Annotated in this window: 97 protein-coding genes, 1 tRNA gene and 3 pseudogenes (1 of these 101 running past the window's edge); 25 read left to right on the top strand and 76 right to left on the bottom strand. The window is 69.9% G+C overall.

Translation table 11 applies throughout. The features are described from left to right. The 23 genes and pseudogenes from metK to JOE55_RS12965 form a co-directional block, all read right to left on the bottom strand. On the bottom strand, positions 1–608 hold the 5' portion of the coding sequence (gene metK / locus JOE55_RS00505) for a methionine adenosyltransferase (protein WP_024290517.1). It extends 577 nt beyond the left edge of the window; only the first 608 of its 1,185 coding nucleotides appear in the window; it begins with the start codon at positions 606–608; its stop codon lies beyond the left edge, outside the window. Positions 609–732: 124 nt separating this feature from the next. Next, positions 733–1,986, bottom strand: a complete 1,254-nt coding sequence (gene coaBC / locus JOE55_RS00500) for a bifunctional phosphopantothenoylcysteine decarboxylase/phosphopantothenate--cysteine ligase CoaBC (RefSeq protein WP_204781682.1) — start codon at positions 1,984–1,986, stop codon at positions 733–735. A gap of 143 nt (positions 1,987–2,129) precedes the next feature. Beyond that, positions 2,130–2,600: a DNA-directed RNA polymerase subunit omega gene (gene rpoZ / locus JOE55_RS00495; RefSeq protein ID WP_204781681.1), complete on the bottom strand. Its 471-nt coding sequence runs from the start codon at positions 2,598–2,600 to the stop codon at positions 2,130–2,132. 119 nt (positions 2,601–2,719) lie between these two features. Further along, a complete protein-coding gene (gene gmk, locus JOE55_RS00490) occupies positions 2,720–3,319 on the bottom strand; it encodes a guanylate kinase (protein ID WP_006213269.1) in 600 nt (199 codons plus the stop codon). A 154-nt stretch (positions 3,320–3,473) separates the two neighbouring features. Further along, complete coding sequence (mihF, locus tag JOE55_RS00485) at positions 3,474–3,788, bottom strand: integration host factor, actinobacterial type (RefSeq protein WP_006213270.1); 315 nt, start codon at positions 3,786–3,788, stop codon at positions 3,474–3,476. 182 nt (positions 3,789–3,970) lie between these two features. Next, entirely contained in the window at positions 3,971–4,879 is a 909-nt protein-coding gene (gene pyrF, locus JOE55_RS00480) for an orotidine-5'-phosphate decarboxylase (RefSeq protein WP_204781680.1), read from the bottom strand. Beyond that, positions 4,872–8,207, bottom strand: a complete 3,336-nt coding sequence (gene carB / locus JOE55_RS00475; RefSeq protein ID WP_204781679.1) for a carbamoyl-phosphate synthase large subunit — start codon at positions 8,205–8,207, stop codon at positions 4,872–4,874. Before carB ends, pyrF begins: the two co-directional genes overlap by 8 nt. Further along, positions 8,207–9,442, bottom strand: a complete 1,236-nt coding sequence (carA, locus tag JOE55_RS00470) for a glutamine-hydrolyzing carbamoyl-phosphate synthase small subunit (RefSeq protein ID WP_024290523.1) — start codon at positions 9,440–9,442, stop codon at positions 8,207–8,209. The genes carB and carA overlap by 1 nt, the downstream gene beginning before the upstream one ends. Further along, positions 9,439–9,999, bottom strand: coding sequence for a PH-like domain-containing protein (locus JOE55_RS00465; protein WP_024290524.1), 561 nt, complete (start codon positions 9,997–9,999; stop codon positions 9,439–9,441). Before JOE55_RS00465 ends, carA begins: the two co-directional genes overlap by 4 nt. A 5-nt stretch (positions 10,000–10,004) precedes the next feature. After that, the gene (locus JOE55_RS00460) at positions 10,005–11,375 is read right to left on the bottom strand and encodes a dihydroorotase (protein ID WP_204781678.1); all 1,371 of its coding nucleotides are present in this window, start codon (positions 11,373–11,375) and stop codon (positions 10,005–10,007) included. Beyond that, positions 11,372–12,376 carry an aspartate carbamoyltransferase catalytic subunit gene (locus tag JOE55_RS00455; RefSeq protein WP_204781677.1) on the bottom strand — a complete coding sequence of 335 codons (1,005 nt, stop codon included), beginning with the start codon at positions 12,374–12,376 and terminating at the stop codon, positions 11,372–11,374. Before JOE55_RS00455 ends, JOE55_RS00460 begins: the two co-directional genes overlap by 4 nt. After that, on the bottom strand, positions 12,373–12,999 hold the full coding sequence (gene pyrR, locus JOE55_RS00450) for a bifunctional pyr operon transcriptional regulator/uracil phosphoribosyltransferase PyrR (RefSeq protein ID WP_204781676.1): 627 nt from the start codon (positions 12,997–12,999) through the stop codon (positions 12,373–12,375). Before pyrR ends, JOE55_RS00455 begins: the two co-directional genes overlap by 4 nt. 379 nt (positions 13,000–13,378) lie before the next feature. Beyond that, positions 13,379–13,786: pseudogene (gene nusB / locus JOE55_RS00445) on the bottom strand (transcription antitermination factor NusB); the annotation flags it as partial. Continuing rightward, positions 13,783–14,346, bottom strand: coding sequence for an elongation factor P (efp, locus tag JOE55_RS00440; protein WP_006213279.1), 564 nt, complete (start codon positions 14,344–14,346; stop codon positions 13,783–13,785). The gene efp and the pseudogene nusB, both read right to left, overlap by 4 nt. Positions 14,347–14,457: 111 nt before the next feature. Continuing rightward, on the bottom strand, positions 14,458–15,543 hold the full coding sequence (gene aroB, locus JOE55_RS00435; RefSeq protein WP_006213280.1) for a 3-dehydroquinate synthase: 1,086 nt from the start codon (positions 15,541–15,543) through the stop codon (positions 14,458–14,460). A 75-nt stretch (positions 15,544–15,618) separates the two neighbouring features. Continuing rightward, positions 15,619–16,206 carry a shikimate kinase gene (locus JOE55_RS00430; RefSeq protein WP_204781674.1) on the bottom strand — a complete coding sequence of 196 codons (588 nt, stop codon included), beginning with the start codon at positions 16,204–16,206 and terminating at the stop codon, positions 15,619–15,621. Beyond that, positions 16,203–17,450 carry a chorismate synthase gene (gene aroC, locus JOE55_RS00425; RefSeq protein WP_204781673.1) on the bottom strand — a complete coding sequence of 416 codons (1,248 nt, stop codon included), beginning with the start codon at positions 17,448–17,450 and terminating at the stop codon, positions 16,203–16,205. Before aroC ends, JOE55_RS00430 begins: the two co-directional genes overlap by 4 nt. Positions 17,451–17,549: 99 nt before the next feature. Then, a complete protein-coding gene (locus tag JOE55_RS00420; RefSeq protein WP_204781672.1) occupies positions 17,550–18,440 on the bottom strand; it encodes a shikimate dehydrogenase in 891 nt (296 codons plus the stop codon). Next, entirely contained in the window at positions 18,437–19,621 is a 1,185-nt protein-coding gene (gene mltG, locus JOE55_RS00415; protein ID WP_204781671.1) for an endolytic transglycosylase MltG, read from the bottom strand. Before mltG ends, JOE55_RS00420 begins: the two co-directional genes overlap by 4 nt. Further along, positions 19,618–20,217, bottom strand: coding sequence for a Holliday junction resolvase RuvX (gene ruvX, locus JOE55_RS00410; protein WP_058870950.1), 600 nt, complete (start codon positions 20,215–20,217; stop codon positions 19,618–19,620). The genes mltG and ruvX overlap by 4 nt, the downstream gene beginning before the upstream one ends. Before the next feature lie 10 nt (positions 20,218–20,227). Then, positions 20,228–22,915: an alanine--tRNA ligase gene (gene alaS, locus JOE55_RS00405; RefSeq protein WP_204781670.1), complete on the bottom strand. Its 2,688-nt coding sequence runs from the start codon at positions 22,913–22,915 to the stop codon at positions 20,228–20,230. 73 nt (positions 22,916–22,988) lie between these two features. Continuing rightward, positions 22,989–23,402, bottom strand: coding sequence for a hypothetical protein (locus JOE55_RS00400; RefSeq protein WP_204781669.1), 414 nt, complete (start codon positions 23,400–23,402; stop codon positions 22,989–22,991). A 383-nt stretch (positions 23,403–23,785) separates the two neighbouring features. Beyond that, positions 23,786–24,124: pseudogene (locus JOE55_RS12965) on the bottom strand (DUF948 domain-containing protein); the annotation flags it as partial. Between the two features lie 302 nt (positions 24,125–24,426). Between JOE55_RS12965 and JOE55_RS00390 the strand changes: the two are divergent. Continuing rightward, on the top strand, positions 24,427–26,229 hold the full coding sequence (locus JOE55_RS00390) for a S8 family peptidase (RefSeq protein WP_204781667.1): 1,803 nt from the start codon (positions 24,427–24,429) through the stop codon (positions 26,227–26,229). A 138-nt stretch (positions 26,230–26,367) separates the two neighbouring features. Here the strand turns inward: JOE55_RS00390 and rpsD are convergent, their stop codons facing one another. From rpsD to aspS, 8 genes are all read right to left on the bottom strand, one after another. Continuing rightward, complete coding sequence (gene rpsD / locus JOE55_RS00385) at positions 26,368–27,003, bottom strand: 30S ribosomal protein S4 (RefSeq protein WP_006213290.1); 636 nt, start codon at positions 27,001–27,003, stop codon at positions 26,368–26,370. Between the two features lie 287 nt (positions 27,004–27,290). Beyond that, complete coding sequence (gene glpK / locus JOE55_RS00380; RefSeq protein ID WP_239546328.1) at positions 27,291–29,024, bottom strand: glycerol kinase GlpK; 1,734 nt, start codon at positions 29,022–29,024, stop codon at positions 27,291–27,293. Between the two features lie 105 nt (positions 29,025–29,129). After that, positions 29,130–29,912: an MIP/aquaporin family protein gene (locus JOE55_RS00375; RefSeq protein ID WP_204781666.1), complete on the bottom strand. Its 783-nt coding sequence runs from the start codon at positions 29,910–29,912 to the stop codon at positions 29,130–29,132. A 3-nt stretch (positions 29,913–29,915) separates the two neighbouring features. Continuing rightward, complete coding sequence (locus JOE55_RS00370; protein WP_204781665.1) at positions 29,916–31,772, bottom strand: glycerol-3-phosphate dehydrogenase/oxidase; 1,857 nt, start codon at positions 31,770–31,772, stop codon at positions 29,916–29,918. 109 nt (positions 31,773–31,881) lie between these two features. Further along, positions 31,882–33,399 (bottom strand): AAA family ATPase, encoded by a 1,518-nt coding sequence (locus JOE55_RS00365; RefSeq protein ID WP_204781664.1) that lies wholly within the window; start codon positions 33,397–33,399, stop codon positions 31,882–31,884. 104 nt (positions 33,400–33,503) lie between these two features. Continuing rightward, positions 33,504–33,980 carry a D-aminoacyl-tRNA deacylase gene (gene dtd / locus JOE55_RS00360; protein WP_204781663.1) on the bottom strand — a complete coding sequence of 159 codons (477 nt, stop codon included), beginning with the start codon at positions 33,978–33,980 and terminating at the stop codon, positions 33,504–33,506. A 39-nt stretch (positions 33,981–34,019) separates the two neighbouring features. Next, on the bottom strand, positions 34,020–34,814 hold the full coding sequence (locus JOE55_RS00355; RefSeq protein WP_204781662.1) for an alpha/beta hydrolase: 795 nt from the start codon (positions 34,812–34,814) through the stop codon (positions 34,020–34,022). 45 nt (positions 34,815–34,859) lie between these two features. Further along, a complete protein-coding gene (gene aspS, locus JOE55_RS00350; protein WP_204781661.1) occupies positions 34,860–36,695 on the bottom strand; it encodes an aspartate--tRNA ligase in 1,836 nt (611 codons plus the stop codon). A 212-nt stretch (positions 36,696–36,907) separates the two neighbouring features. Here aspS and JOE55_RS00345 point away from each other — a divergent pair, with 212 nt between their 5' ends. After that, entirely contained in the window at positions 36,908–38,251 is a 1,344-nt protein-coding gene (locus tag JOE55_RS00345) for an amino acid permease (RefSeq protein WP_204781660.1), read from the top strand. On the opposite strand, the gene hisS is transcribed toward JOE55_RS00345, so the two are convergent. Next, a complete protein-coding gene (gene hisS / locus JOE55_RS00340) occupies positions 38,235–39,593 on the bottom strand; it encodes a histidine--tRNA ligase (RefSeq protein WP_061711238.1) in 1,359 nt (452 codons plus the stop codon). The two genes, JOE55_RS00345 and hisS, sit on opposite strands and share 17 nt — an antisense overlap. 245 nt (positions 39,594–39,838) lie before the next feature. Here hisS and JOE55_RS00335 point away from each other — a divergent pair, with 245 nt between their 5' ends. Together JOE55_RS00335 and JOE55_RS00330 are read left to right on the top strand one after the other, a co-directional pair. Next, entirely contained in the window at positions 39,839–41,647 is a 1,809-nt protein-coding gene (locus tag JOE55_RS00335) for a DUF349 domain-containing protein (RefSeq protein ID WP_204781659.1), read from the top strand. A 183-nt stretch (positions 41,648–41,830) separates the two neighbouring features. Further along, positions 41,831–42,514 (top strand): hypothetical protein, encoded by a 684-nt coding sequence (locus JOE55_RS00330; RefSeq protein WP_204781658.1) that lies wholly within the window; start codon positions 41,831–41,833, stop codon positions 42,512–42,514. Positions 42,515–42,584: 70 nt separating this feature from the next. Here the strand turns inward: JOE55_RS00330 and JOE55_RS00325 are convergent, their stop codons facing one another. From JOE55_RS00325 to JOE55_RS00275, 11 genes are all read right to left on the bottom strand, one after another. Continuing rightward, positions 42,585–45,218 carry a RelA/SpoT family protein gene (locus JOE55_RS00325; protein WP_204781657.1) on the bottom strand — a complete coding sequence of 878 codons (2,634 nt, stop codon included), beginning with the start codon at positions 45,216–45,218 and terminating at the stop codon, positions 42,585–42,587. Positions 45,219–45,343: 125 nt separating this feature from the next. After that, positions 45,344–46,441 (bottom strand): protein translocase subunit SecF, encoded by a 1,098-nt coding sequence (secF, locus tag JOE55_RS00320; protein WP_204781656.1) that lies wholly within the window; start codon positions 46,439–46,441, stop codon positions 45,344–45,346. Then, a complete protein-coding gene (gene secD, locus JOE55_RS00315; RefSeq protein ID WP_204781655.1) occupies positions 46,441–48,603 on the bottom strand; it encodes a protein translocase subunit SecD in 2,163 nt (720 codons plus the stop codon). Before secD ends, secF begins: the two co-directional genes overlap by 1 nt. A 151-nt stretch (positions 48,604–48,754) precedes the next feature. Further along, positions 48,755–49,198, bottom strand: coding sequence for a preprotein translocase subunit YajC (locus JOE55_RS00310; RefSeq protein WP_006213306.1), 444 nt, complete (start codon positions 49,196–49,198; stop codon positions 48,755–48,757). A gap of 197 nt (positions 49,199–49,395) precedes the next feature. Beyond that, positions 49,396–50,475, bottom strand: a complete 1,080-nt coding sequence (gene ruvB, locus JOE55_RS00305; RefSeq protein WP_006213307.1) for a Holliday junction branch migration DNA helicase RuvB — start codon at positions 50,473–50,475, stop codon at positions 49,396–49,398. A 2-nt stretch (positions 50,476–50,477) separates the two neighbouring features. Then, on the bottom strand, positions 50,478–51,140 hold the full coding sequence (gene ruvA, locus JOE55_RS00300) for a Holliday junction branch migration protein RuvA (RefSeq protein ID WP_024290551.1): 663 nt from the start codon (positions 51,138–51,140) through the stop codon (positions 50,478–50,480). Between the two features lie 156 nt (positions 51,141–51,296). Further along, entirely contained in the window at positions 51,297–51,956 is a 660-nt protein-coding gene (ruvC, locus tag JOE55_RS00295; RefSeq protein ID WP_204781654.1) for a crossover junction endodeoxyribonuclease RuvC, read from the bottom strand. Positions 51,957–51,988: 32 nt separating this feature from the next. Then, positions 51,989–52,750 carry a YebC/PmpR family DNA-binding transcriptional regulator gene (locus JOE55_RS00290; protein ID WP_006213310.1) on the bottom strand — a complete coding sequence of 254 codons (762 nt, stop codon included), beginning with the start codon at positions 52,748–52,750 and terminating at the stop codon, positions 51,989–51,991. A gap of 175 nt (positions 52,751–52,925) precedes the next feature. Beyond that, positions 52,926–53,699 (bottom strand): type 1 glutamine amidotransferase, encoded by a 774-nt coding sequence (locus JOE55_RS00285; RefSeq protein ID WP_204781653.1) that lies wholly within the window; start codon positions 53,697–53,699, stop codon positions 52,926–52,928. 12 nt (positions 53,700–53,711) lie between these two features. Beyond that, positions 53,712–55,022 carry a Mur ligase family protein gene (locus JOE55_RS00280; protein WP_204781652.1) on the bottom strand — a complete coding sequence of 437 codons (1,311 nt, stop codon included), beginning with the start codon at positions 55,020–55,022 and terminating at the stop codon, positions 53,712–53,714. A 56-nt stretch (positions 55,023–55,078) separates the two neighbouring features. After that, on the bottom strand, positions 55,079–56,503 hold the full coding sequence (locus tag JOE55_RS00275; protein ID WP_204781651.1) for an FAD-binding oxidoreductase: 1,425 nt from the start codon (positions 56,501–56,503) through the stop codon (positions 55,079–55,081). A 239-nt stretch (positions 56,504–56,742) separates the two neighbouring features. Here JOE55_RS00275 and JOE55_RS00270 point away from each other — a divergent pair, with 239 nt between their 5' ends. After that, positions 56,743–57,360, top strand: coding sequence for a P-loop NTPase family protein (locus JOE55_RS00270; RefSeq protein WP_204781650.1), 618 nt, complete (start codon positions 56,743–56,745; stop codon positions 57,358–57,360). A gap of 95 nt (positions 57,361–57,455) precedes the next feature. Here JOE55_RS00270 and JOE55_RS00265 read toward each other — a convergent pair whose 3' ends face one another. The 4 genes from JOE55_RS00265 to thrS all read right to left on the bottom strand — a co-directional run bounded on the left by JOE55_RS00265 (position 57,456) and on the right by thrS (position 62,195). Continuing rightward, on the bottom strand, positions 57,456–58,046 hold the full coding sequence (locus JOE55_RS00265) for a hypothetical protein (protein ID WP_204781649.1): 591 nt from the start codon (positions 58,044–58,046) through the stop codon (positions 57,456–57,458). Between the two features lie 131 nt (positions 58,047–58,177). Further along, positions 58,178–59,410, bottom strand: a complete 1,233-nt coding sequence (locus tag JOE55_RS00260; protein ID WP_051452713.1) for a multidrug effflux MFS transporter — start codon at positions 59,408–59,410, stop codon at positions 58,178–58,180. Then, positions 59,407–60,042, bottom strand: coding sequence for an HIT family protein (locus tag JOE55_RS00255; protein WP_024290559.1), 636 nt, complete (start codon positions 60,040–60,042; stop codon positions 59,407–59,409). The genes JOE55_RS00260 and JOE55_RS00255 overlap by 4 nt, the downstream gene beginning before the upstream one ends. Continuing rightward, positions 60,039–62,195, bottom strand: coding sequence for a threonine--tRNA ligase (thrS, locus tag JOE55_RS00250; protein ID WP_051452714.1), 2,157 nt, complete (start codon positions 62,193–62,195; stop codon positions 60,039–60,041). Before thrS ends, JOE55_RS00255 begins: the two co-directional genes overlap by 4 nt. A gap of 178 nt (positions 62,196–62,373) precedes the next feature. Between thrS and JOE55_RS00245 the strand changes: the two genes are divergently transcribed. The 5 genes from JOE55_RS00245 (at position 62,374) to JOE55_RS00225 (ending at position 68,124) form a co-directional block, all read left to right on the top strand. Then, entirely contained in the window at positions 62,374–63,741 is a 1,368-nt protein-coding gene (locus JOE55_RS00245) for an MFS transporter (protein ID WP_204781648.1), read from the top strand. A gap of 107 nt (positions 63,742–63,848) precedes the next feature. After that, entirely contained in the window at positions 63,849–64,790 is a 942-nt protein-coding gene (locus tag JOE55_RS00240; protein WP_204781647.1) for a hypothetical protein, read from the top strand. 271 nt (positions 64,791–65,061) lie between these two features. Further along, positions 65,062–66,072, top strand: coding sequence for an IS481 family transposase (locus JOE55_RS00235; protein WP_204781646.1), 1,011 nt, complete (start codon positions 65,062–65,064; stop codon positions 66,070–66,072). Next, entirely contained in the window at positions 65,964–67,055 is a 1,092-nt protein-coding gene (gene pstS / locus JOE55_RS00230) for a phosphate ABC transporter substrate-binding protein PstS (RefSeq protein ID WP_204783151.1), read from the top strand. Before JOE55_RS00235 ends, pstS begins: the two co-directional genes overlap by 109 nt. A gap of 103 nt (positions 67,056–67,158) precedes the next feature. After that, positions 67,159–68,124, top strand: a complete 966-nt coding sequence (locus JOE55_RS00225) for an MsnO8 family LLM class oxidoreductase (RefSeq protein ID WP_239546318.1) — start codon at positions 67,159–67,161, stop codon at positions 68,122–68,124. Between the two features lie 94 nt (positions 68,125–68,218). On the opposite strand, the gene JOE55_RS00220 is transcribed toward JOE55_RS00225, so the two are convergent. Continuing rightward, positions 68,219–70,465 (bottom strand): uroporphyrinogen-III synthase, encoded by a 2,247-nt coding sequence (locus JOE55_RS00220; protein ID WP_338125378.1) that lies wholly within the window; start codon positions 70,463–70,465, stop codon positions 68,219–68,221. Positions 70,466–70,587: 122 nt separating this feature from the next. Here JOE55_RS00220 and JOE55_RS00215 point away from each other — a divergent pair, with 122 nt between their 5' ends. Further along, positions 70,588–71,592, top strand: coding sequence for an IS481 family transposase (locus JOE55_RS00215; protein ID WP_204781644.1), 1,005 nt, complete (start codon positions 70,588–70,590; stop codon positions 71,590–71,592). Here the strand turns inward: JOE55_RS00215 and JOE55_RS00210 are convergent. The 6 genes from JOE55_RS00210 to JOE55_RS00185 all read right to left on the bottom strand — a co-directional run bounded on the left by JOE55_RS00210 (position 71,573) and on the right by JOE55_RS00185 (position 79,868). Next, a complete protein-coding gene (locus JOE55_RS00210) occupies positions 71,573–71,743 on the bottom strand; it encodes a hypothetical protein (RefSeq protein ID WP_204781643.1) in 171 nt (56 codons plus the stop codon). The two genes, JOE55_RS00215 and JOE55_RS00210, sit on opposite strands and share 20 nt — an antisense overlap. Next, positions 71,740–74,322 (bottom strand): nitrite reductase large subunit NirB, encoded by a 2,583-nt coding sequence (gene nirB / locus JOE55_RS00205; RefSeq protein WP_204781642.1) that lies wholly within the window; start codon positions 74,320–74,322, stop codon positions 71,740–71,742. The genes JOE55_RS00210 and nirB overlap by 4 nt, the downstream gene beginning before the upstream one ends. Positions 74,323–74,424: 102 nt before the next feature. Next, entirely contained in the window at positions 74,425–74,796 is a 372-nt protein-coding gene (nirD, locus tag JOE55_RS00200) for a nitrite reductase small subunit NirD (protein ID WP_064845466.1), read from the bottom strand. 50 nt (positions 74,797–74,846) lie between these two features. Continuing rightward, positions 74,847–76,349, bottom strand: a complete 1,503-nt coding sequence (locus JOE55_RS00195) for an FAD-dependent oxidoreductase (RefSeq protein WP_204781641.1) — start codon at positions 76,347–76,349, stop codon at positions 74,847–74,849. Further along, positions 76,337–78,430, bottom strand: a complete 2,094-nt coding sequence (locus JOE55_RS00190) for a molybdopterin oxidoreductase family protein (RefSeq protein WP_338125486.1) — start codon at positions 78,428–78,430, stop codon at positions 76,337–76,339. Before JOE55_RS00190 ends, JOE55_RS00195 begins: the two co-directional genes overlap by 13 nt. Before the next feature lie 37 nt (positions 78,431–78,467). Beyond that, positions 78,468–79,868, bottom strand: coding sequence for an MFS transporter (locus tag JOE55_RS00185; RefSeq protein WP_085108723.1), 1,401 nt, complete (start codon positions 79,866–79,868; stop codon positions 78,468–78,470). Between the two features lie 194 nt (positions 79,869–80,062). Between JOE55_RS00185 and JOE55_RS00180 the strand changes: the two genes are divergently transcribed. The 5 genes from JOE55_RS00180 (at position 80,063) to JOE55_RS00160 (ending at position 86,135) form a co-directional block, all read left to right on the top strand. Continuing rightward, complete coding sequence (locus tag JOE55_RS00180; protein WP_162230386.1) at positions 80,063–80,473, top strand: SIR2 family NAD-dependent protein deacylase; 411 nt, start codon at positions 80,063–80,065, stop codon at positions 80,471–80,473. Positions 80,474–80,633: 160 nt separating this feature from the next. Further along, positions 80,634–81,644, top strand: coding sequence for an IS481 family transposase (locus JOE55_RS00175; protein ID WP_204781639.1), 1,011 nt, complete (start codon positions 80,634–80,636; stop codon positions 81,642–81,644). 144 nt (positions 81,645–81,788) lie between these two features. After that, positions 81,789–82,487: a hypothetical protein gene (locus JOE55_RS00170; protein ID WP_204781638.1), complete on the top strand. Its 699-nt coding sequence runs from the start codon at positions 81,789–81,791 to the stop codon at positions 82,485–82,487. A gap of 39 nt (positions 82,488–82,526) precedes the next feature. Then, on the top strand, positions 82,527–84,854 hold the full coding sequence (locus JOE55_RS00165) for an AAA family ATPase (RefSeq protein WP_204781637.1): 2,328 nt from the start codon (positions 82,527–82,529) through the stop codon (positions 84,852–84,854). A 54-nt stretch (positions 84,855–84,908) separates the two neighbouring features. Continuing rightward, positions 84,909–86,135, top strand: coding sequence for an NAD(P)-binding domain-containing protein (locus JOE55_RS00160; RefSeq protein WP_338125377.1), 1,227 nt, complete (start codon positions 84,909–84,911; stop codon positions 86,133–86,135). Here the strand turns inward: JOE55_RS00160 and JOE55_RS00155 are convergent. Further along, positions 86,122–87,504 (bottom strand): DUF4832 domain-containing protein, encoded by a 1,383-nt coding sequence (locus JOE55_RS00155; protein WP_204781636.1) that lies wholly within the window; start codon positions 87,502–87,504, stop codon positions 86,122–86,124. The genes JOE55_RS00160 and JOE55_RS00155 overlap by 14 nt on opposite strands. A gap of 142 nt (positions 87,505–87,646) precedes the next feature. On the opposite strand from JOE55_RS00155, the gene JOE55_RS00150 reads away from it, so the two are divergent. Together JOE55_RS00150 and JOE55_RS00145 are read left to right on the top strand one after the other, a co-directional pair. Continuing rightward, on the top strand, positions 87,647–88,237 hold the full coding sequence (locus JOE55_RS00150) for a B3/B4 domain-containing protein (protein WP_239546316.1): 591 nt from the start codon (positions 87,647–87,649) through the stop codon (positions 88,235–88,237). Next, a complete protein-coding gene (locus JOE55_RS00145) occupies positions 88,234–89,151 on the top strand; it encodes a dihydrodipicolinate synthase family protein (protein WP_204781635.1) in 918 nt (305 codons plus the stop codon). Before JOE55_RS00150 ends, JOE55_RS00145 begins: the two co-directional genes overlap by 4 nt. Before the next feature lie 94 nt (positions 89,152–89,245). Here the strand turns inward: JOE55_RS00145 and JOE55_RS00140 are convergent, their stop codons facing one another. The 11 genes from JOE55_RS00140 to JOE55_RS00090 all read right to left on the bottom strand — a co-directional run bounded on the left by JOE55_RS00140 (position 89,246) and on the right by JOE55_RS00090 (position 102,206). Continuing rightward, complete coding sequence (locus tag JOE55_RS00140) at positions 89,246–90,535, bottom strand: MFS transporter (protein WP_204781634.1); 1,290 nt, start codon at positions 90,533–90,535, stop codon at positions 89,246–89,248. A 43-nt stretch (positions 90,536–90,578) separates the two neighbouring features. Continuing rightward, positions 90,579–91,781, bottom strand: a complete 1,203-nt coding sequence (locus JOE55_RS00135) for a M20 metallopeptidase family protein (RefSeq protein ID WP_204781633.1) — start codon at positions 91,779–91,781, stop codon at positions 90,579–90,581. Between the two features lie 189 nt (positions 91,782–91,970). After that, entirely contained in the window at positions 91,971–92,900 is a 930-nt protein-coding gene (locus JOE55_RS00130) for a GNAT family N-acetyltransferase (protein ID WP_204781632.1), read from the bottom strand. Between the two features lie 302 nt (positions 92,901–93,202). Then, entirely contained in the window at positions 93,203–94,180 is a 978-nt protein-coding gene (nrdF, locus tag JOE55_RS00125; protein WP_204783147.1) for a class 1b ribonucleoside-diphosphate reductase subunit beta, read from the bottom strand. Between the two features lie 61 nt (positions 94,181–94,241). Continuing rightward, entirely contained in the window at positions 94,242–96,347 is a 2,106-nt protein-coding gene (gene nrdE / locus JOE55_RS00120; RefSeq protein WP_051452797.1) for a class 1b ribonucleoside-diphosphate reductase subunit alpha, read from the bottom strand. A 74-nt stretch (positions 96,348–96,421) separates the two neighbouring features. Further along, positions 96,422–96,859 carry a class Ib ribonucleoside-diphosphate reductase assembly flavoprotein NrdI gene (nrdI, locus tag JOE55_RS00115; RefSeq protein WP_051452798.1) on the bottom strand — a complete coding sequence of 146 codons (438 nt, stop codon included), beginning with the start codon at positions 96,857–96,859 and terminating at the stop codon, positions 96,422–96,424. Between the two features lie 198 nt (positions 96,860–97,057). Next, positions 97,058–97,294 carry a glutaredoxin-like protein NrdH gene (gene nrdH / locus JOE55_RS00110; protein WP_006213334.1) on the bottom strand — a complete coding sequence of 79 codons (237 nt, stop codon included), beginning with the start codon at positions 97,292–97,294 and terminating at the stop codon, positions 97,058–97,060. A 397-nt stretch (positions 97,295–97,691) separates the two neighbouring features. Beyond that, positions 97,692–98,834, bottom strand: a complete 1,143-nt coding sequence (locus tag JOE55_RS00105; protein ID WP_204781631.1) for a glycerate kinase — start codon at positions 98,832–98,834, stop codon at positions 97,692–97,694. Between the two features lie 54 nt (positions 98,835–98,888). Then, positions 98,889–99,509: an isocitrate/isopropylmalate family dehydrogenase gene (locus JOE55_RS00100; protein ID WP_420870996.1), complete on the bottom strand. Its 621-nt coding sequence runs from the start codon at positions 99,507–99,509 to the stop codon at positions 98,889–98,891. Between the two features lie 26 nt (positions 99,510–99,535). Beyond that, a complete protein-coding gene (locus tag JOE55_RS00095) occupies positions 99,536–101,068 on the bottom strand; it encodes an aldehyde dehydrogenase family protein (protein WP_204781630.1) in 1,533 nt (510 codons plus the stop codon). 43 nt (positions 101,069–101,111) lie between these two features. Next, positions 101,112–102,206 (bottom strand): App1 family protein, encoded by a 1,095-nt coding sequence (locus JOE55_RS00090; RefSeq protein ID WP_204781629.1) that lies wholly within the window; start codon positions 102,204–102,206, stop codon positions 101,112–101,114. Positions 102,207–102,362: 156 nt separating this feature from the next. Here JOE55_RS00090 and JOE55_RS00085 point away from each other — a divergent pair, with 156 nt between their 5' ends. Together JOE55_RS00085 and ppk2 are read left to right on the top strand one after the other, a co-directional pair. Beyond that, positions 102,363–102,923 (top strand): DUF3817 domain-containing protein, encoded by a 561-nt coding sequence (locus JOE55_RS00085; protein WP_239546314.1) that lies wholly within the window; start codon positions 102,363–102,365, stop codon positions 102,921–102,923. Positions 102,924–103,038: 115 nt separating this feature from the next. Next, positions 103,039–103,893 (top strand): polyphosphate kinase 2, encoded by an 855-nt coding sequence (gene ppk2 / locus JOE55_RS00080; protein ID WP_204781628.1) that lies wholly within the window; start codon positions 103,039–103,041, stop codon positions 103,891–103,893. 22 nt (positions 103,894–103,915) lie between these two features. On the opposite strand, the gene JOE55_RS00075 is transcribed toward ppk2, so the two are convergent. Further along, positions 103,916–104,977: an NADP-dependent oxidoreductase gene (locus JOE55_RS00075; protein ID WP_204781627.1), complete on the bottom strand. Its 1,062-nt coding sequence runs from the start codon at positions 104,975–104,977 to the stop codon at positions 103,916–103,918. A gap of 69 nt (positions 104,978–105,046) precedes the next feature. Next, positions 105,047–105,889 carry an MSMEG_6728 family protein gene (locus JOE55_RS00070; protein WP_204781626.1) on the bottom strand — a complete coding sequence of 281 codons (843 nt, stop codon included), beginning with the start codon at positions 105,887–105,889 and terminating at the stop codon, positions 105,047–105,049. Positions 105,890–105,999: 110 nt separating this feature from the next. Between JOE55_RS00070 and JOE55_RS00065 the strand changes: the two genes are divergently transcribed. Next, positions 106,000–106,770 (top strand): EamA family transporter, encoded by a 771-nt coding sequence (locus tag JOE55_RS00065; protein ID WP_204781625.1) that lies wholly within the window; start codon positions 106,000–106,002, stop codon positions 106,768–106,770. 108 nt (positions 106,771–106,878) lie between these two features. Next, positions 106,879–107,208, top strand: a complete 330-nt coding sequence (locus JOE55_RS00060; protein ID WP_204781624.1) for a hypothetical protein — start codon at positions 106,879–106,881, stop codon at positions 107,206–107,208. A gap of 109 nt (positions 107,209–107,317) precedes the next feature. Here JOE55_RS00060 and JOE55_RS00055 read toward each other — a convergent pair whose 3' ends face one another. Continuing rightward, entirely contained in the window at positions 107,318–108,172 is an 855-nt protein-coding gene (locus JOE55_RS00055; protein ID WP_137802562.1) for an SDR family oxidoreductase, read from the bottom strand. Between the two features lie 112 nt (positions 108,173–108,284). Here JOE55_RS00055 and JOE55_RS00050 point away from each other — a divergent pair, with 112 nt between their 5' ends. After that, positions 108,285–108,710: a winged helix-turn-helix transcriptional regulator gene (locus JOE55_RS00050; protein WP_275580791.1), complete on the top strand. Its 426-nt coding sequence runs from the start codon at positions 108,285–108,287 to the stop codon at positions 108,708–108,710. A 93-nt stretch (positions 108,711–108,803) separates the two neighbouring features. Here the strand turns inward: JOE55_RS00050 and JOE55_RS00045 are convergent, their stop codons facing one another. Then, complete coding sequence (locus JOE55_RS00045; protein ID WP_204781622.1) at positions 108,804–109,655, bottom strand: Ltp family lipoprotein; 852 nt, start codon at positions 109,653–109,655, stop codon at positions 108,804–108,806. 163 nt (positions 109,656–109,818) lie between these two features. Between JOE55_RS00045 and JOE55_RS00040 the strand changes: the two genes are divergently transcribed. Further along, complete coding sequence (locus JOE55_RS00040; protein WP_204781621.1) at positions 109,819–110,409, top strand: sugar O-acetyltransferase; 591 nt, start codon at positions 109,819–109,821, stop codon at positions 110,407–110,409. A 28-nt stretch (positions 110,410–110,437) separates the two neighbouring features. Beyond that, positions 110,438–111,814 carry an FAD-dependent oxidoreductase gene (locus JOE55_RS00035; RefSeq protein ID WP_204781620.1) on the top strand — a complete coding sequence of 459 codons (1,377 nt, stop codon included), beginning with the start codon at positions 110,438–110,440 and terminating at the stop codon, positions 111,812–111,814. Between the two features lie 144 nt (positions 111,815–111,958). Here JOE55_RS00035 and JOE55_RS00030 read toward each other — a convergent pair. The 6 genes and pseudogenes from JOE55_RS00030 to JOE55_RS00005 form a co-directional block, all read right to left on the bottom strand. Then, positions 111,959–112,031: transfer RNA gene (locus tag JOE55_RS00030), tRNA-Ala, on the bottom strand. 159 nt (positions 112,032–112,190) lie between these two features. After that, positions 112,191–112,580, bottom strand: a complete 390-nt coding sequence (rsfS, locus tag JOE55_RS00025; RefSeq protein ID WP_024290594.1) for a ribosome silencing factor — start codon at positions 112,578–112,580, stop codon at positions 112,191–112,193. A 52-nt stretch (positions 112,581–112,632) separates the two neighbouring features. Further along, complete coding sequence (locus JOE55_RS00020; protein ID WP_204781619.1) at positions 112,633–113,556, bottom strand: hypothetical protein; 924 nt, start codon at positions 113,554–113,556, stop codon at positions 112,633–112,635. A 64-nt stretch (positions 113,557–113,620) separates the two neighbouring features. Then, a complete protein-coding gene (nadD, locus tag JOE55_RS00015) occupies positions 113,621–114,346 on the bottom strand; it encodes a nicotinate-nucleotide adenylyltransferase (RefSeq protein ID WP_420870967.1) in 726 nt (241 codons plus the stop codon). Between the two features lie 26 nt (positions 114,347–114,372). Beyond that, on the bottom strand, positions 114,373–114,621 hold the full coding sequence (locus JOE55_RS00010; RefSeq protein WP_204781618.1) for a hypothetical protein: 249 nt from the start codon (positions 114,619–114,621) through the stop codon (positions 114,373–114,375). Positions 114,622–114,756: 135 nt separating this feature from the next. Further along, a pseudogene (locus JOE55_RS00005) lies at positions 114,757–115,343 on the bottom strand (glutamate-5-semialdehyde dehydrogenase); the annotation flags it as partial.

Below are 115,343 nucleotides of genomic sequence, written 5' to 3'. Positions count from 1 at the left end.
GCGTAGTCCTCGGCGTGCTGGGCGGAGACCACGACGGTCTCCACGGCCACCGGGGTGATGCCGTCGTAGCGCAGCGTGACCTGGGTCTTGCCGTCCGGTCGCAGGTGGGGCAGCACCGCGGACTTGCGCACGCGGGTGAGCTGCTCGGAGAGGCGGTGCGCATAGTAGATCGGCGCCGGCATGAGGACATCGGTCTCATTGGAGGCGTAGCCGAACATGATTCCCTGATCGCCCGCGCCCTGGGCGTCGCGCGGATCCCGGGCAAGGCCCTCGCGGGACTCCAGGGAGTGGAAGACGCCGTCGTAGATCTCCGGGGACTGCTCCCCCACCGAGATGGAGACGCCGCAGTACTTGCCGTCGAAGCCCTGGACCGAGGAGTTGTAGCCGATGTCCAGGATGGAGCGGCGCACGATCGAGGGGATGTCGACGTAGGCCTCCGACTTGACCTCGCCTGCGACGTGGACGAGCCCGGTAGTGGCCATGGTCTCCACAGCCACCGACGAGTTCGGGTCGTCGGTGATCAGGGCGTCGAGGATCGAGTCCGAGATGCGATCGCAGATCTTGTCCGGGTGGCCCTCGGTCACGGATTCCGAGGTGAACAGGCTCATGCGGCCTGGCGTCTGGGCCCTGCGGGCGCTGCTGGTGGCAGAAGGCGTCGAAGTCACGCCTGCCAGGGTACCGCCAGCCCACGACGTCCCAGCGCGTCCGCAGCATCCCCGGACACGGCGCGTCTCAGTCGGCTCGGCCCACTCGCTGCGCGATGCGCCGAGCCAGTGCCGCTGCGACCTCGGCCTTGGTGCCGTGGACGGTCTCGTCCGGCGCCGCACGGCCCTGCACCGGAGCCTCCAGGATCGTCACGCGGGTCGTGTCCTGGCCGAAGACGAGGTCGGTGCCCACCTGGTTGACGCACAGCAGGTCGCATCCCTTGCGGACGAGCTTGGCCCGGCCGAACTCGAGCGGATCCGTCTGCGCATCGCCGGTCTCGGCGGCGAAGCCCACGATCAGCTGCTCCCGCCCGGAGTCGTCCCGCGCCTGGACGAGTCCGCGCAGGATGTCGGGATTGCGGGTCAGCACGATCGTGGGGGCGTCGTTGTCGTCGTCGGTCTTCTTGATCTTGGACTCGGCGATCTCCGCCGGGCGGAAATCGGCCACCGCCGCGGTCATGACCACGACGTCCGCCTCCCGCGACAGCCGCTGCATGGCCTCCTGCAGCTCGAGGGCGGTGCCGACGCGGTGCACGCTCAGTCCCTCGGCGCCCTCGGGCAGGGCGACCTCCGTGTGACCGGCCACGAGGTCCACCTGCGCACCAGCGGCCTGCAGAGCGCGGGCCACAGCCAGGCCCTGCTTGCCGGAGGAGCGGTTGCCCAGGAAACGCACCGGGTCCAGCGGCTCCTGCGTGCCGCCCGTGGAGACGACGGCCCGCAGCCCGGACAGCGACGGCCTGGTCGGGGTCCGCGCGGGTTCGGCCACGAGCGCCAGGGCGGCGTCGCGGATCGCCTCCGGATCCGGGAGCCGTCCGGGGCCGGTGTCCTGTCCGGTCAAGCGCCCGGAGGCCGGGTCGAGCACGTGGCGGCCCTGGCGGCGCAGCGCGGCGACGTTCTCGCGCACCGCGGGGTTCTCCCACATCTGGGTGTGCATGGCCGGGGCCAGCAGCACGGGAGCCTCGGTGGCCAGAAGCGTGGTGGTGAGCAGGTCGTCGGCCAGCCCGTGCGCGGCGCGCGCCAGCAGATCCGCGGTCGCCGGCGCCACGATCACCAGGTCCGCCGCCTGGCCCTGCCGGACGTGGTTGACGGTGTCCACCCGGTCGAAGACATCGGTGCTCACCGGCTCGCCGGACAGCGCCTCCCAGGTCGGCGCGCCCACGAACTCGAGGGCCGCGCGCGTAGGCATGGGCACCACATGGTGTCCCGCCTCGGTGAGCAGCCGCAGCAGCAGCGCTGACTTGTACGCGGCGATCCCGCCGCCGATGCCCAGGACGATGCGCATGGACCGGCCCCTTCTGTTGCTCGCGTGGCGGCCGCAGTGCCGGGGCACCGCGGCGAGGGTAAGGCGACGGCCGGTCGGGAGCTGGTCCCGACCGGCCGTCGCTGTGCGCAGGCAGACTGCGCTGGGGCTGGCGCCCCGGTGGCTCAGTTCTCGGAGGGCTCGTCCGAGGGGATCTCCGCCTGCTCCTCGGCGGCCTCGGCCTCCGGAGCGGCCTCCCCGGAGCCCTGGTCCTCCGCGTTCTCGGAGAACACCATGGACGAGTCGATCTCCCCGCCCTGCTGCTCGCCGAAGTAGTCCGCGTAGAAGTCGTCGACGCCGAGCTCGCGCTCGGGAACGGCCTGGCCGTTCTCGGAGAACCCGACGTCCGAGACCTCGGTGGCCTCGATCAGGTTCTCGTCGATCTCGCGCATGGCGATCGAGAGGCTCTTCTCGTTCGGCTGGACCTCTACCAGCGGGCCGACGTACTCGAACAGGCCCTCGTGCAGCTGCGAGTAGTAGGCGTTGATCTGCCGGGCGCGACGTGCCGAGAAGATCACGAGTCCGTACTTGGAGTCGGCCTTGGTGAGCAGGCGGTCGACGGGCGGATCGGTGATGCCCTGGTGCTGAGTGGACAAGGAGTCTCTCCTGACGCTCTTTCGGTGCGGAGCAGCGGGGCTGCTCCCGTGATGTTCGCGGTGCGGGCGCGGGCGCCGCACGAAGTCTGCGATGCCGCGGGGGCGACGGGTTCGCGGCCTCAGGCGCAGGTGCGCGGGTCGAGCCCCATGAGCTCGACGAGCCTCTGCGCGGCGGTCTCCACCTGGTCGTTGACGACGGTGTGGTCGAACTCCGGCTCCGCAGCAAGCTCCATCTTAGCGGTTTCGAGGCGGACCTGCTGTTCCTCGGGACTCTCGGTGCCTCGACCGGTCAGCCGGGCGACCAGCTCCTCCCAGGTGGGAGGGGCCAGGAAGACCAGCTGCGCCTCCGGCATGGACTGCCGGACCTGGCGCGCCCCGGCCAGATCGATCTCCAGCAGGACGCGGCGTCCGGCGGCGACGGCGTCGAGCACCTTCTGCCTCGGCGTCCCGTAGCGGCTGCGGTTGTGCACCACTGCCCACTCGAGCATCTGGCCCTCGTCGACCATGCGCTGGAACTCGTCGTCGTCGACGAAGAAGTAGTGCACGCCCTCCTGCTCGCCCGGGCGCGGCGCGCGGGTGGTGGCCGAGACCGAGAGCCAGACATCCGGGCAGTGGTCGCGGATGTACGTGGAGACCGTGCCCTTCCCGACGGCCGTGGGCCCGGCCAGCACGGTGACGTGCTCGGGGGCGATGCTCGCTCCGGTGTGCTCCTGCGGCAAGGATGCTCCTCCAGCTGCTGTTCAGTCTGCGTCCTGCGGATGGGAGCCTCAGGATACCGCCGATGACGAAGGCGCCCCGCCTGCTTCCGCGAATCGACGGAAGGAGGCGGGGCGCCTCGTCTGGAAGCGGCCACAGGACCGGGCGGCCGCCGGCTCAGCGATCGAGCTGATCGATCAGAGCCTTGCGCTGGTGCACGCCCAGGCCCCGCACGCGGCGGGTCTTGGCGATGCCGATCTCCTCCATGATGGCCGCGGAGCGGACCTTGCCGATGCCCGGAGCGGACTCCAGCAGGTCGGAGACCTTCATGCGGCTCAGCGCCTCGTCCTCCTCGGCGCGCTGAAGGATCTCCGCCACCGTGATGGAGCGATCCTTCAGCTTGGCCTTCACCTCGGCGCGCACCGCGCGAGCGGCGGTCGCCTTCTCTCGGGCCGCAGCCCGTTCCTCATCTGTCAGCAGGCGCAATGCCATGACCGGTTCCTCCCTATGAACACCAGTTCTCGCTCGCCGTTCGCCCATGATCCGACCAGGATCGAGGTCGACGCGCTCGCGCAACTGTATGCACATTCGTTGGAATGGTCATAGCGGAGGTGGTATCTGACCTGGGCCGATACCCCGGTGGATCGGGTTCCGCGACCGGCAGCCGGGGCGGTCTAGGCGGCGGAGAGCTCCGGGGACAGCTCGGCCTGAGCAGCGCTGACGGCCCCCTGCAGGGCCTGGGGCTCGGGTCCGGCAGCGAGGATACCGCGCGAGGAGTTCACGAGCACCCGTCCTCTGACCTGGGCGAACATGGCACCGAGATCCTGAGCGGTCGCGCCCTGGGCGCCGTAGCCCGGAGCCAGGACCAGGCCGTCGAGGCCGGCCAGGTCCACTCCGACCTGCGCGATCGCCTCTCCGGTGGTCGCTCCGACGACGAGTCCGTGGGGCCCCGTAACGAAGCGGTCATAATGCGAGTCCTCACCGGGCATGACCTGCACCGACGCTGAGAGAGCCCCGGAATTGCGCTGGGAGACGGCCTCCGCGACGGCGGCTGCCACTGACTCCGGAGCCCCTCGGTGCTGCACCGAAGCGCCCTCGGGATTGGAGGTCAGGGCCAGCACGAAGGTGCCGCGACCCGTGGCCTCGGCCAGCTCGAAGGCCGGCTCGAGGGCCCCGGCGCCCAGGTACGGGCTCAGCGTCACGGCATCGGCGCGAAGCGAGGACTCCTCGGCCAGCCAGGTGCGGGCATAGGCCTGCATGGTGGAGCCGATGTCCCCGCGCTTGGCGTCGGCGATGGAGAGGATCCCGGCCTGACGGCAGGCCTCCAGGGTCTGCTCCAGGACGCCCATCCCGGAGGAGCCGTAGGCCTCGTACCAGGCCACCTGCGGCTTGACCGCGGCCACCCGGCCCTCGAGGGCCTCCACGACGCCCATGGAGAAGCGCAGCAACCCGGCCGGGGTCTGGGGCAGCCCCCAGGCCTCCAGCAGCGAGGGATGGGCGTCGATCCCGACGCACAGCGGACCGTGCTCGGCGATCGCCGCCGCCGCGCGGGTGCCGAAGCTGGGTGCCGCCGGCTCAGCCACGGGCGGGCTCCGCCGACTCGCGGGCGGCGGCCACAGACTCGCGCAGCCTCTGCTCGTGGACCTGCAGCGGCGTGACGTCCCAGGTGTGCTCGCGCAGCGCCGTCACGGCCTGCACCACGGCACCCAGCTGGGCCACGGTGGTCACGATCGGCATGCCGACCGAAGTAGCCGCGGCTCGGATCTCGTAGCCGTCGCCGCGGGAGTCCCCGCCGCTGGAGGGCGTGTTGAAGACCAGGTCGATCTCGCCCGCCTCGATCAGGTCCACGACGGTGCGCTCCGTCGAATCGCGATCGGAGATCTTGGCGACCACCGTCGAGTCGATCCCGTTGCGGCGAAGCACCTTGGCGGTGCCGCCGGTGGTCACGATCTCGAAGCCGAGGTCGCGGAACATGCGCACATAGGCCACCGCGGCGCGCTTGTCCTTGTTCGCGACCGAGACGAAGACCCGGCCCTGCGTGGGCAGCGCCACCCCCGCGCCGGCCTGGGCCTTGGCGAAGGCGGTGTCGTAGTGCTCGTCCAAGCCCATGACCTCGCCGGTCGAGCGCATCTCGGGGCCCAGCAGCGAGTCCACGGCACGGCCCTCGGCGGTGCGGAAGCGGGCGAACGGGAGCACGGCCTCCTTCACGGCCACCGCGGCGTCGTCCGGCAGGTGCGAGCCATCGCCCCCGGGCAGCAGCGTCCCGTCGGCCCGCAGCTGCCGGATGGAGACTCCGGTGCCGATCAGCGCCGCAGCCTTGGCCAGCTGCACGCCGGTGGCCTTGGAGACGAACGGCACGGTGCGCGAGGCGCGCGGGTTGGCCTCGATGACGTAGAGGATGTCCGCGGCCAGGGCGAACTGGATGTTGATCAGCCCGCGCACCCCCACACCGGCGGCGATCGCCCCGGTGGCCTGGCGCACGCGCTCGAGCACGTCCGGGCCCAGGGTGACCGGCGGAAGGGTGCATGCCGAGTCGCCGGAGTGGATGCCGGCCTCCTCGAGGTGCTCCATGATCCCGCCCACGTACAGGCTCTGTCCGTCGTAGAGGGCGTCGACGTCGATCTCGATCGCGTCCTCGAGGAACTTGTCGATCAGCGCCGGGCGCTGCGGCGAGACCTCGGTCGCGTTCTCCAGGTAGGTGCGCAGCTGGTCATCGCCGTAGACGATCTCCATGCCGCGCCCGCCCAGCACGTACGACGGGCGCACGAGCACCGGGTAGCCGATCTCGGCCGCGATCGTGCGGGCGTCCTCGAAGGTCGAGGCCGTGCCGTTGCGCGGCTGAAGCAGCCCGGCATCGTGGAGCACGCGGGCGAAGGCGCCGCGGTCCTCGGCCAGGTCGATGGCCTCCGGCGTGGTGCCCAGGATCGGGACCCCGGCGGCCTTGAGCTGCGCGGCCAGCTTCAGCGGGGTCTGACCGCCCAGCTGCACGAACACGCCCAGCAGCCCGCCGGTGGCCCGCTCCGCGGCGATGACCTCCATGACGTCCTCGAAGGTCAGCGGCTCGAAGTACAGGCGCGTGGAGATGTCGTAGTCGGTCGAGACCGTCTCCGGGTTGCAGTTGAGCATCACGGTCTCGTAGCCGGCCGCGCCCAGGGCCATCGAGGCGTGCACGCACGAGTAGTCGAACTCGATGCCCTGCCCGATGCGGTTGGGCCCGGAGCCCAGGATCAGCACCGAGTTCGCCGAGTGCTCCCCGACCTCCGTCTCCTCGTCGTAGGACGAGTAGTGGTACGGGGTGTAGGCCTCGAACTCGGCCGCGCAGGTGTCCACGGTCTTGAACACCGGGCGCACGCCCAGGGCGTGGCGCACCCCGCGCACCACGTCCTCCGAGACCAGGGCCAGCCGGCCGATCTGCTCGTCGGAGAAGCCGTGGCGCTTGGCCAGGCGCAGCGTGTCCTCCCTGAGGTCCGGATCGGCGCGCACCGTCTCGGCGACCTCGTTGAGCAGGCTGATCTGGTCCAGGTACCAGGGGTCGATCCCGGTGGCCTCGTGGACCTGGTCGATGCTCGCGCCGTTGAGCAGCGCCTGCTGCACCGCGTGGATGCGCTCGGTGGTCGAGGCGCGGGTGGCATCGATCAGGCGCTGGATCCCGTGCGGGCCCATCTCGACCTCGGGGCGGGCGAAGTCGAAGCTCGAGCCCTTCTGCTCGAGCGAGCGCATGGCCTTCTGCAGCGCCTCGGTGAAGCTGCGCCCGATGGCCATGGCCTCGCCGACCGACTTCATGGTGGTCGTCAGCGTGGGATCGGCGGCCGGGAACTTCTCGAAGGCGAAGCGCGGGCACTTCACCACGACGTAGTCGAGCGTGGGCTCGAACGACGCCGGGGTCTTCTTGGTGATGTCGTTGGGGATCTCATCGAGGGTGTAGCCCAGCGAGAGCTTGGTCGCGATCTTGGCGATCGGGAAGCCGGTGGCCTTGGAGGCCAGGGCCGAGGAGCGCGAGACGCGGGGGTTCATCTCGATGACGACCACGCGTCCGGTCTCCGGCTCGACCGCGAACTGGATGTTGCAGCCGCCGGTGTCCACGCCGACCTCGCGGATCACGGCGATCGAGATGTCGCGCAGGTTCTGGTACTCCCGGTCGGTCAGCGTCAGCGCCGGGGCCACCGTGATCGAGTCGCCGGTGTGCACGCCCACGGGGTCGAAGTTCTCGATCGAGCAGACCACCACGACGTTGTCGTTGCGGTCGCGCATCATCTCCAGCTCGTACTCCTTCCAGCCCAGGATCGACTCCTCGAGCAGGACTTCGGAGGTCGGGCTGTACTGGATGCCGGCGCCGGCGATGCGGCGCAGGTCGGCCTCGTCGTAGGCCAGGCCCGAGCCCAGGCCGCCCATGGTGAACGACGGGCGCACGACCATCGGGTAGCCGAGCTCCTCGGCGGCGGCCAGGGCCTCATCCATTGAGTGGACGATGATCGAGCGGGCGGACTCGGCGCCGCAGCGCTCCACGACGCCCTTGAAGGCCTCGCGGTCCTCGCCCAGGTTGATCGCCGCGATGTTCGCACCGATCAGCTCGACGTCGTACTTCTCGAGCACGCCGTTGGCATCCAGGGCGATCGCGGTGTTCAGCGCGGTCTGCCCGCCGAGGGTGGGCAGGATCGCGTCGGGGCGCTCCTGGGCGATGATCTTCTCGACCACCTCGGGGGTGATCGGCTCGACGTAGGTGGCGTCGGCGAACTCCGGGTCCGTCATGATCGTGGCCGGGTTCGAGTTCACGAGGATGACCCGCAGGCCCTCCTCCTTGAGAACCCGCAGGGCCTGGGTCCCCGAGTAGTCGAACTCGGCTGCCTGACCGATCACGATCGGGCCGGAGCCGATGACCAGGACGCTGTTGAGATCGTTCCTGCGCGGCATCAGTTCTTGGCCTCCTGGCTGGCGGTGCTCTGGGTGGTCTCTGCGACGACGGCCTCAGCCTGCGCGCCGCCGGTGAAGGGCTCGCGGGTGCGCAGCATGTCGACGAAGCGGTCGAAGAGGTAGGCGGCGTCGTGCGGACCGGCCGCCGCCTCGGGGTGGTACTGGACGGAGAACGCGGGGATGTCCAGGCAGTTCAGGCCCTCGACCACCTGGTCGTTGAGCCCGATGTGGCTGACCTCCACGCGCCCGAAGCCGCCGGCCGGGGCCTCGACGGGCCCGTCGAGCGGGGCGTCGACGGCGAAGCCGTGGTTCTGCGCGGTGATCTCCACCTTGCCGGTGCGGCGGTCCAGCACGGGCTGGTTGATGCCGCGGTGGCCGAAGGGCAGCTTGTAGGTCCCGAAGCCCAGGGCCCGGCCCAGCAGCTGGTTGCCGAAGCAGATCCCGAAGAACGGGGTGCCCGAGCGCAGGACGTCGCGCAGGACCTCGATCTGGGCCTCGGCGGTCTCCGGGTCGCCGGGGCCGTTGGAGATGAACACGCCGTCAGCGCCCAGCTCGCGGATCTGCTCGACAGTGGTGGCTGCCGGCAGCACGTGCACGCGCAGCCCGCGCTCGGCCATGCGCCGCGGGGTCATGGACTTGATGCCGAGGTCGATCGCGGCGACATCGCCGATGACCTCGCCGTCCCAGCCGTGCTCGGACGGCTCGATCGTGTGGGCCTGCTCGGTCGTCACGGTCTCGGCCAGGCGCTGCCCGGCCATCGAGGGCTGCTCGCGGACCTCCGCCAGCAGCTCGTCGACGGTGCGCGAGCCCAGGGCCTCGCCCGAGAAGATCCCGGCGCGCATGGACCCGGCGCTGCGCAGGTGGCGGGTCACCGCGCGGGTGTCGATGTCGCGGATGCTGACGATGCCCTGCTCGGCCAGCAGCTCGTCCAGGGTCTTCTCATTGCGCCAGTTCGAGGCCACACGGGCGGCGTCGCGCGCGGCGTAGCCGGCGACCCACACGCGGCGGGACTCGTCGTCCTGCGCGTTCGTGCCCGTGTTGCCCACGTGCGGAGCGGTCATGACCACGATCTGGCCCGCGTACGACGGGTCGGTCAGGGTCTCCTGGTAGCCCGTCATCCCGGTCGAGAACACAGCCTCGCCGAGGGTGCGGCCTTCAGCGCCCCAGGCGCTGCCGCGGAAGGTGCGCCCGTCCTCCAGGACGAGGATCGCAGGGGTGAGGGGGTGTGCGGTCACGGAGCAGTCTCCTGGTTCTGCGATGCGGAAGCGGCGCCCTCGTGGGGCGTCTCGGAAGTCTGTGCGGTGCCGTAGGCGGCCAGCGCCTCGAGCAGCCGGGGGCGATCCTGGGAGCCCTGCGGCCGGAAGCCGGTGTCCACCGGCTCGCCCGCGAAGTCCCAGGTCACCATGACGAGCCCGCCGGGCTCGACGAACTTGCCGACCATGCCGGAGCCGGTGCCGTAGTCGGTGACGCGCTCGGCGGCGATCCACACGGGCTCGGCGCCCGTCCGGTCGATGAGCAGGCCGTCCTCGTAGAGGAAGACCCGGGCCCGGGTGCGCACGCCCAGGCCGTGGCCGACCAGGCGGTCCATGGTATTGCCGTGGCGGGTCGTGGCCACGTACATGCCGTCCACGTGCCCGAGCGGGTCGCGCTGCTCGATGTCCGAGGGCAGCTCAGGCAGCGGCGCACGGGACTCGTCGCGGTTGCGGCGACGGCGCCAGGCCAGCGCAGCCGGCACCAGGACCACGAGCACGACGGCGATGCCCCACAGGGCGGTCTGCAGCCTGACATCCATGCCGCTCACCGCCCCTGGTACGGGCCGCCGACGCTGCGGGCGGCGTCGGGATGGGGGCTGGAGAGCTCGCCGTCGAGCACGACGGGGTGCCCGCGCAGCAGGGTCGCGCGGACCGAACCGGGCAGGGTCAGGCCGCGGTAGGGGCTGTTGCGCCCCTTGCTGGCGTGGGCCTCGGGATCCACGACGGTCTCGGCGGCCGGGTCGAAGAGCACGATGTTGGCGGGCTCCCCCTCGACCAGCGGTCGGCCCTGCTCCCCCAGTCCGCCGATGCGCGCCGGGGTCTCGGAGAGCACCCGGGCCACGTCCGCCCAGGTGAGCAGGCCGGTGTCCACGAGGGTGTGCTGAGCGATCGACAGCGCGGTCTCCAGCCCGGTCATGCCGTGGGCCGCACCGGACCACTCGCACTCCTTGTCCTGGCGCGGGTGCGGTGCGTGATCGGTGCCGATGACGTCGATCGTGCCGTCGGCGACCGCCTGGCGCACGGCCTGGACGTCCTCCTCGGTGCGCAGCGGCGGGTTGACCTTGTAGACGGGGTCGAAGGTGCGCACGAGCTCGTCGGTGAGCAGCAGGTGGTGCGGGGTGACCTCGGCCGTGACGTCGATCCCGCGCTCCTTGGCCCAGCGCACGAGCTCGACCGATCCCTTGGTGGACAGGTGGCAGATGTGCAGGCGCGAGCCCACGTGCTGCGCGAGCAGGACGTCGCGGGCGATGATCGCCTCCTCGGCGACCGCCGGCCAGCCGCCCAGGCCGAGGTCCGCCGAGACGGAGCCCTCGTTCATCTGGGCGCCCTCGGTCAGGCGCGGGTCCTGCGCGTGCTGGGCGACGACGCCGTCGAAGGTCTTGACGTACTCGAGAGCCCGGCGCATCAGCAGCGGGTCGTGGACGCACTTGCCGTCATCCGAGAAGACGCGCACGGCGGCCCGCGACTCGGCCATGGCGCCGATCTCGGAGAGCTGCTCGCCGGCCAGTCCGACGGTCACGGCGCCGATGGGCTGGACCTGCGCCCAGCCGGCATCGCGGCCCAGGCCCCAGACCTGCTCGACCACGCCGGCGGTGTCGGCCACCGGGTCGGAGTTGGCCATGGCGAAGACTGCGGTGAAGCCGCCGCGGGCGGCTGCGCGCGTGCCGGTCTCCACGGTCTCGGCGTCCTCGCGTCCGGGCTCGCGCAGGTGGGTGTGGATGTCGACCAGTCCGGGCAGCGCGATCAGGCCCTGGGCCTCGATCACCCGCGCATCGGAGTCCTCGAGACCCTCGCCGATGCGCTCGATGCGGCCGCCAGCCACGAGCAGGTCGGCCGTGCGCTCGCCCAGCAGGCTCGCGCCGCGGATCAGCCAGCGCTGCGCGCCTGTCGCGGACGGTTCGTTGGCGGGGCTCATCGGGTCTCCTCAGGGCTGAAGGGATCGGCGCCGGCGGTCTCGTCCTCGCCGGTCAGCAGCAGGTACAGGCAGGCCATGCGCACGGAGACGCCGTTGGCGACCTGGCGCAGCACGGTCGAGCGCGGCGAGTCGGCGGCCTCGGAGGAGATCTCCAGGCCGCGGTTCATGGGGCCGGGGTGCATGATCGCCGTCTCCAGCCCGGCGGCATCCAGAAGCTGCAGGCGCTCGTGGGTCAGGCCCCAGGTCCGGGCGTACTCGGCCTCGGACGGGAAGAACGCCGCGTGCATGCGCTCGCGCTGCACGCGCAGCATCATCACGGCATCCGGTCCCTCGGCCAGGGCCTCGTCCAGGTCGAAGCGCACCTCGACCGGCCAGTGCTGCACGCCCACGGGCACCAGCGTGGGCGGGGCCACCAGGGTCACCCGGGCGCCGAGCGTGGACAGCAGCCACATGTTGGAGCGGACCACGCGCGAGTGCAGGACATCGCCCACGATCACCACGTGCATGCCGGCGAGGTCGGTGCCCGTGGGGTCCACCCCGGCCAGGCGGGCGCGGTGCTGGCGCAGGGTCATGGCATCGAGCAGCGCCTGGGTGGGGTGCTCGTGCTTGCCGTCTCCGGCGTTGAGCACGGCGGCGTCGATCCACCCGGAGGTCGCCAGCTGCTGCGGGGCGCCCGAGGCGCCGTGGCGGATCACCACGGCGTCGGCGTTCATGGCCATCAGGGTCTGGGCGGTGTCCTTGAGGGACTCACCCTTGGAGACCGAGGAGCCCTTGGGCGAGAAGTTCAAGACGTCGGCCGACAGGCGCTTGGCGGCGGTCTCGAAGGAGATGCGGGTGCGCGTGGAGTCCTCGAAGAACAGGTTCACGACGGTGCGGCCGCGCAGCGCCGGCAGCTTGCGCACGGACTGCTGCCCCAGCAGCTCCCCCATCCGCTCGGCGGTGTCGAGGATCTGCAGGGCCTCGGCGCGGGTCATCTCCCGCGTGCTCAGCAGGTGCTTCATCCCTCGATCACCACCTGGTCGGTCTCCTGCGCGCTCGCCTCGGCGCTTCCGTCGATCTCGGACAGCCGCACGCGGACCCGCTCCTGGGAGGAGGTGGGGAGGTTCTTGCCGACGAAGTCGGCGCGGATCGGCAGCTGGCGGTGGCCGCGGTCGACCAGCACGGCCAGCCGCACGATCTCCGGGCGTCCCAGCTCCGTGAGGGCGTCCAGGGCCGCACGGATGGTGCGACCGGAGTAGAGGACGTCGTCCACCAGGACCACGGTGCGGCCGTCGATGCCGGCCTCGGGCAAGCGGGTGGGCCAGGGGATGCGCGAGCCGGAGGTGCGCAGGTCGTCGCGGTACATGGTGACGTCGAGCTGGCCGAGGGAGGTCTGCGGATCGAAGTCGTCGAACTGGGCGAGCTTGGCCGCCAGTCGCTGCGCCAGCGGATAGCCGCGGCGCGGGATGCCCATGAGCACGAGGCTCTCAGCGCCCCGGTTGGACTCCAGGATCTCGTGGGCGATGCGCGTCAGCGCCCTGTCGATGTCGGCCGGAGCCAGGATCCGCCGTGCGCTCGACGCGCCGCCGTCCTGCTCGCGGCCCGAGCGGTGCGTCGCCGTCTCGCGGAGGTTCTCCTCTGCCACGGTGCGCCTCCTTCCCCGCCTCTCCGGACGGACTTAAAGGGTGCTGTGCCGACGGCAACCCTAGCACCGGGGACCCTGTCCCCCGGACGGGCTCTGCCGCTCGTGCGGCCATCGGCCAGGGGCCCAGACATGCGCGCGCACCGGTGCGGGGCACCGGTGCGCGCGTGTGCATGTCGGCCTGGAGCCGGCCTCAGGAGGCGTCGGTGCGCCTTGCGGAGCCTTCCTCCTGCTCTTCGGAGCCGGGCGCAAGGACCTGCGCGCCCTCCAGCTCGGCCTCGTCGAAATCGGGCAGGGCCACACCCTGCTCCTGCTCGGCGGACTCGGCCAGGACCTGCGCCACCGTGGGCTGGTCCGCTGCCTCGGGATCCGCCTGCTGGGCGGCCAGCAGAGTGGGCTTGATCTTCTGCAGGCGCCCGAGCAGGCCGTTGACGAAGTTCGGGGAGTCGTCGGTCGACAGCTCGCGGGCCAGCCCCACGGCCTCGGCCACGGCGACGGCGTCCGGGACGTCGTCGTTGTAGAGCAGCTCCCAGGCCCCCACGCGCAGCAGCGTGCGGTCCACGGCGGGCATCCGCTCCAGCGTCCAGCCGCGAGACCAGGTCTGCACGGCCTCGTCGATCTCCTGGCGGCGCAGCAGCACCCCGCGGATGATCTCCTCCGTGTAGGCGCCGAGCTGCTTGTCGTCGTGGGCGCGGCGCCGGCTCATGACCTCAAGCGCTGGCTCGTCGCGCTGCTCGGCCTCGAAGAGGACCTCGACAGCCCTGGTGCGGGCCCTTCCGCGTGCGCTCATTCGGAGACGCGGCCGAGGTAGTCGCCCGTGCGGGTGTCGACCTTGACGCGCGTGCCCTCCTCGACGAACAGCGGGACCTGGATCTGGTAACCGGTCTCGACGGTGGCGGGCTTGGTGCCGCCGGTCGAGCGGTCGCCCTGCAGACCCGGGGCCGACTCGGTGATCTCGAGCACGACCGACGGGGGCAGCTCGATGTACAGGGGGGTGCCCTCGTTGAACGCGATGGTGGCGTTGGAGGCCTCGAGCATGAAGTTCTCGGCATCTCCCACCACGGCGGCCGGGATGGTCACCTGGTCGAAGGTGTCGTTGTCCATGAAGACGAAGTCCTCGCCGTCCTTGTACAGGTACTGGTACTCGGAGCGGTCGACCGTGGCGGTCTCGACCTTGGCGCCGGCGTTGAAGGTCTTGTCGACGACCTTGCCGGAGGTGATGTTGCGCATCTTGGTGCGCACGAAGGCGCCGCCCTTGCCCGGCTTGACGTGCTGGAACTCGATGACGCTCCAGAGATTGCCGTCGATCTTCAGGACGGTGCCGTTCTTGATGTCGTTCGAGGTGGCCATGCTCTCTCTCTCGTCGCCGGGGCGTCCGAAAAGCGCGGACGGGTGCGGATCGCAGGACACTCTAGCAAGGCGGGCGCCGCCGCGATCCCGGGGGCGGCGCCTGTCGGGGCCTCAGACCGCGACCTCCTGGTACACCGCGTAGAGGATCGACGGGTCGGGCACCTCCATGATGCGGGGACGGGCGATGCCGTCCAGCACCACGAAGCGCAGCAGGCCGCCGCGGGTCTTCTTGTCCCGCTTCATGACCTCCAGCAGCTTGGGCCACTGGTCGAAGCGGTAGGCGACCGGCAGCCCCAGGGACTCCAGGATGCTGCGGTGGCGCTCCACGACCTCGTCCGAGAGCGTGCCGTTGGTGCGGCCCAGCTCAGCGGCGAACATCATGCCGACCGAGACGGCGGCGCCGTGGCGCCACTGGTAGCGCTCGTTCTGCTCGATCGCATGCCCCAGGGTGTGGCCGTAGTTGAGCATCTCGCGCTCACCCGCCTCCCGCAGGTCCCCGGAGACGACGCCCGCCTTGACCCGGATGGTGCGCTCCACGAGCTCGCGCAGCACGGGTGAGGCCGGGTCGGTGGCCTCCTCCAGCTGCTGCTCGATCAGCTCGAGGATCCGCTCATCGGCGATGAACCCGCACTTGACCGTCTCGGCCATGCCCGTGAGCAGCTCGTTGCGCGGCAGGGTGGACAGCACGTCGAGGTCGCACAGCACGCCGGCCGGCGGATGGAACGAGCCCACGAGGTTCTTGCCCTCGGAGGTGTTGATCCCGGTCTTGCCGCCCACCGCGGCATCGACCATGCCCAGGAAGGTCGTGGGCACGTGCACCACGCGGATGCCGCGCAGCCAGGTCGCGGCCACGAAGCCGGCCAGATCGCTCACTGCTCCGCCCCCGACCGAGACGATGGCGTCGGTGCGGGTGAAATCGGCCTGGCCCAGAGCCTGCCAGCAGAAGCCCGCGACCTCCAGGCGCTTGCCCTCCTCGGCATCCGGGATCACGGCCTGGAAGGCCTGGTAGCCCTCCCCCTGCAGCTGCTCGACGACCACCTGGCCGTTGGCCTCGAGGGCCTGCGGGTGGATGACGAGCACCTTCTGGACTCGGCTGCCCAGGATCTCGGCCAGGTGGCCCATCAGGCCTCTGCCCACGAGGACCTCGTACTCGTCCTCGGGGCGCGAGCCGGTCACGGGGATGCGTGTGGTGGTCATGGCTCTCCTTCGCTGTGCGCTCCGCGCGACGAGGCGCGTCACGAGCGGTTCGTGCGGTGGTCTGTCTCGATGGTCTCAGCCGGCGGCCTGGCGGCGCAGGGCCTGGATCTCCTCGTGCAGGTCCTCGGCGATTCTGGAGATCGGGCGGTTGCCGCTGGCGTTCAGGCGGATGTCCGCCAGGGCCTCGTAGGTGTCCCGGCGCTGCGCCATCAGATCGCGCCAGCGCTGCACGGGGTCTCCCTTGAGCATGGGGCGGTTGCCCGCCCGACGCAGCCGGCGGCGCACGGAGCGCTCGTCGATCTCCAGGTAGGCGACCATCTGGTGCTGCAGCAGGGCCTCGACCGAGGCCGTCATGGGAGCGCCGCCGCCCAGCGAGAGGATCGAGTCGGCCAGCGACTCGTCCTCCAGCAGCTCGGCGATGGTCTCCGCCTCGATCCTGCGGAACTCGTCCTCGCCCCGGGCCTCGAACAGCTGCGGGATCTGCCCGTGGCGCTGCACGATCAGCGAGTCCGAGTCGGCGTAGCCGTAGCCGTAGCGCCGGGCCATGTACTTGGCCAGGTGCGATTTGCCCGCGGCCATGGGCCCGATCAGCACGATCGGGCCCTGGGAGGGCCCCAGATCCGACTGAGGATCCGGGGCCGCGGGACGACGACGTCGGCTCACGCGTTGCGCTCCGGCGCAGGCCCCTCCGTGCCTTCGAACGCGCCGAGCTCGCCGCTCGAGCGCAGCGACTCCGGGATCGCGGCCAGGTAGGCGTCCTTGTTGCGCACGGTCTCGGCGATCGAGTCGCCGCCGAACTTCTCGAGCGCGGCCTCCGCGAGCACGAGCGCGACCATGGCCTCGGCCACCACGCCGGCGGCCGGCACGGCGCAGACGTCCGAGCGCTGGTGGTGGGCCCGGGAGGCATCGCGCGTGGCGATGTCCACGGTGCGCAGCGCCTTGGGGACGGTCGCGATGGGCTTCATGGCAGCCCGCACGCGCAGGACGTCTCCGATGGACATGCCGCCCTCGATGCCGCCCGCGCGGTTGGAGACGCGGTGCACGCGGCCGTCGTCGCCGATCATGATCTCGTCGTGGGCCTGCGTGCCGGGACGCGCGGCGGTGAGGAAGCCGTCGCCGACCTCCACGCCCTTGATCGCCTGGATGCCCATCAGCGCACCGGCCAGGCGCGAGTCCAGGCGGCGGTCCCAGTGCACGTAGGAGCCCAGCCCGGGGGCCAGCCCGTAGGCCAGGACCTCGACGACGCCGCCGAGGGTCTCACCGTCCTTGTGCGCGGCGTCGACGGCCTCGACCATCTTCGCCGAGGTCTCGGCGTCGTGGCAGCGCAGCGGATCGGCGTCCAGGGCCTCGACGTCGCCGGGCACCGGGCGCGCCGCGTCGATCGGGGATTCGACGCCGCCCACAGCGGTCGTGTGCGAGACCAGGCCGACGCCCAGTGCCTCGAGGATCGCAGCGGCCACGGCACCCAGGGCGACGCGCGTGGCGGTCTCCCGGGCCGAGGCGCGCTCGAGCACCGGACGGGCCTCGTCGTGGCCGTACTTCTGCATGCCGGTGAAGTCGGCGTGACCGGGACGCGGGCGGGTGAGCGCGGCATTGCGGGCGCGGCCCTCGAGCAGCGCAGGGTCCACGGGATCGGCGGACATGACCGTCTCCCACTTGGGCCACTCGGTGTTGGCGATCTCGATCGCCACCGGACCGCCCTGGGTCAGGCCGTGGCGCACGCCGCCCAGCAGGCGCACGCGGTCCTGCTCGAACTTCATGCGCGCGCCGCGGCCGTAGCCGTGGCGGCGTCGGGCCAGCGCGGCCTGGATGTCGGCCGAGGTCAGGCTGACCCCGGCGGGAACGCCCTCGATGATGCCCACGAGGGCCTCTCCGTGGGACTCACCAGCACTCAGCCAGCGCAGCATGTTCAGCCTCTCTTCGTCCTGGGCTCCACGCGCGGTCGCGGGAGCATGTGGGTGATTCCTCTGCGTTCGTGCCGAGCGCAGCTCGTGCCCCGAAGGGGCTCAGGAGCTGCGCAGGACCGCCTCGGCCAGCTCGGGCCGCCCGGCGATGGTGCACAGGGCGCGGATCACCGCGTGCTCCTGGGGCAGGGGCTGGCCGATCGAGCGACCGGTGAACAGCCGGATCTGATCCAGTGCCTGCAGCACGAGCATATCCAGCCCGGGGACCACCGTGCCCCCTGCCCGCTGCCATGCCCGTGCCAGCGCCGAGGGCCAGGGGTCATAGGCGGCATCCAGCAGGGTTCCACCGGTGCTGCGCCCGCGCACCGAGGCCAGCTGCGCGGCCAGGTCATCGGCGCCGTGCGGCGGCAGGGTCGAGACCACCAGATCCGATCCGGCCAGATGCTCCGCCGCGGCATCCCAGTCCCGGATCCGCAGCGGCAGCCCGAGGCGCTCAGCGGCCTCGACCGCGCGCCCGGCGCGCTGCGGCGAGCGGACCCACAGCTCGACCTCCTCGGCACCCAGCTGCTGCAGGGCGGCCAGGGCCGCCGTGGCCGTCCCGCCGCCGCCGAGCACCGAGGCCCGCGCACCCTCCGGAACCGCGCCGGCCGCCCGCAGCGACGCCGCGATCCCGGCGACGTCCGAGTTGTGCCCCAGCAGGGAGCCGTCGGGCTGCGGGCGCAACGTGTTGACCGTGCCGACGACCGCCGCCTGATCGCTCAGCTCGTCGGCCAGCTCGGCGGCCTCCGGCTTCAGGGGCATGGTCACCGACATCCCCTGCCAGGCCGGATCCTGGCGCAGCAGCGCGATCTGGCCGGTGAGCTCGCCCTCCTCGAGGTCGTAGGCCCGGTAGTCGATCGCCTCCCCCAGCACCCGGTAGGCGGCCTCGTGCAGCCGAGGCGACAGGGAGTGGCCGATCGGATGGCCGGCCACCCCCGCGTGGGCAGTGCTCACTGGCACTTGTCCTCGTTCTCGGAGCACCACTGCTGGTACTCGTCGACGTTCTCCGCGTGCTCCTCGAGCGTGGAGGCGAACTTCGTCTCGCCGGTGTCGAGGTTGACCGTGACCCAGTAGTAGTAGTCGTTCTCCGCCGGGTTGGCCGCCGCGTCGATGGCCTCGGTGCTCGGCGAGCCGATCGGGCCCACGGGCAGGCCCGGGTTGGCGTACGTGTTGTACTCGTTCGACTTGTCCTTCTTCTCCTCCTCGGAGATGTGGACGGTCGTCTCGCCCAGGCCGTAGGCCACCGAGGCGTCCGACTGGATGAGCCCGCCGGTTCCGGCGTCCGGGTTGTCCAGGCGGTTGTAGATCGCTCCCGCGACGTCGTCGTAGATGTCAGGCACACCCTCGAACTCGACGATCGAGGCCACGGTGAGGATCTCGAACTCGTCCTCCTCGGCCACGCCTGCGTCCTCGAGCGCGCTGTTCGTGGAGTCGACCATCTCCTGGAGGATCTCCTCCGGGGTGGCATCCAGCGGGAAGCGGTACTCGCCCGGGTGCAGGTAGCCCTCGATCGTGGGGAACTCGTCCGAGATGCCGTACTGCGTGGGATCCTCGGCGGCGTCCTCGAAGTCCTGCACCGAGTGCCCGGTGGACTCGGAGAGGATCTGGAACGTCTCGTCCATGCGGACCGTGCGCGGGACGGCGGCGTAGTCGGTCGCCTCCTCCTCCTGCATCAGCCTCGAGACGGCGGCATCCGAGCTCATCTGGCGATTGAGCTCGTACTCCCCCGGCTGCACGAAGTCGCCCGCATGGCCCTCGTTGAACACCTCCATGAAGCGCTCGCCGTCGGCGACGATGTCCTCCTCCTCGAGCGCGACGGCGACCTGGTCGACGGTCGCGCCCTCCTGGACGGTGAAGGTCACCGGGTCATCGCCCTCGCCGCGGTAGTCGTGGCGCTCGAACCATCCGAAGGTGGTGCCCAGCACGGTCACGGTCAGCACCACGGCCACCGTGAACAGGGCGATGGCCCCGATCAGGGACATGTTGTGCTTCTTGGTCAGGCGGCGCAGCTCGTCGGGCGAGCGGTTCTCGGCCTCGAAGGCACCCGAGATCTCGCGCGATTCGCGCCGCGGCCCCCCGCTGGGGCCGGCCGAGTCCTCGGCGTGCGCGTCAGTGCGCGGGTCCTGGTCGCTCACGACAGGTCTCCCTCCGGATGGGCGGTCGTCTCCGCGGAGGCGACCGTGGTCTGGTGTGCTCCGGAACCGGCGTCGGCTCCGTCAGCGGGGGGAACCTCCACTCCGGCCAGCCCGCCGGAACGATGGATCATGGACAGTGCGGCCTCGAGGATGGTGACCGCCGCCTGGCGGTCCACCTTGTCCCGATGCTCGCGTCGGGACACGCCCGCTTGGAGCAGGGCGCGATGGGATTCGGTGGAGCTCCAGCGCTCGTCGAGCATGCGCACGGGCACCGACCAGCCCTTGGCCGCCAGGCGCCGCTGCAGCCCCTGGGCCCAGGCGATCGCCGCGCGCGTGGAGTCGGTGTGCCTGCCGGACATGGCCAGCGGCAGCCCGACGACGACCTCGACGACCTCGTGCTCGTGGACCAGGTTGGCCGCGAGCTTGATGTCGAAGCCCTTGCGGCGGTCCCGCTCGAGCGTGGTCAGCGGGGTGGCCAGGATGCTCTCGGGGTCGGACAGGGCCACGCCCACGCGCACGGTGCCGACGTCGACGCCCAGGCGCCGACCCGGCCGGATGGCCGTCGGCGCCTGCGCGCTGAGCTGTTCGGAGGACACGGCCAAGGCCTCAGGCCCCTGCTCCGGTGCGCAGCTCGGCCTGGATGGCCTCGAGCGCAGCCCCGGTGCGGGCGGGGTCCTGGCCGCCGCCCTGGGCGAGGTCGTCCTTGCCGCCTCCGCCGCCGCCGAGCACGCCTGCGGCGGTGCGCACGAGCGCCCCGGCCTTGGCTCCGGCCGCGCGGGCGGCCTCGGTGGTGGCCACGAGCACGAGCGGACGCCCGTTGGAGGCACCGGTCACGGCCACGACGGCGGCACGATCATTCAGGCGCCCGCGCAGGTCCAGGGCCAGTGCGCGCAGGTCGTCCGCTCCGGAGACCTCGCCCATGTCATGGGCCAGCACCGTCAGCGAGCCGATCTGCTGTGCCTGATCCAGCAGCGAGCCCGCCTGCGCCTGCAGCTTCTCGCGGCGCAGCTCGCCGAGCTGGCGCTCCGTCTCCTTGAGCTTGTCCAGGGTCGACTGGAGGCGCTCGGGCAGCTCCTGCGAGGACTGCACCTTGAGCATGTCGCTCAGCTGGCTGACGAGCGTGCGCTCGGCGGCCAAGTGGTTGAACGAGTCCAGGCCCACCAGGGCCTCCACGCGCCGGTTGCCCGAGCCCACGGAGCCCTCCGAGATCAGCGACAGCGAGCCGATCTGCGCGGTGTCATCGACGTGCGTGCCGCCGCACAGCTCGCGCGACCACTCGCCGTTCATCTCGACCACGCGCACGACGTCGCCGTACTTCTCGCCGAACAGGCTCATGGCGCCCAGGGCGCGGGCCTCGTCGAGCGGCATCTCACGGGTGAAGACCTCGTGGTCGTCGTGGATCACGGCGTTGGCCAGGCCCTCGACCTCCTGCTTCTGCGCCGTGGTCAGGCCCTCGCCCCAGCTGAAGTCGAAGCGCAGGTAGCCCTCCTTGTTGAAGGAGCCGCGCTGGACAGCCTCGGGGCTGAGCACCTCGTGCAGCGCCGCGTGGACGATGTGCGTGGCCGAGTGCGCCATCTCTCCGTCGCGGCGGCGGCGGACGTCGATCGCGGCCGTGACCTCGGAGCCCACGGCGACCTCGCCGGAGACGACCTTGCCGCGGTGGACCGACAGGCCCTTGACGGGCTGCTGGACGTCCGCGACCCGGATCACGAAGCCGTCGCCGGAGATCGTGCCCGTATCTGCGGCCTGGCCGCCGGACTCGGCGTAGAACGGGGTCGTCTCGAGCACGACCTCGACCTCCTGGCCCTCGGAGGCGGCCGGAGCCGTCTGCCCGTCCACGAGCAGGGCGCGGATCGTGGTCGCGGTGGAGAACTCGTCGTAGCCGGTGAAGATCGAGCCGCGCTGCTCCTGCAGGGCGCGCAGCACCGAGAGGTCCTCGAAGCCGCCCTTCTTGGCCTTGGCATCCGCGCGGGCGCGCTGGCGCTGCTCCTCCATCAGGGAGCGGAAGGCCGTCTCGTCGACCGCGACACCGGCCTCGGCGGCCATCTCGAGGGTCAGGTCGATCGGGAAGCCGTAGGTGTCGTGCAGGGCGAAGACATCGGCACCGCCGACCGACCCGCCCTGGGCCTTGGCCGCGGAGACCGCCTGGTCCAGGCGAGCCGTGCCGGACTCGATCGTCTTCAGGAACGCCTTCTCCTCGGCGTAGGCGATCCGGGAGATGCGCTCGAAGTCGTCCTTGACCACCGGGTAGACCTTGCCCATGACCTCGGAGGAGGCCGGCAGCAGAGTCGGCAGGCAGGGCTCGGTCACGCCCAGCAGGCGCATGGCGCGGATCGCGCGGCGCAGCAGGCGGCGCAGGATGTAGCCGCGGCCCTCGTTGCCGGGCACCACGCCGTCGCCGATGAGCATCAGCGAGGAGCGCACGTGATCGGCGACCACGCGCATGCGGACGTCGTCCTCGTAGCCCTCGTCCCCGGGGTTCTCGGAGCCGCGGTACTTGCGGCCGGAGAGCTTCTCGGCGGCGTCCAGGACGGGACGGACCTGGTCGGTCTCGTAGAAGTTCTCCACGCCCTGCAGCAGCATGGCCATGCGCTCGACGCCCATGCCGGTGTCGATGTTCTTCTTGGGCAGATCCCCCAGGATCTCGTAGTCCTTGCCGCTGCCCTCGCCGCGCTGGTACTGCATGAACACGAGGTTCCAGATCTCGATGTAGCGGTCGTCATCCGCGGCGGGGCCGCCCTCCTTGCCGTAGCGGGGGCCGCGGTCGTAGAAGATCTCGGAGTCGGGACCGGCCGGGCCCGGCTGGCCGGTGTCCCAGAAGTTCTCCTCCTTGGGCATGCGCTGGATGCGCTCATCCGGCACGCCCACGGTCTCGCGCCACAGCTCGTAGGACTCCTCGTCGTGCTCGTAGATCGTGATCCACAGCCGCTCGGGATCCAGCCCGAAGCCGCCGTCCTCCACGGAGCTGGTCAGCAGCTCCCAGGCGAACGGGATGGCCTTCTCCTTGAAGTAGTCGCCGAAGGAGAAGTTGCCCGCCATCTGGAAGAACGTGCCGTGGCGGGCGGTCTTGCCGACCTCGTCAATGTCGAGCGTGCGGATGCACTTCTGGACGGAGGTCGCGCGGTCGTACGGCGCCTGCTCCTGGCCCAGGAAGTACGGGATGAAGGGGACCATGCCCGCGATGGTGAACATCGAACCGGGCGCGGTCGAGACCAGGGACGCCGACGGCACGACCGTGTGTCCCTTCTTCTCGAAGAAGCTCAGCCAGCGCTCGGTGATCTCGTGGGTCAGCATGTTGTCCTCTTGGTCCTCTGGAATCGTGTCGGTCTGTGGGGGAATCGGCAGGAGCCGATCCGTGCGTCGCGGGTCAGGACCCGCCGCGGGAGCTCTCGACAATCGCGTGGTCGTCGTGCTCGATGATCGTCTGCTCGTCTGCCCGGAGCCCGGGCTGGAGCTCAGCTTCAGCGCGCCCGCTCAGCCGCTTTGCCGCAGCCTCGCTGCGGCTTCCTGCACCGGAGCCGCCGAGCTGATCCCGCAGCTCGGTCTCGGCCTGGTCCATGCCCGCGCGGATGTCCTGGACTACGCGCAGCACGCGTGTGCCCAGCCGGTTCTCCCGCACGGGCACCTCGAGGCCCTGATGGGCCGGCTCGACGGCGCCGCGCCCGCGCTCGACAGCCTGGGCGAGCGCCCGTCGACCGCGGTCGCTGCCGACGGCCCGACCGGCACCTGCGCCCACGGCGGCGCCTGCCGCCAGAACGGCGAGCCTGGTCAATGCGCTCATGCGTGGGGTCCTTCCGCGTCTCGGCGCTCGGGCTGGTCGGCCTGGTCGGGATCGCGCCGTGCTGAGCTGCGCTCGACGGACTCCCCGAACATGCTCTCACCCTGGGGCCGCTGCGCGGATGAGGCGCCCGTCTCGGGGCCGTCGGAGGGCGAATCCGTATCCCACTCCGTGCCCTCCCACCAGGCACCGCCCTGCTCGCTCACGGGCATCCCATGAGCGGGGGCCGTGCGTCCCGGCACGGACTGCTCGTCGCGCGGGAAGGAGCCGGCGTGATCGGTCGGTGCCGTCTCGGTGCGATCCAGGTCCTCGGCGGCACCCGGGCGGGCGGCATGCTCGGCCTCGCGGGCCCTGCGGCGCTCCTCACGACGGGCCCGCACGGCATCGCCGCTGAAGGCCCGGCGCACCCCGGAGGAGAACGCGGCCGTCTTGATGATGGGCTGGCCCACGGTCGAGGCCACCAGGGAGGTCATGGCCGACATGCTGGCCGAGGCGTCCGAGACGCTGTCGGTGATGACATCGACCTTCTCGAGCTGCGAGTTGGTCGTGGCGACCGTGCGCGTGACCTCCTCGAGCAGCGGCTCGGTCTCGTCGTTGAGGTCGCGGATCAGGATCCGCAGCTCATCGAAGACGCGGCCCAGCTTGACGATCGGGACCGCCAGCAGAGCGACGAGCACTGCGAACACGCCGGCGGCGATGAGCCCGGCGATGTCTCCTCCGGTCATGTGATTGGAGTGCTCCTTGCTCGGCGGCGGCAGAGATCGGGAGAACCTGCCCTGGGCCGCACGTCCCGACGACGGACGGAAGTCGGCGGCAGGGCGTGCAGTGCGGGTCCAACTGTAACCAAAAGGTCACGATCGTCGCGGCCAGCTGTGATGAGGACTTCGTGGCGTCCGCTGAAGACGCGCCCCAGCACCCTTCCGTCCGATGACGCGCCGGCCCCTCCGTGACCAGCGCATACAAGTGTGTACTGTGAGGTGCACCACACCGGAGAACCGGTGTTCAGCTCTCGGATCAAGGGGGATCCATGCACCGCACCACACCCTCCCGCGCGCCGCGCGGCGGCGCCCAGACGCCGACGCCCGTCCGCAGCCGCCGTCGCTCCCGCGCCGTCGCGGCACTCATCGCCACCTCGGCCATGGCCCTGACGTCCTCCGGCGGGCTGCTGCCCGCCTACGCCGCACCCGCCGCCGAGACGGGCGAACAGCGCCAGCTCGTGCTCGCCGCAGAGGGCGTCAGCGCCGCTCAGGCCGTCGCAGCGATCGAAGCGGCCGGCGGCGAGGTCGCCGAGCGCAATGACGCGATCGGCCTGTTCACCGTCAACGGCCCCTCAGATCTGGACGAGCGCCTGGAATCCTCCGCCGCCATCGCCGGCACCATGGACGACCAAGTCATCGGCTACACCCCGGATGCCCAGGCGCAGCAGCGGCGCAAGGACACGGACGATGTCGAGCGCGCCCGTGCCGACCGCCCGGCGGTGAAGGCCGACCCCGAGAACCGACGGGTGCCGCCGGGGCAGGCGAAGAAGCGCCCCGAGCCCACGACCGCCGATGACCCCCTGCGCAGCCGGCAGTGGAACCTCGACATGATCGATGCCGACCAGGCCCACCGCACCCAGACCGGCAAGGGCGTGCGGGTCGGCGTCATGGACACCGGAGTGGACGGCACGCACCCGGACATCGCCCCCAACCTCAACACGGGCCTCTCCCGCAACTTCACCACCGACATCCCAGAGATCGACGGCGCCTGCGCCGAGGATCCCGACGGCTCCTGCGAGGACGGCAGCACCGTGGACGAGGGCGGTCACGGCACCCACGTGGCCTCCACGATCGCCTCCCCCGTCAACGGGCTGGGCATCGAGGGCGTGGCCCCGGGCGCAGAGATCGTGAACCTGCGCGTGGGCCAGGACAGCGGCTACTTCTTCCTGGAGCCGACGCTCGAGGCCCTGACCTATGCCCCCACCGTCGGCGTGGACGTGGTCAACATGAGCTACTACATCGATCCCTGGGCCTTCAACTGCACGGCCAACCCGGCCGACAGCCCCGAGGAGCAGGCGCAGCAGCAGCTCACAATCGAGGCCACCAACCGGGCGCTGCGCTACGCGAAGACCCACGGGGTGACGCTGATCGCCGCCATGGGCAACTCCCACATGGACCTGGGCAACCCGCAGGTGGACGACTCGAGCCCGGACTTCCCCGAGGGCCAGGCCCGTGAGCGCACGATCGACAACTCCTGCCTGGACATCCCGACCGAGGGCGACGGCGTGCTGAGCGTCTCCGCCGTGGGGCCGTCGGGGATCAAGGCGGACTACTCCAACTACGGCACCGAGCAGACCACGGTCGCCGCCCCGGGCGGGTACTTCCGCGACTACGACGGCACCCCGCGCGGGCGCCAGCCCGGGAACATGATCCTGGCGGCCGTCCCGGCCGTCGTGGTCCGGGAGATGGGCGTGCTGGATGAGAAGGGCGAGTCCACGGACCCGTTCATCGTCAGCGAGTGCGACGCCGCCGGACAGTGCGCCTACTACGAGCACATGCAGGGCACCTCCATGGCCGCCCCGCACGCCACAGGAGTCGCCGCGCTGATCATCGGCTCCCAGGGCCAGCCCGATCGCCAGCTCGGCGGGGTGAAGCTGCAGCCGCACCGCACCGAGAAGCTGCTCGAGCTCTCCGCCCACGAGAAGGCCTGTGACGCCCCGGTGGTCTCCTATCCCGGGCGCGATGCCTCCTACACGGCGCCGTGCGAGGGCACCGCGGAGTTCAACGGGTTCTACGGCTCCGGGATCGTCAATGCCGCCAGCGCCGTGAGCCGCACGCCGCACAAGCACTGAAGATCGCCTCCGTCCCGGTGAGCCGCTGCGCGGCTGACCGGGACGGACATGACGAAGGGCCCGCACCGTCCGAGGACGGTGCGGGCCCTTCCGCCGACAGGACGGCCGCAAGAGCGGCCGACCGGGTGCAGGCCTGGATCAGGCCATGCGGGCGTAGTACTCGACCACGAGCTGCTCTTCGCAGGTCACGGGGATCTCCGAGCGCTCCGGCAGGCGGGTGAAGGTCGCCTGCAGCTTGTCGATCGCGACGTCCAGGTAGGCCGGGGTGTCCGGGAGGACATCCTGGTGCGCGCCGGTGGCGGCGACCTGGAACGGAGCCATCTTCTCCGAGCGCGAGTGCACGTGGATCATCTGGCCGGGCTTGACCATGAACGACGGGCGATCGACTCGCTGGCCGTCGACCATGATGTGGCGGTGCACGACGAGCTGACGGGCCTGGGCCATGGTGCGGGCGAAGCCGGCACGCAGGACCAGGGCATCGAGACGGGACTCGAGCAGGGTCAGCAGGTTCGTACCCGTACGGCCCTCGCGGCGCTTGGCCTCGACGTAGGCGCGGTGCATCTGCTTCTCGCGGATGTTGTACTGCGCGCGCAGACGCTGCTTCTCGAGCAGGCGGACCTTGTAGTCCGAATCCTGCTTGCGACGGGCACGGCCGTGCTCGCCCGGACCGTACGGACGGCGCTCGAAGTACTTCTCGGCCTTCGGCGTCAGCGCGATGCCGAGGGCACGCGACTTGCGCACCTGGCGGCGCGCGCGATTGGCGTTGTTGGACACGATGGTCCCCTTTCATGCGGGCGCTGCGGATCCGGCACAGCAGTGCTGCGATCCGCAGTGCAATCTGTTCGGCACGGCCTCCGTCACGGCATCTTTCCGTGCGGAGAGCTGGGGATCAGCCGCAATCCCCTCACGCTGCAGGTCACCTGCTCGAGCTCCCGGGTCCGTGCGGTTGGGACACGTCCGAGGTGCGCGAGGCAGGGCCTTGCCGGCCGACGTGCCACCTTACCAGCTCGGGCGCCCCCGAACGGGGACGCCCGAGGTGGCAGGTCAGGAGGAGCTGGAGATCACAGGACGTCGTCGTCCATCCAGCCCAGGGTGCGCTCCACGGCCTTGTCCCAGTTGCGGGCCAGGCGCTCGCGCTCCTTCTTCTTCATGGTGGGCTCCCAGCGCTTGTCCTCCTCCCAGGCGGCGGCGACGTCGTCGATGCCGTCCCAGAACCCGACGGTGATGCCGGCCGCGTAGGCAGCGCCCAGCGCGGTGGTCTCGATGTTCTTGGGCCGGATCACCGTGGTGTTCAGCAGGTCGGCCTGGAACTGCATCAGCAGGTCGTTGGCGCTCATGCCGCCGTCCACGCGGATCTCCTTCGGCGCAGCGTCGGCGTCGGTGTCCATGGTGAGCACCACGTCGCGCGACTGGAAGGCCGCCGCTTCGAGAGCGGCCCGGGCGATGTGGCGCTTGTCCACGTAGCGGGTCAGGCCCACGATCACGCCGCGGGCGTCCGGGCGCCAATGCGGGGCGAACAGGCCTGAGAACGCCGGCACGATGTACGCCCCGCCGTTGTCCTCGACGTCCGCGGCCAGCTTCTCGGTCTCGGAGGCCGAGGAGATCAGGCCCAGGTTGTCGCGCAGCCACTGCACGAGCGAGCCGGTCACCGCGATCGAGCCCTCGAGGGCGTAGACGGGCTTCTGGTCCTCCATCTGGTAGGCCACCGTGGTGATCAGCCCGTTGTCCGAGCGCGTGAGCTCCGTGCCGGTGTTCATGAGCACGAAGTTGCCCGTGCCGTAGGTGTTCTTGATCATCCCGGGCTCGAACACGGCCTGCCCGAACGTGGCCGCCTGCTGGTCCCCCAGGATGCCCGCGATCGGCACGCCGTGCAGCAGGCCCCGGCGACGGACCTCGCCGTAGACCTCGAGCGAGGGGCGGATCTCCGGGAGCATCTTCACCGGCACGCCGACCTTCTTGCAGAGGTCCTCGTTCCAGTCGAGGGTGTCGATGTTCATCAGCAGCGTGCGCGAGGCGTTCGTGACATCGGTGATGTGCACCGAATCCGGCTTGCCGCCGGTCATGTTCCACACGAGCCACGAGTCGATCGTTCCCGCGAGCAGCTCGCCCTTCTCGGCGCGCTTGCGGGCGCCCTTCACCTCATCGAGGATCCAGGCCATCTTGGGCCCGGCGAAGTAGCTGGCCAGGGGCAGGCCGGTGCGCTCCCGGAACAGCTCCTCGCCGTGCTTGTCGGCCAGATCGTCCACGGCCTTCTGCGTGCGGGTGTCCTGCCAGACGATCGCGTTGTGGATCGGCTTGCCGGTCTCCTTCTCCCACACCACCGTGGTCTCGCGCTGGTTGGTGATGCCCACACCGGCGATCTGGTCGGCGGAGATGTCGGCATCGGCCAGGGCATCGCCGACGACCTTGCGGACGTTGCGCCAGATCTCCTTGGCATCGTGCTCGACCCACCCGGCGCGCGGGAAGATCTGCTTGTGCTCCAGCTGGGCCGAGGAGACGGCCCGGCCCTTCTGGTCGTAGACGACCGCCCGGGTGCTCGTGGTGCCCTGGTCGATCGAGATGACGTGGGTCTTCTCCGGATCCAGCCCCTTGCTGGAAGACCCCTTCGACGACGCCTTCGTGGCGGAGGCCGTGGCCGACGAGGCCTTCCCCTTCGCCGAGGACTTCGCGGAGGCCGACGATGCCGCCCTCTTCGGCTTGGGGCTGGCGCCCGTGGCCGCCTTCTTGGCCGAGCCGCTGCTGCGCCTGCGCTCGTCCTTGGTCTCGGCTTCTGCCTTCTTGCTGCTCTGGGACATCGTCGTCTCCTGGGCTCGGATCCCCTCGGGGACCGCTGGTGGGTGGGCCGTGTTCGGTGGCCTGCGGATGGGTCGGGACGGGGCATGGGCCCCGGGGCGAACAGGTCAGACCATGGCGCGCACGAGCAGCCCGGCCAGGACGGCGCCGATCAGGGGCCCGGCGATCGGGACCCAGGCGTAGGACCAGTCGGAGCCCCCCTTGCCCGGGATGGGCAGCGCGGCGTGGGCGATGCGCGGACCGAGATCGCGGGCGGGGTTGATGGCGTAGCCGGTGGGCCCGCCGATGCTCGCGCCGATGCCGACCACGAGCAAGGCCACGGCCAGCGGGCCGAGCTCGGAGGGGGTCTCGCCGAAGACGAGGATCACGGCCACCAGGACGAAGGTGGCGATGACCTCGGTGATCACGTTCCACGGGGCGGAGCGGATCTCCGGGCCGGTGGAGAACGTGCCGAGGATGGCGCCGGGGTCATCGGCTGCGTCGTAGTGCTTCTTGTAGGCCAGCCAGACGAGGACCGCTCCCAGGAACGCGCCCAGGATCGTGGACACGAAGTAGACCGCCGTGGAGGCCGCGCTGACGGCCACGCCGGGGGCGTACTCCTCGGCGCCGGAGACGAGCATTCCCATGGTCACGGCGGGGTTCAGGTGCGCCCCCGAGGCCCAGGCCAGGTAGACGCCTGCGAAGACGCCCAGCCCCCAGCCGAAGCTGATCAGGAGCCAGCCGCCGTCGTGGCCCTTGGTCCGGGGCAGCAGGACGTTGGCCACCACGCCTCCGCCCAGGATGATCAGCACCGCTGTGCCGACCATCTCCGAGAAGAAGACCTGACCGAGGCCGATCTCGGCCGCCTCCTGCGCCTGGGGCAGCAGTGCCTGCCCGTGGATGCCCATCATGGATCAGTCTCCGATCGTCTCGGCGTCGCGGTCGCGCGCCCCCTGCTGGTCGTCGCCGTGGACGGTGCGCACGCGCAGCCCCTCCACGACCGGTTCGGCGGACTCGCGAGCGTGCTCGGCCGCCGGGTCGTCCTCGGTCCGTGCCGCTGCGTCCTCGGCGGCGCTGCGGGAGCGGTAGGCCTCGACCTCCCGATCGCGGTGCTGGCCGTCCCAGCCGAGCTCGGCCGCGGCCAGATCCGCGATCTCGTCGACGGCGGCATCGCCGTGATGGGGTGCGGAATAGGTGAGGCGGGTGCGGGTGTCCAGAAGGTCCTCGAGGTGCAGTGCGCCCTCGGCCCGGCAGGCGTGGACGATCTCGGCGCGCAGGTGGACCGGTGCGCCCTCCAGAGGCCGCTCCAGGGACGGGTCCTCCTGGATCAGCGCCAGCACGGCATGCAGGTCCGAGCCGTACCGGGCGATCAGGTCGTTCAGGCGCTGCTCGGTCCAGATCTCCGGGTCCTGGGAGTCGGCGCGCAGCTCCTCGAGCAGCAGCGGGATCCGCGCGCGCAGCCCGAAGACGCCGTCAGCGCCGTGGAGCAGCGTGCGGTCCGTGATCGAGGGGCGCTTCTGCGCCTCCTCCTCGCCCAGGGCCAGGTCCACTGCGTCCTGGGCCATGATGCGATAGGTGGTCAGCTTGCCGCCGGCGATGCTCACGAGCCCCGGCACCGGCTCCATCACCGTGTGCTCGCGCGAGACCTTGGTGGAGGCGGTCTCCTGGCCGTCGCGGGTCACCGGCTGCAGCAGCGGGCGCAGGCCGGCGTAGACGCCGATGACGTCGTCGCGGGTCAGCGGATCCGCGAGCACCTGGTTCGCGTGCTCGATCACGTAGTCGATGTCCGCCCCGGTGGCCGCGGGGGTGTCCAGGGACTGCTCGTAGGGGGTGTCGGTGGTGCCGATGATCCAGTGATGCGCCCACGGGATCACGAACAGCACGGACTTCTCCGTCTGCAGGATCAGCCCGACGTCGCCGCGGATCCGCTCGCGCGGCACCACGATGTGGATGCCCTTGGAGGCCAGCACCTTCAGTCCCGCATCCGCTCCGCTGAGCTCCTGCAGGCTCTCCGTCCACACGCCGGTGGCGGAGATGACGGTCGAGGCGCGCACCGCGAACTCGCGGCCGGTCTCCTTGTCCCGCACCAGCGCGCCCACGACGTTCTGCCCGTCCTGGAACTCGTCGTCCTCGCGCAGCAGGTCGATGACCTCCGCGCGGTTGGCCGCCAGGGCCCCGTTGGCGGCGGCCGTGCGGATGAGGGTGAGCACCAGGCGGGCGTCGTCGACCTTGGCGTCCCAGTACTTGAAGGCCCCGACGGAGGCGTCCTCGCGGAAGTCGGGGAACTGCTCGAGCACCTCCTCCGTGCTCAGGTGCTCGCGCTTGGGCAGCGAGGTCACCTTGGAGTTCAGATGCGCGAGGGTGTCGTACAGGCCGATGCCCGTGCCCACGTACGGGCGCTCCCAGCCGCGGTGCAGGGGGTAGAGGAACGGGACGGGCTCCACCAGGTGGGGGGCCAGCGTGTACAGCAGCCGCTCGCGCTCCCCCAGCGCCTCCGCGACGAGCTTGACGTCGAGCTGCTGCAGGTAGCGCAGGCCGCCGTGGACCAGCTTGGAGGACCAGCGCGATGTGGCCCCGGCCCAGTCCTGGCCCTCGACGATCCCCACCCGCAGGCCGCGGGTGGCCGCATCCAGGGCGATGCCGGCGCCGGTGACCCCGCCGCCGACCACGAGGACGTCGAGCTCGGGGCCGTTCTCCATCTGCTTCAGGGCGCGAGCGCGGGAGTCGGGGTTCAGCGCAGATCGGTCAGTGGTGAAGGTGCTGTTCGCCATGGGGTCTTCCTCTCCTCCTGTCACGCGGTCCGCGCGAGCTCGGTGCCCGATACCCGGCGTCCCATGTGACGATAATCATGATTGGGGCTCAAGTGGTGCGCAACGCCGGTCAGGGGCCGTCGCGGATGATGCCGCGCAGCTTGCGCGTGCGCTGCTGCAGGTCTCGGTCATGGCCGTAGGCGGTGGGCAGGTAGTAGTCCCGGCCCACCAGCTCATCCGGCGGGTACTGCTGAGCGGCCACGGCGTTGGGGGCGTCGTGGGCGTACTGATAGCCGCGTCCGTGGCCCAGCGACTGCGCGCCCGGATAGTGGGCATCGCGCAGGTGCTGGGGCACGGGACCGGCCTTGCCCGCGCGGACATCGGCGATGGCCTGGTCGATCGCCAGGTAGGAGGCGTTCGACTTGGGGGCGGTGGCCAGCAGGACCGTGGCCTGCGCCAGCGGGATCCGCCCCTCCGGCATGCCGATCAGCTGCACGGCCTGGGCCACGGCCACCGCCGTCTGCAGGGCGGTGGGATCTGCGGTGCCGATGTCCTCCGAGGCGGAGATGATCAGCCGCCGGGCGATGAACCGGGGGTCCTCCCCGGCCTCGATCATCCGGGCCAGGTAGTGCAGCGAGGCATCGACGTCCGAGCCGCGGATCGACTTGATGAAGGCCGAGATGACGTCGTAGTGCTGATCGCCGTCGCGGTCGTAGCGCAGCGCTGCCCGGTCCATGGCCTCCGTGGTGTGTTCGACGGTCACCTCCGGGACTCCACTGGCCTCGGGAGTCTCCGGATCGGCCTCCTGCGTCTCCGGCTCGCCGTCGTCCTCGGCTGCGGCGGGCTGCTCGGAGTCCGGCGCGGCCGCCTCGGAGAGCGCGACGGCCGCAGCCGCCTCCAGCCCCGTCAGGGCCTTGCGTGCGTCCCCTCCGCACAGCTCGAGCAGGTGCTCGCGCGCCCGCGGCTGCAGGGTGACCGCGCCGTCGAGACCGCGCGGATCGTCCACCGCGCGGTCGATCAGCTCCCCGATGTCCTGCCGCTCCAGCGGCTGCAGGGTCAGCAGCAGCGACCGGGACAGCAGCGGGGAGATCACCGAGAAGGACGGGTTCTCGGTGGTCGCTGCCACGAGCACGACCCATCCGCGCTCGACGCCGGGCAGCAGGGCGTCCTGCTGGGCCTTGGTGAAGCGGTGGATCTCGTCCAGGAACAGGACGGTGGTGCGCCCGTGCAGGTCCCGGTCCTTGAGCGCCTGGTCCATGACCCGGCGGACGTCCTTCACGCCGGCGGTGATGGCGGACAGCTCCACGAACTTGCGGTGCGGCCCGCGGGCGATGACGTGGGCGATCGTGGTCTTGCCGGTGCCGGGCGGCCCCCACAGCATGATCGAGCTGGGTCCGGCCGGGCCGGTGTCCTCGCCGGCCAGCACGCGCAGCGGCGAGCCAGGGCGCAGCAGGTGCTTCTGGCCCACGACCTCGTCCAGGGTGCGCGGGCGCATGCGCACCGCCAGCGGAGACGGCGAGCGGCGCCCTCCTGCTCGCGAGCGGGCGGCCCCGCGGCTCTGCGACGGCGCGGCGACGGACTCCGGGTCCGGATCGGGGTCCGGCTCCGGCTTGAGATCGAACAGCGAGGTGTCTGTCTGGCTCGTCACCCTCTCAGGCTAGGGGCGGCCTCCGACACCGCAGGCGCGACGGCCATCGCGCCCATGGGCTCGCAGCGCGATCACGGCCGACGGGGCCCGCGGAGGAAGACCCCTCAGTCGCGCCGCGGCCGGCCGAGCTGCTCTGAGTCCAGGATCAGGGTCACGGGGCCGTCATTGACCAGGCTGACCTGCATGTCCGCCCCGAACTCGCCGGTGGGGACCTCGAGCCCGAGCTCGCGCAGCCTCTGCGCGTACGCCTCGACGATCGGCTCCGAGGCCTCGCCCGGGGCCGCCTGAGACCACGACGGACGCCGGCCCTTGCGGACGTCGCCGTAGAGGGTGAACTGGCTGACCACCAGCACCGGAGCGCCCAGATCCGCGCAGGAGATCTCGCTGCGCTCGTGATCGGACATGATCCGCAGACCGGCCGTCTTCTCGGCCAGGGCGGCGGCCGTCTCGGCATCGTCGCCGTGGGTCACGCCCACGAGGGCCACCAGGCCGGGGCCGTCGAAGGACCCGACCGTCCGGGGGCCGTCGGAACCGGGGATCGTGACGGAGGCGCCGCGCGCTCGCTGCAGGATGACTCGCATGACGCCCAGTCCATCACGGTCCTGCGCCCGCCCGCGATCTCAGCTGCTGGACACCAGGCGGTGCTCCCGGGCCCACTGCTCGATCAGGCGGACGGTCTCGGGCATGTGCTCGCCGGAGGCCATCTCGTGATCGGCACCGCGCATCATGCGCAGCTGCGCGCCGTCGCCCAGCCGGCGCGCGGTCGCCTTGGCGATGCCCGGGGCCACGCAGCGGTCCTCCGTGCCGCCCACCACCAGCACCGGGCTCTGGATATCCGCCGGATCCACTGCCGAGGCGTGCGCCCGATCGAGGAACCACAGGCTCATCTCCCGGTAGGCCCGTCCCGACTCTGCGCAATGCGCGCGATGACGCTGCGCGTTGTCCTGACGGTCATGGACGTTGGCGATCCGCCTGTCGAAGGTCTCCAGCGACACCGGCCACATGGGTCGGCTGAGCAGCCAGGTGAACGCATGGGGCCCCCACAGCCGCAGCATCGACGGGTAGAGAGCCAACATGCCCCGGCTGGGCGCCGGGGACAGCAGCACGACACCGGCGTTCGGCACCCGGGCAGCCAGCAGCTGAGCGAGCAGCCCGCCGAGCGAGTGGCCCAGGATGATCGGGGCGGTCTCCATCTGCTCGACCTCGCGCTGCAGGTCATCGACGTAGTCGGTGAGGCTCAGCGCCCGCACCTTCTGCGCCAGATCCCACACGTCGTGGGTCTGCGGCGTGCCGTGATGGCGCAGCGTGGGCGTGTGCACGCGCAGCCCGAGCCCGCGCAGCTCATCGGCGAACGGGCCCCAGCCTTCGCCGCTGCCCCACGTGCCGTGGATCAGGATGATGTCCTGCTGGGCCATGCTCGGCTCCTGTCGTGGTGGTCCTGGCGCGGCGGGCGGACCCGCTCAGCCCTCGGTCGGCGCCGAGGGCTGCTCGCCCTGATCCTCGCGGACGTCCTCCGCAGCGGCCGCCTTCTTCGCCTGCGGCTCGGGCTTGGCGTCCACGCCCGCCTCCTTGCGCTGCTGCGCGGTGATGGGCGCGGGCGCGGCCGTCAGCGGGTCGTAGCCGTTGCCGGTCTTGGGGAAGGCGATGACCTCGCGGATGGAGTCCGCTCCTGCCAGCAGGGCGATCACGCGGTCCCAGCCCAGGGCGATGCCGCCGTGAGGGGGCGCGCCGAAGGAGAAGGCGTCCAGCAGGAAGCCGAACTTCTCCTGGGCCTCCTCCTCGGACAGCCCCATGACGCGGAAGACCCGGTCCTGGACGTCGCGCTGGTGGATGCGGATCGAGCCGCCGCCGAGCTCGGTGCCGTTGAGCACGATGTCGTAGGCGTAGGCCAGGGCCTCGCCGGGGTTCTCGTCGAACGTGTCCAGGTACTCCGGGCGCGGGGAGGTGAACGCGTGGTGCACGGCGGTCCACGCTCCGGAGCCCACGGCGACGTCCCCGGAGGCTACGGCGTCGGAGGCCGGCTCGAACATGGGGGCGTCGACGACCCACACGAAGGCCCAGTCGTTCGGGTCGATCAGCCCGGTGCGGTGCCCGATCTCCACGCGCGCAGCACCCAGCAGGGCGCGATAGGGCTTCGCCTCGCCCGCGGCGAAGAAGATGCAGTCGCCGGGCTGCGCGCCGGTGGCCTGGGCCAGGCCGGCCTTCTCCTCGTCGGTGATGTTCTTGGCCACCGGACCCGAGAACTCGCCGTCCTCCTTGTAGAGGATGTAGGCCAGGCCCTTGGCACCGCGCTGCTTGGCCCACTCCTGCCAGGCATCCAGCGTGCGTCGGGGCTGGGAGGCGCCGCCGGGCATGACCACGGCACCCACGTACGGGGCCTGGAACACGCGGAACGGGGTGTCCTTGAAGTACTCGGTCAGCTCGGTGAGCTCCAGGCCGAAGCGCAGATCGGGCTTGTCCGAGCCGTACTTCTCCATGGCCTCGGCGTAGGTCATGCGGCGGATGGGGGTGGGCACCTCCACGTCGATCAGCGACCAGAGCGCCTTGACGATGGCCTCGCCGAGCTCGATCACGTCGTCCTGCTCGACGAACGAGGCCTCGATGTCCAGCTGCGTGAACTCGGGCTGGCGGTCGGCGCGGAAGTCCTCGTCGCGGTAGCAGCGCGCGATCTGGAAGTAGCGCTCGAGACCGCCGACCTGCAGCAGCTGCTTGAACAGCTGCGGCGACTGCGGCAGGGCGTACCAGGAGCCCGGGGCCAGGCGCGCCGGCACCAGGAAGTCGCGGGCGCCCTCCGGGGTGGAGCGGGTCAGCGTGGGCGTCTCGACCTCCAGGTAGTCCTGCTGGTGCAGCAGCTCGCGCACCACGCGCGAGGCCTCCGAGCGCAGCCGCATGATGCGGGCCGGCTCCGGGCGGCGCAGGTCCAGGTAGCGGTACTTGAGGCGAGCCTCCTCGCCGACCTCCACGTGCTCGTCGATCTGGAACGGCAGCGGGGCCGCGGTGTTGAGCACGGTGACGGTCTCGGCGATGACCTCGATCTCGCCCGAGGGCAGGTTCGGGTTCTCGTTGCCCTCCGGGCGGCGCTCGACGGTGCCCTGGATCTGCAGCACGAACTCGTTGCGCAGCGGGTGGAAGTCCTTCTCATCGCGCACGACCACCTGGGCCACGCCGGAGGCGTCGCGCAGATCCAGGAAGGCGACGCCGCCGTGGTCGCGACGACGGTCCACCCAGCCGGTCAGGGTGACGGTCTCTCCGATGAGCTCGGCGTTCAGCTCGCCGAGTCGATGAGTGCGCAGCACGTGGGACTTCCTTCTGGTCGTGGTCGTCGTGGGGCCTCTCCGGCAGGATGCGCCGACGGCCTCTGCGGTGTCCGAGGGCGACAGCCGACCCCGGGCCCGTTCATGGCGGGTTCACCGGGGATCTGTAGCGTCGCCGCCGTCGAGTCTACAAGCCGGGGATGACGCTCGCCCCACGGACCCGGCCCCACCGCCGCGCCCCCCCCAGGAGATCCGTGAACGCCTCGCCCGCCCAGCCTCCCGCCGCCTCCCCCGCACACGATCCGGACGAGCTCGCCCGCAGGCTGGGCGCCTCCGACGCCGCCGTCATCGGCGTGGGATCGATGGTGGGCGCGGGCGTCTTCGTGGCCTTCGCCCCGGCCGCCGCGCACGCAGGCTCGCTGCTGCCGGTCGCGCTGCTGCTGGCGGCCGTCGTGGCCTGGTGCAATGCGACCTCCACGGCTCAGCTGGCCATGGTCCACCCGAGCTCCGGGGGCACCTACGTCTATGCGAACCGCCAGCTGGGGCAGTGGGCGGGCTTCACCGCCGGCTGGGGCTTCGTGACCGGCAAGACCGCCTCGGCCGCCGGCATGTCGATGGCCTTCGGCCTCTACGCCGCCTCACTGCTCGGGATCGACGACGCCGATGCCGCAGCCCGAGCCCTGGCGGTGGCCGCGATCGTGGTGCTGACCGGTGTCAATCTGGGCGGGATCACCCGCACCGCCGGGCTCACGCGGATCCTGGTCTCCGTGGTCCTGCTGATCCTGGCCGTCGTGGCGGGTCTGGCCGCAGCCGCCCTGAGCGCGAGCACGGTGTTCGGCGCGGGTCCTTCAGCGCAGGGAGGCGGGGGCGGTGCCCTGGGCGTGCTGCCCGCTGCGGGTCTGCTGTTCTTCGCCTTCGCCGGCTACGCCCGTGTGGCCACCATGGGCGAGGAGGTCCGGGACCCGCAGCGCACCATCCCGCGGGCGATCCTGGGGGCGCTGGCCTTCGTGCTCGTGGTCTACCTGGTGCTCGCTGTCCTGCTGCTCGGGCTGCTGGGGGCAGGAGGGCTGGCGGACTCGTCGGCCCCGTTCCTCTCGGCCTCCCAGGAGATCTCCGCCCGGCTGGGGCTCGGCGACGGCGCGGCGACCGCTCTGTCGGCGGCCGTGACGGTCGCGGCGGCGGCCGGCGCGCTGGGCGCCCTGCTGGCCCTGGTCGCCGGGATCTCGCGCACGTCCCTGGCGATGGCGCGAGATCGCGACCTGCCGGGGTACCTGTCCCGCATCTCGGGACGGCAGGTGCCGTGGGCCTCGGAGCTGACCACCGCCGTGGTCGTGATCGCGCTGATCGTCCTCACCGACCTGCACACCGTGATCGGCTTCTCGTCCTTCGGCGTGCTCGTCTACTACGCGCTGGCCAACCTCTCGGCGCTGACCCTGCACGAGCGCCCGCGCTGGGCGCCCAGAGCCCTGAACATCGTGGGCCTGATCGGATGCCTCCTGCTGGCCTTCTCGCTTCCGTGGCAGTCCGTGGTGGTGATGCTCGCGATCTTCGCCGTGGGCTTCGCCGGGCGGGCCCTCGTGCTCAGTCGCCGGAGCTGACCGGGGCACCGACCGACGGACGCAGGTCCTCGGCCGGGGGCATCCAGGCGGCGGGATCGGCCGCAACCTGCTCGCCGGAGCGGATGTCTTTGACCTCGTGGGTCACCGCGCCCGACTCGTCACGGTTCGAGAACCAGACGAACGGGATCCCGCGGCGATCGGCGTGGCGGATCTGCTTGCCGAACTTGGCGGCCGAGGCCGAGACCTCGCAGGAGATGCCGCGGGAACGCAGCTGCTGGGCGACGTCCTGCGCCTCGGACCAGGAGTCCTCATCCACCAGGGAGATCAGCACGGCGGTGGGCACTGAGCGCGAGGCCTCGGCCAGCCCCTGCGAGAGGATGCGCGAGACCAGGCGGGTCACACCCACCGAGAGCCCCACGCCCGGGAAGGTGCGCTTGCCGGAGGAGGCCAGCGACTCGTAGCGACCGCCGGAGCACACCGAGCCGAGCTTCTCGTGGCCGACCAGCACGGTCTCGTAGACGGTGCCGGTGTAGTAGTCCAGGCCGCGGGCGATCGACAGGTCAGCCACGAGCTTGCCGGGAGCGCGGCGCACGGCCTCGGCGACGACCTCCTCGAGCTCGGCCAGGCCCTCGTCGAGCAGCTCGTCCTGGACGCCGAGGGCGCGGACCTGCTCCACGAAGGAGGCGTCCTCGGTGCGGATGCTCGCCAGCTTCAGCGCGGCGTCTGCCTGCTCCTGCGTGGCGCCCACGTTCTCGATGAGGTTCGCCGCCACGGCCTGGGCGCCGATCTTCTCGAGCTTGTCGATCTCGCGCAGCACGGCGGGGGCGTCGTGGAGGCCGATGCCGCGGTAGAAGCCCTCGGCGAGCTTGCGGTTGTTGACCCGCAGCACGAACTCCGGGATGGGCAGCTTCGAGAGGGCGTCGATGATCACCAGGGCCATCTCGACGTCGTAGCGGAACGGCAGTGCGCCGTCGCCGACGACGTCGATGTCCGCCTGCGTGAACTCGCGGGCGCGGCCCTCCTGGGGGCGCTCGCCGCGCCAGACCTTCTGGATCTGGTAGCGGCGGAACGGGAAGTTCAGGTGCCCGGCGTTGTCCACGACGTAGCGGGCGAACGGCACGGTGAGGTCGAAGTGCAGCGCCAGCTGGCCCTCCTTGGGACCGCCGTCCTCGTCCTCCTGCAGACGGGAGACGCCGTAGACCTCCTTGTCGATCTCGCCCTTGCGCAGCAGCTGATCCACGGTCTCCACAGCGCGGGTCTCGATCGAGGAGAACCCGTGCAGCTCGAAGGTCTCCCGCAGCGTGTCGAGCACGTGCAGCTCCACGAGCCGCTCCTGCGGGAGCCACTCGGGGAAGCCGGAGAGGGAGGTCTTGCTGGCCATGGGGCGTCGTCTCCTGAGGATGCTGAAGGGGGTGGGCACACAGTACGGGACCGTCCGAACCATCTTAGGCGCCGTGGGATGCCGGGGCCGAGGAGCACCGATTCCTGGGGGCCGTCGTCCCGTCTGGCTACGATGGGCCGCGTACAGCGTCCGCGCGCAGCCAGCGCCGGGCCACGACAGGCTGCCCAGCTCCCCCGGAGCGAGCTCCGGGATCGCGGGTCGGCACGAGCGAAAGAGTTCCAGCGGTGACTGAGCGTCTCGAATCCGACGACAACTTCCTCCCGGCGACCGAAGCGGCCGCCGATCCCGACTCCGCGGCTGCCGAGGCTGCGGCTGATGCCGACGCCGCCCAGGCGGAATCGGCTGCGGGCGAGACCACGGTGGCTGAGCTGGCCGAGGAGGAGCAGACCCGCATGGCCCAGGCGCAGGCCGACGGCGAGGACGTGGCCGGCGAGATCGCCGATGCCGTCGCCGTCGAGGAGGCCACGGCCGCAGAGGAGAAGGAGGCCGCGGATCAGGCTGTGATCGAGCAGGCCGGTGCCGCCGAGGACGGCGAGCCGTCGGCCTCCACCATCCCGGCCGCCGAGGCCGAGTCCCCGGCTGAGGAGACCGCAGCCCCCGCCGAGCCGCAGCCCACCGAGTCGGAGAAGGCCCCCGAGCAGGCCGCCGCCCAGGAGGCCGCCGCGCGCCCGTCGGCTCCGTCGCCGGCTGCGCCCACGCCCGCTTCCGCCGCGCAGGCCCCCGCGCCCTCGAGCGCACCGGCTCCGTCCACGCCCGCGCCGTCCGAGGACGTGACCCCCGAGCAGCTCGAGGAGGCCCGCGCCTTCGCCGAGGTCGACGACGACGGCAGCGTGCACCTGCTGATCGACGGCGAGAAGGTCCTCGCCGGACAGGTCCCGGACGTGCCGAAGGACGAGGCGCTGGCATACTTCGCCAAGAAGTTCCTGGAGGCGCGCACCCAGGTCGAGCTGCTCGAGCAGCGCGTGGCCGCCGGCGCTCCCGCCGGGGACCTGACCCGCAGCCTGGATCGCGTGAAGTCCCAGCTGGGTGAGCGCAAGCTCGTCGGCGACGTCCCCGCCCTGGAGGCCCGCCTGGAGGCGCTGCGCCCGCGCATCAAGGAGCTGGAGGCCGAGCACCGCAAGGCCGCCGATGCCGCCCGCGCCGAGAACCTGGCCCACCGCGAGGCCATCGTGGCGGAGGCCGAGCAGATCTCCGCGCAGGAGCCCGAGAAGACGCAGTGGAAGCAGTCCACCGCTCGCATGAACGAGCTCTTCGAGGCCTGGCAGGCCCATCAGAAGTCGGGCAACCGGCTGTCCCGCAAGGACGAGGAGTCCCTGTGGAAGCGCTTCCGCGGCGCTCGCACCACGTTCGACCGCCACCGTCGCGCGTTCTTCTCCAAGCTCGACGAGCGCAACGCCGAGGCCAAGAAGACCAAGCAGAAGCTGATCGCCGAGGCCGAGGCCCTGCAGTCCTCGACCGACTGGGGGCCCACCTCCGGCAAGTATCGCGATCTGATGGACCGCTGGAAGGCCGCCCCGCGCGCTGGGCGCAAGGACGACGACGCCCTGTGGGCCCGCTTCCGCGCAGCTCAGGACGTGTTCTTCAACGCCCGCAAGGAGGCCGACAAGGCCGTGGACCGCGAGTTCGCGGCCAATCTTGAGCTGAAGGAGGCCCTCGTCAAGGAGGCCCGCGAGCTGCTTCCGGTCACGGACGCCAAGGCCGCCAAGAAGAAGCTGTCCTCCATTCAGGCACGCTGGGAGGAGATCGGCAAGGTCCCGCGCGGCGACTTCAAGCGCATCGAGAACGAGCTCGGCGAGGTCGAGGACGCCGTCCGGGAGGCCGACTCCGGCGGTCGCATCAAGGCCGCTTCGCAGACCGAGGTCCGCTCCAACGCCATGACCGCTCAGGCGGAGGAGAAGCTGGCGGATCTGCAGGCCAAGAAGGAGGCCGCCGAGTCCGCCGGCGACACCGCCAAGGCCAAGAAGCTGGACAAGGAGATCGAGAGCGCGCAGTCGATGCTCGAGATGATCCGCCGCTCCGCCGCCTCGCTGTGAGCTGACCGCCTCTGCCGCGCCGGCTGAGGCGCCCCGCCCGATGGCCCCGATCCGTCCCAGGATCGGGGCCATCGGCATGTTCGGAAGGCTCTGCGGTCGAACGCGCCCGCTTCTGCCCTGAAGCCATCCACAGGCGGAGGAGCATCCGCTCGGTGGGCCGCGATCCGGTGTGGACTGTCCGGCATGACGCATCCCCTGCTCGACCCGCGGTACGCCCACGCTGCGACCGCGCTGCCGCCGGCGGCCGCAGGACCGGGCGGCGGCATTCTGCCCCTCCCCGACGATGAGGCACCGCGCTGGGCAGAGCTCTCCGCTCTGGAGCGCTCGGCCCTGCAGCGTGACGACCTGGCGGTCCCGCTGCTGGGCGGGATCTGCAGCCCGCGTCTGCTTCCGGTGACCCGTGCCGACCGTGCCCGGGCGATCCGTGCCGTCGTGCCGGAGGCAGTGCTGGAGCACGCGGTGCTGCACCGCACGACCGCCGCCTGGTTCCTGTCCTGCTGCCCGGCTCCGCAGCGTCTGCACCTGATGGTCCATCGTCAGCGGCGCACGACCACCCGCCCGGTCGATCCTCAGCTGGAGGGTCTCGCTTGGGAGGTCCGACAGCTGGTCCACGAGCCGCAGGACGTGGATCGGCTGCACGGTCTGCAGGTCACCACGCCGCTGCGCACCGCAGCGGATCTGGCCTGCTGGGAGGACCCGACTGCCGTGCCCGCCCTGGAGCAGCTCCTGGAGGCCCCGCATCTGGGTGTGGAGCCGCAGGCGGTCACGGACCTGCTGCGGCAGCGGTCCCGGCTTCCGGATCGACGCAGGGGAATGGTCACGCTGCGCAGTGCCTGCCGGAGGCTCGGACTGGTCGTGCCGCGCTGAGCTGCCGAGGGACAGCAGATGCGCGGCACAGACCCCTCAGGCACGAGCTGCGAAAGCCGCGGCTCAGTGCTCAGGCCTCCGCGGTGGAGAGCCTGCGCTGGCCGGAGGTGCGATAGACGTCGTAGACGCCGTCGATGCGCCGGACCTGGTTGAGCACGTGGTTGAGGTAGCGGGCATCGCCCATCTCGAAGGCGAAGCGCGAGATCGCCACGCGCTGCGTGGAGGTCGCGACGTTGGCCGAGAGGATGTTGACGTGGTTCTCGGAGAGCACCCGGGTGACATCGGAGAGCAGCGAGTTGCGGTCCAGCGCCTCGACCTGGATCTCGACCAGGAACACCGAGGCCTGGGTGGGGGCCCAGTGGACCTTGACCAGGCGCTCTGGCTCCTTCTGCGCGGCGATGTTCGAGCAGTCGGCCCGGTGCACCGAGATGCCCTGCCCGCGGGTCACGAAGCCGACGATCTCGTCCGGGGGCACCGGCGTGCAGCAGCGGGCGAGCTTCACGTAGACGTCGCTGGCGCCGTCCACGGCCACGCCGGAGTCGACCACGCGGGAGCGCACCGGCTGGATGGGCGTGGAGGTGTCGTCGATCTCCTCGGCCGAGCCCTCCTCGCCGCCGGCCGATTCCACCAGCAGGTCCACGACCTGCCGCGCCGTGACCGAGTCGGTGCCGATGGCCTCGTAGAGCTCGGCGATGTCCGACTTGTTCAGCGTGTGCGCCGCTGAGACCAGAGCCTCCTGCGTGACCGTGCGCTGCAGCGGCAGGTGGTGCTTGCGCAGCGCACGGGTCAGCGACTCCTGGCCGCGTTCGATGGCCTCCTCGCGGCGCTCCTTGGAGAACCACTGCTTGATCTTGGACCGGGCCCGCGGCGAGGAGACGAACTTCAGCCAGTCCTGCGACGGCCCGGCCGCCTCCGACTTGGAGGTCAGCACCTCGACCCAGTCGCCGTGCTGCAGCTCGGAGGACAGGGCCACGAGCTTTCCGTTGACCCGCGCGCCGATGGTCTTGTCGCCGACCTCCGTGTGCACGGCGTAGGCGAAGTCCACCGGGGTGGAGCCCACGGGCAGCGCCATGACATCGCCCTTGGGCGTGAAGACGAAGACCTCCTTGGTGTCGATCTGGTAGCGCAGCGAGTCCAGGAACTCGGTCGAGTCCCGCGTCTCGTCCTGCCAGGACACCAGGGACTTCAGCCAGCCGATGTCATCGGCATCCGCCTTGGCCGCGGGGCCGTCGGCGGCGCCGGAGGCCTTGTACTTCCAGTGCGCGGCCACGCCGTACTCGGCGCGCTGGTGCATGTCGTGGGTGCGGATCTGGATCTCGACCGGGCGCCCGTTCGGTCCCAGCACCGTGGTGTGCAGCGACTGGTACATGTTGAACTTGGGCATGGCGATGTAGTCCTTGAACCGCCCCGGCAGGGGCCGCCACCGCGCATGCAGCGCACCGAGGGCCGCATAGCACTCGCGCACCGTGCCCACGAGCACGCGCACGGCCAGCAGGTCCTGGATCTCGTCGAAGTCCTTACCCCGCACGACCATCTTCTGGTAGATGGAGTAGTAGTGCTTGGGGCGCCCCGTGATCGTGGCCTCGATCTCGGCCTTGTCCAGGTCCTCGGCCACCAGGGAGCGGATCTGGGCCAGATTGCGCTCGCGCTGGGGCTGGCGCTCCCCCACCATCCGCACGATCTCCTCGTAGATCTTGGGATACAGCGCCGCGAAGGACAGATCCTCCAGCTCCCACTTGATCGTGTTCAGGCCCAGGCGGTGAGCCAGCGGAGCGAAGATCTCGAGGGTCTCGCGCGCCTTGCGCCCCGAGGACTCCTGGGACACGAAGCGCCACGTGCGGGCGTTGTGCAGCCGGTCGGCGAGCTTGATCAGCAGCACGCGGATGTCCTTGGCCATGGCCACGATCATCTTGCGCACGGTCTCGGCCTGCGCGTTCTCCCCGTACTGCACCTTGTCGAGCTTGGTCACGCCGTCGACGAGCGCCGCGACCTCCTCGCCGAACTCCTCGGTGAGGTCCTCGAGGGTGTAGTCGGTGTCCTCGACCGTGTCGTGCAGCAGCGCGGCGACCAGCACCGGGCCGGTCATGCCGAGCTCGGCCAGGATGGTCGTCACGGCCACCGGATGAGTGATGTACGGGTCGCCGCTCTTGCGCTTCTGCCCCTGGTGGCGCTCATCGGCCACGGAGAACGCGCGCTGCAGGACCGCCAGGTCCTCGTCGGGAGCGTTCTCGCGCACGGTGCGCAGCAGCGGCTCGATCAGCGGGGACGACGAGATCGAGGCCCCCGACAGGTACGACAGCGTGGAGCGGGTGCGCTCCGAGCGCCCCGGGAACACTGCGCGGCCGAAGACCGGGCGCGAGGCGGGCACGACCCAGTGCGTGCCCCCGGCGCTCGAGCCCGTGCGACGCCGCGCCGCACGCTCGGCCTCCTCGGCCTCGAGCTGGCGGGACCGGCGCTCGATGGCCTCGTCCGGGTCGTCGGCGGCGGAGTCGGCGGTCGCCTTCGAGGCCGCACCGAGAGTCTCCGAGGCTTCCGGGGCCGCCGCGGCGGAGGCGCTGTCGTGCGAGCGATCTGCGGAGGGCTGCGGCGAGGTCTCCGCCGAGGCGCCCTCCTGGGCGGGCTCGACGGCTTCGGCGGAGGGTTCGGGCGCGCGCGGAGGCCGCCCCCGGCCGTCGTCGATGACTCCCCTGCGGCCCTCGGTCATCTCCGCCTCCTGTTCTCGGTCCGGCCAGGTTCAGCGCCCGGCCCTTCCACGCGATCCCCGAAGTGGATCAATCCGGCAATTGTAGGACCACCGGGACATGCTCCAGACCACATCGGGCCGCATCCTCAGGCTGTGGAGCCCCCGGCGCGGGTCGCGGTCGCACCTGCGGTGACGCTGCCCGCGGCCTCGTCGTCGAGCGGCACCTCGGAGTCCTCGCCCGAAGCACCGGAGCGGCCGGCGGAGGCCTCGGCACCCTCGTCGATCCGGCGCACGGCCGGTTCGCGGGAGCGCAGCGCCGCATACAGCGGCGTGGCCACGAACAGCGTGGCCAGCGTGCCGTAGATGATGCCCACGAACTGCGACAGCGCCAGGTCCTTGAGCGTTCCGGCACCCAGCAGCGCGGCGCCGATGAACAGGATGGCGCCCACGGGCAACAGGCCCACGATCGAGGTGTTGATCGAGCGCACCAGCGTCTGGTTGGCCGCCAGGTTGATCTGCCCCAGGAACCCGCGCTGCCTGCGGGAGGCCGGCGCGGAGCCGTCGAGCAGGCCCTTGGTGTTCTCGCGGACCTTGTCGAAGACGACCACGGTGTCGTACAGCGAGTACGACAGCACGGTCAGGAAGCCGATGACGGCCGAGGGCGTGACCTCGAAGCCCACGAGCGAGTAGGTGCCCACGGTGAGTGCCACCGTGACGAACACGCCTGCCATCGAGGCCACGGACATCTTCCAGGTGCGGAAGTACAGGGCCATCACGACCGCGGTGAGCACCAGGAAGATCACCAGGCCGCGCAGCATCTGCTGCGAGATCCCCGCGCCCCAGGTGGGGCCCACGAAGTTCGAGGTGACGTTCTCGGCCGGGACGTCATAGGCCTGGGCCAGGGCGTCGCGGACCTCCAGGGTCTGCTCGTCGTCGAGCTGCTCGGTCTGGGCGCGCATGGTGCCCGGGGCGATGTTGGTGACCTCGCCCTCCTCGGTGGCACCGGTGTCCTGCAGCGCCTGCTGGCCGACCTGCGGATCGTCGTCGGCCACCGAGGAGATCGTGAACTCGGAGCCGCCGGTGAAGTCGATGCCCAGGTTGAAGCCGCCCTTGACCACGGGGATCAGCAGGCTGATGACCACGAGCGCGCCGGCGATGGCCAGCCACAGTCCGCGGCGGGGCACGAAGCCGAAGGAGCGACGACCGCTGTAGAGGTCGTTGCCGAAGTCTGAGAAGCGGGACATCAGGCGTCCTCCTCGTTCGTGCGTCGGTCGGAGGCCGGGCGGGTCGCTTCCGGGTCCTGCGGGGGCGGCGGGTCCGACGGCGATGACTCGCCTGCCGCGCGCCGGGCCCGACGGCGGCGCTCGGCCACGGTGAGACCGCGCTCGTCGCCCGGGGCCCCCGCGGTGCGGCGGGAGGGCCTGCCCACAGCAGCGCTCGAGCCGGTGCTCTGAGCCTCGGTCGCTGCCTCGCCGGGCCCGGGAGAGTCCTCTGTCACTGCAGCACTGTGGGCCGCGGAGCTCTCGGGGGCGCTGTCGTCGTCGGGCTCCGTCGAGGCCGCGTGCTCCGTGCGGGAGCTGAGCGGCGAGGACGCGCCCACGAGCTCCTGCTCGGCCGGGGCGGTCTGCACGGCGGACTCCTCCGCCACCGCACCGGCGGCCGGGTCCAGGTCGTCCGGGGTGCGGGTGCGACCGGCGCCGCGGTAGAACGGCACGGCGTCGAGGGTCTCGGGATCCAGCCCTGAGCCCTTGCGGCCCTGAGCGAAGAACCGGGTGCGCGAGAGCAGGACCATGACGGGATGGGTGAACAGGAACACGACCACCAGGTCGATCACCGCGGTCAGGCCCAGAGTGAACGCGAAGCCGCGCACGTTGCCCACGGCCACGAAGTAGAGCACCACCGAGGCGATCAGGTTCACGGACTTGGAGGCGATGACCGTCTGGCGGGCGCGCTTCCAGCCGTGATCGATGGCCGCTGGGATCGTGCGCCCGATGCGGATCTCATCGCGGATGCGCTCGAAGTAGACGATGAACGAGTCGGCGGCCATGCCGATCGACACGATCAGGCCGGCCACGCCCGCCATCGACAGGCGGTAGTTCATGCCCCAGCCCAGCAGCACGATGGCCAGCCAGGACGCCACGCCCAGCACCACGAGCGAAGCGATGGTCACCAGGCCCAGCAGGCGGTACTGGAACAGGCAGTAGACGGCCACCAGGACCAGGCCGATGAGCCCGGCGATGACGCCCCAGCGCAGCTGATCGGCGCCCATGGTGGCCGAGATCTGCTGCTCCGAGGAGATCTCGAAGCTCACGGGCAGCGAGCCGTAGCGCAGCTGCTCGGAGAGGAACTGCGCGTCCTCCTCCGTGAAGGAGCCGGTGATCTGCGCCTGGCCGTCGGGGATGACCGCGTCCATGGACGGTGCGGAGATGACCTCGCCGTCCAGCAGGATCGCGAACTGGCTGCGGGGGTCCCCGGGGCTGGTCTGACCGATCGAGTTCAGGCGCTCGGAGAGCTCCTTGAAGGTCTGGGTGCCTTCCTCGTTGAACTGGATGTTCACGGCGTACTGGCCGGTGGTCGTCCCGTTGGCACCCTGGGCCATGCCGTACGACGAGTCCGAGATATCGGTGCCCTCGAGCTCGATCGGGCCGAGGATGTACTTGCCGCCGCCGCTGGGGTCGCAGGCGACGATGGCCGCCTCCGGGTCCTGGGCGGCGCGCTGCTCGGGGGTCTGCGGCTGCGCGCAGTCCGTGGCCTCGTACTTGGCCATCAGATCGCCGTCGACCCAGTTGGGGTCCGACGAGTCAGTGGGCTCGCCGTCCGGCTCGACCTGCTCGTCCTCGGGGGTGCGCTCGTCCTCCGGAGTGGCCTCGGCGGGGCCGACCATCAGCACGGGTCGGAAGCTCATCTGCGCCGAGGTCTGGATCAGGTCCCGGGTCTCCTGATCGGGCGTGCCCGGCATGGACACGACGATGTTCTCGCCGCCCTGGGTGGAGACCTCGGCCTCCGAGACGCCGGAGCCGTCGACGCGCTGGCGGATGATCTCCACCGCCTGGTCGAGCTGCTCCTGGGATATCTCCTCGCCCTCCTGCTGACCGGTCAGCTCAGGGGTCAGGATCATCTGCGTGCCGCCCTCGAGGTCCAGCGCCAGGCGCGGCCCCCAGCCGGTGTGGCCCTGGCCTGCGCCCCAGCCCAGCACGCCGAGCATGGCGACCAGCAGCACGAACATGCCCACGAGCGAGCCTCGAGCAGTTCTCACCGCCCGGTGCAGCTCGGTGCCGCCGAGCTGACGACGCTGCGCCCGCTGGGCCGTCGTCTCCTGCTCGCTGCGGCGCGGCTTCTTCTTCCGGTCCCCCGACTCGCGGCCGGGGGTGCTCGCGGACGAGCGATCTTCTGGCGATGTCGACATCGGGGCGCAGATCCTTGCGGGGTTCGAGGGGGCTGTGAAGCGCGGCACACGTGGGCCGGGCGGGCGCGGGTGGACCCGAGGAGGCGGTCTCAGGTGCCGCAACACGCACGAGCGCCCCGGCCGAGGGGGCCGAGGCGCGGGTGCTGGCTGATCAGCGGGAGGAGTCGGCTCCCGGATCGCGGGGATCCGTGGGGTCGCCGGCGGGGGTCTCGTCAGCGGAGGCGTCCCCGGCTGCGGTGGAGCCTGCGGCATCCGTGCCGCCGGCAGCGGGGGTGTCACGCTCGACCACGTTGGTGAGGGTCTGCAGGTGCACGGTGACCTGGGTGCCCGGGGCGATCTCGATGACGGCCTTGACGGCATCCTCGTCCTTGGAGACCAGGCGGCCGTAGAGGCCGTAGCTCGTCATGACCTCCATGCCGGGCTCCATGGCGCGCTGCTGCGACTTCAGCTTCTCCTGCTGCTTCTTGCGGGTGCGGCTGGAGAACCAGAACATGCCGATGATCAGCAGCAGCATGAAGCCGAAGAGCAGCATGGAGGAGCCGCCGCCTCCAGCGGCTCCGGCGGCGGACAGCGATTCGGTGACGACGGGTGTCATGCAGACTCCTGATCCTGCGATGCGCTTCTGCGCATCGCGTGGTGGTCGGTGCCGCGACCGGGACTCCGCCCCTGGACAAGCACGTGGGGCAGCGCGGCGGCGGCGAGGATTCCCGTCCATGGTAGGGGACGAGGCCGCGCAGGGCCCGGTCAGCGGGCTCCCAGGCGCCGGGTCGCAGCCGGTCGCCGTCCGGAGGGCTACTGCTGCGGGGGGTCCTGGTCGCCGAGGGCCTGGCGCACCGCAGTGTCCCGGAAGGCTGCGTGCTCGGGCGGTACCAGTCCCAGGTGCTCCCAAGCCGCAGGCATGGCGATGCGTCCTCGCGGGGTCCGCGCCAGCAGGCCCTCGCGGACCAGGTACGGCTCGGCGACCTCCTCGACGGTCTCCGATTCCTCCCCCACGGCGATCGCCAGGGTGGACAGCCCCACCGGTCCGCCGCCGAAGTGGCGGACCAGCGCCTCGAGCACCGAGCGGTCCAGGCGGTCCAGGCCCCGCGAGTCGACCTCGTACATCTCCAGGGCGGCGGAGCAGGCGCGGGCGTCGATGCTGTCCACGCCGTGGACCAGCGCCCAGTCGCGCACGCGGCGCAGCAGGCGGTTGGCGATGCGCGGAGTGCCGCGGGAGCGGGTGGCGACCTCCTCGAAGCCCTCCGTGGACAGGCGCAGGTCCAGCAGCCCGGCGGAGCGGCGCAGCACGGAGACGAGCTCGTGGTCGCTGTAGAACTCGAGGTGCCCGGTGAAGCCGAAGCGATCGCGCAGCGGTCCCGGCAGCAGCCCGGCGCGCGTGGTGGCACCGACCAGGGTGAACGGAGGCAGGTCCAGCGGGATGGAGGTGGCCCCGGCGCCCTTGCCCACCACGATGTCGACCCGGAAGTCCTCCATGGCCATGTAGAGCATCTCCTCGGCGGGCCGGGACATGCGGTGGATCTCGTCGAGGAACAGGACCTCGCCCTCAGTCAGGGAGGACAGGATCGCGGCCAGGTCGCCGGAGTGCTGGATGGCAGGCCCGGAGGAGATGCGCAGCGGAGCGCCCATCTCCTGGGCGATGATCATGGCCAGCGTGGTCTTGCCCAGACCGGGAGGTCCGGACAGCAGCACGTGATCGGCGCTGCGGCCCCGCAGCCTGGAGGCCTCCAGGACCAGGGAGAGCTGCTGGCGCACACGCGGCTGACCCACGAAGTCCGCCAGGGACTCGGGGCGCAGGGCCGATTCGACGGCGCGCTCGTCCAGCTCCGGCTCCCCGCCCACCAGGCGCTCGGACCCGCTGTGCTGTGCGTCCATGCTCAGCGGCCCTCCCCCGTGCGAGTCGAGCCCCGGCCGGCGGCAGGAGCCGAGGCCCGGGCGCCGAGCCACGCGAGCACGGTGCGGAGGATCAGGGCGACGTCACCGGAGTCGGCGAGCTCCTCTCGACCGACCAGGGCGTCGTCGATGGCCGCCGAGGCGTCCTTCTCGTTCCAGCCCAGACCTGTGAGGGCCTCCGTGACCTGGGTGCGCCACAGCGGGATCTGCGCCGCCTGCGGGGCCGAGGCCGGTGCCGGATCGGCGGGAACGAGCTTGTCCGCGAGCTCGAGCACGATGCGCTTGGCGCCCTTGGGCCCGATCCCGGAGACGGTGGTGAACGGCTTGGGGTCGCCCTGGGCGATGGCCGTGCGGACCTCCTGCGTGCCCAGCGCGGCCAGCACTGCCAGTGCGGTGCGCGGACCGATGCCGGAGACGCCCAGCATGGTCTCGAAGATCTCCTTCTCCTCCGCGTCCGCGAAGCCGAACAGCAGCGGGGAGTCGTCCTTGCGCGCCACGAACGCGGTGGCCAGCCGGGCCTCGCGGCCCTCGTGCAGCCCGGAGAGAGTCTGCGGGGTGGCCTGCAGCTCGAGGCCCAGCCCCATGACGTCGACGACGGCCGTGCTCAGCCCCTTGTGCAGCACCTCGCCGCGCACGGACGCGATCATGGGAACACCCTCTCCTCGATGCGGGGAGCCGCCCGCGAATCGGGCAGCCATTCGAACATCAGTACGATGCCTCGCTCACCCTACCAAGCCGCGACGACCACACAGCGCAGGCCCTCGCCCGGGACGAGGGCCCGCACCCGAGGACGATGCGGTCCCTCAGCGGCCGCGCCGAGCCTTCTGCTCCGCGGCCTGCCAGGCGCGCTGAGCGGGTGTCAGGGCGGTGCCGCGCTCCTGGCTCGCGCGCTGCAGTCCCGTGCGGGCGCCCTGGTGCGTGGTCGTAGTGCCCGCCTGGGCGTCCAGGCCCGCGCCCACACCGGAGCGCCAGCCGTGGCAGACCGCGATCGCCAGGGCATCGGCGGCGTCGGCCGGACGCGGCAGCTGCTCGAGGCGGAGGATGCGCGCGATCATCTTGGTCACGGCGGCCTTCTCGGCCGAGCCGTCGCCGGTGACCGCGGCCTTGACCTCGGACGGGGTGTGCCAGGCGACGGGGACCCCGCGAGCGGCTGCGGCGGCGATCACCACGCCCGAGGCCTGGGCGGTGCCGACCACGGTGGGGGCGTTGTTCTGCGCGAACACGCGCTCGATCGCCATAGCATCCGGGGCGAAGCGCTCGAGCAGCTGATCGGCCGCCTGGGCGATGCGCAGGATCCGCTGCTCCAGGGGCTCGTCGGCGCCTGTGCCCTGGACCTCGTGGTGGACCCATTCGGCGCGGCGGTCGGCGCGCATGCGCACGATCCCGAACCCGCAGCGGGTCAGCCCGGGATCGACGCCCAGGATGACCTGCTCGGGGGCCTGCGCCCTGGCCGCGGAGCCCATGGCGGGACGTCGGGCGGGTGCCGGAGCCTGGCTCAGTCCTCGTCCTCGAGCTGGGCGGCGACCTCGGGGGTGATCTCCACGTTGGAGTAGACGTTCTGGACGTCGTCGAGCTCCTCGATCGCGTCGGCCAGGCGCAGGAACTTGCGCGCGGCGTCGGCGTCGAGCTCGACCTTCATGTTCGGGCGGAACTGGGGGTCGTCGTTGTTGTACTCCAGCTCCGCCTCGTCCAGAGCCGTGCGGATCTGGGGCAGGTCGGTGGCCTCGGAGATGACCTCGAAGACGTCCTGGTCCTCGATGACCTCCTCCGCCCCGGCGTCCAGCACGGCCATCATGACGTCGTCCTCGGTGACGCCGTCGGCCTTGGCGACCTCGGCCACGCCCTTGCGCTCGAACATGAAGGTGACCGAGCCCGGATCGGCCATAGTGCCGCCGTTGCGAGTCACGGCCACGCGGACCTCGGAGGCCGCGCGGTTCTTGTTGTCGGTCAGGCACTCGATGTACAGCGCCGACCCCTGGGGGCCGCGGGCCTCGTAGAAGATCTCCGAGTACTCGATGACCTCGCCGGTCAGGCCGGCGCCGCGCTTGATGGCGCGGTCGATGTTGTCGTTGGGCACCGAGTTCTTCTTGGCCTTGGACACGGCCAGATCCAGCGCCGGGTTGCCCGCGGTGTCGGCGCCGCCCTGGCGCGCGGCGACCTCGATGCCCTTGATGTACTTGGCGAAGGCCTTGGCGCGCTTGGCGTCGATGGCGGCCTTCTTGTGCTTGGTCGTGGCCCACTTGGAGTGACCGGACATGGCTTGCCTCCTGGTTCGTGTCGGTGCCGCAGCGCCGGGCTCCTCCCGGCGGCGGCTGGCAGCGCGTGCGTCGGGGGTGCCGGTCACGGCCGGAGGGGCCGTGCGGCGCACCACCGCGGCGCATGACGCTGCGCTGGGAAGTCTGCTGGTCGATTGTAGGCGACGGGTCCCGGGCTCAGCGCGGACGGGAGGCCGCGACCTCCCGCGCCTTCTCCGCCAGCAGATCGTTCAGCGGCTCGAGGGTCTCGTGCGCATAGCGTCGCCGCACCGCCGTGGCGATGAGGTGATCGGCCACCGCCGGGTTCTTGGGCAGCAGGGAGCCGTGCAGATAGGTGCCGATGACCTCGCGGGTCACCGCGCCCTCCGTGCCGTCCTGGCCGTCGTTGCCCGCACCGGAGATCACGCGACCGAACGGCTCCTGGCCCGCGCCCAGGTGGGTCAGCCCGGAGTGGTTCTCGTAGCCGATCACGGTGCCGAGATCGGGCGACTCGGTGACGATGTTGCCGATCAGCCGCTCCGGGCCCCCGACGGTCTCGAGGTCGAAGATCCCCACGCCGGTCAGCGTCTCACCGCCGATCGTGCGGAACCGGTGGCCGAAGAGCTGGTAGAGCCCGCAGATCGCGAGCATGGGCGCGCCATCCTCCACCAGCTCCAGCAGCAGGGGCTTGATGCGCTGCAGGTCCTCCATGACGCGGAACTGCCCGGAGTCCTGGCCGCCGCCGCCCACGAAGATGTCGCCGTCGCCGGGGAAGGAGTCGCCGGGGTTGTAGTCGGTGACGCGCACGCTGTAGCCGCGGCGCTCGAGACGGCGCTTGAGCGTCAGCGTGTTGCCCCAATCGCCGTAGATGTTCATGTCACGCGGATAGAGCTGCACGAGGTGGATCTCGCCCTGCCCGCCGAGCTCGGGCTCGGCTCCTGCGGCGGGGAGGTTGGGAGTCGCAGTGGTCATCGCGGTCCTCTCTCAGATCTCGGGCACGACGGCCACGGCGCGCAGCTCGCGGCGCAGCGTGAGCATGGACGTGTAGGTGCAGAAGACGCGCATCGGGCGTCCGTCGGCGGAGGCGATGAACTCCGTGAGCGCTCGGGCGATGTCCGGCTCGACGGCGCCGACCTGCACCTGGTCGTAGTCCAGGCGCAGAGCCATGTCCCAGGCCCGGGTGCCGGTGACCATGTCCACTCCCCCGCTGCGCAGGGACTCGAATTCGACGTCCCACAGCCAGGAGACGTCGCGGCCGTCGGCGTACTCGTCGTTGATGGAGATCATGGTCGCGTAGGACTCCGGTGCGGCGGAGGCCAGCGACAGGCGGAAGCCCGCGGGGTTCTTCACGAGCAGCAGCTGCAGCGGGGTGCCGTCGACCATGATCGTCTCGCCGCGCCCGAAGGCCGGGGTCACGCGCGACAGCTCGCCCAGCAGCGACGGCAGCGCCGCCGACAGGCCGCTGCGCTCCTGCGAGACGGTCAGGGCCAGTGCCAGGGCGGCCGCGGCGTTGTAGACGTTGTAGACGCCGTAGAGGTGGACCTCCGCCTTGGCGGGCTCACCGCGCACGGAGAACGTGACGTCTGTGGCCTCGAAGTCGTCGAGCTGCACGACGGCCTCCGGCTTGGCCTCCTGCGACGGCAACGGAGCCTCGGGGCCGTCGGCGCCGCGCATGTCGTCGTCCGACGGGAACATGGGCCGCAGCTTCTCCGACAGCCCGTACCAGTGCACCGCGGTCCCGGGGCGGACGTCATCGGCCAGAGAGGCAATGCGCGGGTCCTCGCGGTTGAGGACCACGGCCTCGGTGGTGGCCGCCGCGATCTGGGAGAGCATGCGGCGGGTGGTGTCGATCTCGCCGAAGCGGTCGAGCTGATCTCGCATGACGTTGAGCAGCAGTGCGAACCGGGGCTGGACGAGCTTCACGAAGTGGACCGCGTGGGCCTCGTCGAGCTCCAGCACGGCGATGTCCGCGTCCAGCCTGCCGGTCAGGGAGATCTCCTCCAGCAGGGAGGCCGCCACCCCGCGCACGAAGTTCGAGCCGGTGCGGTTGGTGAACACGCGCAGGCCCTGGGACTCGAGCAGCTGGACGGCCATCTTGGTGGTGGTCGTCTTGCCGTTGGTCCCGGAGATCACCACGACGCCCTGGGGCAGCCGGGCCAGCTGCTCGGCCACGAAGTCCGGGTGCAGCTTCTCCATCACCAGCCCGGGGAACGCCGAGCCTCCGCCGCGCAGCTTGGTGGCGGCGCGCACGCCCTGGCCGAGGAGCCTCACAAGTGGTCTGGACATGGCGGACATCCTAGTTCGTCGCCCTGACGACTCAGCGACGGCAGGGCCGGGGCTCGCCGCCAGGTTCAGTGCTCCCGTGCGAAGACCTTGCCGGGATTGAGGATCCCCTGCGGATCGAACACCGCGCGGATCTGCGCCTGGAGGTCCAGCTGATCCTCTCCGAGCTCATCTCCGAGCCAGCGCCGCTTGAGCAGGCCGATGCCATGCTCCCCCGACAGCGTGCCGCCCAGCTCCAGGGCGATCCGGAAGACCTCTCCGGCGGCCTCCCAGATCCGCTCGGGGACCTCGTCGTCGCCGACCAGGAAGATCGGGTGCAGGTTGCCGTCGCCGGCGTGGGTGGTCGTGGGGATGAGGATCCCGTGACGCAGCTCGATCTCGCGGATGCGCTCGAAGGCCTGGGCCAGCCGGTCGCGCGGCACGGCGATGTCCTCGACCAGGATCGAGCCGCCGCCGGCGAAGCCGCCCTCCTGGGCCATCCGCTGCGCACGCGCCTCCAGCGCCGGGAACGCGCTGCGTCGCAGACCGATGAGCTCATCGGCCTCCGCCTCGTCCTCGGCCGCGCGGACCTCGCCGCCGGCGGCCTCAAAGATCGCCGCGATCCTCCCGGCGACCTCGTCGGCTTCCCGCCCGTCGGTCTGGGCCAGCAGGAACGACGACCCCGCCGAGCCGATGCGCCGACCGCGCCGCTGCTCGACACACTCCACCGTGGGCCCGTCCATCAGCTCGAGCAGCGCAGGGGTGAGACCCTCCGCCGTGACAGCGGAGGCGGCCGCCGAGGCTGCGATGACGCTCGGGAAGCTCGCCGAGACCACGGGGCCCGGGCCGGTCACGACGGGACGCAGGGCCAGCGTGCACTCGACGATCACGCCCAGCGTGCCCTCCGAGCCGATCATCAGCGCGCAGAGGTCGTAGCCGGTCACGCCCTTCACGGTGCGGTGGCCCACCGAGATCAGACGGCCGTCGGCGAGCACGACCGTCAGCGCGAGCACCGCCTCGCGGGTGACGCCGTACTTGGCGCACAGCAGGCCGCCGGCGTTCATGGCGATGTTGCCGCCGACCGTGGAGATGTCCTTGCTCGAGGGGTCCGGGGCCCACCACAGTCCGTGCTCGGCCAGTCGGGCGTTCAGCGCGCCGTTGAGGATCCCCGGCCCGACGACGGCCAGGCGATTCGGCACCGAGATCTCGTGCACCTGATCCAGGTCCTGCGTGGACAGCACGAGCTCGCCGGGACCGGCGCACGCCCCGCCCGCCAGGCCGGTGCCCGCGCCGCGGGTGACCACCGGGATGCCGTGCTCGGAGGCGGTGCGGCACACGAGCTGGACGTCCTCGATGCTTCCGGCGCGGATCAGCGCCAGCGGGGCGCCCGGGCTGCGGTGCCCCGAGCGGTCCTCCCGCAGCGGCTCGAGCTCAGCGGGGTCGGTGCTCAGCCGCGCCCCCAGCTGCGCCTTCAGGTGCTTGAGCGCAGTCGTGGTGCCGTGATTCGCGGACATCGGACGTCTCCTCGGGTCGTGGGCCGCAGCGGGCAGCAGGAGCGGTCCTGTCGCGATGCGGTGTGACACGAGCCTAGGCACACCCGGGCGGCGCATGGGCGAGAGTTGGATGCGTCAGGCGGTCATGCCAGCGGCGGCGGGGCCTGAAGACTCAGGTGCCATGACACGCCACGACACCTAGGCTGATCTGCGTGCTCACCGCAGATGCCTCCCTCACCGGAATGCCCCAGAGGATCACCGTGGCCGGCGGCAGCGGGACCGGAAAGACCACGCTCTGCAACCGGATCGCAGAGCTGATGGGATACCCGCGGGTGGAGATCGACAGCCTGCACCACGGTCCCAAGTGGACACGCCGCGAGTCGTTCGTCGCCGACGTCGAGCGGTACACCTCCGGACCCCAGTGGGTCATCGAGCTGCAATACCGCGAGGTCCGGCCCCTGCTCCTGGAGCGCGCCGACACCCTGCTCTGGCTGGACTACCCGACCTCGGTGCAGATGACTCGGCTGATGCGCCGCACCCTGCGCCGACGCCTGCTGCGGCAGGAGCTGTGGAACGGGAACCAGGAGCCCCCGCTGCGTACCTTCTTCACCGATGAGGAGCACATCATGCGGTGGGGCTGGCGAACCAGGAACGAGCTCAAGCCGATCATTCCCACCGTGGAAGACCATTTCCCGTCATTGACCACTGTGCGTCTGGGCCATCCTCGAGAAGCCGGACAGTGGCTCAGAGCCCTGGCCGAGGCGCACCAGACGATGAAGGAGCATCCGGCGAGGCGCGGTTCCTGCATCGACGACCGGTGCATGCAGCATGAAGTGAGTCCGCCCTCGGCTGGGCCTGGACAGAGGATGCGCCCGTGAGGTTTACTGAAGGCAGCTCCCCTCCTGCGGGTGGGTGAGAAGTAGAGGCCAGGATCCCCGCGCTGACGGGACCTGGCCTTCGCGCTGCCTATTGTCTACTGCAGCACGATGCGAATGATCTGGACGGCTCCCTGAAATTGGTCGAGCCATCTCCTGTCGCCCGTCTCGGCATCACCGACCGCGCCCAAGACCTGATCGGGGACCCACAGCATCGGCTCGATCGAGGGCAGCTCGATCTCCACCCTGATGCCCGCAGGGATCGCTCTCTGGCCACGCAGACGAAGAATCAGGTCCATGTCGCGTCTGTTGAGCGACGGAGTCCTCGACTCCAGGTGCACGAGGCTGACATGGCGCTGACCTAGTTCCCAGAGCAGACACTTGAGGCACTCCGCTCTCGCCCGCTCCTGCTTACGCAGGTTCAGCGCAGTCGCCACGACCACGAGATGCTCGCCTTCGGCAGAGGCCACCACTGCTGTGACTTCAGTCTTCTTCCGTGGGCTCAGCTCATGCCAGTGGAGCTTCGGAGCTCCTTTCGGGAGGACGGTCCGCAGCTGGTGTCTCGTCCCGGAGCAGCGAGCCGGCTCGGAGACGACTGCACCGAGCAGATACATGGGATCAGGCACAGCGTGCTGTCGCATGCTCTCGTCCACCCAGGCGTGAAGCTCGGGATGGTCCGACTCGTGCATTCGGGGCTCCTCTCACTCCCACGACGCTGTGGCGAAAAGGCCCAGCTCGAGGGTGGCTCCAGCAGACACGAGAGGTCAGACGACACAAGGGGAACGGATCTCGGGCCACCGCAGAGCACTGGTTCTGTGGCTCAGCTGCTCCCGACTGTGTCGTCAGCCGAGGCTGCACGTCGCCGGATCATCAGGAACGCAGCCAGCGCGATGGACGCGCACACGGCCATCGTGAACGCCATCGGGCGGGCGTCGGTCTCGCCGGCCATGCCCACGATCGGGGAGACGAGCGCGCCCATTCCGAACTGCAGCGCCCCCATCAGCGCCGAGCCGGTGCCGGAAGTCTCGGGCACCGCCTGCATGGTCACCGCCGAGGCATTGCCCAGGATGAAGCCCATGGCGGTCGTGGCGCAGAACAGCAGCGCAAGGGTGGGCACGGCGGGCACCCCGATCAGCACGACGACGACCAGCGCCACCGCGACCGCCGTGAGCGCGATCAGCGCCGTGCCCAGGGTGCGCTGCACGGGCACCCGCCCGGCCAGCCGGATCGAGATCAGGCTGCCGGAGGTCATGCCCAGCGCGTTGAGGCCGAACAGCAGCGAGTACGCCATCGTGGGCAGCCCCAGGATGGACTGGATGACGAACGGCGAGGCCGAGACATAGGCGAACAGCGTGGCGAAGGACATGGCCGAGACGACCACGCCGCCCGCGTAGACCGGCGTGCGCAGCACCGCGTCGATGGTGGATGCCATGCGCCGCAGACCGCCCTCCTGGCGCCGCGCGTCGGGCAGGGACTCCGGGACGACGGTCAGGATGCCGACGACCATGACGGTCACGATCGCGGTGATCACCCAGAAGATGCCTCGCCAGTCAGCGACCTGCAGGATGGCCCCGCCCGCCATGGGCGCGATCACCGGCATCACACCGCCGATGATCATCATGATGTTCATCAGCCGCACGGTCGTGGCCCCGCGCGTGATGTCCGTGATGATCGCCCGGGCGATCACGACGCCGGCGGCACCGCTGAAGCCCTGCACGAACCTGGCGATGACCAGCACCTCGATGCTCGGCGCCAGCGCGCAGACGATGCCGGCCAGCAGGCACACGACCGTGCCGATCAGCAGCGGACCGCGCCGCCCCAGGGCGTCGGACAGCGGGCCGATGACGAGCTGGCCCAGCCCCAGCCCGATCATGAACGTGGTCAGCGTGAGCTGCACGGCCGAGCCCGTGGTGGCCAGCTCCCGCGTCATCTCCGGGAACGACGGCAGGTAGACGTCGGTGGCCAGCGGCGAGACCGCCGACAGCAGCGCCAGCGTCAGGATCAGCGCGACGGCCGAGCGCTGCCCCTGCGCGGGCGAGGCCGGGGTGATCAATTCTCCTCGGACGACCCGGTGGGCCCCTGAGCAGCCGATTCCGCCGCCGAATCCGGCTCCGGCCAGTGCTCCCGGATGTCGGTCCAGGTCCCGCCCAGCGTGTCCATGATCGCCTTGGTGTGCGCGGTCACGGGCAGGAAGTTGGAGTCCCCGATCCACCGCGGCACCACATGCATGTGCAGGTGATCCGACAGCGAACCGCCGGCGGCCTGGCCCAGGTTCAGCCCCGTGTTGAAGGCGTTCGGGTGCGAGGCCTCGCTCACTGCCACGACAGCGTCGCGGGTCAGGCGCATGAGCTCGGTGAGCTCCTGGTCTGTCAGCTCCGTCAGATCCGCCACGTGGCGGTACGGGCACACCAGCAGGTGGCCCGGGTTGTAGGGGAACACGTTGAGGATCACGAAGCAGTGCTCGCCGCGGAAGACGATCAGGGATTCGTTGTCCCGGCGCTCGGGGCCCGTGCAGAACGGGCAGCCCGGCACCGTCTCGACCGAGGTGTCCTCGCCGCGCACATAGGCCAGGCGGTGCGGGGTCCACAGGCGCTGGAACGAATCCGGCACCCCGGGGATCTCGAAATCGTCCTGGCGCACCCAGTGGTGCTGGCCCACGCGCGCGCCCGGCTCCCCCGTGCTCATGACTGCGCGCCCTGCGACCCCGGCGCATCGGCGTCCACGCCGGGGGCCTGCCCGACCGTCTCATCGCCTGCGGCGGCCGAGGGGACGGGGTCGTCGTTCACGCGGTTGCTCACGTGCGCGGCGATCCGGGCGACGGCCTCCTCGACCGGCACGCCGTTCTCCTGCGAGCCGTCACGGAAGCGGAAGGACACTGCACCGGCCTCGGCGTCGTCGCCGCCTGCGATCAGCACGAACGGCACCTTGTCCTTGGACGCGGTGCGGATCTTCTTGGGGAACCGGTCCGAGGATGAGTCCAGCTCGGCGCGCACCCCGGCGGTGCGCAGCTTTGCCACGACATCGCCCAGGTAGTCGTCGAAGGCCTCAGCCACCGGGATGGCACGGACCTGCTCGGGCGCCAGCCACGCCGGGAAGGCGCCTGCGTAGTGCTCGGTCAGCACGCCGAAGAAGCGCTCGATCGAGCCGAACAGCGCGCGGTGGATCATGACGGGGCGCTGACGGGAGCCGTCGGCGGCCGCGTACTCGAGGTCGAAACGCTCGGGCATGAAGAAGTCCAGCTGGATCGTGGACATCTGCCAGGTGCGCCCGATGGCGTCGCGAGCCTGGACCGAGATCTTGGGGCCGTAGAACGCAGCGCCCTCCGGATCCGGCACGAGCTCCAGGCCCGAGGCGGTGGCGACCTCCTCCAGCGTGGCGGTGGCCTCCTCCCAGGCGGCGTCGTCGCCGATCGACTTCTCCGGGTCCCGCGTGGACAGCTCGAGGTAGAACTCATCGAGGCCGTAGGCCTTCAGCAGGTCCAGCACGAAGTCCAGCGTGGTGGCGATCTCATCGCGCATCTGCTCGCGCGTGCAGTAGATGTGGGCGTCGTCCTGCGTGAAGCCGCGGGCGCGGGTCAGGCCGTGGATCACGCCGGACTTCTCGTTGCGGTACACCGTGCCGAACTCGAAGAGCCGCAGCGGCAGGTCGCGGTAGGAGCGGCCGCGCTGGCGGAAGATCAGGTTGTGCATCGGGCAGTTCATGGGCTTCAGGTAGTAGTCCTGGCCCTGCTTGGTGACGTTGCCCGCGGCGTCGCGCTCCTCGTCCATCTGCATGGGCGGGAACATGCCGTCCTTGTAGAAGCCCAGGTGCCCGGAGATCTCGTACAGCGTGGACTTGGTGATGTGCGGCGTGTTCACGAACGAGTAGCCGTGCTTGACGTGCTGCTCGCGCGAGAGATTCTCCATCTCCATGCGGATCAGACCGCCCTTGGGGTGGAACACGGCCAGGCCGGAGCCGATCTCGTCCGGGAAGGAGAACAGGTCCAGCTCGGAGCCCAGCTTGCGGTGATCGCGGCGCTCGGCCTCGGCGAGGCGATCCTTGTACGCCTTGAGCTCGTCCTTGGTGGGCCAGGCGGTGCCGTAGATGCGCTGCAGCTGCTTGTTCTTCTCCGAGCCGCGCCAGTAGGCGGCCGCCGAGCGCATCAGGGCGAAGCCGTTGCCGATCAGCTTGGTGTCCGGCAGGTGGGGCCCGCGGCACAGGTCCTTCCAGACGATCTCGCCGGACTTGCGGTCGACGTTGTCGTAGATGGTCAGCTCGCCGGCGGCAACCTCCTGCGAGGCGCCCTCCGTGGCGGCGACCTCCGCGCCGGAGCCGGGGCCCTGGGCCAGCCCGATCAGCTCGAGCTTGTAGGGCTCATCGGCCATCTCCGCGACGGCCTCATCGTGGGTCACGGAGCGCCGGCGGAAGCTCTGCGTGGAGTTCACGATCTTCTGCATGCGCTTCTCCAGCGCCTTGAGATCCTCCGGGGTGAAGGCCTCGTCGACGTCGAAGTCGAAGTAGAACCCGTCAGTGATGTACGGGCCGATGCCGAGCTTGGCCTCCTGCTTGAGCTCCTGCACCGCCTGGGCCATCACGTGGGCGGTCGAGTGGCGCAGGACCTCCAGGCCCTCCGGGTCCGAGATCAGCACGCGCTCGATCGACTGCCCGTCGGCCAGGGGGGTGGCAAGATCGCGCAGCGTGCCTTCGATCCGGGCGACGACGACCTCCCGCTGGCCCTGGTAGAGATCAGCGGCGGTGGTCCCGGTCGCGACCTGCTGCTGCTGTCCGTCCACGGTGACGGTGATCCCGCCGACGCTGGGATCCTGCGCGGAGGGGTTCTGGGACACGGACTCGCTCATGAGCTGCTGCAGCCTTTCGGTTCGAGGGACGCGGCCGTACAGGGGCCGCGCGACCAGGCCATGCTACCGGCGCGGTGCGACGCCGCAGCTCGCGGCAGCGGCCAGAGCAGCGGGCACAATGGGTGGGGTCCCGGACCTCCCGGTCGCCGCATGCCTCGAACGGAGTCCCCGCAGCCACATGACCAAGCCTCCCGCCCCGCAGGACGACCCCGACGATCCCCACGAGGACCGGCAGGCCCACGACTCCGCCGAGCCCGAGGTCGAGCCGCTGCGCTACGACCAGCCCGTCACCGGGCAGATCCCGCTGCTGCAGCGCCCCGCCCCCGAGGCGTCCAAGGACCTGTCGCCGCGGATCCTGAGCACCCGGTTCGTGCTGCTGTGGCTGGTCCAGTTCCTGGTGTCCATGCAGTTCTACCTCGTGACCACCATCTCGGCCGCCTACGCGATGGACCGCTTCTCGGCCGGTCAGGCCGAGGCCGGGCTGACGACGTCGTCGTTCACCGTCGGCGCGGTGATCGCCCGGCTGCTCACGGGCAAGTACATGGAGCTCATCGGACGGCGGCGCGTCCTGGTCACGGCCATGGTCCTGTTCACGCTGATCTCCACGGCCTATCTGCCGGACACCGGAATGGCGGGGCTGCTGGCCGTGCGCTTCGTCAACGGCATCGCCTTCGCCGCCGTGACCACGATCGCCCCGGCGGCGGTGCAGGGCGTCATCCCCGCCCGGCGCCGCGGCGAGGCCACGGGGTACTTCGGCCTGTCGACCACCCTGGCCACAGCTCTGGGCCCCGCCCTGGGCGTGTGGCTCTCGCGCTCGATTGGCTACGGGAGCCTCTTCGTGCTCGTCTCCGCGGTGGCGGGCCTGGCCCTGATCGTGGTGCTCGTGCTGCGCGTCCCCGAGGTCGAGCTCACTCAGGCCCAGCGCCGCTCGGCACGGCAGTGGCGGCTGTCGTCGATCATCGAGACGCGCGCCCTCCCCATATCCGGGCTCATGGTCTTCGCGGGCATGGCCTACTCCACGATCCTGACCTACCTCAACGCCTACGCCGTCGAGCTGGATCTGGTGAGCTCGGCCGCGGCCTTCTTCGTCGTGTACGCGATCGCCATCGTCCTCACGCGCCCGTACCTGGGCAGGCGGCAGGACCGGCGCGGCGACAACAGCGTGATCCCTCCGGCGCTGGTGCTGTTCTCGGCGACCCTGGTCATGCTGGCCTTCGCGAGCTCCGGATGGATGCTGCTGGCGGCCGGGGCCATGCTGGGCTGCTCCTTCGGCGCGATCATCACCGCGGCCCAGGCGGCGGCCGTCAAGGTCGCCCCAATCGCTCGCGTGGGACTGACAACGGCGACCTTCTTCCTGTGCATGGACCTCGGCGCGACCGTCGGGCCCGCTGTCCTCGGCTCTGTGATGCCCGCTCTCGGCTACCGCGGGATGTACCTGTGCGCAGCCGGTGTGCTGCTGGTCGCCGTCGGGTACTACTGGCTCGTCCACGGTCGCGGCGCAGGTCGGACCCCGTCGCCGCCCACGGGGCAGATCCCCGTGGCCTGAGCGCCCGGGACCACGAGAAACCCCGGGCAACCCTGAGGGCTCCTCTTGCTCAGTGAGCTTAGGGTGAAGGCTCTTCCCGATGTCTTCCCGCAGAGGAGCTCACCCCCATGAGCAGCGCCCGACTCCCCCGATCCGTCTTCCTGAGCGGCGCCGCCGCGGCGGTGCTGAGCCTGGCCGCCTGCGGCTCGCAGGACGACGACGGCCAGGGCGACTCCGAGGCCACGGGCGGCAGCGCGTCGTCGACGCCGGAGCCGGTCGAGCTGCCCGGCGGCGGCACCGAGGTCTTCCCCGGCCGGCGCATGACCGCCCTCTACGGCTCCCCGGGCGTCCCAGGGCTGGGCTGTCTGGGCGAGCAGGACGTCGACGCGTCCATCACACGCGTGCAGGAGCTGGCCAAGGAGTACGAGCCGTTCTCCGAGGAACCGGTCATCCCGGCCTTCGAGATCATCACCACCGTGGCCTCCGCCGAGGCCGGCCCCGACGGCGACTACTCCAACGAGCTGGATCCGAAGTCCCTGAAGCCGTGGATCGATGCCGCAGGCGAGGCCGGCATCTACTGCGTGCTGGATCTGCAGCCCGGCTCCACGGACTTCCTGACCCAGGCCAAGCGCTACGAGGATTTACTGCGGCAGCCGCATGTGGGCCTGGCGCTGGATCCCGAGTGGCGGCTGCAGCCCGGTGCTCGGCACATGGTGCAGGTCGGCTCGGTGGGCGCCGCCGAGGTCAACGAGGTCGCCCAGTGGCTGGCGGGCATCGTGCGGGGGGAAGACCTGCCGCAGAAGGTGCTGATCCTGCATCAGTTCTCCGTCACCATGCTCCCGGACCGCGCGAGCATCGATGCCACCGTGCCGGAGCTGGCCATGGTCATCCACGCCGACGGCCACGGCACCCGCGATCTGAAGCTGAGCACCTGGGAGACGCTGAAGACGGATCTGCCCCAGGGCATGCGCATGGCGTGGAAGAACTTCTACGACGAGGACACCCCCACCTGGACGCCCGAGCAGACCTACGACATCGAGCCGAAGCCGTGGTTCGTGTCGTATCAGTGAGGGCGTCGAGCCTGCCAGACGCCACTGTCAGGACAATACTGGCCTGCATCGGGCAGGAGAGCACGTCACTCCACGGCAGGCAGGATGCGACATCATCGGCCAGAGTGTCGTCTTGCGTCGGCGCGGACTCGGCGTGTTGCCCGCATCGCACCGACACTAGGTGTTGTGGGGCATGAGGTTCTTGTCACGGGTGCGTTGATGAGATGAGGAACGGGCTCCTCGGCACAGGATGGAAGTTCCTACACAAACATCCGCACGAAAGAGCCCGTTCATGACCCACGTTAACGCACCCCTGACACCGACCGGCCGGCTGCGCATGGTATTGCGCCACATCGAGGACGGGATCCCCAAGGCCCACGTGGCCGCCGAGTTCCGCGTCAGCCGGCCCACGGTGGCCACCTGGGTGGCCCGCTACCTCGCGGCCGGCGAGGCAGGTCTGGTTGACCGCCCCTCGATTCCGCGGCGCAGCCAGCAGCGCACCCCGGCAGTGGTCGTGAAACTGATCGAGTCCCTGCGCCGGGAGCGGAAGTGGTCGGCCCGGCGTATCCACCACCACCTGCTTGGCCTCGGCCACCAGTTGCACCTGCGCACCGTGGGCCGGTGGCTGCACCGACTCGGTATCTCCCGGCTGCGTGATCTGACCCCGGCCGGCGAGAACGCCCGCAGGACCCCGGCGCGGATCCGCGCTGCGTGGCCCGGGCATATGGTCCACCTGGATGTGAAGAAGGTCGGCAAAATCCCCGACGGTGGCGGCTGGCGGACCCACGGCCGCGGTAGCGCCCAGGCGTTGAAGTCCAAGCGCGGGCCGGGGGCGAGGGTCGGCTACACCTACCTGCACTCGGCCGTGGACGGCTTCTCCCGTCTGGCCTACACCGAAGCCCTCGACGACGAGAAAGCGGTGACCACGATCGGGTTCTTCGCCCGGGCCAGAACCTTCTTCGCCGCCCACGGGATCCACAGGATCCACCGGGTCGTGACGGATAACGGGGCCAACTACCGAGCCCGGGACTTCACCCGCACCGTGAAAGCCCTGGCCTCCCGCCACCAGCGGATCCGTGCCTACACGCCGCGGCACAACGGGAAGGTCGAACGCTACAACCGGCTACTGGTCGATGAGGTGCTCTACACCCGCACCTACACCAGCGAACACGCCCGACGGGCCGCGGTGGCGGTCTGGGTCAATCACTACAATTACCACCGACCCCATACCGCCTGCGGCGACCAGCCCCCGGCCTCGCGCACCCCGGACCGTGTCAACAACGTCACGCCCTCTTACAGCTAACGGGCATCCTCACCGGAATCGGCTCCTCCGCTCAGAATGCGGCCATGCAGACATGGCGCACCGGATTCGAATCCACGTACCCCAGCGCCAACGTGCAGTACCTTTCGGCGGGTTCCGGTGCGGGACGTTCCGCTCTCGTGGGAGGCGGCACAGACTTTGCCGGCTCGGATGCCTACTTGGACGCCGAGGAGCAAGCGGACGTCAGGAACGCCTGCGGCCCGGGAGGTGCCGTCAACGTTCCCGTGTACATTTCCCCCATCAGCATCGCGTTCAATCTGCCGGGGATCGAGGAACTGGACTTGGACGCGCCCACGATCGCCAAGATCTTCCGGAGCGAGATCACACGATGGAATGATCCGGCCATTATCGACCAGAATCCCGGTGTTGATCTCCCTGACGCCCCGATCACCCCTGTGGCCCGGGCCGATGATTCCGGCACCACGGAGAACTTCACGGACTATCTCGAAGCCACGGCTTCAGAGGTATGGACCGACGAGCACGGCGGGGGCTGGCCCAATTCCCTGCCCAGTGAGCGTGCGCAGGGAAATAACGGAGTGGTCACCGTGACGAACCAGACCGAAGGCGCCATCACGTACGCGGACGATTCCCTCGTAGGAGGCTCTCTGGGTAAAGCCAGGGTCAAGGTCAACACCGAGTACGTACCCGTCAACGCCCAGACCGCCGCCACGGCCGTGGGGGCGTCCTCCCGCGTGCAAGGTACCGGGGAGCATGACATCGCGCTGGACATCGACCGCACCCCCGACGTCAAAGGCGCCTACCCCGTGGTCTTGGTCTCCTACCACGTGTACTGCACCAGCTACGCGGATCCCGACACGTTGGAACTGGTCAAGACGTTCGGTCGCTACGTGGTCAGCCCGGAGGGGCAGCAACTGTCCGCCGAATCGGTCAAGAGCGCCCCCTTGCCGGAAAACCTCACTCGGGAAGCTCAGGCCGCGTTGGATTCCATCACGACCCGGTATTAGAGGCGGCCGCGGCCGACTTCGTGGCTCGGCCCTGGCTGGGGTTGCACGGTTCTTTTGGAATGAGCGCTTGCGCCCCGGCGTTGCGTGGATGATGAGCATTCCATTGTCCCTTCTCGACCGTTCCCGCATCCGCCAGGGAGAATCCGATGCCGGCGCCCTGCACCAGACGGTGGAGCGCGCCCGGCACGCGGAGGCCGCCGGTTATCACCGGTTCTGGGTCTCAGAGCATCACGGGGTCCCGGGGGTCGCCTCCGGCACGCCAGCGCTGCTCGCGCAGGCGGTTGCGGCGGCCACTCGCTCGATCCGGGTGGGTTCCGGCGGAGTCATGTTGCCCAATCACCGCCCTCTGGTGGTGGCCGAGGAGTTCGCCGTCCTCACCGCCCTGCACGGGCAACGGTTCGACCTTGGACTTGGGCGTTCCCTGGGGTTCACTGAGCCCGTGCGCAGGGCCCTGGGCACCATGTCCGCGCCACCGAAAGACTTCGCATCCGCCATTGAAGCCGTACGCGAATACCTGACCGGCAGGGCGGATATCACGATGCGCCCGGCCCACAACGGCCACATCCCGCTATTCGTGTTGGGGACCGGAAGTGGCTTGAAGATCGCGGCGCGCCTGGGTCTGCCGGCGGTGGTCGGTGGACCGTTGCTCACCGCCGGGCCGGAGGCCTTCGACGAGTACCGCTCCACCTTTTGCCCCAGCGAGCAACTGGACGAGCCGTACCTGATCGCTTCCACGGAGATCTTTGTTGCGGATTCTCCCTCCGAGGCGCGCGAACTCTCTCTGCCCGAAGCGTGGGCCATGTCCGAATCGCGCCTCACGGGAGCTTTTCCGCCGCTCGAGCCGACGACGTCGCTACCGGATTCCCTGACGCAACGGCAGCAACGCAACGTGGCCAAGGCATTGGCCCCCGTGATCGCGGGGACCGAGGACCAGGTTTTGAGCGCAATCAGTGAATTGCTCGTGCGTACCGGCGCGGACGAGATCATGAGCACCGCCTCGACCTTCGACACGACCGCGTTGTACACCTCTGATGCGCGGCTGGCCGCCGCCGTCGCCGCCACCTTGTGAGCGCCCAGACCTCACACCGGGACCTCCCAACGCAAGGACCGCAAGCGTGGAAGCGGGCGCCAAGGACGCAACCACGGCCACGGCCCCCGCTGTGTCACAGGCTCACGTTGGCCCGGAATCCCATCTTGGGGACCGTAAGGATCAGTTTGGGTTCCCCGGTGAGTTTTCGGATCCGGGATATGGCCATGTCGATGGCGTGGTCGCTGGGCGCCGCGGGCACTTCACGGCGGATGGACTGGCGAGTCACCAAGTCCCCTGCGGCCTGCATCACCACGCGTGTGATGTTGGCCAGGTGGGAGGGCAGTTCCACGCGGCGTTCCCCGCACAGCAGATGCGCGCCGCGCAGGGTGACCTGTCCGAACGGCGTGTGCGGCAGGTCCACGGTCTGTCTTTCCAGGTGGGTGGTCAGTGCCCGCACCAGGGACCCCATGCGGGGGCGGTCCGGGATCAGCGGTGTGATTCCCGCCCGCTGCAACGGCTCCGCGGTTACGTGCCCCACGGCCACGCTGAGCACACGGTGACGCAGTGCTTCGAGCAATGGCTCCATGGTCCCTTCCTTCTGGGCGCGTTCGAATAGCGCTTCCACCGCGGGGGCGGAGGTGAAGGTCACGGCGTTGACGTGTTCCTTGATGATTGCCAGCATCAGCTGGGAGACTGCGGCCACATCACGGGGCTGTTCCCATCGATAGGGCTGGACTACGGTCAGGCGCGCGCCGGCGCGTTCGAGGCGTTCCACGTGTGCGTGGTCCACGGCCCCGTGTTGTTGGAACACCACGTGTTTGTCGGCCACGCCGCGGCTCAGTGCCAGGTCCACCAGGGAGCTCGTAGAATCCTGCGATGCAACCCCCTGCTCCACGAGCCCGAGGCTCTTGATGGCCCCACGGGCCTTGGCTCCGCGCACGAGGATGTCAGCGCCCTCGAGCGCCGCACACAGTTGGGATCGTGTTCCACCGGCCTCCGCAGCCTCGAACCATCCGCGCACACCGTGCCCCGTGGTGACCAGCAGCACCCCCGGTTTGTCCTCGATCACCTGGGCGGAGGCCCGGTGCAGCGTCTCGTCGTTCTCGGTGGGCACGATGCGCATGGTAGGCGCCTTGAGCACGGTGGCGCCGCGCCGTTCGAAAGCCTCCGCCTGGTCCTCGGCCCGGCGTGAGGCGGTCACAGCGATCACGAAGCCGGTCAGGGAATCCGACGGAGCCACGAGCACCTTCTCGCTCGCCTTGACCGTCGACGACGCCGTCCCAGGTTCCTCCTGAATCCGACCATCGCGAATCCCCCGGCCCGGGATCCCGCCGTCCCGAATTTCGGCTGCGGGTTCCGCGGTGGGCCCGCGTGTGAGCGGAGACTTCAGTGGCTCAGACTCTTCTGAGCGCTCGTTTGAAACTCTCTCGATCAACCGCGCGAGGTCATCGCCCAGTTCGACCACGTGCCCCAGCACGACGATCGCAGGGGAGCTCACTCCCTCGTCGGATACCACACGCGCAATGGAGCGCGCTGCGGATGCAAAGACCCGCTGCCGCTGTGTGGAACCCTTTTCGACCACCGCGGCGGGCAATTCCGGATCCAGGCCGTGCTTCACCAGACCGGCCATGAGCTCGGGCAGGTGCGCCAACCCCATGAGCACCACCAGGGTGCCGCCCACCTTGACCAGGCCTTCCAGCTCGTCGGGAGCGGGCACCTCATGACCGGAGATCACGGTGAAGGAGCGGTTGATGCCGCGGCACGTGACCGGGATACCGGCAGCCGCGGGCACCGCGATACTCGAACTGATCCCGGAGACCACAGTGACCTCGATGCCCTCCCCCTGCAGGGTCCGCCGTTCCTCGGCGCCGCGTCCGAACACGAACGGGTCCCCGCCCTTGAAACGCACCACACACGCCCCGGCGCGGGCGAACTCCACCAGGGCCCGTTCAATCAAGTATTGGGGCATCTTGTGATGGCCGGGGTCCTTACCCACGTTCACCAGCAGGGCTCCCGGGCACAGTTGCTCGAGCACCGCGGTGGGTGCCAGTTTGTCGTAGAGCACCACGTCCGCCCGCATCAGGTGCTGCCGGGCCGCCTCCGTCATCAACTGCGGGTCACCGGGACCACCACCCACCAGGGCCACACCGGGCCTGCCCGAGCGCAGGGTCGAGAACGGTTTGCCGTGCCTCCTGCTCAAGGCACGCCACCGCTTGGTCTCCGCGGCGTCGTCGGCGGCGCACACCACGGCCGCGGCACCGGACGCTGCAGCGTCGGCGTCGAAGTCCGCGGCCTCCGCGCCCACGAAGGTGCAGGCTTCCAACGCGGTGCGCACCGATTCCCGGGCCGGGTCCGCTTTCACACCCAGCCGCCGGGCCACCCTAGCTGTTGTGGGGCATGAGGTTCTTGTCACCAACGGCGTGCTCAGATGAGGCGAGCGGGCTCTTCGCCGCAGGATGGAAGTTCCTACACGACCCATCCACGGAAAGACAGAGCCCGCTCATGCCCCACGCTAATGCACCACTGACCCCTACCGGGCGTCTGCGCATGGTCGAACGCCACCTGCACGACGGCATCCCGATCGCTCACGTGGCCGCCGAGTTCCGTGTCTCGCGCCCGACCGTCACGACCTGGGTGGCCCGCTATCGCGCCGAAGGGCGGCCGGGGTTGAAGGACCGCTCCAGTCGTCCGCACACGGCCACCAGCCAGCTCGATCCGCGGCTCATCGTCCGGATCGAAGAGCTGCGGCGGGAACGGAAGTGGCCAGCCCGGCGCATCCATCACCATCTGCGCGCCGAAGGCCATCAGCTGCATCTGCGCACCGTGGGCCGGTGGCTGCACCGACTCGGGATCTCCCGACTGCGCGACCTCACCCCGGCCGGGGAACAGCTGCGCCGAGCCCCACAGCGCATCCGTACGAGCAGGCCCGGGCAGATGGTGCACCTGGACGTGAAGAAGCTCGGGCGCATCCCCGATGGCGGGGGCTGGTGGGCCCATGGCCGCGGCAGCCAGGCGGCCCTGGCCTCCAAGCGCCAGGGCCGTGTCGGCTATACGTACCTGCACTCGGCAATCGATGCGCACACGCGCTTGGCCTACACCGAGGCCCTGCCCGATGAGCGTGCTGCCACCACGATCGGGTTCTTCTCCCGAGCCCGGGTGTTCTTCGCCGCGCACGGCATCCCCGACCTGGAGCGGGTGGTCACGGACAACGGGAACAACTACCGTGCCGCCGACTTCACCCGTACGGTGCAGGCCCTGGCGGGTCGGCATCAGCGGATCCTCCCGTACACGCCGCGGCATAACGGCAAGGTCGAGCGCTACAACCGGCTGATGGTCGATGAGGTCCTCTACGCGAGGGCCTATGACTCCGAGCAGGCCCGCCGGCAGGCCGTGCAGGTGTGGGTGAATCACTACAACTACCATCGCCCGCATACAGCCTGTGGTGATCAGCCCCCGGCCTCACGCACACCGGCTCGAGTCAACAACGTCATGCCCTCCTACACCTAGCCAGCGCATCCCCGCGGGCACACAGTTGCTCCGCGGTGCCCGCAACGCTCACCCTGGCACCGGCGCGGATCAGCCGGGCGACCTCCAGCGGCGCGGCCGGGCCGGTTCCCACGAGCAGGACCGGACAACCGTTCCAGTCGAAATCACTCATGCACCGATCCCGATGGTCGGCACGGAGATCATCCCGCGCTCACCGGCGGTCGCCGGACGCACCTGCCCGCGCTCGGGCACCTGCACGATGGTCTCGTCCGTTGCCTGCGGGTCATTGATGAACGGCGTGAAACGCGCCAGCTTCACCGGGTCGTTGAGGGTTTCGGCCCACTCATCGCGGTAGTCGGCCACTAGATCGCCCATGGCCGATTCCAGTTCGTCGCAGATCCCCAGCGAGTCCTCCAGGATTACCTCGCGGAGATGGTCCATGCCGCCCTCCAAGGACTCGACCCACGGTGCGGTGCGCTGCAGCCGCTCGGCGGAGCGGATGTAATACATGAAGAACCGGTCGATGACCTTGACCAGCATCCTGTCATCGACGTCGCTCACGAGCAGTTCCGCATGCCGGGGGGTGAACCCGCCGTTACCGCCCACGTAGACGTTCCAGCCCTTGTCCGTGGCGATCACCCCCACGTCCTTGCCGCGCGCCTCGGCGCACTCACGGGCGCACCCGGAGACGCCGATCTTGAGCTTGTGCGGGCTACGCAGTCCGCGGTATCGGTTCTCCAAATGCACGGCCATGCCCACGGAATCCTGCACGCCGTAGCGGCACCACGCCGAACCCACGCAGGACTTGACCGCGCGCAGCGACTTTCCGTAGGCCTGACCGGATTCCATGCCCGCGTCGATCAGCCGCTGCCAGATTTGCGGTAACTGCTCCAAGCGCGCGCCCAACAGGTCGATACGCTGAGCACCGGTGATCTTGGTGTAGAGGTTGAACTCCTTGGCCACCTGGGCGATCACCGCGAGCTTCTCGGGGGTGATTTCGCCCCCGGGGATGCGCGGGACCACTGAATACGTGCCGTCTTTCTGCATGTTGGCCAGAGCACGGTCGTTGGTGTCCTGCAGTCCGTCGCGGCCGCCGTCCAACACGTGCTCGTGGAAGGCGGTGGCCAGAATGTTGGCGACAACCGGCTTGCAGATGTCGCAACCGCGGCCTGTCCCGATTTTCTCGATGACTTGGGTGAAGCTCGTCAGGCGGGACAACCTGATGGCCTCGAACAGCTCGGGACGGGACAGTTCGAAGTGCTCGCACAGTCTTTTGGAAATTTCGAGACCGGCGCCTTCCATTTCCTTGGTCATGATCTTGCCGACCAGTCCCACACACGATCCGCACTGCGTCCCGGCCTTGGAACACTTCTTGACCGAGGCCAGGTCGTGGCAGCCCTGACCCACGGCCTGCTTGATCTCGTGCACGGTCACGTTGTTGCACGAACACGCCACCAGATCGTCGGGCATTTCCGCGTCGGGAACGTCGCCACCGCCGGAAAGATAGGCCTTGGGCGCTCCGGGCAGTTGGCGGCCCAGCAGCGCGCGCAGGCTCGCGTACGGTTCCGCGTCCCCCACGAACACCCCGCCCAGCAGGGTCCTGGCGTCGTCGGAAAGGACGAGTTTCTGGTAGACGCCCTCGACCGGGTCGGACATGACCACGTCCAGGGTCCCGCTCTTCCGGGACAGCGAGTCGCCGAAGGAGGCCACGTCCAGGCCGTGGAGCTTGAGCTTGGTGGCGTCGTCGATCTCGGTGAATTCGTCGTCACCGCCGGTCAACTGCGCGGCCACCACCTCGGCCATGGCGTTGGCCGGTGCCACGAGGCCCACGCACGTTCCGGCGAAGCTGGCTACCTCACCGATCGCCCAGATCCCGGGGGTCGCGGTGCGGCACGCGGTGTCGATGGGCACGCCACCGTTGGGCGCGGTCTCCAAACCGGCGTCGCGGGCCAGCTCGTCACGGGGCGTGATGCCAATGGCCCACACCACGAGGTCCGCCTCGATCAGATCCTCGCCCACCGCCACCCCGCCCACGGTGGACGGGTCCGCGGCGGCGGGCAGCACCGCGCTGGGGCGCTGTCCCAGGTGTAATTCGATCCCGCGCTGCTCGATGGCCCGGTTCAGGGTCCGCCCGCCGCCCTCGTCCAGTTGCGAGGACATCAGCCAGTCCCGCGAATGCACCAGATGGGTTTCGAACCCGTACTTGACCAACCCGCCGGCGGCCTCGAGACCCAGCAGTCCGCCGCCGATCACCACGGCCTGGGGCGGCTTCTCGGGGCCGCGGGCGCTACTGAGGGCCTCAACGTTGGCCCGCATCCGATCGACATCGTTCACGGTGCGGTAGACGTAGACTCCGGCCAGGTCATTGCCGGGCAACGGAGGCATGGTGGCGGCCGAACCGGTCGCGAGCACTAATTCGTCGTAGGCTAGTTCCGTCTCACCGTTGACGTGCACGCTCTTGCGCTCCGGGTCGATGCTGTTGACCCACGCATTGGTGACCAGGTGGGTCCGTTCGTTCCACATACCCACGTTGGTGAGGCTCAGATCGTGGTCCGGGTCCCAGTGCTTGGCCAAGTTGACGCGGTCGTAGGGAGCCACGCTTTCTTCTCCCAGGACGACGACGTCGCTGCGGTCGCCGCGCCCGCGCAGGGCCGTGACGAAGCGGTGTGCTGCGGGCCCCGCGCCGACCACCACGACCCTGCGTTCAGACACGGAGGTCGGGAGGTCCCGGATGTTGATGAGTTCGGGCATGGGGTTCTCCTAGGAGTTGGAACGTGTCTCCACGGTAGAAATCGAATGTCACCCGGCCGTTGTCACTTTCTTACGCCCGTGTAAATTGCGCCTGCGTCGGACCTAGAAATCCAGGCCGACCTGGATGATTCCGTCGACCACTCGAACGGGGTAGGTCTCCACGGACAGCTCGTCATTGGTCAGGCACTCACCGGTCTCCAGGTTGAAGACCGCCTTGAGCAGGGGCGAGGCAATGGTGGGGACGCCACCGGATTCGCCGACAATCCCGCGGGAGAGCACGGAGGCACCGGTGTCCGGGTCCACGTTGGAGCTCGCGTACAGCCGGTCGTTCCAGGTCCGGTACAGGGCGATGTGGCGGCCCTTGAGCAGGGCGGCCGCGCCGACGTCACGTTCCAGACGGTGTTCTTCGACCACGGGGGTCCAGGTGAGGGTTTCGACGGCGGTGGAGTGGGTCTCGCGAGTCAGAACGGTCATGGCGGTTCTCCTTGGCGACTGTGGTGCATACAAGTGGTCGGTGTGGCGGCTCAGGCTGCCATGGCTTGGGAGACCACGGATTCGAGTTTGTCCTTGCACCCGCCGCAACCGGTGCCGGCGCGGGAACATTTGGAGACCTCGGCCACGGTGGTGGCTCCGGCGGACACGGCCTGCTGAATGGGTGCCAGGGCCACCCCCGCACACCGGCAGATGATGGACTCCGGGGTCAGTTCCGGTGCGGTATCCGCGCCGCTCGGGGTGTCCGCGGCAAGCAACACGGAAGGGTCACCCGGGGCGGCACCGGATCGTTCGAACAGCATGGCCAGTTCGGCACCGGCCTCCGGCGCCCCCAGAGCCACGAATCCGAGGATGTTCCGATCGCGCGAGACCACCTTGAGGTAACGCCCGGTGCGTGGGTCCTCCCAGGTGGCCACGTCGACTCTCGGCTGCTCGAAGGCTCGAGCGTGCACCGAGCCCGCAGCGGTGAGGCTCACGGCCTGCGACTTCATGGTGATCAGTTGCGACACCTGTGAAGGAACGCGGTTGTGGGTGCCGTCCAGAATGTCCGCCAGGGCTTGCGCCTGCTGCCACCCCGGGCCGATCAGCCCGCTCGGGGCGGAATCCTGGTAGTCGATAGCCATACATTCTGGGCACACGGGATTGCTGCACAGCACCTCCGCGCAGTCACCGATCGCGTAGATGTTCGAGGTGCCGTGGACCCGCAACTGATGATCGACCAAAATCCCACGATGGGTCGGTAGCCGCACCTTCTTGGCCCACTCGGTACGGGGCTGCGCTCCGATGGCCGGAATCAACGCGCCGGCTTCTCGCACGGTTCCATCGTCCAAGACGACCCCCGTGAAGCGACCACCCTCACTGCGCACGCCGTTGATGCCCCCGGGGATCACCTGGATACCGGCCTGCCTCAGCACGTGGGCCAGCATTCGGCTGGCGTCAGGATCCAGCTGCCGCGGCATCAGGTCCTGCCCACGGTGGATCAAGCTCACCTGCACTCCGTGCTCGGCAAGGTTGAGCGCAAGCTCGATCCCCAGAATTCCACCGCCGAGGACCAGGACATCCTGGCCCGTCTCGACCACCTCGCGTAACCGCCGAGCGTCGGACATGTCCCGCAAGGGGTGCACTCCGGGTAGGGGGATGGAATCCAGGTGGCACGGATCCGTGTCCAGAACGTCCAATCCGGGGACCCGCGGCAGAACGGCGCGCGCTCCGGTGGCGAAGATCAGATCGTCAAAGGAGATCAACCGGTCATCAGTGGTGTGAAGGTACTGCCCGTCCAAGGAAATGTCGCTGAGCGTGGTACCCGTGAGGAACGTTACCCCCTCCGGGAAGTTGGTCTCATCGCACGCGAGGTCCAGGTCTTGCGGGGTGCTATGCCCGGTGACCAGGTTGGCCAGCAGGATGCGGTTGTAGGCACCTTCCGGCTCGCTCCCGATCACGCACACGTGCACCTGGCTCTGGGCAAGGGGTTCCTCGAGTTCTTCGATCAGGCGGGCGGCCACCGGGCCGAAACCGATGATGACTATGCGACGCACTGTTCCTCCTGGGACACCCACACGCGGGTGGCTTTGAATTCCGGCATCTTGGACAGCGGGTCCGTGGCCGAGGAGACCAAACGGTTCACACTGTTGGACCCTGCGAAGTGGAAGGGCATGAACAGGGTGTCGCGGCGGATCTGTCGGGACAGCCGAGCCCGGGCCTGCACGGTTCCCCGCTCGTTGTGCAAAGTGAGCAGCTGCCCCTCGACCACCCCGTAGAGGTGGGCGGTCTCCGGGTTGATCTCGACTCGCCCGTCAGGATCCGAGGCGAGCAGTTCCGGGACCCGTCGAGTTTGGGCACCCGACTGGTAGTGGCCCAGCAGGCGGCCTGTGATCAGGGTCAGCTCGGCCCCGTCGATGATCCGCTCGGCAATCGCCCGGGGGGACACGTCCGCCAGGGTGGCACGGCCGTCCGCGGTGGGGAACGAGTCCCGGAACAGGCGCGGTGTGCCCGCGCTGCCCGCCGGGTAGGGCCAATAGCACGCGCTCTCCTGGTCGAGCAGGTCGTAGCTGAGACCCGAGTAGTCCGCGCGGCCACCGGCCGAGGCTCGGGTGAGCTCCTCGAACATCTGCTCCGCCGTTCCGAAGAACATGGTGGAACCCAACCGGGTGCTCAGCTCGGCCAGCACGGCCAGCTCGTCGCGCGCGGCGCCGGGCAACGGCAGCGCCCTACGACGGCGGATGACCCGGCCCTCCAGGTTGGTCATGGTGCCTTCTTCCTCCGCCCACTGCGCCACCGGCAGGATCACGTGCGCCAGCTGAGCGGTCTCCGACAGCACGAAGTCACTGACCACCAGGAAATCCAGGTCGGCCAGTGCACGGGTCACCCGTGTGGCATTCGGGGCGGAGACCACGGGGTTGGAGCCGTGAATCATCAGTGTGCGCACCCCGTGGTCGGTGCCGCACGAGAGCAACAGTTGGGTGGCGTCAATCCCCGGACCGGGGATGTCCTGCTCATCGATGCCCCACACCGAGGCCACGTGCGCTCGGGCCTGCGGGTCGTTGATGGAACGGTAGCCGGGCAGCTGATCGCACTTCTGACCGTGTTCGCGCCCGCCCTGGCCGTTGCCCTGCCCGGTCACGGTGCCGTACCCGCCGGGTTCGCGGCCCGGCAGCCCCAGCAGCAAGGCCAGGTTGATGGCGAGGCTGGTGGTGTCCGAGCCATTGGTGTGCTGTTCCACGCCGCGCCCGGTCAGGACGAACGCGCCTCTGTCCTTGGCCGTGGCCAGCCCGCGGGCGACCGCCCGGATCTTGGCGGCGGGGACACCGGTGAGGCTCTGGACGTGTTCAGGCCAGTAGCGCTGGGCGGTGCGCTTGAGCCGGGCGAAACCATTGGTGCGGGAGGCCACGTAGGCGGCGTCGTAGAGGCCCTCGGCAATGACCACGTGGATCAGGCCCAGCAGTAGTTCCTGGTCGGTTCCGGGGGTCGGTGCCAGGTGGATCCCGCACTCGCGTTCCTCCGAGCGGGTCAGGTCCGCGGTGGCGGACTCGCGCGGGTCGATCACGAACAGCCCGCCGTGCTCCCGCGCGGAGGCCAGGTGCTGGACGAACGGGGGCATGGTGTCCGCCACATTGGAGCCGATCAGTAGCACGGCGTGCGCGCGGTCCAGATCGGTCAGTGGGAACGGTAGGCCGCGGTCCAAACCGAAGGCCCGGTTACCGGCGGCCGCCGCCGAAGACATGCAGAACCGGCCGTTGTAGTCGATCCGACTGGTTCGCAGCACCGCGCGGGCGAACTTGCCCAGTGCGTAGGCCTTCTCGTTGGTGAGCCCACCGGCTCCGAAGATCCCCACCGCGTCGCGGCCGTGCTCACGCTGGGTGCCCCGGATCGCCTCGGTGATCGCTGTCAGCGCGTGGTCCCACGTGGTGGGTTCCAGTCCGTGGGCCGTGCGGATCATCGGCTGGGTGATCCGATCCCCCAGGCCCAGGACCTTGGCCGCGGAGCTGCCCTTGCGGCACAGTCCGCCGCGGTTGGTCGGGAACTCGCGCCCGGTCACCGTCACGGGTTCGCTCGCGTCCGAGTTGGGGGTCAGTGTCATGGCGCACTGCAGGGCGCAGTACGGGCAATGGCTGGCCACCCCGTGGCTCGCGGGCGGTTCTTGGGTGATGAGGGATTCAGACACGACCGTCTCCGAACGTGGTGCCCTTGCGGGCGTAGACGCCCCACGTGATGGCCAGCAGCACCAGGTACCCGGCGGCAAAACCGATAAATGCGCCGTCGTACCCGCCCGTGTTCTCGTGGACGATGCGAAGTACCTGCGGGATCAGGAACCCGCCGTAGGCACCGATCGCGGAAATGATGCCCAACGACGACGCCGCGGCGCGCGTGGCTTTCTGGTCGTCGCCGTAGGCCAGCGAGAACGCGGTGGGGATCATCCGGTAGGTCGAACCGTTACCCATGCCGGAGGCGATAAAGAGGACCAGGAAGCCCAACAGGAACAGCCAGAAGTTACCCAGCCGCAGCAGCCCGATGATCGCCAGCGCCATGATGGCCATGACAGCGAACGCTGCGATCGTCGGGCGGGCACCGCCGAATTTGTCGGCCAGCTTCCCACCGTAGGGACGAGCCAGGGAACCGACCAGCGCGCCGAGGAACGCCAGGGACAGTGTGGCCGCGCCGATGGTGAAGGCGGAGAACTGCGGAAACGTGTCCGCGATGAGCTTGGGGAACACACTGGCGAAGCCCATGAACGACCCGAAAGTACCGATGTAGAGCACCGCGATGACCCACAACTGCCCATGTTTGAGGGCGGCCAGATACGAGCTGACGTCCGCGGTGGCGTGGGAGAGACTGTTCATGCAGTAGTACGCGCCAACCGCACCCAGCAGGATGAACGGAACCCAGAACCAGCCGGCCAGGCTGACCATAGGGCCACCGGTCAACAGCACACCACCGGCGGTGATGACAATCGGCACGGTGAACTGCGCGACGGCCGAGCCCAGGTTTCCGCCGGCCGCGTTCAGACCCAGCGCCCAGCCCTTCTCCTTGGCCGGGAAGTAGTAGGTGATGTTGGTCATCGACGAGGCAAAGTTGCCGCCACCGAAACCGGCGAGCGCGGCCACCGCCAGCAGCACACCGAACGGGGTGTCCGGGTTGCCCAGGCACATCCCCATGCCTACGACCGGCAGCAGGAGCAGCAGGGCGGAGATGACCGTCCACATGCGGCCACCGAAAATCGGAACCATGAACGTGTACGGGAAACGCATGGTGGCGCCCACGAGGCTGGGCACCGAGATCAGCCAGAACTGCTGCGAGGTGCTCAGCGAGAAACCGGCCGCGGGCATGGCCACCACGGCCACGGACCAAAGCTGCCACACCACGAAACCCAAGAACTCGACATAAATGGACCAGTTCAGGTTCCGGCGGGCAATGCCCCGGCCCTCACGATTCCACTGTGTCTCGTTCTCGGGGTTGTATCCGTCGATCCACCGGTTGGGCCGGTGCCGTAACGGTTCATCGACAGCGAGTGTGTCAAGGTCATCCAGCAGACCTTGTTGACGCGTATCCAGTGACATGCGTGGCTCCTTCGGTCGTCACCATTACGAAGAAACCTACGGGCAGGCTGTTTCACCCAGCCGACCAGGCCGGTTACAGAGGGGTAACAAATAATTCACTGCCCCCAGCGACCCTGTGAGAGCTTGTCCGCGCTCGAGATCCCCATGGCGGACTCACCTGCCGGAACCCTCAGTGGGGCGCTAGCCTGAGGAGCATGTCCTCCCCCGAGCAGATCCCCACCGAGATCCTCGAGCTTGCCCGTAACGCACGGCGGGTGACCGTGCTGACCGGCGCGGGGATGTCTGCCGAATCCGGTGTTCCGACCTTTCGCGATGCGCAGACCGGGTTGTGGGAACGTTTCGATCCCACGGAGCTGGCGACACCGGAGGCCTGGGAGGACGACCCCGCCCAGTGCTGGGCGTGGTACGCCTGGCGTGCATCCCTGGTGCGCGGCGCCCAGCCGCACCCCGGGCACTTGGCGATCGCCCAATGGCAGGCTTACCCCGACATGGACCTGCGGATTTCTACCCAGAACGTCGACGACCTGCACGAGCGGGCGGGGGCCACGGTTCTCGCCCACGTTCACGGAGACCTCTTTGCAGGCTCTTCACAGTTGAGGGTGTAGGAGTTGGGGCCTGAAGCCGCCGGTCTCGAGCAGACTGCGGGCGATGTAGTTGTTGTGGGTCATGAGGTTCTTAGTGCGGGTGCGTCGATGAGATGAGGAACGGGCTCCTCGGCACAGGATGGAAGTTCCTACACAAACATCCGCACGAAAGAGCCCGTTCATGACCCACGTTAACGCACCCCTGACACCGACCGGCCGGCTGCGCATGGTATTGCGCCACCTCGACGACGGGATCCCCAAAGCCCACGTGGCCGCCGAGTTCCGCGTCTCCCGACCAACCGTGGCGACCTGGGTGACCCGCTACCTCCAGCACGGTGAGGCCGGGCTGGTCGACCGCCCCTCGACCCCGCACGAGAGCCGTACGCGCACCCCGGCGGCGGTCGTGGAGCTCATCGAGACCCTCCGTCGGAAGCGCAAATGGTCGGCGAGGCGCATCCATCGTCACCTGATCGACCGCGCTGTGGCGATCAGTCTGCGCACCGTGGGCCGGTGGCTGCACCGGCTGGGGATTTCCCGCCTTCGGGATCTGACCCCTGAGGGCGAGAGCTCGCGCAGGACTCCAAGACGGATCCGCGCCGCCTGGCCCGGACACATGATCCACCTCGACGTGAAGAAGGTCGGCAAGATCCCCGACGGCGGCGGCTGGCGCGCCCACGGCCGCGGATCCGACGCCGCGAAGGCGGCCAAGCGGGGGCCCGGGGCGAAGGTCGGCTACACCTACCTGCACTCGGCCGTGGACGGCTTCTCGCGCCTGGCCTACACCGAGGCCCTCGAGGACGAACGGGCGGTGACCACGATCGGGTTCTTCTGCCGGGCGAGGGCCTTCTTCGCCGCCCACGGCATCACCCGGCTGCACCGGGTCGTGACTGATAACGGCGCCAACTACAAGGCCCGCGACTTCACTCGCACCGTCGAGGCCCTCGCGAGCCGGCACCAGCGGATCCGCCCCTACACACCGCGCCACAACGGCAAGGTGGAGCGGTACAACCGCCTGCTCGCCGACGAGGTGCTCTACGCCCGCCCCTACACCAGCGAACACGCCCGACGGGATGCGATCGGGGTGTGGGTCAACCACTTCAATTACCATCGACCGCATACCGCCTGTGGCGATCAGCCCCCGGCCTCACACGTCCCGGCCCGAGCCAATAACGTCATGCCCTCTTACAACTAGGCTCACGGTGACTCCGTCACGAGCAGCGCCAGCAGGCCGTGAGCCTAGTCGCGGTGTCGGGCATAAAAGTAACCCCGGCGATGTGGCCAACGGCCAGTGATCGTTCCGGGGTCTTCGCGGAAGACTCTACCGCAGGAGAGAGCGATGTCAACGCCTCATCCACCCGCGCCACCGTCCCGTGAGTGGGACTACGGCGAGCTGCGCCGACTCCTGACCAACGAGCGGCTCTCCTCCTATTTCGCAGACACTGACGGCAGCAATCAGCGAGCGTTCGAGCTGTACGAGTGGAACATGTCTGCTTCTGCATCGGTGCTGGAGCTCACCTCGATGGTCGAAGTGATCATCAGGAATGCCATTGACGCCGCACTTGCGGAATGGGCGCAGAAGAAGCGCCCAGGAATCAGCTGGTTCGACCTGGCTCCTCTCGATGATCGCGCCAGTTTGGACGTTTCCAAGGCCCGCCAGCGGGCAACCCGCCACGGCAAAGACGCTGAGATCCACGGCAAAGTGATTGCCGAGCTCAGTCTCGGCTTCTGGCGCTTCCTCGTCGAGTCCAGATACTTGACCTCGCTCTGGGTTCCAGCGACACACAGGGCCTTCGAGAACGGCCCCAAGGATCTCTGGCAACGGCAGAGAGAGGTCGCCGGGCGGATGAAGAGCCTCACGTTCGCCCGTAATCGCGCAGCTCACCATGAGCCGATACACCGCAGAAATCTGCAGTGTGATCTGACGTCCGCCCTTGACCTGGCGAAGTGGGTCTCGGCAGATGCGGAAGCGTGGGTGAACGCGAAATCCACCTTGCGCCAACGCATCCCAGAACATCCTGGTCGGCGGAAGGCCTGATGACCGCCGCGGCATGCTGCAGCTGAGACCATGTCCAGCATGTCCCTCACCCTCACCGCCGAGTTCTCCGACGCCCTGGAGAAGCTGCATGCCGGCGTCCCCGTCTTCCTCACCGGCCGCGCCGGCACCGGCAAGTCCACGCTGATCCGCACGTTCCTGGAGAGCACGTCCCGCTCCGTGGTGGTGGCCGCACCCACGGGGATCGCCGCACTGAACGTGGGCGGGTACACCCTGCACCGACTGTTCTCCTTCCCGGCGGGCATCACCCCCGAGCAGGTGCGCTCCGGGGACTACCGGCCGGGTCGGTTCATGAAGACGCTGAAGGCCCTGGACACCCTGGTGATCGACGAGATCTCCATGGTTCGGGCCGATCTCTTCGACTGCCTGGTGCTGGCGCTCGAGCAGTTCGGACCCAAGCCGGGCACCCCGTACGGGGGCGTGCAGCTCGTGCTGGTCGGCGATCTGCACCAGCTTCCGCCGGTGGTGACCGAGCCGGAGCGCGAGCATTTCCAGACCTACTACGAGTCCCCCTTCTTCTTCTCGGGGCACCAGTACGCGGCGTCGTCGTTCGCGGTCGTGGAGCTGACCACGGTCTTCCGCCAGCTCAACGACACCCGCATGGTCGAGATCCTCAACGCCGTGCGCGACGGCGGCCTGCTCGAGGAGGCCCGCACCGAGCTCAACCGGCACACCGACCCCGAGTTCGAGCCGCCGCTGGACGAGTTCTGGCTGACCCTGGCCACGACCAACCGCATCGCCGGGGCGCGCAACCGACGGATGCTCGAACGGCTCCCGGCCCACTCCGCCTTCTCCACCGCACGGATCACCGGCGAGCTCGACGGCATGGAGCGTCCGGCCGAGGACGTGCTCGAGTACAAGGCCGGCGCCCAGATCATGCTGCTGACCAATGATCCGGCCGATCGCTGGGTCAACGGGACCCTGGCCAAGATCACCGAGACGCTGTTCGACGACGACGGCGAGCCCTACGTCGTCGTCGAGCTGCCCGACGGCTCGCGTGCCACCGTGGCGCGGCACCTGTGGGAGGTGACCCGGCCGTCGGTGGCGGGCGGGCAGCTCACGCACGAGGTCGTAGGCACCTTCTCCCAGCTGCCGTTCCGCCTGGCCTGGGCGATCACGATCCACAAGAGCCAGGGCCAGACCCTGGACCGCGTGGTGGTGGACCTGACCGGAGGCACCTTCGCCGACGGGCAGCTCTACGTGGCGCTGAGCCGCTGCCGCTCCCTCGACGGCATGGTCCTCACCCGCGACGTGCTGCCCAAGGACCTGCGCGTGGATCAGCGGGTCCGCCGCTTCCTGCGCTCCCAGGCACCGGCGCTGCAGACCCGCGGCAGCGTCTACCTCGGCGTGTGCTGGGTGGGCGATGAGGGCTCGCGCTGGAAGCCGCGCCCGATCGAGCTGGCCGTGGTCACCGACGACGGCCAGCAGGCCTCTACGCTCGTGAACCCCACCCGCGACCTGGGCTCCGCGCGCACCGACTACGGCATCACCGCCGCCGACGTGGAGCTGGCGCCCCTGCTCGAGCAGGCCTGGGCGGCGCTGGCTCCGCTGCTCAGCGAGCGGACCCCCATCGGGCTGCACGTGGATCAGGCGCTGAGCCGCATCGACTTCGAGCTCAAGCGCAACCAGCACGTGACCCGCATGCCGCTGGGCACCGAGCTCGACGACGGCTCCCTGACCTGGGAGGACCGCACGCGGCTGAGCGCCCCGACTGCGCTGGAGCGGGCACTGGCTGCCCGGGACATCGCCGCCCGGCGTGGCCTGACCGGCGAGGAGCCGTTCCCCGCGATCGACGACCGCCCCGGTTACCTGATGCCGCGCGGTGACGAGGGCGTCGAGCTGCTCGTGCACGCCCCCGGCCTGGATGCGTCGGACGAGGAACGTGCGGCGGCGCTGACCGAGGCGCTGCGGGCTGCCGCCGGGCGCGCCGCGCTGAGCCCCACGGCATACGGGATCCTGCAGGAGATCGAGGCTCAGCTCGGCACGCAGATCCTGGACGGCGACCAGGGCGCAGACGTCGACCTGTCCGACGTCCTCTCCCCCGGCGCGCGAGTCTGCTTCACGGGCACCGCCCACGGCGCCGACGGGCGCGAGCTCTCCCGCTACGACGTGGAGAGCCTGGCTGCCTCCCACGGGCTCGCCCCCGTCGCCAACGTCACCAAGACCCGGTGTGACGCCCTGGTGGTCGCCGAGCTCGGCACCCAGTCCGGCAAGGCGAAGAAGGCCGCGCAGTACGGCAAGCCGATCATCGCGTTCGACGACTTCCTGACCTGGGCCGACGGCACGTCCTCGCCCGCAGGCAGCACCCCTGCCGCTGCGTCTGCGCAGGTGCGCATCTCCGCCCTGTGAGCCCCGCGCACGCCTCAGGGGAATAGCTCACCCCTTCTGTGCGCTTTCGTGATTGTGGACACATCATCTACTTCGGGGCAAGCCGAGGGCGATCCCCTGCGCGTCATCGTCATCGGCGCCGGCCAGGCGGGACTCAGCGCGGCGGCGCACCTGCTGCGCAAGGGGCTGCAGCCGCGGCGGGAGTTCGTGGTGCTTGACGGCAACGACGGACCCGGAGGCGCCTGGAGGCATCGCTGGGACTCGCTGACCTTCGACGCCGCCCACGGCATCCACGACCTGCCTGGCTTCCCGCTGGGCGACCCCGATCCGACCGAGCCGGCCAGCCGCGTGGTCTCCCGCTACTACGCGGCGTACGAGCGCGAGCTCGGACTGCCCGTCGTGCGCCCGACTGCAGCGACCGCGGTGGAGCGCGACGACGACGGCCTGTTCCGCGTCACCGCCTCGGACGGCTCCGTGCGGCGAGCGCACGCGGTGATCAGCGCGACCGGCACCTGGAACCGACCGCACTGGCCCGCCTATCCCGGCATGCGGGAGTTCGCGGGACGGCAGCTGCACACCCGCGACTTCGCCTCCGCGGAGGAGTTCGCCGGCCAGCGTGTTCTGGTGGTGGGCGGAGGCACCTCGGCCCTGCAGTTCCTGCTGCAGCTCCAGGACGCCGGTGCGCACACGGTGTGGAGCACCCGTCGGGAGCCGGACTGGACGGATCGGTTCTTCGACAAGTCCTGGGGCGCGGACGTGGAGGCCTCGGTCTCCGCTCGCACGACGACGGGCCTGCCGCCGCTGTCGGTGGTCGCCGCGACGGGCCTGCCGCTCACGGAGCAGTACCGCCACGGCATCGACGACGGCACGCTGATCTCCCGGGGCCCCCTGCTGCGGCTCACGCAGACGGGTGCCGTGCTCGATGGCCCCAGGCCCGACGGTCGCGGGCTGCCTTCGCAGGGCACGATCGTCGACGCCCTGCTGGACCGGTCGGAGCGCCCCGCCGCCGCCCTGCCCGGTCACCCGTCCGAAGCGGATGGTTCGAGCGCGTGGGAGACCCCGGTGGATGCGGTGCTGTGGGCGACAGGCTTCCGCGCAGTGCTGGATCACCTGGCGCCGCTGCGGCTGCGTCAGCCCGGCGGCGGCGTGCAGATGGAGGAAGACGGCGTCTCGGTGGCCGGGGAGCCCGGGCTGTTCCTGGTGGGCTACGGCGCCTCGGCCTCCACCATCGGAGCCACGCGAGCCGGTCGTGCGGCGGCCCTCGGCGCGGTGCGCAGCACCGAGAGCCTCACTCGACCGTGAGCTGCATCCCCAGGTCGTTGACGCCGGTCTCGGAATCCCAGATGCCGTCATTGGCCAGGCGCACGCTGTAGGCCGGCTTGGTCAGATCCGCGGTGGTGGAGTCGCTGTCCGGATCCGGGACCTGCAGCCCCAGGGAGTAGGACCCCGTCTGGGCGGGTGCCTGGAACGGCACCGGAACATAGCCCTCCTCACCCGGGCGGATGCCATCCAGCTCCACGTCGGTCCGCGCGGTGTGCACGATCCGGCCGGAGTCGTCGGAGAAGGTCAGGACGATCTCCGCATGCCGCCCGGTGGCCGCGTAGCCGTCGTTGCGCAGCTGCAGCCAGAGCTGGCCGTCCTCCCCCGGCGCCAGCTCGCGCGGCGCGGAGGCGCTGGCCAGGGCATAGCGGTAGCCCAGTCGCTTCTGGATCTCGGCCAGGTCGTCCTCGCCCCAGGACTGCAGGACCTCCTGGTTGAAGTCGGCGTTGAGCACGGCCCAGCTGTAGCGCTGCAGCTCGGAGACCGCGGTCTCGGCGTCATCGGAGCGCCCGGGGTTCACCGCGCAGGTCTCCCCCGTCGTGGGCACGTTCTTCGCGACCTGCTCCAGATAGGCGCGGTCGTCATCGTTGACCAGGGTGCCCATGTCCGTGTCCGAGGCCAGGAAGCAGTCGTTGTGGATGCCCACCCGGTCCCTGCGGTCCTCGTGCACGAGCCGGCGATGGATCTCCGGGTAGCGGACCTGCAGCACGATCCGCGGGTCGATGCTCTCCTGCAGCGCATCCATGACGCGCTGGCGGTTCGCCCAGTCGTCGTCGGTGAGGTTCCACGGCTCGTCGACGCTGCTGGCGAAGTTGTCCGAGTAGTACCACTCGCCCCACTGCCCCACGAAGCCGGCCTGCAGCGAGTGGATCACGCCGCGGTGATCATTGAGCACCGGCACCAGCTGCTGGATGTGGGCGACGGTGCGATCCGGGGTGGCGTCGTCCGTTCCGTCCTCCGTGTAGGCGAAGCGCAGGATCGCCTTCATGCCTTCGTCGTTGAGCAGGTCGAGATCCGCGTCCAGGTCGTCCATGACCTTCTGCGGCAGCGCGTCCGACTCGCGGTATCCGTCAAGCAGCACGATCCGATAGACGACCGTGGTCTGGTCCTCGTCCTTCCAGCGGCGCAGCTGCCAGACGTCCAGGGGCGTGTGCCCGGAGCCGTCCTCGGCGTAGCGAGTCTGGGTGTAGTGCGACATCCCGCGCCCCGGGTTGGGGATCGGCTCGTCGGTGGACTCGTAGTGCTGGACCTGCTTGGACATGGGGCCCTGGGGAACTCCTGCGATCAGCGAGGCGACGACGACCACCACCGCTGCGGCGCCCAGAAGGCCATGACGATGCGTGGAACTCACCCCGACCCCGATTCGAGATGCCGGGAGGATCCCGGCGGACGAGACCAGCCTAGTGGTGCGTGCGGGATCATCCCGGACTCGCAGGGCCCGACCCCGTCACGGACAGGCCGGCGAAGCACTCGGTCCGACTAGCGTGAGCGACATGACCCAGAAGATGCCCGCCCGCGAATTCCTCGACGCCTGCTCCGTCGACCCCGCCGTCCTCGAGCTGCGCCCCGACTACCGGGGGCTGCTCATGGTCGTCGATGGTCTGAGCCCCGAGGTCACTGCCGGCGACGGCGGGCAGGCGGTCGAGGAGCTGATCTCCGCCGCCGAGAAGGGGCTGCCGCGGGTCAACGCGCTGACCGATGTCTACAACGCGATCTGCGTGCTGCATCAGATCCCGTTCGGCGGCGAGGACCTGGAGCACTACCAGGGTCCGGCCCGGCTCTTCCGGGCCAGCGGCACCGAGCCGTTCGACACCGCCTCCGGCGGCGAGATGGTGATCCAGCACCCGGACGAGGGCGAGGTCGTGTGGGGCGACGACGCTGGGGTCACCTGCCGCCGCTGGAACTGGCGCCAGGGCCGGCGCACCGCCCTGAGCGATCGGACGCGCTCGGCGCTGTTCATCCTCGACGGGCTCGACCCGGTCAGCAACGACCAGCTCCACGCCGCTGCCGACGCCCTGGTGGAGGCGCTGACGGCCCTGGGGGCTGAGGTCTCTACGGAGCGACTTCTGCTGGGCGCCTCATGAGCGGTGCCGCCGCTGATCTCGCCGGATCGCCGTTCACCGGCCTCAGCGCCTTCCCGCTCACCCCGCTGCGCGACGACGCCGTGGATGAGTACGCATTCGCGAGCATCGTCTCCCGGCTGGCCGCATCCGGCGTGGACTCGATCACCGCTCTGGGCTCGACAGGGTGCGCCGCGTACCTGACCAGCGCCGAGCGCGAACGCGTGGGGCGCCTGGCGCTCGAGCATGCCGGCTCGGTGCCGGTGATCGTGGGCGCCAGCGCGCTGCGGACCTCCCAGGTCCTCACTCACGTGGACGCCGCTGCGGAGGCCGGTGCAGTCGGTGTGCTGCTGGCGCCGACGTCCTATCAGCCGCTCACCGACCGCGAGGTCCTGGAGCTGTACCGCACAGTCACCGAGCACACCGATCTGCCGGTGGTGGTCTACGACAACCCGGGCACCACGCACTTCACGTTCAGCCTCGAGCTCTACGCGCAGATCGCGCAGCTGCCCGGGATCGCCTCGCTCAAGATCCCGCCGATGGCCCCCGAGACGGCCGGCGAGCGCGTGGCCGCAGTCCGAGCGGTGCTGCCCGAGCACGTCACCCTGGGCATTTCCGGCGACGCCTGCGCGGCCGCCGCCCTGCTGGCCGGCTGCGACGGGTGGCACTCGGTGATCGCCGGGACATGCCCGCAGCCAGCGCGGGAGATCATGCGCGCCGCTGCTGGCCCGCACCCGCAGGACGCACTCACCGCCTCCGAGCGCCTGGAGCCCCTGTGGGAGCTGTTCGCCGATCACGGCAGCCTGCGGGTGGTCGCGGCGATCGCCGAGCACCTGGGACTGGCTCCGGGCGACTGCCTGCCGCAGCCGCTGCTGGGGTTGAGCCCTGAGCAGCGCGAGCGCACAGCCGAGGCGATTGCTGAGCTCGGGCTCCGCTGAGACCCGACCCGCCGGGGACAGCACGAGGCCCCGGCCTCCCGGGGGCGACGAGCAGACGCGATCCCGGGAGGCCGAGGCCCCTGGTGCGGACGACTCAGGCTTCCGTGAGGTCCTTGCCCTTGGTCTCCGGCATGAAGAAGACCGTGGCCACGGCGATCAGCAGCAGGCCGATGGCGTAGAAGCCGAACGTGCGCGCGTCGCCGATCCACGTGAACACGTAGCCGGCGGTGCCGCCGAAGGCCGCGATGGCGATCGCGTAGTAGATCCCGAAGCCGCTCGTGCGCTGGCCCGTGGGGAACATCTCCGCGTACGTGGCCGGTGCGTGGGAGAGGAAGCCGGCCAGCAGACCCACCTGGACGCAGATCGCGAACGTCAGCTGCCACATGGTGCCGCCGTCCACCAGATTGATCATGGGCAGGTAGAGGACCGCGCTGCCCAGCAGGCCGATGATGATGGCCGGTCGTCGACCGATCTTGTCCGAGGCCCAGCCCCACACGGGCAGCACCAGGATCAGGAAGAGGTTGCCCAGCAGCGCGGCCTCGAAAGCCTCCCTCGGCGAGTAGCCGAACGAGGTCTGAGCGACCGAGCTCATGGTCACCGACCAGATGTAGTACGACACGGTCAGGCCCGCAGTCATCGCGATGACCCGCAGACCGGTCGGCCAGTTCTTCAGCACGGCCACGAAGACGTTCTCCTGCTTGATCTGCAGCGCCTGGGTGTGGGTCCTGTGCTCCTCGAAGACCTCCGACTCCTCCATGGAGCGGCGGATCCACAGGGCGATGAGGCCCAGCACGGCACCGATCGCGAACGGCACGCGCCAACCCCAGGCGGCCATCTGATCCTCGGTGAGCACGGCCTGCAGGCCCAGTCCGAGCCCCAGGCCCATCAGCAGGCCGAAGGTGCCGGAGACGTAGATGACGCTGGCGAACAGGCCGCGGCGCTCCCGGGGCGCGTGCTCGGCCAGATAGGTCTGGGCCGAGGGCATCTCCCCGCCGTGGGCCAGGCCCTGGATGAGGCGGGCGAGCACCAGCAGCACCGAGGCCAGCCAGCCGATCCGGTCGTAGGTGGGGCACACCGCGATCAGCAGCGAACCCGCCGAAGCCGCCAGCACGGCCAGCGTCAGCGACGGACGGCGGCCGATGCGATCGCCGATCCAACCGAAGACGAAGCTGCCGAAGGGCCGGGCCACGAAGCCCACGGCGAAGACCGCCATGGTCTGCAGGAACGCCGACTGCGGGTTCTCATGATTGAACAGCTGGACGGAGAAGTACACGGCGAAGGTGGCGTAGACGTTCCAGTCGAACCATTCGACGGCATTGCCGACGCCGGTTCCGATCAGCGTCCGGGCGGCGCTCTGCCGGGGTCGCTCGGTGGTGGTGGTCATGGACGGCACCTGCTGCTTTCTCGAGGAAGGAGGGTGTGGTGGTTCAGGATGACCCAGCGAGTCGGCCCAGTGCCAGCTCGGCCAGCAGGCGGGCGGCGTCATCGAGCACGGAGTCGTCGAAGATGGCCTGCGGGGAGTGGTTCGACGGCGCCGTCGTCGGGTCGGTGCCCTCCGGGACGGCGGAGACGAACACGAAGGCCCCGGGGATCTGCTCGAGCACGTAGGCGAAGTCCTCCGAGGCCGTCACCGGATCCGCCATGGGCGACCAGCGGCCCGGGAAGCCTCGCTGGACGACCGCCTCCACATAGTCGACCTCGGCGGGATCGTTGAGGGTCGTGGGCGATGAGGCGGTGACCTCCAGCTCGCAGTGCGCGCCCCGCGCCTGCGCCAGGTGCGTGAACAGCCGGGTGAGCTCCCCGAACATCTTCTGGCGCGTGGCATGGGAGAACGTGCGCATGGAGAAGGAGGCCATCGCCTGATCCGGGATCACGTTGTTCGCCTCGCCGGCGCGCAGGACGCCGCAGGTGAGCACCACGGGATCGAAGACGTCGAACTGGCGGGTGATCATGACCTGGGACTGGGTGACCATCTCGCACAGGATCGGGATGGGGTCGATCGTGTGCTGCGGCGCAGAGCCGTGCCCGCCGCGCCCGATCACGCGGACGTCGAAGGTGTCCACCCCGGCCATCAGCGCACCGGCGCGGCTGCGGATCGAACCGGTGGGGTGCCCCGAGGACCAGACATGCAGGCCGTAGGCATGATCCGGGCGGCGCCCAGCCGCCTTGATCAGCCCCTCCTCCAGGACCAGCCGCGCTCCCCCGTGGCCCTCCTCCCCTGCCTGCAGGAGGAAGACGACGTCCCCGTGCAGCTCCTGGCGCCGGGCGCACAGGCTGCGGGTGGCCCCGACGATCGCAGCCATGTGCAGGTCGTGCCCGCAGGCGTGCATGGCCCCGTTGGTCGAGGCGAAGGCCTCGCCGGTCTCCTCGGCCACCGGCAGGGCGTCCATGTCCGCGCGCAGCAGCACGATCGGGCGCCGACCGTCGGCGGGGTCGGATGCGGTGCCGCGCAGGACGGCGACGAACCCCGACGCGCCCGCAGCCTCGGTGATCTCCACCGGCAGATGCTCGAACTCCGCCAGGAGCCGGGCATGTGTGCGCGGCAGCTGCAGCCCGACCTCGGGGATCTGATGCAGCTCCCGACGCAGGGCGATCAGGTCGAGGTCCTGCGCCTGGACTGTGCGGGACATCTGGGCTCCTCCGCCTCGGGGCTCTCTCGCCCGGCAGTTCTCGGCAGGGTGCCAGGAGGCCTGCGTCCTGCCGTGACACCGATCACGATGCAGTAAGCTTAGGGCTTGTCTCCCCATTGCCGGTGCCCGGTCATCATGATGCGCGCTCGGCAGCGAGAGCGCATGCGGGAGATGAGCTGAGGAAATCGGTCAGCGTTCGATGTCGATTCGCGTCTCGACGCATCGATAGCCGGCCCGCTCGAACGCTGCTGCCATGGGTGTGTTCACGGCGTCGGTGGTCGCCGTGATCCTCTCCGCTCCGGAGGCGGCATGGAAGGCGGTGATGAACCCGAGGAGATCATCGACGTATCCGTGCCCACGGTGCTCTGGCAGGACCGCCAGGTAGCCGACGTTGCGATTCGTCGGGGTGGCCGAAGGGATGGCGATCCCCACGACGGAGCCGTGCTGGTCGTACGCGAAGCGCCACCAGTCCCGCTCGCCGGGGCAGGAGCGGTAGTAGTCCACTTCATCTCGCGCCAAGCTCAGCGCATCGGTGGTGGCCAGCTCGCGTCGGGTCATGACGTCGAGGGAGCCGTGCGCGGCGCGGGCGAAGAGGCTGATGAACGTGTCGTCGTCAGCTGGCTCGAACCGCAGGCGCGGGCTGGGCGGGCTCACGGAGGTTCCGCGAGCCCACTCGAACTGCCGCCGCTCGTTGTGGCGACCGAGGCCGATGCCTGCGGCTTCCGCGATCTTCGTGTGGACGTCGTGGACCACGGCGGCGTCGTCGCGCCATGCGACGGGGACACGCATGGTGTGCGGCAGCGGGACGGGGATGCCGCGAGCTGCCAGGACGGCATGGCCGTGCTCCAGGAGCGCGCGGAGGACGGTTGGCGCTTCGGCGTGGTCGGCGATGACATCCCACACGTCCAGCTCGATGGGGGTCTGCTGGTCCCGCGCCCACCACAAAGCCCGGCCGATGACTCTGCCAGCATCGTCGAGGGCGACCTGTGACCACTGCGGCTGCAGACGCCCGGCAGCGATCTCGTTCTCGATCTGGGCGGACGACATCCCGATCCCGGGCGCGGTCGCCATGGCGGCGGTTTCCTGCAGCAGCTGCGCTGTGGGCGTCTCGATCCTCATGCCGCAGATCATTCCGCGCACCGGGGCCGAGCGCGAGCGCATCTCACGGCTGCGTGGGGAAAGCCGCCAGACCTGGGAGCACTCGCACAGCGGCTTGAGCGAGCTGTCACGCGCGCCCGCGGCCGCGTCTACGACACCTGGGCCAGGGCGCGTCACCCCGTGCTTACCGTACGGATACTGACGTCCATCTCTGTCCTCCTCTGTTCATCGAGAGAAGGCACGAAAAAAGGCCTGGACCTGCAGAAACCTGCAGGTCCGGGCCTCCCATCAGGCTTTTCGGGCCTCATGCAAACGCTGGGGTCTCAGAAGTCCCAGTCCTCGTCCTCCGTGTTCACGGCCTTGCCGATCACGTACGAGGACCCGGAACCGGAGAAGAAGTCGTGGTTCTCATCGGCGTTCGGGGACAGCGCGGAGAGGATCGCCGGGGAGACGTCTGTCATCTCCTTGGGGAACAGGGCCTCGTAGCCGAGGTTGTTCAGCGCCTTGTTCGCGTTGTAGTGCAGGAATTTCTTGACCTCCTCGGTCCACCCCACCGCGTCGTAGAGCGACTCGGTGTAGGCGATCTCGTTCTCGTAGAGCTCGTCGAGCAGGTCGTAGGTGTAGTCCTTGAGCTCGGCCTGACGCTCCGGCGACTCGTTCTCCAGCGCGCGCTGGTACTTGTAGCCGATGTAGTAGCCGTGCACTGCCTCGTCGCGGATGATCAGGCGGATCAGGTCCGCCGTGTTCGTCAGCTTGGCGTGCGAGGAGAAGTGCATGGGCAGGTAGAAGCCCGAGTAGAACAGGAAGGACTCCAGCAGCGTGGAGGCCACCTTCTTCTTCTGCGGATCATCGCCCACATAGCGGTCCAGGACGATGTCGGCCTTTCGCTGCAGGAACTCGTTCTCCTCGGACCACCGGAAGGCGTCGTCGATCATCTTGGTGGAGGCCAGCGTGGAGAAGATCGACGAGTACGACTTGGCGTGCACCGACTCCATGAACGCGATGTTCGTGTAGACGGCCTCCTCGTGCAGCGTCACCGCATCCGGCAGCAGTGACACGGCGCCCACGGTGCCCTGGATGGTGTCCAGCAGGGTCAGCCCGGTGAAGACCTTCATGGTGAGGTCCTGCTCCTGAGGCGTGAGCGTGTTCCACGACTGGACGTCGTTGGACAGCGGCACCTTCTCGGGCAGCCAGAAGTTGGCGGTGAGCCGGTCCCAGACCTCATCGTCCTTGGGGTCCTGGACGCGGTTCCAGTTGATGGCCTTAGCGTGGTGGCGGGTGAGCTCCACCTTCTCGCTCATCATCTCGGCGAGTCTCCTCTCAAGTCTGTTCGGCGCGCGTCGTGCGCTGGATCCCGGCGGATCACAGCATGCAGGAGACGCAGCCCTCGATCTCGGTGCCCTCAAGGGCGAGCTGGCGGATGCGCGAGTAGTACATCGTCTTGATGCCCTTGCGCCACGCGTAGATCTGCGCCTTGTTGACCTCGCGCGTGGTGGCGGTGTCCTTGAAGAACAGCGTCAGCGACAGGCCCTGGTCCACGTGCTGGGAGGCCGCGGCGTAGGTGTCGATGATCTTCTCGTAGCCGATCTCGTACGCGTCCTGGAAGTACTCCAGGTTGTCCTGATCCATGTGGGGCGCCGGGTAGTAGACGCGGCCCAGCTTGCCCTCCTTGCGGATCTCGATCGGCGCGGCGATCGGGTGGATCGACGCCGTCGAGTGGTTGATGTATGAGATCGAGCCCGTGGGCGGGACGGCCTGCAGGTTCTGGTTGAACATGCCGTGCTCGGCCACCTGGGCCTTCAGCTCGCGCCAGTCGTCCTGGGTGGGGATGTGGATCTGCGACTCGGCGAACAGCTCGCGCACGCGCTGGGTGGCCGGCAGCCACTCCTGCTCCGTGTACTTGTCGAAGTACGAGCCGTTCGCGTAGTCCGAGTTCTCGAAGTTCACGAACGTGGAGCCGCGTTCCTTGGCCAGCAGCATCGAGGCCCGCACGGCGTGGTAGGTCACGGTGTAGAAGTAGATGTTCGTGAAGTCGACACCCTCCTCCGAGCCGTAGTGGATGCGCTCGCGCCCCAGGTAGCCGTGGAGGTTCATCTGCCCCAGCCCGACGGCGTGGGACATCTCATTGCCGCGACGGATGGAAGGCACCGAGTCGATCCGCGAGAGCTCGGAGACGCTGGTGAGTCCGCGGATGGCGGTCTCGATGGTCTGTCCGAAGTCCGGGGAGTCCATGGTCAGCGCGATGTTCAGCGAGCCCAGGTTGCAGGAGATGTCCTTGCCCACCGTCTCGTAGGTGAGGTCGTCGTGGTACGTGGAGGGCTCTGAGACCTGCAGGATCTCGGAGCACAGGTTGGACATGATGATCTTGCCCTCGATGGGGTTGGCCTTGTTGACCGTGTCCTCGAACATCACGTACGGGTAGCCCGACTCGAACTGGACCTCCGCCAGGGTCTGGAAGAAGTCGCGCGCCTTGATCTTGGTCTTGGTGATCCGGGCGTCGTCGACCATCTCGTGGTACTTCTCGGTGACGTTGACGTCCGAGAACGGCATGCCGTAGACGCGCTCGACGTCGTAGGGCGAGAACAGGTACATGTCCTGGTTGTTCTTGGCCAGCTCGAACGTGATGTCCGGAATGACGACGCCCAGCGACAGGGTCTTGATGCGAATCTTCTCATCCGCGTTCTCGCGCTTGGTGTCCAGGAACTTGTTGATGTCCGGGTGGTGCGCGTGCAGGTAGACCGCACCGGCGCCCTGGCGAGCCCCGAGCTGATTGGCGTAGGAGAACGAGTCCTCCAGCAGCTTCATGACGGGGATGATGCCCGAGGACTGGTTCTGGATCTTCTTGATCGGGGCACCGGACTCGCGGATGTTGGTCAGCGCGAACGCCACGCCGCCGCCGCGCTTGGACAGCTGAAGTGCGGAGTTGATCGAACGGCCGATCGACTCCATGTTGTCCTCGATGCGCAGCAGGAAGCACGAGACCATCTCGCCGCGCTGCTTCTTGCCCGCGTTCAGGAACGTGGGGGTCGCCGGCTGGAAGCGCCCGGAGATGATCTCCTCCACCAGGTGCTCGGCCAGCTCGCGGTCGCCGTCGGCCAGGTAGAGCGCGACCATGACCACGCGGTCCTCGAAGCGCTCGAGGTAGCGCTGGCCGTCGAAGGTCTTGAGCGTGTACGAGGTGTAGTACTTGAACGCGCCCAGGAACGTCTTGAAGCGGAACTTGTGCCCGTAGGCGAGCTTGGACAGCTTCTTCACGAACTCGAAGTCGTACTTCTCGAGGACCTCGGGCTCGTAGTACTGGTGCTCCACCAGGTAGTCGAGCTTCTCCTTCAGGTCGTGGAAGAAGACGGTGTTCTCGTTGACGTGCTGCAGGAAGTACTGGCGCACGGCGTGGCGATCGGCGTCGAACTGGATGTTGCCGTCGGCGTCGTACAGGTTCAGCACGGCGTTGAGCTCGTGATAGCCCATGCCGCGGAACTTCTCGGGGACCTTGGGATCTTCGTGGCCCCAGCCGGAGACGCCGGCGTGGGAGGTATGGGTGGTCACTGCCACAGCTTCATCAGTCCTTCGTTCACATTGGCGACGTCCTGCTCGGTGCCCATCAGCTCGAATCGGTAGAGCAGCGGGGCATCGCACTTGACGGCGATCTTCTGGGCGGCGAGGCAGAAATGCTCGCCGAAGTTGGTGTTGCCGGCCCCCAGGACCCCGCGCAGCTGACGGCGGTTCTCCTCGAGGTTGAGGAACTTCACGACTTGCGGGGGCACTGCCCCCGAGCCGCCGGGGCGGCCGTAGGTGGGCACAGCCAGCACGTAGGGCTCCCGGACGACGGGGGCCTCCTCGTGGGTGCGCAGCGGCAGGCGCAGCGAGCGGGCGCTGAGCTTCTCGATGAACTTGTGCGTGTTGCCCGAGATCGACGAGAAGTAGACGACGAGGGGGTCGCCCGAGCTCGGCGACGTGCGATCGGTGGTCTCGGCGGCCAGCCGGTCGCGCTCAGCGGCCGCGCGGCGCAGATCAGCGATGAGTGCGGACAAGGCAGTCACTCACTTCTCAAGCGGTACGACGGGTCCCGGACGAGCCGGGGTGCGGGGGCGACCATGGTGCTCGACGGCCGGACCGGGCACCGATCCCCCTCTCGGGAGACGAGCGCCGCGCGGTCCGGCCGTCGTGGTCGGAGAGCTTCAGGCGGAGACGCGCACCGCGAGCTGGGAGATCATGTCCGGGCGGTAGCCGGACCAGTGGTCCTCACCGGTCTCCACGACCGGGACCTGCTGGTAGCCCAGGCTCACGACGTGCTCGTAGGCGGCCTGGTCCTCGGTCACATCGACGACGCTGTAGTCGATGCCCTTCTTGGCGAGCGCACGGTAGGTGGCGTTGCACTGGACGCAGGAGGGCTTGCTGTAGACGGTCACTGACATGTCGGTGATCCCTTCCTGTTCATGGGGGTGAGTGGCGTGGTGAGAAGAGCCGCTCCGAGGCCTCCGGCTGGTGCCGGTGCTCGGTGCAGGACCGCCGTTTCGGGGGCTCCGATCGGTCCGCGTCATCCGGGCCGCTCTGTTTCCTGCGCTGGATAGAGATACTACATCTAGTGCCGCACCCTCGGCACGACCCCAAGATGATGTGTGACGGTCAGATTCGTCACCATCGGGCCCCCTCCCCAGGATGTCCACAGACCGGGTGTCCTCACCAGCCGCTGCGGACCGCGTCCCCACGCGCTTCGGGCGTGACGAAGGGGGCGTCATCCACACCTGGGGACGCCCCCTTCGAGCAGCCTGTGCACCGGCGAAATCTCTTGCCGCGCGGCGTGTCATGACGTCATCGGACCTGATCGGCCCCTTCCGCCAGCTCCGCCCCGATCTCCCGGCCGATCTCGACCAGCAGCGCCCGGGACAGCTCGCTGTCGTGCGCGCAGTCGGCCTGTGTGCGCTCGCTCAGCGAGCGGATGCGCGCGATGCCCGCCTCCGGGGCGGCCTCCGAGCCCAGGGCGTTGTGCCCCACGACGGCCTCCACCCGTGCCGGGGCGGCCCGACGGGCGACGACGGCCGGCAGCTTGCCGGACAGGGTCTGGCGGTCGATCCGGCCCTCACCGGTGATCACCAGATCGCAGCCGGCCGCGGCGCGGTCGAAGCCCAGCAGGTCCAGGAAGTGATCCGCGCCGGAGGCGATCCGGGCCCCGAGCAGCATGGCCGCGAACCCGAGCCCGCCGGCGGCACCCGCAGCCGGGCGCTCGGCCAGCTCAGCGGCATCGGGGCGGATCTCAGCCAGCTGCCGGACCAGGTGCTGCAGGCCGGATTCGAGCTGCTGGACCTCCTGCGGGTCCGCGCCCTTCTGCGGTGCGTAGACCGCGGCGGCGCCGTCGGAGCCGAGCAGGGGGTTCTGGACATCGCTGGCGGCCACGAGCTCGATGCCCGTGAGATCCACCGCGCCCGTCGCCTCGATCCGACGGATCTCCGCCAGCCCCAGGCCGCTGGGGTCCACGGGGGCGCCGTCGGCGTCCAGGAATCGCCACCCCAGCGCGGTGAGCATGCCGATGCCGCCGTCGGTCGAGGCGCTCCCGCCCAGGGCCAGGACGATGCGCTCGGCGCCGAGCTCGAGCGCCGCACGCACCGCCTCCCCCAGGCCGCGACTGCTCGCCGCACCGGCATCGCGGCGGTCGTCGGGCACCATCTGCAGCCCGCTCGTGGTGGCCGCCTCCACGATCGCGGTGGCCTCCCGCAGAGCGATGGCGGTGACAGCCGGATCCCCGAGCGGGCCCGTCACAGGCGCCTCATGCGCGGCGAAGCCCGCCGAGAGGCCGGCCTCCACGCTGCCGTCGCCGCCGTCGGCCAGAGGCAGCTCGCGCACCTGCGCCCGCGGCACGACGGCCCGGATCCCCTCAGCCAGCGCAGCGGCCACCTCGCGGGCGGTCAGGCTGCCCTTGAACTTGTCCGGAGCGATGAGCACGTTCGGCGATGGCATGAGGGGACCTCGGTTCTCAGTGGTGCGGTCGGCGGCAGATCCGGTGGGTGCGGCTCAGACCGTCTCGTAGGCGGCGTCGGCCTCGGGCTTGGGCTGCGCGCTGGCCAGTGCCTCGATGATCGCCTGCGTGACCTCGTCCGTCGAACTCGTGCCGCCGATGTCGCGGGTCAGGTGGCCGGCCCCCGCCGTGGCCTCGATCGCGGCCTCCAGGCGGCGCGCCTGATCGGAGAGGCCGAACTGGTCGAGCATCAGCGCCGCGGAGGCGATCGCACCGATCGGATTGGAGATCTCCTGACCGGCGATATCCGGAGCGGAGCCGTGGACCGGCTCGAACATCGACGGGAAGCGCCGCTCCGGGTTGAGGTTGGCACTGGCGGCCAGGCCGAGACTGCCCGCGAGCGCCGAGCCCAGGTCCGAGAGGATGTCGGCGTTGAGGTTCGAGGCCACCACGACCGAGAGGTCCTCCGGGTGCAGGATGAACTTGGCGCTCATGGCATCCACCAGCACCGACTCGTTCGCCACGTCCGGGTACTCGGCGGCCACGCGCTGGAAGACCTCGTCCCACAGGACCATGCCGTACTGCTGGGCGTTCGACTTGGTCACCGAGGAGACCTTTCCGTCCGGGCTCTCCTCACGAGCGTGCTCGCGGGCATGGCCCAGGAAGGCGACGGCCAGCGGAGTCAGATCGGCGGTGCGGCTGATCAGCGAGATGTGCAGCGGCGGCCGCGCAGACGACGCACCAGCTCGGACGGCGTGGGCGCGGACATGAGCTGTCGCGCTGCCCAGGCCCGCGCGCCGCTGTACGGCGGGAAGGTGACGCTGAGGGTCTCCGGGCTCAGGGGCTTGGCCAGCACCGAGCGGTGGTGGCTGAACGTGTCGAAACTGGCGCGCCCGTGATAGGCGCCCATGCCGGAATCGCCCACGCCGCCGAAGGGCAGCTGCGGGTGGATGAGATGGACCATGGGGGCCTCGAAGGTCATGCCGCCGGAGGAGGTCCGCTCGCTGAAGTCGGCGCGCACCTGCTCGTCGCGGCTCATGACGTAGAGCGCCAACGGCTTTTCTCCGGCCCGCACGAAGTCGATCGCCTGGCCGTGGTCCTCCACCGCCACGAGCGGCAGGACGGGCCCGAAGATCTCCTGCTCCATGAGCGGACCGCCCGGTGCGCTGCGCACGATCGTGGGCTCCAGGTACCGGTCCTCGAGGTCGTGGCGCCCGCCGGCCAGGACGTCCGCTTCCGGCACCCGCTCGAGCAGCTGCGTCAGGCGCTGCAGGTGCCGCGAGCTCACGATCCGCCCGTAGGACGGGCTGGACTTCGGATCCTCGCCATAGAACTCGCGGATGGCCTCCGTGACCAGCGGCACGAGCTGCTCCAACACGCTGGCCGGGCCCATGACGTAGTCCGGGGCCACACAGGTCTGCCCGGCGTTGACCAGCTTGGCCCAGGCCAGGCGCCGGGCGGCTGCCGGCAGATCGACGGTGGCATCGATCCACACGGGCGACTTGCCGCCGAGCTCCAGCGTCACGGGCGTGAGGTGCTCGGCTGCGGCCCGCATGACCACGCGCCCCACAGCGGAGTTGCCCGTGAAGAAGAGGTGGTCGAAGCGGTGCTGCAGCAGCCGCGTGGTCTCCGGGACACCGCCTTGGACCACGCCCACGCAGTCGGGCAGCTCCTGCTCCAGGGCCCGGCTCAGCGCCTGGGACACGTGAGGGGTGTGCTCGGAGGGCTTGACCACCGCGGTGTTCCCGGCCGCGAGCGCGCCCACCAGCGGAGACAGCAGCAGCTGCACCGGGTAGTTCCACGGAGCGATGATCAGCACGGTGCCCAGGGGCTGCGCCTGGACCCAGCCGCTGGAGGGACTCAGCACCGCAGCCGATCCCACGGACCGCGGCGCCATCCAGGAGGCCAGGCTGCGACGGACGTGGCGCAGCTCGGTGAGCGTCACGCCGATCTCGGTGAGCTCGGACTCGGTCTGCGACTTGCCCAGGTCCTGGGCCAGCGCCGCCTGCAGCGCCTCACGGTGCCCGGTCAGCACGCGCTCGAGCCGGTCCAGGCGCTCCAGCCGCAGCTCGAGCGGCGCCGGGGCGCTGAAGGCCGCCTGAGTGCGCTCCACGAGGCGATCGATCTGCCGGGCGCTGTCTGCGGGCAGATCCTCGACCGCGCTGAGCTGCGGCTCGCGCCGCCGGAACGACGGGGCCGTGGGCAGGGACTCGGACTGGGTGCCTCGCTCGGTCATAGGTCCACGGTAGAGGCCCTCCCCGACAGCACAGCGTCCTGCCTCAGAGCAGCCCGTGCTCCTCGAGCTGCTCCGAGATCGAGGCACCGTCGTTCGCGCGGATCAGCGGGATCCCCTCCGGCAGCTCGGGGCCGTCGGCGGTGAGCAGGCGACCGGAGGCCAGCACGGCCTCGGTGGGCGAGAGCGTGCGGATCACGACGGCGGCCACGTTCTGCGGGTAGCGCTGCGCGAAGCCCCCGTAGATCTCCGGGTCGTGCTGGCCGTCGTCGCCGATCAGGATCCACTTCATGTGCGGGAACTCGCGGGCCAGCTGCTCGAGGTTCTCGACCTTGTGCCGGGGCCCCGAGCGGAACCAGCGATCCGTGGTGGGTCCCCAGTCGGTGAGCAGCAGCGTTCCGGGCGGGTAGGCGTTGCGGCTCAGGAAGCGGCGCAGCGTGGGCGCCACGTTCCAGGCCCCGGTCGAGAGGTAGATGAAGGGCAGGCCGCGGTGGCGGCGGCGCAGGCGCTCCAGCAGCACCGGCATGCCGGGGGTGGCGTCGCGGGCGTGCTCGTTGAGCACGAAAGAGTTCCAGGCCGCCAGCATGGGCCGCGGCAGGGCGGTGACCATGACGGTGTCGTCGATATCGGAGACCACGCCGATGCGCTGGGAGTCGTCGACCACCCAGATCCGGGAGGTGGCCCAGGCCGAGCCGGCGGTGCGCAGCCGCGCGGTGTGCACGCCGGGCTCCAGGTTGATCTCCACGTCGGCATCGATCACCCCGCCCTTGTCCGCCACCAGCCGGAACTGCACGCCCTCGATCTCGACATCCACGTGGGCGAAGCTGATGGGGATCGAGGTGAAGGAGCGCCAGCCGCGGATCGAGGTCTCGTCCTCGGCGGTGGGGTCCTCCGGCCCGTGCGTCTTGTAGAGGGCACGGCCCAGGATGCGCACGTGGTCGGTGGTTCCGTAGCAGTCGAAGGCGACCATGACGGGTCGATCCCCGCGCCGCTCCGCACTGCGCTGCCGGAACTGGGTGAAGCCCTGCTCGATCCGGTACCCGAAGTTCAGTGCATCCTGCGTGACCTGATCCATGGTCTGGAGCAGATCGGTGGCCAGGTCGACGGGCTGCTGGTCCTGTTCCGGACGGGTCTGCGACATGGCGCTCAGTCTGGCACAGCCCTCCAGGCTCACCACGCACGACGACGGCCCAGCCGTCGTCGTGCCGCAGCCGTCGGCTGCGCGGGCTGTGATGCGGCGCCCGCTCCCCGGCGGCGCCTGGAGGACGCGTCCAGCCTGATGCGGTGCAATGGGGGCATGTCGAGCGACCCGAACCTCCGCACCACCGGTCCGAGCACCGGCCCCATGACGGCCCCCGCCGCGTCTTCGCCGCACGCGGACCCCATCACGCCGCACCGGCTCTTCCGCGTCCTGGCGCTGGCCGAGGCGGTGACCTGGACGCTGCTGATCCTGGGGATGATCGGCAAGTACGCGCTGCATCTGGGCGACTGGCCGGTCTCCGTGGGCGGCGGCATCCACGGCTTCGTGTTCCTGAGCTACTGCGCGGTCGTCGTGATCGTGTGGATCGACGCCCGCTGGTCCGTGACCGACGGGCTGCTCGCCCTGTTCAGCGCCGTGATCCCCTACGCCACGATCCCGGTGGAGCGCCGGGCCCTGCGCCGCGGTCTGCTCCCCCACCGCTGGCGCCTGCGCGGCGGGAACGACGGCGACGAGCCCGCGCGCGGACCGCTCGAGAAGTTGCTGGCCGCCCTGCTGCGGCATCCGGTGGTCTCGACGGTCGTGGTCGTCGTCGTGGTGGTGGCTCTCTACCTGACCCTGCTGGCCATGGGTCCGCCCGTGGAGGTCTCCCCGGAGTGATCCGATCCAGCGCAGCAGAGGCGCCCGACCCTCACCGGCCGGGCGCCTCTTCGCGTGGCGGCAAGTTGCCCGTCCCGACTGAGTGATCTGCTTCATAGCTGGCTATCGTCGTGGCATGACCAAGACGAAGCGCATGGACAAGTCCCTGTACGAGGCGGAGCTGCTGCGACTGCAGGCCGAGCTCGTGGAGATGCAGCAGTGGGTGAAGTCGACCGGCAATCGCGTCGTGATCGTCTTCGAGGGCCGCGATGCGGCGGGCAAGGGCGGGGCGATCAAGCGCCTGACCGAGTACCTCAATCCCCGCACGGCCCGCATCGTGGCGCTGCCGGCACCCACCGAGCGGCAGAAGACGCAGTGGTACTTCCAGCGCTATATCGAGCATCTGCCGGCCGCGGGCGAGATCGTGATCTTCGACCGCTCCTGGTACAACCGCGCCGGGGTCGAGCGGGTCATGGGCTTCTGCACCCCGGAGGAGCATCAGCGCTTCCTGCGCCAGTGCCCGATCTTCGAGCAGATGCTGATCGAGGACGGGATCATCCTGCGCAAGTACTGGTTCTCGGTCTCCGGCAAGGAGCAGGAGAAGCGCTTCCAGTCCCGGCTCTCCGATCCCGTGCGCCACTGGAAGCTCTCGCCCATGGACCTCGAGTCGCTGACCCGCTGGGAGGACTACTCACGGGCCCGCGACGAGATGCTCGTGCACACCGACCTCCCCTATTCGCGGTGGAACATCGTGGAGGCCGAGGACAAGCGGCGGGCGCGGATCAACATGATCGCCGACCTGCTGCACACCATCCAGTGGGAGCACATCGAGCGCCCGAAGCTGGAGCTGCCCAAGCGCCCGCCCTCCTCGGGCTATCAGCGCCCGCCGCGCGAGCTGCAGCGCGCCGTCCCGGACCACTCCGCCGAGGTGGAGGCCGAGGCCGAGAAGCGCCCCTCCCGGAAGAAGAAGCGCGGGGCCAAGAAGGGCTGAGCCTCGTCGGGCTGGCGGGGCTTCAGTCGGCGACGGCGGTGCGCACCACCATCTTGCCGACGTTGCGGCCCTGCATCATGCCCAGGAAGGCGTCGAAGGCCTGGTCGATCCCGTCCTCGACAGTCTCATCGGCCACGATCTCCCCTGCCTCGAGCCAGGGACCCATCTCGGCCAGGAAGTCGCCCATGGCCTCGGTGTAGAAGCCCTGGACGAACCCCTGCAGCATCAGCCGCTTGGTGACCAACATCCCCATGTTGCGCGGACCCGGGGCGGGCTGATCGTCGTTGTACTGGCTGATCGCACCGCACAGTGCTGCGCGGCCGTCGTCGTTGAAGTGCTGGATCGCAGCCTCCAGGTGATCGCCGCCGACGTTGTCGAAGTAGACGTCGATGCCGTTCGGAGCGGCCTCCCCGAGCTGGCCCATGACGTCGCCGCGCTTGTAGTCCAGGCAGGCGTCGAAGCCGTAGCGCTCGGTCACGATGCGGTTCTTCTCAGGACCGCCCGCCGAGCCGATGACGCGGGCGGCGCCCTTGAGCCGGGCGATCTGCCCCACGGCCGAGCCGACGGTGCCGGCGGCACCCGAGACGAACACCGTGTCGCCCTCCTGCATGGCCGCGATCCGCGTCAGACCCAGCCACGCCGTGAAGCCGGGCATCCCGGCGATCCCCAAGAACTTCGAGGCGGCCAGCGGGCCGTCGGCATCGCGCAGATCGGGCAGCTGCTGCGCCTTGGCCGCGGGCAGCTGGGCCACATCGCGCCAGCCCTGTCCGTGCAGCACGCGGGTGCCCTCGGGGACATCCTCCGAGCGGGAGCCGACGACGACTCCCACCGCCGCGCCGTCCATCGGCTCGCCGAGCTCGAAGGGCGGGACGTAGGAGGGGCCGTCGTTCATGCGCCCGCGCATGTAGGGATCCACGGAGATGGCCTCGTTGACCACGCGGATCTCGCCGTCGGACAGCTCCGGCAGCTCCACGGTCTCCTGGCGGACGTCGTCCTCGGTGGGCCAGCCGCTGGGTCGAGCGGCCAGCACCCAACGGGTGCTGCGGGCGGAGGCGGCAAGATCGTTCACAGTGGGAATGCTCATGGACACCACTGTCCGCCTGCCGGCCCCGGTGCGTCCACCTCAGCGCTCAGCCCGTGGCGAAATGCGCTGTCAGCGGCGGATCGGGAAGACGGTGCGGGGGCGCTGCAGCTGCCACGGGTCCTCCAGGGCATCGCGGGAGAGGATCTCCAGCCACTCGACCTCGCGGCGGATGCCGTGGTCGGTGTGCTCCCCGGCGCCGAGTCGACCCCGCAGCACCGGCTCGTGCAGACCCTCCTGCGCCTCATCTCGTTCACGCCCGAACGCGGGTCCCTCGGCGGAGGCCGAGGACAGCGGGATCAGCACCTCCTCACCGGGCTGGGCCTCGGTGCGCAGGCGCTCCAGCTGCCCCGGACGGCGTCGGCGCTGGGCTGCGGTGTCCCCGGGCGCGGGCTCTGCGGGCAGGAGCAGGGCATCGTGCTCCAGCACGGGACCGGCCACGACCCAGGCGCGCTGGCCCGGGCCGGGTTCGAACGGCTTCTCGTGCGGACTGGGCGGACTCGGCCAGACGGCCTCCAGGCCCATGGAGGTCTCGGGCCACAGCGGGCGATAGTGCTGCTCGTCCTTGGCGATCAGCGACGAGCGGTGCGCCGCGTGGAACTCCGGGTCGCCCACCCACGGCGGCAGGGCCGCCGGGCTGCGGGCCGCCTCCGGAGCGAACTCGGCGATCTTCCAGCGCGTGGAATCCCGCCCGCCGCGGGCCTCCCACTCATCGACCATGGCTAGTCCGTAGGACACCAGCCCGGGCACATGTCCGGACCACATCAGCACGGCCGGGTGCGTGCCCCAGCCGTAGTCCGGCAGGCACAGCGCACGCAGGATCTGCAGCGTCTCGACGCGCTGCTTGCCCAGGCGACGGCGGTCCAGAGCGTGGGCGGAGTCAGCCGGGCTCGGCAGCGGAAGGAAGGTCTGCACAGCGGCTCAGCCTACCGGCGGGAGACGACGAGACAGCCCGACTGGCCCCGAAAGCCGCGGCTCCGACATGCTGAGCCCATGATCGCCACCACCCCGATGAGCCCGTCCTCGTGAGCGCGCCGTCGACTGCCCGCTCCACCGGCCCCGGGGCCGCGATGGTCCTCTCCGCCTGTCTGTCGATCCAGGTCGGCGCGGCAGCCGCCGCCCAGCTCTTCGAGGACCTCGACTCGTGGGGCGCCAGCGCGCTGCGGCTGCTGCTGGCCGCCGGTCTCATGCTGCTGGCCGCCCGCCCGAGGACCCGGGCGTGGGACCGGCTGCAGTGGCGCTCCGTGATCGCCCTGGGACTCGCCCTGGCCGGGATGAACGGCTTCATCTACGCCGCCATCCAGCGCATCCCGCTGGGGACGGCAGTGGCCATCGAGTTCCTGGGCCCCCTCGTGCTGGCGGCGTGCCTGTCCCGACGCTCCCGCGATCTGCTCTGGGTCGCGCTGGCCTTCATCGGCATGGCCCTGCTGGGCGTCGAGTCCGCTGTCACCGCGGCTTCCCTGGATCCGCTGGGCGTCGTGTTCGGCCTGCTCGCCGGGGCGTTCTGGGCCCTCTACATCCTGGCCAGCGCGGAGACGGGCAAGCAGGTCCCCGGACTCGGCGGGCTCAGTGCGGCCATGATCATCGCCGCAGTCGTCGTGGTGCCGATCGGCGCCTCGGGAGCGGTGCGGGTTGTCGAGGAGCCCGCGATCGCGGCGGTGGTCGGCTGGGTCTTGCTCGGCCAGGGTGCTGGAGTGCTGAGCATCGCGGCGGTGAGCCTGGTGGTCCTGGCCAGCATGGGCGTCACCCTGGGCCAGGGGCGCCCGCGCGCCGACCCCGAGCCCTCGGCCGCCTGAGGCACCGGTCACAGAGGATCCGCACCGCGTCACACACGAGTGAGGCAGCCCACCCTGTCGCCGGGAGATCTATGCTTACGCAACCACCCCCGACGACAGGACCCCCCGATGGCACTCTTCGCCTCCAACGGCACCCTCAGCAAGGACCTCCCCGCGCCTCTGGATCGCGTCCGCGAGGCGGTCGAGTCCACGGCCCGATCGGAGGGCCATCACATCGACGCCGTCAGCAGCCATCGGCTGCGCTTCGACATCACCACCAAGCGCACAGCCCTGAGCTGGGGCGCCCATCTGGCGATCACCCTGGAGGAGGCCGGCGGCGGAACGCGGGTGACCGTCGACTACGACAACAGCCCGGGCTCCCCCAAGGCGCTGATGGACAAGAAGAAGAACACCAAGTCCGCCCAGACCTTCGCCGATCAGGTCGAAGCCGCGCTCTGAGCCGGGATCGCCACGTTCTGGCAGCGATCACGGCGACGACGAGGGGGTGCGACGCCATCGCGGCGTCGCACCCCCTCGGCGCTTCCGGCCCCGGGCGGACCTGTTCAGCTCAGACGGAGTCCGCGAGCGCCTGCGCGATCGTGGTGGCCGGGCGACCGAGCAGGGTCTGCAGATCCCTGCTGTCCGACTCCAGGGCGCCGTCGGCGATCCCGCGGTCCATCTCGGCGACGAACCCGGCGACCTGCTCCGGCAGCCCGGCCTGCTGCAGCACCTGCGCGTACTCCTCGACGGTCTGATCGATGTAGTCGACCTCGCGCTCGAGCAGCCCGCCGATGCGCGCAGCGATCTCGGGGTAGCTCAGGGCAGGGTCGCCGGCCAGCTCGTAGACCCGGCCCTCCTGGGCCTCCATCGTGATCACGGCCGCGGCGGCCTCGGCGTAGTCCCTGCGCGCGGCTCCGTTCACACGGGCCGTTCCGGCGGCCCCGAACATCTTCCCGTACTCGCGGGCCGGGGCGATCGCCGAGGCGTAGTTCTCCCAGTACCAGCCGTTGCGCAGCAGCACGTGGCCGATGCCGGACTCGGCCAGCAGCTGCTCGGTCTCCCGATGCTCGGGGGCCAGGTTCAGGGTCGAGGTCTCGACACCCAGCAGCGACGTGTAGGCGATCAGCTGCACACCGGCCGCCTGAGCAGCCTGGATGACGTTGGAGTGCTGCGCCACGCGCTTGCCGATCTCGCTGCCGGAGACCATCACCAGGCGCTGCACGCCCTCGAGAGCGGCCTTCAGGGCGTCGGCGTCCTCGTAGGCGGCGACCGCGACCCGGACACCGCGGTCGGCGAGGTCCTGCGCCTTGTCGGCATTGCGCACGACGGCGACGATCTCCCGCGGCTCGACCTGGCGCTCGATGAGGGATTCGATGACCTGATGGCCCAGCTGTCCGGTGGCTCCGGTGACGGCGATGCTCATGATGCTCTCCTTCGGTTCGGTGTTCTGGCACACCGTAGCACTTACTTTTCGTGAGCACTGCGTATCTTCACGTGCCGACATATTCGAAAGTGCACTCGCTACAGTGGAGGACATGACTTCGCAGGAGACGACACCCCAGATCGTGCACGGGCAGGCCGAGCAGCCCACGGCAGAGCTCGGTGCTGATGTCATGGCGAAGGCCTGCGCGTCGCGCTCCGTGCTGCATCACGTCACGGGCCGATGGGGCGCCCTGACCATGGTCGCGCTCTCCCGCAGCGAGGGCCCAGCACGCTTCGGCGAGCTGCGCCGGGCCATCGAGGGGATCAGCGACCGCATGCTCTCCCAGACTCTCAGCGAGCTCGAGCACGACGGCCTGGTGGTGCGAACCGTGCACAGCGCCATCCCGCCGCACGTGGACTACGCCCTGACGGAACTCGGCGCGGCCGTGGCCGAGCCTCTCACTGCGCTCATCACCACGATCGAGGCGGATCTGCCCGCCGTGCTGGAGGCCCGGAAGGTGCACGACGACTGCGCGTGAGCAGCCCGCGCAGTCGTCGTCGGCAGCCGTCGATCTCGGCCCCACAGGCCTGGGACCGTCAGGCCACCTGCCGGCCCGTCGCCGATCTGCGCTTCACAGACCGGCACTGTCCGCTCCTGCGGCGGCCTCCTCAGGCGTGTACCCCTCGTAGATCAGCTGATCCACGAGCTCCGCGCGTGACATCGGCATCAGATCCAGATAGCTCTGTGCCGACCGGCCCGCCTGTTCCGAGTAGTCCACGCTCAGGCTGCTCACCCCGGATTCGGCCTGGTCAGGGGTGTAGCCCTCATAGACGAGCTGATCGACCAGCCCGGAGCGGCTGAAGCCGGACATGTCGATGTAGCTCTGTGCACTTCCAGCGGCCTGCTGGGCGTAATCCACGGTCAGCCCGTCCACCGCCGCCGTGGCCTCAGAGTTCGAGTAGCCCTCGTACTCGAGCTGCTCGATCAGGCCGCTGCGAGAGAAGTTCGTGAAGTCCAGATAGTTCTGCGCCGCTGCCGTCGCCGTGCCCTGCGGCACAGCCCCGGGGCCGCCTGCGGCGGCGTCCTCGCCGAACGGGTTCTGATCGACGTCCGCCGGCACCGGGACCTCGCCCGGGGCCGGACCGACGCCCGACTCCTCGGCGAAGGGGTCCTGACCGACGTCCGCCGGGACAGGAGTCTCGTCCGGAGTCGGCCCGGCGGAAGGATCCTGAGCCTCAGCCGGGGTTTCCGCCGGCTGCTCGGCGGCAGGCTGATCGGTCGGCGCGGCGGATGCCTCCGTGGCGGTCTCGGTGGGCGTCTCGGTCTCGGTCGGCTCAGTGCCCGGCGAGGCAGAGGCAGAGGCAGATGCGGAGGACGTCGAGTCCTTCTCGGCATCCTCCCCCGAGCCGCAGGCGCTGAGCAGCAGCACGGCGGCCAATCCCGATGCGATCCCTGCGGTGGTCCTGCGGACGCGCTGTCCCATGGCTGCTGTGCTCCTCGGCGATGAAGTGAGGCCTCGGATCGCACCGAAGACTGGCGCCCCGAAGCGGGTGATATGGATTACATCACATCTTCAGGGGGCAGGCAGGTGCGCCTGCCCAGCGATCCTCCGCGGCACGTCGGCGGCCCCGCGTAGCCTTCGGAGCATGTCGAACGATCACTTCGCAGGAGACGACCGCAGCCACTGGCAGCGCATGCTCGACGGCGACCCGTACGTCGCCGACGGCCCCGAGTTCGCTGAAGCCTCTCGCCGCGCTACGCGCCTCTGCGATGCCTTCCACCGCGCCGTCGTCGACGTCGATCCCGGCTCCCGCGAGCTGCTCCAGGAGCTGCTCGGGCACCTGGGTGAGGATGCGGCCGTGCGCCCCCCGCTCTATGTGGACTACGGCAGCCGCATCAGCATCGGCGCCCGGTCCTTCGTGAACTTCAACCTCACCGCCTTGGACGTCGCGCCGATCACCATCGGGGAGGACTGTCAGCTCGGTCCCAACGTCCAGCTGCTGACGCCCACCCACCCCGTGGAACCCGGCCCTCGACGGGACAAGCTCGAGGATGCCGAGCCGATCACGCTGGGCGACAACGTCTGGCTCGGCGGCGGCGTGATCGTGTGCCCCGGCGTGAGCATCGGCGAGAACACCGTGGTGGGCGCAGGATCCGTGGTCACCAGGGATCTGCCCGCGAACGTGATCGCCGTCGGCAACCCCGCCAAGGTCATCCGCGAGATCCAGGCCGACTGACCCCCATTCCCCCAGAAGGAGCACGTCCATGAGCTCAGAGCTGTCCGTCGAACTGCTGGTGATCGGCTGGGGCAAGGCGGGCAAGACGCTCGCAAAGCGCTGGGCCGCGACCGGCAGATCCGTGGCCATGGTGGAGAAGAGCCCTCAGATGTACGGCGGCACCTGCATCAACATCGCCTGCGTTCCCACCAAGGATCTGATCGTCTCGGCGCAGCGGCGCCGCCCGCAGGATGATCCGCAGGAGTACTTCACGCAGGCTGTGGCCGGGCGCGACTCGCTGATCGGCAAGCTCAATGCGGCCAACCACCGGATGCTCGAGGGCCAGGCAGAGCTGGTGGACGGAACCGCTCGGTTCATCGGCCCGCGGAAGGTCGCGGTGGACACGGCCGACGGCGAGCTGATCATCACCGCGGAGACGGTCGTGCTGGGCACCGGTGCCGTGCCCGCGCACCCGGACATCCCCGGCATCGATCTGCCTCGGGTCTACGACTCGACGTCCATCCAGCACGCGGGTCCCCTGCCGCAGCGCCTGGCGATCATCGGCGGCGGGTTCATCGGACTGGAGTTCGCCCAGATGTTCCAGCACTTCGGCTCCCAGGTCACCGTGCTGGATTCCGACGAGCATTTCCTGCGCCGCGCCGAACCTGTCGTGGCGGAGTCGGTGCGCCAGGTGCTCACGGAGGCCGGCGTCGTCGTGCGGCAGAGCGCCCGGGTGCAGCAGATCCGGCAGGACGGCGAGGCCCTCGTGCTGGAGCTGGCCGACGGCCAGGTCCAGGCTGATGCCGTGCTGGTGGCTGCAGGCCGCACCCCGGCCACCGCCGACCTGAACCTGGAGGCAGCCGGCATCGAGACCGACGACCGGGGCTTCGTGGCGGTCGATGATCAGGTGCGCACGAGCGCTGAGGGCGTGTACGCGGTGGGCGACGTCAACGGCGGCCCGCAGTTCACCTACATCTCCCTGGACGACCACCGCATCGTCTGGGATCAGCTCATCGGCTCCGGGCAGCGCAGCCGCGCCGACCGCGTGGCCGAGCCGAGCACGACGTTCCTCACTCCCCCGCTGTCCCAGGTGGGCATGGGCCCGGAGGAAGCCGTGCGTGCAGGGCACTCGGTTCTCTACGCGGCCAAGGACGTGGCCTCGATCGCCGCCATGCCGCGGCCCAAGATCGTGGGCGAGACCGACGGCGTCATCACCTTCACTGTGGACGCGCAGACCCGGCAGGTGCTGGGCGCCTCGCTGTTCTGCCTCGACTCGCAGGAGGTGGTCAACCTGGTGGCTCTGGCCATCCGCGCGGGTGTCACCGCCGACGAGCTGCTGAACGGCATCTGGACCCACCCCTCCAGCACAGAGGCGCTCAACGAGGTGCTCGGCGAGCTGAAGCCCTATCCGGGCGAGACCGCCTGACGGATGGGGTGGACGATCACGGCCCTGAGCGGGACTGGACACGCCCGGGCCATATACACATTCCTGCCTATAACCCCAGAGCGACATCATCAGGACAACGACGAAGGGCCGCATCTTTCGATGCGGCCCTTCGTATTCCTTCGGTGGAGCTGAGGGGACTCGAACCCCTGACCCTCTGCATGCCATGCAGATGCGCTACCAGCTGCGCCACAGCCCCTTGCCGTTTCCGACCCGGAAACTCTACCACGTTCTCGGACTGAATCCCTCATCGAGAGTTCCTGCCCGTTCCCGCTGGGTTCGTCTCCCGTTCGGCAACGCGTTAAATAGTAGGGGACGCTCGGCGGCCGCGCAAATCGGCCGCCGCTCCCCTGCCGGATCAGCCTGCCGACGGCTCCGCCGCGGCCTCGGCCAGCCCCAGATCGATCGTGGGGGCATCGCCCCACAGGCGCTCGAGCGCGTAGAACGCCCGCTCCTCGTCGTGCTGGACGTGAACGACGACGTCGCCGAAGTCCAACAGCACCCAGCGGCCCTCGGCGCGGCCCTCGCGGCGGAGGGGCTTCAGATCGTGCTTGTCCTGCAGCTCCTCCTCGATCGCATCGACGATCGAGGCCACCTGACGCTCGTTGGGCGCCGAGGCGATCAGGAACGAATCGACGATGGCCAGCGCCTCGCTCACGTCGATGGCCACGATGTTCTCGGCCTTCTTGTCATCGGCGGCGCGCGCCGCCGTGCGGAGGTACTCCAGGGAGGTCTCGGGAATGCTCATGCAGTGCTTCCTCTCGATCGCCAGCGGCGATGGATGGTGGTGTGTCTCAGGTTCAGAAGATGAAGAAGATGATCAGGACCGCGAGCAGCGCCAGGACCAGGATCGCCGCGATCGTCAGGACGGGCGTGCGCCAGCCCGACGGCGTGCGGTAGTCCTTGGGGTCCATCAGCTGCAGGCCCTGGGCATTAACGGCGCGCACGGGCTCCGACGGCGCCTGCTCGTCATCGCTCGCAGCGGCACCGGCAGCCCCTGCTGCGTCCTGCGGCGAGCTCTGCTCGGACGCGTTCGCCTCCGCGCCCTCCGAGGACTCCAGGGAGGACGCGTGCTCCTCGACCACCTCGGCGGAGTCGCTCGGCTGAGCAGTCTCCGACGACTCCTCGAGGTCCTCGCGCGCCGGCTCCTCGGCGGGCTCAGATGCCGGCACGACCGGAACGGGCTCGCTCCACGGCGTCGCCTGGATCGCGGGGTCGCTCGGCGCCTCATCAGAGGCCCGGTCCGGCTGCTCGACCTGCTCCGAGACGTCTTCGGGCGCCTCCTCGAGAGAGGACGTCCCGGGCTGGGTCTCGTGGGCCTCCTGCTCGTCGAGGGAGGCCGGGTACTCGTCCGTGATGGGCTGGATGCTCTGCGTCTGGGCGATCGCCTCGTCGGCGAGCTGGCGGTCCTCCTCGGAGGAGATCGCGGCACGGGAGGCGAGCTCGGCCATGCGCCGCTGCTTCTGCGCCAGCACGGGATCCACGTGCGCCGGGTCCTCCGTGCCGGAGCGCTCGATCTCCTGCTGGTGCTCGGCCATCTGCTCGCGCAGCAGCGCCAGGCGCCGCGGGCCCAGCGGGCGGCTCGGGCCCACGGCGATGTCGCCGCCCAGGTCGATGATCGGCGCCGGCGGGTTCAGGCCCTGCTGATCAGGGTCGGTGGGATCCGGGATGGTGACGTCATCCGGTGCAGCGTCGCTGTCCTGTGCGAACCGGCCGTCGCTCATCGGTGCCTCGAATCTGCTCGCCCGGATGAGCGGGCGGCGGGATGAATGTGTGCGTGGGGGGTCTTCAGGCGGTGCCGAGGGTATCGGCGGGCCAGCGGTGGTCGTCACCGGGACGGTAGAGACCGTACTTGCCGATGTACTGGACCACGCCGTCCGGCACCAGATACCAGACGGGCTGACCGCTGCGCACCCTGGCGCGGCAGTCCGTGGACGAGATCGCCATGGCGGGGACCTCCAGCAGGACGACATCGCCGGCGCCCTCGGGGACGCTGAGCTCATGGCCCGGCCGCGTCACGCCGACGAAGTGCGCCAGGTCCCAGATGTCCTCCGCCCCGTGCCAGGAGAGGATCTCGCTGAGGACATCCGCGCCGGTGATGAAGAACAGGTCCGAATCCGGACGCAGCTCATTCAGGTCCCGAAGGGTGTCCACGGTGTACGTGGGCCCGTGGCGATCGATGTCCACGCGCGAGACGCTGAAGCGCGGATTGGCCGCCGTGGCCACCACGGTCATCAGGTAGCGATGCTCGGCGTCCGAGACCTCGGAGCCGGACTTCTGCCAGGGCTGACCGGTCGGCACGAACACGACCTCATCCAGATCGAACACTGCGGCCACCTCGGAGGCGGCGACCAGGTGCCCGTGGTGGATGGGGTCGAACGTGCCGCCCATGACGCCGAGCCTGGTGCGCCCGGGGCGCCGCGGCGGCACCTGGATCCCCTGCGGGGCCCGAGCGCGCGCTGGATCCTGCGCCTGGCGCTCGGCCACGATGCTCAGCTCGGAGGTCTCCGACACGGGGTGTCCGGGATGTCCTGCTGCGCTCAGTGCCCGCGCTTGGCCGAGTAGCTGGCCAGCATGGCGGCCTCGTCAGCCGGCAGCTGGGCCGGATCCACGTGGTGGTCGGTCTCATCCGGCGTCTGGCTGCGGGGCCCGAAGGTCAGGGTGGTGATCAGCAGCAGCATGAACACGATGAAGGCCACGATGCCGAACCACGGCCCGTCCACCGGCAGGTCGTTGACGATGTGGTGGCCGCCCTCGGCAGCCTGGATCAGCACTGAGGTCTGCTGCATGGTCTTCCCTTCTGTCTCCCCGCACGCGCGCGGGGCTCCTGGTCCCCACCATGGTAGCGGTCCAGGAGCCCCGTTCGCGGCTTCGGCTCAGCTCGCGCCCAGCACTCGTCCGGCCGGCGCGAGCCGTTTCCGGCTTCAGGGACGGATGTGGCCGTCGCCCTGCACGATCCACTTGGTCGTGGTCAGCTCCTCGAGACCCATGGGCCCGCGGGCGTGCATCTTCTGCGTGGAGATCCCGATCTCCGCGCCCAGGCCGAGCTGGCCGCCGTCGGTGAAGCGCGTGGAGGCGTTGACCATCACGGCTGCGGCGTCGATCGAGGCGATGAACTTCTCGGAAGCGGCCAGATCGTTCGTCACGATCGCCTCGGTGTGGCGGGTCGTGTACTTCTCGATGTGCTCGAGCGCCTCGTCCAGGGAGTCCACGACCTTCACGGCCATGTGCATGTCGAGGTACTCGGTCTCCCAGTCCGCCTCCGTGGCCGCCGGCTGATCCGCCCCGGAGGGCAGCAGCTGCGCGGCGCGCTCGTCGACGTGCAGCGTCACTCCGGCCTTGATCAGCGCTTCGAGCACGGCGGCACCGGCGGTGGAGTCCTTGTGCAGCAGCAGCGTCTCGGCGGTGTTGCAGGTGGAGGTGCGATGGGTCTTGGCGTTCACGGCGACCTCGACGGCCATCTTCTCGGAGGCCGAGGCATCGATGAAGACGTGCACGTTGCCCTCGCCGG

The organism is Kocuria palustris (assembly GCF_016907795.1).
Taxonomy (GTDB): Bacteria; Actinomycetota; Actinomycetes; order Actinomycetales; family Micrococcaceae; genus Kocuria; species Kocuria palustris.
Note: the sequence above shows the minus strand (reverse complement) of the source record. Positions and strands in the feature narration are given on the sequence as shown.

What these genes read in the sequence shown, in the direction of transcription:
- coaBC (WP_204781682.1), bottom strand. Translation starts at nt 1,986, where the DNA reads ATGCGCATCGTCCTGGGCATCGGCGGCGGGATCGCCGCGTACAAGTCA.
- mihF (WP_006213270.1), bottom strand. Translation starts at nt 3,788, where the DNA reads ATGGCATTGCGCCTGCTGACAGATGAGGAACGGGCTGCGGCCCGAGAG.
- carB (WP_204781679.1), bottom strand. Translation starts at nt 8,207, where the DNA reads ATGCCGCGCAGGAACGATCTCAACAGCGTCCTGGTCATCGGCTCCGGC.
- JOE55_RS00465 (WP_024290524.1), bottom strand. Translation starts at nt 9,999, where the DNA reads ATGGATGTCAGGCTGCAGACCGCCCTGTGGGGCATCGCCGTCGTGCTC.
- JOE55_RS00460 (WP_204781678.1), bottom strand. Translation starts at nt 11,375, where the DNA reads ATGAGCCCCGCCAACGAACCGTCCGCGACAGGCGCGCAGCGCTGGCTG.
- JOE55_RS00455 (WP_204781677.1), bottom strand. Translation starts at nt 12,376, where the DNA reads ATGAAGCACCTGCTGAGCACGCGGGAGATGACCCGCGCCGAGGCCCTG.
- efp (WP_006213279.1), bottom strand. Translation starts at nt 14,346, where the DNA reads ATGGCCACCTCGAACGACATCAAGAACGGCACCGTCCTGAAGATCGAC.
- aroB (WP_006213280.1), bottom strand. Translation starts at nt 15,543, where the DNA reads ATGACCACCACACGCATCCCCGTGACCGGCTCGCGCCCCGAGGACGAG.
- aroC (WP_204781673.1), bottom strand. Translation starts at nt 17,450, where the DNA reads ATGCTGCGCTGGCTGAGTGCTGGTGAGTCCCACGGAGAGGCCCTCGTG.
- alaS (WP_204781670.1), bottom strand. Translation starts at nt 22,915, where the DNA reads ATGCTGACCCACGAGATCACCGAGCGCTGGCTGAGCTTCTTCGAGAAG.
- JOE55_RS00400 (WP_204781669.1), bottom strand. Translation starts at nt 23,402, where the DNA reads ATGAGCGCATTGACCAGGCTCGCCGTTCTGGCGGCAGGCGCCGCCGTG.
- JOE55_RS00390 (WP_204781667.1), top strand. Translation starts at nt 24,427, where the DNA reads ATGCACCGCACCACACCCTCCCGCGCGCCGCGCGGCGGCGCCCAGACG.
- glpK (WP_239546328.1), bottom strand. Translation starts at nt 29,024, where the DNA reads ATGTCCCAGAGCAGCAAGAAGGCAGAAGCCGAGACCAAGGACGAGCGC.
- JOE55_RS00375 (WP_204781666.1), bottom strand. Translation starts at nt 29,912, where the DNA reads ATGATGGGCATCCACGGGCAGGCACTGCTGCCCCAGGCGCAGGAGGCG.
- JOE55_RS00370 (WP_204781665.1), bottom strand. Translation starts at nt 31,772, where the DNA reads ATGGCGAACAGCACCTTCACCACTGACCGATCTGCGCTGAACCCCGAC.
- dtd (WP_204781663.1), bottom strand. Translation starts at nt 33,980, where the DNA reads ATGCGAGTCATCCTGCAGCGAGCGCGCGGCGCCTCCGTCACGATCCCC.
- JOE55_RS00355 (WP_204781662.1), bottom strand. Translation starts at nt 34,814, where the DNA reads ATGGCCCAGCAGGACATCATCCTGATCCACGGCACGTGGGGCAGCGGC.
- hisS (WP_061711238.1), bottom strand. Translation starts at nt 39,593, where the DNA reads ATGGCCAGCAAGACCTCCCTCTCCGGCTTCCCCGAGTGGCTCCCGCAG.
- JOE55_RS00330 (WP_204781658.1), top strand. Translation starts at nt 41,831, where the DNA reads ATGACGCATCCCCTGCTCGACCCGCGGTACGCCCACGCTGCGACCGCG.
- JOE55_RS00325 (WP_204781657.1), bottom strand. Translation starts at nt 45,218, where the DNA reads ATGACCGAGGGCCGCAGGGGAGTCATCGACGACGGCCGGGGGCGGCCT.
- secF (WP_204781656.1), bottom strand. Translation starts at nt 46,441, where the DNA reads ATGTCCCGCTTCTCAGACTTCGGCAACGACCTCTACAGCGGTCGTCGC.
- secD (WP_204781655.1), bottom strand. Translation starts at nt 48,603, where the DNA reads ATGTCGACATCGCCAGAAGATCGCTCGTCCGCGAGCACCCCCGGCCGC.
- JOE55_RS00310 (WP_006213306.1), bottom strand. Translation starts at nt 49,198, where the DNA reads ATGACACCCGTCGTCACCGAATCGCTGTCCGCCGCCGGAGCCGCTGGA.
- ruvB (WP_006213307.1), bottom strand. Translation starts at nt 50,475, where the DNA reads ATGGACGCACAGCACAGCGGGTCCGAGCGCCTGGTGGGCGGGGAGCCG.
- ruvA (WP_024290551.1), bottom strand. Translation starts at nt 51,140, where the DNA reads ATGATCGCGTCCGTGCGCGGCGAGGTGCTGCACAAGGGGCTGAGCACG.
- ruvC (WP_204781654.1), bottom strand. Translation starts at nt 51,956, where the DNA reads ATGGGCTCCGCGGCCAGGGCGCAGGCCCCCGAGCAGGTCATCCTGGGC.
- JOE55_RS00290 (WP_006213310.1), bottom strand. Translation starts at nt 52,750, where the DNA reads ATGTCCGGTCACTCCAAGTGGGCCACGACCAAGCACAAGAAGGCCGCC.
- JOE55_RS00285 (WP_204781653.1), bottom strand. Translation starts at nt 53,699, where the DNA reads ATGACCACTGCGACTCCCAACCTCCCCGCCGCAGGAGCCGAGCCCGAG.
- JOE55_RS00280 (WP_204781652.1), bottom strand. Translation starts at nt 55,022, where the DNA reads ATGTCCGCCATGTCCAGACCACTTGTGAGGCTCCTCGGCCAGGGCGTG.
- JOE55_RS00275 (WP_204781651.1), bottom strand. Translation starts at nt 56,503, where the DNA reads ATGTCCGCGAATCACGGCACCACGACTGCGCTCAAGCACCTGAAGGCG.
- JOE55_RS00265 (WP_204781649.1), bottom strand. Translation starts at nt 58,046, where the DNA reads ATGCACGAGTCGGACCATCCCGAGCTTCACGCCTGGGTGGACGAGAGC.
- JOE55_RS00255 (WP_024290559.1), bottom strand. Translation starts at nt 60,042, where the DNA reads ATGAGCACGGGGGAGCCGGGCGCGCGCGTGGGCCAGCACCACTGGGTG.
- thrS (WP_051452714.1), bottom strand. Translation starts at nt 62,195, where the DNA reads ATGAGCGAGTCCGTGTCCCAGAACCCCTCCGCGCAGGATCCCAGCGTC.
- JOE55_RS00245 (WP_204781648.1), top strand. Translation starts at nt 62,374, where the DNA reads ATGACCAAGCCTCCCGCCCCGCAGGACGACCCCGACGATCCCCACGAG.
- JOE55_RS00240 (WP_204781647.1), top strand. Translation starts at nt 63,849, where the DNA reads ATGAGCAGCGCCCGACTCCCCCGATCCGTCTTCCTGAGCGGCGCCGCC.
- JOE55_RS00235 (WP_204781646.1), top strand. Translation starts at nt 65,062, where the DNA reads ATGACCCACGTTAACGCACCCCTGACACCGACCGGCCGGCTGCGCATG.
- JOE55_RS00215 (WP_204781644.1), top strand. Translation starts at nt 70,588, where the DNA reads ATGCCCCACGCTAATGCACCACTGACCCCTACCGGGCGTCTGCGCATG.
- JOE55_RS00210 (WP_204781643.1), bottom strand. Translation starts at nt 71,743, where the DNA reads ATGAGTGATTTCGACTGGAACGGTTGTCCGGTCCTGCTCGTGGGAACC.
- nirB (WP_204781642.1), bottom strand. Translation starts at nt 74,322, where the DNA reads ATGCCCGAACTCATCAACATCCGGGACCTCCCGACCTCCGTGTCTGAA.
- nirD (WP_064845466.1), bottom strand. Translation starts at nt 74,796, where the DNA reads ATGACCGTTCTGACTCGCGAGACCCACTCCACCGCCGTCGAAACCCTC.
- JOE55_RS00185 (WP_085108723.1), bottom strand. Translation starts at nt 79,868, where the DNA reads ATGTCACTGGATACGCGTCAACAAGGTCTGCTGGATGACCTTGACACA.
- JOE55_RS00180 (WP_162230386.1), top strand. Translation starts at nt 80,063, where the DNA reads ATGTCCTCCCCCGAGCAGATCCCCACCGAGATCCTCGAGCTTGCCCGT.
- JOE55_RS00175 (WP_204781639.1), top strand. Translation starts at nt 80,634, where the DNA reads ATGACCCACGTTAACGCACCCCTGACACCGACCGGCCGGCTGCGCATG.
- JOE55_RS00170 (WP_204781638.1), top strand. Translation starts at nt 81,789, where the DNA reads ATGTCAACGCCTCATCCACCCGCGCCACCGTCCCGTGAGTGGGACTAC.
- JOE55_RS00165 (WP_204781637.1), top strand. Translation starts at nt 82,527, where the DNA reads ATGTCCCTCACCCTCACCGCCGAGTTCTCCGACGCCCTGGAGAAGCTG.
- JOE55_RS00150 (WP_239546316.1), top strand. Translation starts at nt 87,647, where the DNA reads ATGACCCAGAAGATGCCCGCCCGCGAATTCCTCGACGCCTGCTCCGTC.
- JOE55_RS00145 (WP_204781635.1), top strand. Translation starts at nt 88,234, where the DNA reads ATGAGCGGTGCCGCCGCTGATCTCGCCGGATCGCCGTTCACCGGCCTC.
- JOE55_RS00140 (WP_204781634.1), bottom strand. Translation starts at nt 90,535, where the DNA reads ATGACCACCACCACCGAGCGACCCCGGCAGAGCGCCGCCCGGACGCTG.
- JOE55_RS00135 (WP_204781633.1), bottom strand. Translation starts at nt 91,781, where the DNA reads ATGTCCCGCACAGTCCAGGCGCAGGACCTCGACCTGATCGCCCTGCGT.
- JOE55_RS00130 (WP_204781632.1), bottom strand. Translation starts at nt 92,900, where the DNA reads ATGAGGATCGAGACGCCCACAGCGCAGCTGCTGCAGGAAACCGCCGCC.
- nrdF (WP_204783147.1), bottom strand. Translation starts at nt 94,180, where the DNA reads ATGAGCGAGAAGGTGGAGCTCACCCGCCACCACGCTAAGGCCATCAAC.
- nrdE (WP_051452797.1), bottom strand. Translation starts at nt 96,347, where the DNA reads ATGGGCTATCACGAGCTCAACGCCGTGCTGAACCTGTACGACGCCGAC.
- nrdH (WP_006213334.1), bottom strand. Translation starts at nt 97,294, where the DNA reads ATGTCAGTGACCGTCTACAGCAAGCCCTCCTGCGTCCAGTGCAACGCC.
- JOE55_RS00105 (WP_204781631.1), bottom strand. Translation starts at nt 98,834, where the DNA reads ATGCCATCGCCGAACGTGCTCATCGCTCCGGACAAGTTCAAGGGCAGC.
- JOE55_RS00095 (WP_204781630.1), bottom strand. Translation starts at nt 101,068, where the DNA reads ATGACCGAGCGAGGCACCCAGTCCGAGTCCCTGCCCACGGCCCCGTCG.
- JOE55_RS00090 (WP_204781629.1), bottom strand. Translation starts at nt 102,206, where the DNA reads ATGTCGCAGACCCGTCCGGAACAGGACCAGCAGCCCGTCGACCTGGCC.
- JOE55_RS00085 (WP_239546314.1), top strand. Translation starts at nt 102,363, where the DNA reads ATGTCGAGCGACCCGAACCTCCGCACCACCGGTCCGAGCACCGGCCCC.
- ppk2 (WP_204781628.1), top strand. Translation starts at nt 103,039, where the DNA reads ATGACCAAGACGAAGCGCATGGACAAGTCCCTGTACGAGGCGGAGCTG.
- JOE55_RS00075 (WP_204781627.1), bottom strand. Translation starts at nt 104,977, where the DNA reads ATGAGCATTCCCACTGTGAACGATCTTGCCGCCTCCGCCCGCAGCACC.
- JOE55_RS00060 (WP_204781624.1), top strand. Translation starts at nt 106,879, where the DNA reads ATGGCACTCTTCGCCTCCAACGGCACCCTCAGCAAGGACCTCCCCGCG.
- JOE55_RS00055 (WP_137802562.1), bottom strand. Translation starts at nt 108,172, where the DNA reads ATGAGCATCGCCGTCACCGGAGCCACCGGACAGCTGGGCCATCAGGTC.
- JOE55_RS00050 (WP_275580791.1), top strand. Translation starts at nt 108,285, where the DNA reads ATGACTTCGCAGGAGACGACACCCCAGATCGTGCACGGGCAGGCCGAG.
- JOE55_RS00045 (WP_204781622.1), bottom strand. Translation starts at nt 109,655, where the DNA reads ATGGGACAGCGCGTCCGCAGGACCACCGCAGGGATCGCATCGGGATTG.
- JOE55_RS00040 (WP_204781621.1), top strand. Translation starts at nt 109,819, where the DNA reads ATGTCGAACGATCACTTCGCAGGAGACGACCGCAGCCACTGGCAGCGC.
- JOE55_RS00035 (WP_204781620.1), top strand. Translation starts at nt 110,438, where the DNA reads ATGAGCTCAGAGCTGTCCGTCGAACTGCTGGTGATCGGCTGGGGCAAG.
- rsfS (WP_024290594.1), bottom strand. Translation starts at nt 112,580, where the DNA reads ATGAGCATTCCCGAGACCTCCCTGGAGTACCTCCGCACGGCGGCGCGC.
- JOE55_RS00020 (WP_204781619.1), bottom strand. Translation starts at nt 113,556, where the DNA reads ATGAGCGACGGCCGGTTCGCACAGGACAGCGACGCTGCACCGGATGAC.
- JOE55_RS00010 (WP_204781618.1), bottom strand. Translation starts at nt 114,621, where the DNA reads ATGCAGCAGACCTCAGTGCTGATCCAGGCTGCCGAGGGCGGCCACCAC.